The organism is Rhodobacter sp. JA431, from assembly GCF_900217725.1.
In the GTDB taxonomy this organism is placed as follows: domain Bacteria; phylum Pseudomonadota; class Alphaproteobacteria; order Rhodobacterales; family Rhodobacteraceae; genus Rhodobacter; species Rhodobacter aestuarii.
This window is the reverse complement of sequence record NZ_OBMP01000002.1, coordinates 57255-169152: the sequence shown is the minus strand read 5'-3', so window position 1 is coordinate 169152 and position 111898 is coordinate 57255. Positions and strand designations below refer to the sequence as shown.

At 60.2% G+C, this 111898-nt stretch carries 109 protein-coding genes and 1 tRNA gene (2 of these 110 only partly in view); 49 read left to right on the top strand and 61 right to left on the bottom strand.

What is annotated here, in order from left to right; genetic code table 11:
• From ccmA to CRO18_RS04465, 5 genes are all read left to right on the top strand, one after another.
• Positions 1 to 273 carry the 3' end of a heme ABC exporter ATP-binding protein CcmA gene (ccmA, locus tag CRO18_RS04485; protein ID WP_097081219.1) on the top strand. It extends 372 nt beyond the left edge of the window, so 273 of the gene's 645 nt are visible here — the last part of the coding sequence; its start codon lies off the left edge, out of view; its stop codon occupies positions 271 to 273.
• A complete protein-coding gene (gene ccmB / locus CRO18_RS04480; RefSeq protein WP_076483456.1) occupies positions 270 to 926 on the top strand; it encodes a heme exporter protein CcmB in 657 nt (218 codons plus the stop codon). The genes ccmA and ccmB overlap by 4 nt, the downstream gene beginning before the upstream one ends.
• Positions 927 to 1013: 87 nt before the next feature.
• The gene (locus CRO18_RS04475) at positions 1014 to 1742 is read left to right on the top strand and encodes a heme ABC transporter permease (RefSeq protein ID WP_076483457.1); all 729 of its coding nucleotides are present in this window, start codon (positions 1014 to 1016) and stop codon (positions 1740 to 1742) included.
• Positions 1739 to 1897: a heme exporter protein CcmD gene (gene ccmD, locus CRO18_RS04470; protein WP_170952555.1), complete on the top strand. Its 159-nt coding sequence runs from the start codon at positions 1739 to 1741 to the stop codon at positions 1895 to 1897. Before CRO18_RS04475 ends, ccmD begins: the two co-directional genes overlap by 4 nt.
• Positions 1890 to 2420, top strand: coding sequence for a DsbE family thiol:disulfide interchange protein (locus CRO18_RS04465; protein WP_097081218.1), 531 nt, complete (start codon positions 1890 to 1892; stop codon positions 2418 to 2420). The genes ccmD and CRO18_RS04465 overlap by 8 nt, the downstream gene beginning before the upstream one ends.
• Positions 2421 to 2487: 67 nt before the next feature.
• Here CRO18_RS04465 and CRO18_RS04460 read toward each other — a convergent pair whose 3' ends face one another.
• Both CRO18_RS04460 and hpt read right to left on the bottom strand, forming a co-directional pair.
• Entirely contained in the window at positions 2488 to 2667 is a 180-nt protein-coding gene (locus CRO18_RS04460; RefSeq protein ID WP_097081217.1) for a hypothetical protein, read from the bottom strand.
• Positions 2664 to 3212 carry a hypoxanthine phosphoribosyltransferase gene (hpt, locus tag CRO18_RS04455; protein ID WP_076483604.1) on the bottom strand — a complete coding sequence of 183 codons (549 nt, stop codon included), beginning with the start codon at positions 3210 to 3212 and terminating at the stop codon, positions 2664 to 2666. Before hpt ends, CRO18_RS04460 begins: the two co-directional genes overlap by 4 nt.
• Positions 3213 to 3302: 90 nt before the next feature.
• On the opposite strand from hpt, the gene CRO18_RS04450 reads away from it, so the two are divergent.
• Positions 3303 to 3767 carry a type II toxin-antitoxin system RatA family toxin gene (locus CRO18_RS04450; RefSeq protein WP_076483460.1) on the top strand — a complete coding sequence of 155 codons (465 nt, stop codon included), beginning with the start codon at positions 3303 to 3305 and terminating at the stop codon, positions 3765 to 3767.
• 73 nt (positions 3768 to 3840) lie between these two features.
• Here CRO18_RS04450 and CRO18_RS04445 read toward each other — a convergent pair whose 3' ends face one another.
• The 4 genes from CRO18_RS04445 to CRO18_RS04430 form a co-directional block, all read right to left on the bottom strand.
• Positions 3841 to 5019, bottom strand: coding sequence for an ammonium transporter (locus CRO18_RS04445; RefSeq protein WP_097081216.1), 1179 nt, complete (start codon positions 5017 to 5019; stop codon positions 3841 to 3843).
• A gap of 155 nt (positions 5020 to 5174) precedes the next feature.
• Positions 5175 to 5642 carry a CinA family protein gene (locus CRO18_RS04440; protein WP_076483462.1) on the bottom strand — a complete coding sequence of 156 codons (468 nt, stop codon included), beginning with the start codon at positions 5640 to 5642 and terminating at the stop codon, positions 5175 to 5177.
• Entirely contained in the window at positions 5639 to 6223 is a 585-nt protein-coding gene (locus CRO18_RS04435) for a phosphatidylglycerophosphatase A (protein WP_083951902.1), read from the bottom strand. The genes CRO18_RS04440 and CRO18_RS04435 overlap by 4 nt, the downstream gene beginning before the upstream one ends.
• A gap of 16 nt (positions 6224 to 6239) precedes the next feature.
• On the bottom strand, positions 6240 to 7379 hold the full coding sequence (locus CRO18_RS04430) for a bifunctional 2-C-methyl-D-erythritol 4-phosphate cytidylyltransferase/2-C-methyl-D-erythritol 2,4-cyclodiphosphate synthase (protein WP_097081215.1): 1140 nt from the start codon (positions 7377 to 7379) through the stop codon (positions 6240 to 6242).
• 204 nt (positions 7380 to 7583) lie between these two features.
• On the opposite strand from CRO18_RS04430, the gene dusB reads away from it, so the two are divergent.
• From dusB to hflX, 9 genes are all read left to right on the top strand, one after another.
• A complete protein-coding gene (dusB, locus tag CRO18_RS04425) occupies positions 7584 to 8558 on the top strand; it encodes a tRNA dihydrouridine synthase DusB (protein ID WP_097081214.1) in 975 nt (324 codons plus the stop codon).
• Positions 8555 to 9622, top strand: coding sequence for a nitrogen regulation protein NR(II) (locus CRO18_RS04420; protein ID WP_076483466.1), 1068 nt, complete (start codon positions 8555 to 8557; stop codon positions 9620 to 9622). Before dusB ends, CRO18_RS04420 begins: the two co-directional genes overlap by 4 nt.
• 3 nt (positions 9623 to 9625) lie before the next feature.
• Entirely contained in the window at positions 9626 to 10999 is a 1374-nt protein-coding gene (locus tag CRO18_RS04415; RefSeq protein WP_076483467.1) for a response regulator, read from the top strand.
• 79 nt (positions 11000 to 11078) lie between these two features.
• The gene (locus CRO18_RS04410; protein WP_394341441.1) at positions 11079 to 13331 is read left to right on the top strand and encodes an ATP-binding protein; all 2253 of its coding nucleotides are present in this window, start codon (positions 11079 to 11081) and stop codon (positions 13329 to 13331) included.
• Positions 13328 to 14752 carry a sigma-54 dependent transcriptional regulator gene (locus tag CRO18_RS04405; RefSeq protein ID WP_097081212.1) on the top strand — a complete coding sequence of 475 codons (1425 nt, stop codon included), beginning with the start codon at positions 13328 to 13330 and terminating at the stop codon, positions 14750 to 14752. Before CRO18_RS04410 ends, CRO18_RS04405 begins: the two co-directional genes overlap by 4 nt.
• Positions 14753 to 14827: 75 nt before the next feature.
• Positions 14828 to 16204 carry a Trk system potassium transporter TrkA gene (gene trkA, locus CRO18_RS04400; protein ID WP_076483469.1) on the top strand — a complete coding sequence of 459 codons (1377 nt, stop codon included), beginning with the start codon at positions 14828 to 14830 and terminating at the stop codon, positions 16202 to 16204.
• 6 nt (positions 16205 to 16210) lie between these two features.
• Positions 16211 to 17737, top strand: coding sequence for a potassium transporter TrkG (locus tag CRO18_RS04395; RefSeq protein ID WP_083951872.1), 1527 nt, complete (start codon positions 16211 to 16213; stop codon positions 17735 to 17737).
• Between the two features lie 155 nt (positions 17738 to 17892).
• Entirely contained in the window at positions 17893 to 18126 is a 234-nt protein-coding gene (gene hfq, locus CRO18_RS04390) for an RNA chaperone Hfq (RefSeq protein ID WP_097081211.1), read from the top strand.
• Positions 18123 to 19406 (top strand): GTPase HflX, encoded by a 1284-nt coding sequence (hflX, locus tag CRO18_RS04385; RefSeq protein ID WP_097081210.1) that lies wholly within the window; start codon positions 18123 to 18125, stop codon positions 19404 to 19406. The genes hfq and hflX overlap by 4 nt, the downstream gene beginning before the upstream one ends.
• Before the next feature lie 53 nt (positions 19407 to 19459).
• Here the strand turns inward: hflX and CRO18_RS04380 are convergent, their stop codons facing one another.
• Positions 19460 to 21934, bottom strand: a complete 2475-nt coding sequence (locus tag CRO18_RS04380; protein ID WP_097081209.1) for a penicillin acylase family protein — start codon at positions 21932 to 21934, stop codon at positions 19460 to 19462.
• A 101-nt stretch (positions 21935 to 22035) separates the two neighbouring features.
• On the opposite strand from CRO18_RS04380, the gene CRO18_RS04375 reads away from it, so the two are divergent.
• Complete coding sequence (locus tag CRO18_RS04375; protein WP_097081208.1) at positions 22036 to 22908, top strand: NAD(P)-dependent oxidoreductase; 873 nt, start codon at positions 22036 to 22038, stop codon at positions 22906 to 22908.
• Positions 22909 to 22969: 61 nt separating this feature from the next.
• Here the strand turns inward: CRO18_RS04375 and ssb are convergent, their stop codons facing one another.
• Entirely contained in the window at positions 22970 to 23497 is a 528-nt protein-coding gene (gene ssb, locus CRO18_RS04370; RefSeq protein ID WP_097081207.1) for a single-stranded DNA-binding protein, read from the bottom strand.
• A 172-nt stretch (positions 23498 to 23669) separates the two neighbouring features.
• On the opposite strand from ssb, the gene CRO18_RS04365 reads away from it, so the two are divergent.
• Positions 23670 to 24287, top strand: a complete 618-nt coding sequence (locus CRO18_RS04365) for a lytic transglycosylase domain-containing protein (RefSeq protein ID WP_097081206.1) — start codon at positions 23670 to 23672, stop codon at positions 24285 to 24287.
• Positions 24288 to 24368: 81 nt separating this feature from the next.
• Here CRO18_RS04365 and CRO18_RS04360 read toward each other — a convergent pair whose 3' ends face one another.
• Together CRO18_RS04360 and hemB are read right to left on the bottom strand one after the other, a co-directional pair.
• On the bottom strand, positions 24369 to 24926 hold the full coding sequence (locus CRO18_RS04360; RefSeq protein WP_076483475.1) for a YSC84-related protein: 558 nt from the start codon (positions 24924 to 24926) through the stop codon (positions 24369 to 24371).
• Positions 24927 to 25032: 106 nt separating this feature from the next.
• Entirely contained in the window at positions 25033 to 26031 is a 999-nt protein-coding gene (hemB, locus tag CRO18_RS04355) for a porphobilinogen synthase (protein WP_076483476.1), read from the bottom strand.
• On the opposite strand from hemB, the gene CRO18_RS04350 reads away from it, so the two are divergent.
• The 6 genes from CRO18_RS04350 (at position 26030) to CRO18_RS04320 (ending at position 33924) form a co-directional block, all read left to right on the top strand.
• Positions 26030 to 26695 (top strand): component of SufBCD complex, encoded by a 666-nt coding sequence (locus CRO18_RS04350; protein WP_349290216.1) that lies wholly within the window; start codon positions 26030 to 26032, stop codon positions 26693 to 26695. The two genes, hemB and CRO18_RS04350, sit on opposite strands and share 2 nt — an antisense overlap.
• Positions 26696 to 26748: 53 nt before the next feature.
• Positions 26749 to 30186 (top strand): transcription-repair coupling factor, encoded by a 3438-nt coding sequence (gene mfd, locus CRO18_RS04345; protein ID WP_097081205.1) that lies wholly within the window; start codon positions 26749 to 26751, stop codon positions 30184 to 30186.
• Between the two features lie 273 nt (positions 30187 to 30459).
• Complete coding sequence (locus CRO18_RS04335; RefSeq protein ID WP_097081203.1) at positions 30460 to 31461, top strand: ABC transporter substrate-binding protein; 1002 nt, start codon at positions 30460 to 30462, stop codon at positions 31459 to 31461.
• A gap of 77 nt (positions 31462 to 31538) precedes the next feature.
• A complete protein-coding gene (locus tag CRO18_RS04330; RefSeq protein WP_097081202.1) occupies positions 31539 to 32450 on the top strand; it encodes a proline/glycine betaine ABC transporter permease in 912 nt (303 codons plus the stop codon).
• Positions 32443 to 33543, top strand: coding sequence for a glycine betaine/L-proline ABC transporter ATP-binding protein (locus CRO18_RS04325; RefSeq protein ID WP_097081201.1), 1101 nt, complete (start codon positions 32443 to 32445; stop codon positions 33541 to 33543). The genes CRO18_RS04330 and CRO18_RS04325 overlap by 8 nt, the downstream gene beginning before the upstream one ends.
• A 3-nt stretch (positions 33544 to 33546) precedes the next feature.
• Positions 33547 to 33924: a helix-turn-helix domain-containing protein gene (locus CRO18_RS04320; RefSeq protein ID WP_076483482.1), complete on the top strand. Its 378-nt coding sequence runs from the start codon at positions 33547 to 33549 to the stop codon at positions 33922 to 33924.
• Between the two features lie 83 nt (positions 33925 to 34007).
• On the opposite strand, the gene CRO18_RS04315 is transcribed toward CRO18_RS04320, so the two are convergent.
• Genes CRO18_RS04315 through CRO18_RS04305 form a run of 3 tightly spaced genes read right to left on the bottom strand, consistent with a single transcriptional unit; the run spans position 34008 to position 37419 of the window.
• A complete protein-coding gene (locus CRO18_RS04315; RefSeq protein WP_076483483.1) occupies positions 34008 to 35231 on the bottom strand; it encodes a multidrug effflux MFS transporter in 1224 nt (407 codons plus the stop codon).
• Between the two features lie 29 nt (positions 35232 to 35260).
• Positions 35261 to 35887 (bottom strand): DsbA family protein, encoded by a 627-nt coding sequence (locus tag CRO18_RS04310; protein WP_097081200.1) that lies wholly within the window; start codon positions 35885 to 35887, stop codon positions 35261 to 35263.
• Positions 35884 to 37419, bottom strand: coding sequence for a class I adenylate-forming enzyme family protein (locus tag CRO18_RS04305; protein WP_097081199.1), 1536 nt, complete (start codon positions 37417 to 37419; stop codon positions 35884 to 35886). Before CRO18_RS04305 ends, CRO18_RS04310 begins: the two co-directional genes overlap by 4 nt.
• 46 nt (positions 37420 to 37465) lie before the next feature.
• Between CRO18_RS04305 and CRO18_RS04300 the strand changes: the two genes are divergently transcribed.
• Complete coding sequence (locus tag CRO18_RS04300; protein ID WP_097081546.1) at positions 37466 to 38089, top strand: helix-turn-helix domain-containing protein; 624 nt, start codon at positions 37466 to 37468, stop codon at positions 38087 to 38089.
• Positions 38090 to 38132: 43 nt separating this feature from the next.
• On the opposite strand, the gene CRO18_RS04295 is transcribed toward CRO18_RS04300, so the two are convergent.
• The 3 genes from CRO18_RS04295 to CRO18_RS04285 form a co-directional block, all read right to left on the bottom strand.
• Complete coding sequence (locus CRO18_RS04295) at positions 38133 to 38450, bottom strand: hypothetical protein (RefSeq protein WP_076483486.1); 318 nt, start codon at positions 38448 to 38450, stop codon at positions 38133 to 38135.
• 95 nt (positions 38451 to 38545) lie between these two features.
• On the bottom strand, positions 38546 to 38662 hold the full coding sequence (locus tag CRO18_RS04290) for a lipoprotein (protein ID WP_097081198.1): 117 nt from the start codon (positions 38660 to 38662) through the stop codon (positions 38546 to 38548).
• The gene (locus CRO18_RS04285; protein ID WP_170952554.1) at positions 38659 to 40509 is read right to left on the bottom strand and encodes an extracellular solute-binding protein; all 1851 of its coding nucleotides are present in this window, start codon (positions 40507 to 40509) and stop codon (positions 38659 to 38661) included. The genes CRO18_RS04290 and CRO18_RS04285 overlap by 4 nt, the downstream gene beginning before the upstream one ends.
• 269 nt (positions 40510 to 40778) lie before the next feature.
• On the opposite strand from CRO18_RS04285, the gene CRO18_RS04280 reads away from it, so the two are divergent.
• Complete coding sequence (locus CRO18_RS04280; protein WP_097081196.1) at positions 40779 to 41552, top strand: 3-hydroxybutyrate dehydrogenase; 774 nt, start codon at positions 40779 to 40781, stop codon at positions 41550 to 41552.
• Between the two features lie 54 nt (positions 41553 to 41606).
• Here the strand turns inward: CRO18_RS04280 and CRO18_RS04275 are convergent, their stop codons facing one another.
• The 3 genes from CRO18_RS04275 to CRO18_RS04265 form a co-directional block, all read right to left on the bottom strand.
• Positions 41607 to 42356: a DUF502 domain-containing protein gene (locus CRO18_RS04275; protein WP_083951874.1), complete on the bottom strand. Its 750-nt coding sequence runs from the start codon at positions 42354 to 42356 to the stop codon at positions 41607 to 41609.
• A 66-nt stretch (positions 42357 to 42422) separates the two neighbouring features.
• A complete protein-coding gene (locus CRO18_RS04270) occupies positions 42423 to 43343 on the bottom strand; it encodes a pseudouridine-5'-phosphate glycosidase (protein ID WP_097081195.1) in 921 nt (306 codons plus the stop codon).
• Positions 43340 to 44236 (bottom strand): PfkB family carbohydrate kinase, encoded by an 897-nt coding sequence (locus tag CRO18_RS04265; protein ID WP_097081194.1) that lies wholly within the window; start codon positions 44234 to 44236, stop codon positions 43340 to 43342. The genes CRO18_RS04270 and CRO18_RS04265 overlap by 4 nt, the downstream gene beginning before the upstream one ends.
• Before the next feature lie 285 nt (positions 44237 to 44521).
• On the opposite strand from CRO18_RS04265, the gene rpsB reads away from it, so the two are divergent.
• Complete coding sequence (rpsB, locus tag CRO18_RS04255; RefSeq protein WP_076483491.1) at positions 44522 to 45283, top strand: 30S ribosomal protein S2; 762 nt, start codon at positions 44522 to 44524, stop codon at positions 45281 to 45283.
• Positions 45284 to 45380: 97 nt separating this feature from the next.
• The gene (gene tsf / locus CRO18_RS04250; protein WP_076483492.1) at positions 45381 to 46289 is read left to right on the top strand and encodes a translation elongation factor Ts; all 909 of its coding nucleotides are present in this window, start codon (positions 45381 to 45383) and stop codon (positions 46287 to 46289) included.
• A 341-nt stretch (positions 46290 to 46630) separates the two neighbouring features.
• Here the strand turns inward: tsf and CRO18_RS04245 are convergent, their stop codons facing one another.
• The 12 genes from CRO18_RS04245 to CRO18_RS04190 all read right to left on the bottom strand — a co-directional run bounded on the left by CRO18_RS04245 (position 46631) and on the right by CRO18_RS04190 (position 58191).
• Positions 46631 to 47380, bottom strand: coding sequence for a LuxR family transcriptional regulator (locus CRO18_RS04245; protein WP_076483493.1), 750 nt, complete (start codon positions 47378 to 47380; stop codon positions 46631 to 46633).
• 180 nt (positions 47381 to 47560) lie between these two features.
• Positions 47561 to 48001 (bottom strand): TIGR01244 family sulfur transferase, encoded by a 441-nt coding sequence (locus CRO18_RS04240; RefSeq protein ID WP_097081192.1) that lies wholly within the window; start codon positions 47999 to 48001, stop codon positions 47561 to 47563.
• Positions 48002 to 48062: 61 nt separating this feature from the next.
• Complete coding sequence (locus CRO18_RS04235) at positions 48063 to 48746, bottom strand: HAD family hydrolase (protein WP_097081191.1); 684 nt, start codon at positions 48744 to 48746, stop codon at positions 48063 to 48065.
• Positions 48737 to 49396: a phosphoglycolate phosphatase gene (gph, locus tag CRO18_RS04230; RefSeq protein WP_097081190.1), complete on the bottom strand. Its 660-nt coding sequence runs from the start codon at positions 49394 to 49396 to the stop codon at positions 48737 to 48739. Before gph ends, CRO18_RS04235 begins: the two co-directional genes overlap by 10 nt.
• Positions 49396 to 49947 carry a thioredoxin family protein gene (locus CRO18_RS04225; RefSeq protein ID WP_076483497.1) on the bottom strand — a complete coding sequence of 184 codons (552 nt, stop codon included), beginning with the start codon at positions 49945 to 49947 and terminating at the stop codon, positions 49396 to 49398. Before CRO18_RS04225 ends, gph begins: the two co-directional genes overlap by 1 nt.
• Positions 49948 to 49962: 15 nt before the next feature.
• Positions 49963 to 50649, bottom strand: a complete 687-nt coding sequence (gene rpe, locus CRO18_RS04220) for a ribulose-phosphate 3-epimerase (RefSeq protein ID WP_076483498.1) — start codon at positions 50647 to 50649, stop codon at positions 49963 to 49965.
• 57 nt (positions 50650 to 50706) lie between these two features.
• A complete protein-coding gene (locus CRO18_RS04215) occupies positions 50707 to 52083 on the bottom strand; it encodes a ribulose-bisphosphate carboxylase (protein WP_076483499.1) in 1377 nt (458 codons plus the stop codon).
• Positions 52084 to 52100: 17 nt separating this feature from the next.
• Complete coding sequence (gene fba, locus CRO18_RS04210) at positions 52101 to 53165, bottom strand: class II fructose-bisphosphate aldolase (RefSeq protein WP_097081189.1); 1065 nt, start codon at positions 53163 to 53165, stop codon at positions 52101 to 52103.
• Positions 53166 to 53244: 79 nt separating this feature from the next.
• The gene (gene gap, locus CRO18_RS04205) at positions 53245 to 54246 is read right to left on the bottom strand and encodes a type I glyceraldehyde-3-phosphate dehydrogenase (RefSeq protein ID WP_097081188.1); all 1002 of its coding nucleotides are present in this window, start codon (positions 54244 to 54246) and stop codon (positions 53245 to 53247) included.
• A 9-nt stretch (positions 54247 to 54255) separates the two neighbouring features.
• Positions 54256 to 56229 carry a transketolase gene (tkt, locus tag CRO18_RS04200; RefSeq protein WP_097081187.1) on the bottom strand — a complete coding sequence of 658 codons (1974 nt, stop codon included), beginning with the start codon at positions 56227 to 56229 and terminating at the stop codon, positions 54256 to 54258.
• Positions 56230 to 56311: 82 nt separating this feature from the next.
• Positions 56312 to 57190 (bottom strand): phosphoribulokinase, encoded by an 879-nt coding sequence (locus CRO18_RS04195; protein ID WP_097081186.1) that lies wholly within the window; start codon positions 57188 to 57190, stop codon positions 56312 to 56314.
• Positions 57191 to 57195: 5 nt separating this feature from the next.
• Positions 57196 to 58191 carry a class 1 fructose-bisphosphatase gene (locus CRO18_RS04190; protein ID WP_097081185.1) on the bottom strand — a complete coding sequence of 332 codons (996 nt, stop codon included), beginning with the start codon at positions 58189 to 58191 and terminating at the stop codon, positions 57196 to 57198.
• 93 nt (positions 58192 to 58284) lie between these two features.
• Here CRO18_RS04190 and cbbR point away from each other — a divergent pair, with 93 nt between their 5' ends.
• The 3 genes from cbbR to CRO18_RS04175 are packed head-to-tail and all read left to right on the top strand — an operon-like array spanning position 58285 to position 60639.
• Complete coding sequence (gene cbbR / locus CRO18_RS04185; protein ID WP_097081184.1) at positions 58285 to 59217, top strand: LysR family regulator CbbR; 933 nt, start codon at positions 58285 to 58287, stop codon at positions 59215 to 59217.
• A gap of 45 nt (positions 59218 to 59262) precedes the next feature.
• Positions 59263 to 59667 (top strand): carboxymuconolactone decarboxylase family protein, encoded by a 405-nt coding sequence (locus tag CRO18_RS04180; RefSeq protein WP_097081183.1) that lies wholly within the window; start codon positions 59263 to 59265, stop codon positions 59665 to 59667.
• Positions 59668 to 60639: a quinone oxidoreductase gene (locus CRO18_RS04175; RefSeq protein ID WP_097081182.1), complete on the top strand. Its 972-nt coding sequence runs from the start codon at positions 59668 to 59670 to the stop codon at positions 60637 to 60639.
• A 299-nt stretch (positions 60640 to 60938) separates the two neighbouring features.
• On the opposite strand, the gene CRO18_RS04170 is transcribed toward CRO18_RS04175, so the two are convergent.
• The 6 genes from CRO18_RS04170 to CRO18_RS04145 are packed head-to-tail and all read right to left on the bottom strand — an operon-like array spanning position 60939 to position 71904.
• A complete protein-coding gene (locus CRO18_RS04170; RefSeq protein WP_097081181.1) occupies positions 60939 to 62564 on the bottom strand; it encodes an alpha-D-glucose phosphate-specific phosphoglucomutase in 1626 nt (541 codons plus the stop codon).
• 10 nt (positions 62565 to 62574) lie between these two features.
• Entirely contained in the window at positions 62575 to 64584 is a 2010-nt protein-coding gene (gene glgX / locus CRO18_RS04165; protein WP_097081180.1) for a glycogen debranching protein GlgX, read from the bottom strand.
• Positions 64581 to 66014, bottom strand: coding sequence for a glycogen synthase GlgA (gene glgA, locus CRO18_RS04160; protein ID WP_097081179.1), 1434 nt, complete (start codon positions 66012 to 66014; stop codon positions 64581 to 64583). Before glgA ends, glgX begins: the two co-directional genes overlap by 4 nt.
• A 22-nt stretch (positions 66015 to 66036) precedes the next feature.
• Positions 66037 to 67308 (bottom strand): glucose-1-phosphate adenylyltransferase, encoded by a 1272-nt coding sequence (gene glgC / locus CRO18_RS04155; protein ID WP_097081178.1) that lies wholly within the window; start codon positions 67306 to 67308, stop codon positions 66037 to 66039.
• 10 nt (positions 67309 to 67318) lie between these two features.
• Positions 67319 to 69493, bottom strand: coding sequence for a 1,4-alpha-glucan branching protein GlgB (glgB, locus tag CRO18_RS04150; RefSeq protein ID WP_394341440.1), 2175 nt, complete (start codon positions 69491 to 69493; stop codon positions 67319 to 67321).
• Positions 69494 to 69507: 14 nt separating this feature from the next.
• Positions 69508 to 71904, bottom strand: coding sequence for a glycogen/starch/alpha-glucan phosphorylase (locus CRO18_RS04145; protein ID WP_394341439.1), 2397 nt, complete (start codon positions 71902 to 71904; stop codon positions 69508 to 69510).
• Between the two features lie 147 nt (positions 71905 to 72051).
• Between CRO18_RS04145 and CRO18_RS04140 the strand changes: the two genes are divergently transcribed.
• Complete coding sequence (locus tag CRO18_RS04140) at positions 72052 to 73638, top strand: alpha-glucosidase (RefSeq protein ID WP_097081176.1); 1587 nt, start codon at positions 72052 to 72054, stop codon at positions 73636 to 73638.
• Positions 73639 to 73715: 77 nt separating this feature from the next.
• On the opposite strand, the gene CRO18_RS04135 is transcribed toward CRO18_RS04140, so the two are convergent.
• Positions 73716 to 74762 carry a cell wall metabolism sensor histidine kinase WalK gene (locus CRO18_RS04135; RefSeq protein WP_097081175.1) on the bottom strand — a complete coding sequence of 349 codons (1047 nt, stop codon included), beginning with the start codon at positions 74760 to 74762 and terminating at the stop codon, positions 73716 to 73718.
• 166 nt (positions 74763 to 74928) lie between these two features.
• Here CRO18_RS04135 and CRO18_RS04130 point away from each other — a divergent pair, with 166 nt between their 5' ends.
• Positions 74929 to 75324 (top strand): hypothetical protein, encoded by a 396-nt coding sequence (locus tag CRO18_RS04130; RefSeq protein ID WP_076483514.1) that lies wholly within the window; start codon positions 74929 to 74931, stop codon positions 75322 to 75324.
• Here the strand turns inward: CRO18_RS04130 and CRO18_RS04125 are convergent, their stop codons facing one another.
• From CRO18_RS04125 to CRO18_RS04115, 3 genes are read right to left on the bottom strand one after another with little or no spacing between them, the layout of a single operon-like run.
• Positions 75325 to 75846 (bottom strand): gamma carbonic anhydrase family protein, encoded by a 522-nt coding sequence (locus CRO18_RS04125; RefSeq protein ID WP_097081174.1) that lies wholly within the window; start codon positions 75844 to 75846, stop codon positions 75325 to 75327.
• Positions 75843 to 76478: a guanylate kinase gene (gene gmk / locus CRO18_RS04120; protein WP_170952583.1), complete on the bottom strand. Its 636-nt coding sequence runs from the start codon at positions 76476 to 76478 to the stop codon at positions 75843 to 75845. Before gmk ends, CRO18_RS04125 begins: the two co-directional genes overlap by 4 nt.
• A gap of 12 nt (positions 76479 to 76490) precedes the next feature.
• The gene (locus CRO18_RS04115) at positions 76491 to 77369 is read right to left on the bottom strand and encodes a YicC/YloC family endoribonuclease (protein WP_076483516.1); all 879 of its coding nucleotides are present in this window, start codon (positions 77367 to 77369) and stop codon (positions 76491 to 76493) included.
• A 153-nt stretch (positions 77370 to 77522) separates the two neighbouring features.
• On the opposite strand from CRO18_RS04115, the gene CRO18_RS04110 reads away from it, so the two are divergent.
• Positions 77523 to 78329, top strand: coding sequence for a PAS domain-containing protein (locus CRO18_RS04110; protein ID WP_249275988.1), 807 nt, complete (start codon positions 77523 to 77525; stop codon positions 78327 to 78329).
• An 84-nt stretch (positions 78330 to 78413) separates the two neighbouring features.
• On the opposite strand, the gene CRO18_RS04105 is transcribed toward CRO18_RS04110, so the two are convergent.
• A complete protein-coding gene (locus tag CRO18_RS04105) occupies positions 78414 to 79790 on the bottom strand; it encodes a class II 3-deoxy-7-phosphoheptulonate synthase (protein ID WP_097081172.1) in 1377 nt (458 codons plus the stop codon).
• A 203-nt stretch (positions 79791 to 79993) separates the two neighbouring features.
• On the opposite strand from CRO18_RS04105, the gene CRO18_RS04100 reads away from it, so the two are divergent.
• From CRO18_RS04100 to CRO18_RS04070, 7 genes are all read left to right on the top strand, one after another.
• On the top strand, positions 79994 to 81100 hold the full coding sequence (locus tag CRO18_RS04100; RefSeq protein WP_076483518.1) for a GlxA family transcriptional regulator: 1107 nt from the start codon (positions 79994 to 79996) through the stop codon (positions 81098 to 81100).
• Positions 81101 to 81256: 156 nt separating this feature from the next.
• A complete protein-coding gene (locus CRO18_RS04095; RefSeq protein WP_076483614.1) occupies positions 81257 to 82441 on the top strand; it encodes an ABC transporter substrate-binding protein in 1185 nt (394 codons plus the stop codon).
• A 105-nt stretch (positions 82442 to 82546) separates the two neighbouring features.
• Positions 82547 to 83335 carry an ABC transporter ATP-binding protein gene (locus tag CRO18_RS04090; protein ID WP_097081171.1) on the top strand — a complete coding sequence of 263 codons (789 nt, stop codon included), beginning with the start codon at positions 82547 to 82549 and terminating at the stop codon, positions 83333 to 83335.
• A 52-nt stretch (positions 83336 to 83387) separates the two neighbouring features.
• On the top strand, positions 83388 to 84092 hold the full coding sequence (locus tag CRO18_RS04085) for an ABC transporter ATP-binding protein (RefSeq protein ID WP_076483520.1): 705 nt from the start codon (positions 83388 to 83390) through the stop codon (positions 84090 to 84092).
• A 3-nt stretch (positions 84093 to 84095) separates the two neighbouring features.
• Positions 84096 to 84524, top strand: a complete 429-nt coding sequence (locus CRO18_RS04080) for a hypothetical protein (protein ID WP_076483521.1) — start codon at positions 84096 to 84098, stop codon at positions 84522 to 84524.
• Entirely contained in the window at positions 84524 to 85531 is a 1008-nt protein-coding gene (locus CRO18_RS04075; RefSeq protein ID WP_076483522.1) for a branched-chain amino acid ABC transporter permease, read from the top strand. Before CRO18_RS04080 ends, CRO18_RS04075 begins: the two co-directional genes overlap by 1 nt.
• Positions 85528 to 86877, top strand: a complete 1350-nt coding sequence (locus CRO18_RS04070; RefSeq protein WP_097081170.1) for a branched-chain amino acid ABC transporter permease — start codon at positions 85528 to 85530, stop codon at positions 86875 to 86877. The genes CRO18_RS04075 and CRO18_RS04070 overlap by 4 nt, the downstream gene beginning before the upstream one ends.
• Before the next feature lie 101 nt (positions 86878 to 86978).
• On the opposite strand, the gene CRO18_RS04065 is transcribed toward CRO18_RS04070, so the two are convergent.
• Positions 86979 to 87233: a hypothetical protein gene (locus tag CRO18_RS04065; RefSeq protein ID WP_097081169.1), complete on the bottom strand. Its 255-nt coding sequence runs from the start codon at positions 87231 to 87233 to the stop codon at positions 86979 to 86981.
• Between the two features lie 183 nt (positions 87234 to 87416).
• On the opposite strand from CRO18_RS04065, the gene guaA reads away from it, so the two are divergent.
• The 3 genes from guaA (at position 87417) to CRO18_RS04050 (ending at position 90944) form a co-directional block, all read left to right on the top strand.
• The gene (guaA, locus tag CRO18_RS04060; RefSeq protein ID WP_097081543.1) at positions 87417 to 88973 is read left to right on the top strand and encodes a glutamine-hydrolyzing GMP synthase; all 1557 of its coding nucleotides are present in this window, start codon (positions 87417 to 87419) and stop codon (positions 88971 to 88973) included.
• A 299-nt stretch (positions 88974 to 89272) separates the two neighbouring features.
• Positions 89273 to 90055 (top strand): sulfotransferase family 2 domain-containing protein, encoded by a 783-nt coding sequence (locus CRO18_RS04055; RefSeq protein WP_097081168.1) that lies wholly within the window; start codon positions 89273 to 89275, stop codon positions 90053 to 90055.
• Between the two features lie 124 nt (positions 90056 to 90179).
• A complete protein-coding gene (locus tag CRO18_RS04050; RefSeq protein ID WP_097081167.1) occupies positions 90180 to 90944 on the top strand; it encodes a GNAT family N-acetyltransferase in 765 nt (254 codons plus the stop codon).
• Between the two features lie 13 nt (positions 90945 to 90957).
• Here CRO18_RS04050 and CRO18_RS04045 read toward each other — a convergent pair whose 3' ends face one another.
• From CRO18_RS04045 to CRO18_RS04030, 4 genes are all read right to left on the bottom strand, one after another.
• Positions 90958 to 91977 carry an NAD-dependent epimerase/dehydratase family protein gene (locus tag CRO18_RS04045; RefSeq protein WP_097081166.1) on the bottom strand — a complete coding sequence of 340 codons (1020 nt, stop codon included), beginning with the start codon at positions 91975 to 91977 and terminating at the stop codon, positions 90958 to 90960.
• Positions 91974 to 92927, bottom strand: coding sequence for a lipoyl synthase (gene lipA, locus CRO18_RS04040; protein WP_076483527.1), 954 nt, complete (start codon positions 92925 to 92927; stop codon positions 91974 to 91976). Before lipA ends, CRO18_RS04045 begins: the two co-directional genes overlap by 4 nt.
• 81 nt (positions 92928 to 93008) lie before the next feature.
• Positions 93009 to 93635, bottom strand: a complete 627-nt coding sequence (locus CRO18_RS04035; RefSeq protein ID WP_097081165.1) for a hypothetical protein — start codon at positions 93633 to 93635, stop codon at positions 93009 to 93011.
• A gap of 86 nt (positions 93636 to 93721) precedes the next feature.
• Positions 93722 to 94837 (bottom strand): DUF6456 domain-containing protein, encoded by a 1116-nt coding sequence (locus CRO18_RS04030; RefSeq protein WP_097081164.1) that lies wholly within the window; start codon positions 94835 to 94837, stop codon positions 93722 to 93724.
• 211 nt (positions 94838 to 95048) lie between these two features.
• On the opposite strand from CRO18_RS04030, the gene CRO18_RS04025 reads away from it, so the two are divergent.
• Positions 95049 to 95357 (top strand): DUF6477 family protein, encoded by a 309-nt coding sequence (locus tag CRO18_RS04025; protein WP_097081163.1) that lies wholly within the window; start codon positions 95049 to 95051, stop codon positions 95355 to 95357.
• Here the strand turns inward: CRO18_RS04025 and CRO18_RS04020 are convergent.
• A complete protein-coding gene (locus CRO18_RS04020) occupies positions 95344 to 96921 on the bottom strand; it encodes a helicase HerA-like domain-containing protein (RefSeq protein ID WP_097081162.1) in 1578 nt (525 codons plus the stop codon). The two genes, CRO18_RS04025 and CRO18_RS04020, sit on opposite strands and share 14 nt — an antisense overlap.
• Positions 96922 to 97358: 437 nt before the next feature.
• Here CRO18_RS04020 and CRO18_RS04015 point away from each other — a divergent pair, with 437 nt between their 5' ends.
• Positions 97359 to 97955 (top strand): invasion associated locus B family protein, encoded by a 597-nt coding sequence (locus CRO18_RS04015; RefSeq protein ID WP_097081161.1) that lies wholly within the window; start codon positions 97359 to 97361, stop codon positions 97953 to 97955.
• 49 nt (positions 97956 to 98004) lie between these two features.
• Here the strand turns inward: CRO18_RS04015 and CRO18_RS04010 are convergent, their stop codons facing one another.
• Genes CRO18_RS04010 through CRO18_RS03995 form a run of 4 tightly spaced genes read right to left on the bottom strand, consistent with a single transcriptional unit; the run spans position 98005 to position 102279 of the window.
• Entirely contained in the window at positions 98005 to 99213 is a 1209-nt protein-coding gene (locus CRO18_RS04010) for a beta-ketoacyl synthase (RefSeq protein ID WP_097081160.1), read from the bottom strand.
• 3 nt (positions 99214 to 99216) lie between these two features.
• Positions 99217 to 99492, bottom strand: coding sequence for an acyl carrier protein (locus CRO18_RS04005; protein ID WP_076483534.1), 276 nt, complete (start codon positions 99490 to 99492; stop codon positions 99217 to 99219).
• A gap of 6 nt (positions 99493 to 99498) precedes the next feature.
• Positions 99499 to 100599, bottom strand: a complete 1101-nt coding sequence (gene lpxD, locus CRO18_RS04000) for a UDP-3-O-(3-hydroxymyristoyl)glucosamine N-acyltransferase (RefSeq protein ID WP_097081159.1) — start codon at positions 100597 to 100599, stop codon at positions 99499 to 99501.
• 48 nt (positions 100600 to 100647) lie between these two features.
• Positions 100648 to 102279 (bottom strand): murein L,D-transpeptidase, encoded by a 1632-nt coding sequence (locus CRO18_RS03995; RefSeq protein ID WP_249275987.1) that lies wholly within the window; start codon positions 102277 to 102279, stop codon positions 100648 to 100650.
• 297 nt (positions 102280 to 102576) lie between these two features.
• On the opposite strand from CRO18_RS03995, the gene CRO18_RS03990 reads away from it, so the two are divergent.
• Together CRO18_RS03990 and CRO18_RS03985 are read left to right on the top strand one after the other, a co-directional pair.
• Positions 102577 to 103137 (top strand): DUF882 domain-containing protein, encoded by a 561-nt coding sequence (locus tag CRO18_RS03990; protein ID WP_076483537.1) that lies wholly within the window; start codon positions 102577 to 102579, stop codon positions 103135 to 103137.
• Positions 103138 to 103259: 122 nt separating this feature from the next.
• On the top strand, positions 103260 to 103718 hold the full coding sequence (locus CRO18_RS03985; protein WP_097081157.1) for a GNAT family N-acetyltransferase: 459 nt from the start codon (positions 103260 to 103262) through the stop codon (positions 103716 to 103718).
• 28 nt (positions 103719 to 103746) lie between these two features.
• On the opposite strand, the gene CRO18_RS03980 is transcribed toward CRO18_RS03985, so the two are convergent.
• The 3 genes from CRO18_RS03980 to CRO18_RS03970 all read right to left on the bottom strand — a co-directional run bounded on the left by CRO18_RS03980 (position 103747) and on the right by CRO18_RS03970 (position 106685).
• Positions 103747 to 104085 carry a pentapeptide repeat-containing protein gene (locus tag CRO18_RS03980; protein WP_097081156.1) on the bottom strand — a complete coding sequence of 113 codons (339 nt, stop codon included), beginning with the start codon at positions 104083 to 104085 and terminating at the stop codon, positions 103747 to 103749.
• Between the two features lie 193 nt (positions 104086 to 104278).
• Positions 104279 to 104947, bottom strand: a complete 669-nt coding sequence (locus CRO18_RS03975; RefSeq protein ID WP_097081155.1) for a cytochrome b/b6 domain-containing protein — start codon at positions 104945 to 104947, stop codon at positions 104279 to 104281.
• Entirely contained in the window at positions 104940 to 106685 is a 1746-nt protein-coding gene (locus CRO18_RS03970; protein ID WP_212710049.1) for a tetrathionate reductase family octaheme c-type cytochrome, read from the bottom strand. Before CRO18_RS03970 ends, CRO18_RS03975 begins: the two co-directional genes overlap by 8 nt.
• Before the next feature lie 298 nt (positions 106686 to 106983).
• Between CRO18_RS03970 and CRO18_RS03965 the strand changes: the two genes are divergently transcribed.
• Entirely contained in the window at positions 106984 to 107493 is a 510-nt protein-coding gene (locus CRO18_RS03965) for a hypothetical protein (RefSeq protein ID WP_097081154.1), read from the top strand.
• Positions 107494 to 107797: 304 nt separating this feature from the next.
• Complete coding sequence (locus tag CRO18_RS03960; RefSeq protein ID WP_097081153.1) at positions 107798 to 107992, top strand: hypothetical protein; 195 nt, start codon at positions 107798 to 107800, stop codon at positions 107990 to 107992.
• Between the two features lie 73 nt (positions 107993 to 108065).
• Here the strand turns inward: CRO18_RS03960 and CRO18_RS03955 are convergent.
• From CRO18_RS03955 to sufC, 6 genes are all read right to left on the bottom strand, one after another.
• A tRNA-Arg gene (locus CRO18_RS03955) sits at positions 108066 to 108142 on the bottom strand.
• Positions 108143 to 108230: 88 nt separating this feature from the next.
• Entirely contained in the window at positions 108231 to 109451 is a 1221-nt protein-coding gene (locus tag CRO18_RS03950; protein WP_097081152.1) for a cysteine desulfurase, read from the bottom strand.
• Between the two features lie 12 nt (positions 109452 to 109463).
• On the bottom strand, positions 109464 to 110054 hold the full coding sequence (locus CRO18_RS03945; RefSeq protein ID WP_076484755.1) for a YIP1 family protein: 591 nt from the start codon (positions 110052 to 110054) through the stop codon (positions 109464 to 109466).
• Entirely contained in the window at positions 110051 to 110554 is a 504-nt protein-coding gene (locus CRO18_RS03940) for a YIP1 family protein (protein ID WP_097081151.1), read from the bottom strand. The genes CRO18_RS03945 and CRO18_RS03940 overlap by 4 nt, the downstream gene beginning before the upstream one ends.
• Positions 110555 to 110564: 10 nt before the next feature.
• Positions 110565 to 111827, bottom strand: coding sequence for a Fe-S cluster assembly protein SufD (gene sufD / locus CRO18_RS03935; protein ID WP_097081150.1), 1263 nt, complete (start codon positions 111825 to 111827; stop codon positions 110565 to 110567).
• Positions 111827 to 111898, bottom strand: the 3' portion of a protein-coding gene (gene sufC, locus CRO18_RS03930) for a Fe-S cluster assembly ATPase SufC (protein ID WP_076484752.1). The gene runs 699 nt beyond the window's last position; 72 of the gene's 771 nt are visible here — the last part of the coding sequence; its start codon lies beyond the right edge, outside the window; it ends in the stop codon at positions 111827 to 111829. Before sufC ends, sufD begins: the two co-directional genes overlap by 1 nt.

Below are 111898 nucleotides of genomic sequence, written 5' to 3'. Positions count from 1 at the left end.
CGCTTGGGGCTGGCGCGGCTTTTGGTGACGGGCCGCCCGATTTGGGTGCTGGATGAACCAACCGTGTCGCTCGATGCCGCTTCGGTTGCGCTTTTTGCCTCTGCCGTGCGGGCGCATTTGGCCACCGGTGGCGCGGCGCTGATGGCAACGCATATCGACTTGGGGCTGGAAGAGGCCGAGGTTCTGGACCTTGCCCCCTTCAAAGCGCGCCCGCCGGAAGAGGGCGGTCATAAAGGCGCGTTTGACCACGATTTTGACGGAGCCTTCCTGTGATTGCGCTCCTGATGCGAGACTTACGGCTGGCGATCCGCGCGGGCGGTGGCTTTGGGCTTGGGCTCGCGTTTTTCCTGATTGTCGTCACGCTGGTGCCCTTTGGCGTGGGGCCAGAAGGCGCGATCCTGTCGCGCATCGCGGCGGGGATTTTGTGGCTCGGCGCATTGCTCGCCTGTCTGCTCTCGCTCGACCGGATCTTTGCGCTCGATTTTGAAGATGGCTCGCTCGATCTGTTGGCCACCGCGCCGATCCCGCTCGAAGCCGTTGTCACGATGAAGGCGCTTGCGCATTGGATCACCACCGGCTTGCCGCTGGTTCTGGCCGCGCCGCTCTTCGCCGTGCTGCTGCATCTGCCGACGCCTGCTTACTTTTGGCTTGAGGTGTCGCTGCTGCTGGGGACGCCTGCGCTTTCGGTGCTGGGCACCTTTGGCGCGGCGCTGACTGTGGGGCTTAAGCGCGGGGGGCTGCTGCTGTCGCTCTTGGTTCTGCCGCTTTATGTACCGACCTTGATCTTTGGGGCAGAGCTGGTGCGCCGCGGCGGCGAGGGGATGGCGGTGCAAGTGCCGCTCGCCATGCTTGCAGGCATCACCGCGGCCACCATTGCGCTTGTGCCTTTTGCCTCGGCGGCTGCGATCCGGGTCAATTTAAGGTGAGACTTATTCTAACTTGATGCGCGTCAAACCGGCGGCTGGCATTTCATGGCAAGCCCGGTGAAGATGCGAGAGGGAGGACGCCAGAAAATGTCGATCTGGGAATATGCAAACCCGGTCAAGTTCATGAAGACCTCGGGCTTTTTGCTGCCGTGGCTGGTGGGCTTGACGGTGCTGACGCTGGTGCCGGGGCTCGTTTGGGGCTTTTTCTTCACGCCTTTGGCTGCCGAATTTGGCGCCACGGTGAAGGTGATCTATGTTCATGTGCCCGCCGCGACCTTTGCGATCAATATCTGGGTGATGATGTTGGTCACCTCGCTCATCTGGCTCATTCGTCGCCACCATGTCAGCGCGCTTGCCGCCAAAGCCGCCGCGCCGATAGGCATGGTGATGACGCTGATCGCGCTCATCACCGGGGCGTTTTGGGGCCAGCCGATGTGGGGGACGTGGTGGGAATGGGATCCGCGTCTGACCTCTTTCTTGATCTTGTTCCTGTTTTACCTCGGCTACATGGCGCTGTGGGAAGCGATCGAGAACCCCGACACCGCCGCCGATCTAACGGGCGTTTTGTGCCTTGTGGGCTCGGTCTTTGCGCTGCTGTCCCGTTACGCGGCGATGTTCTGGAACCAAGGCTTGCACCAAGGCTCGACACTGAGCCTCGACAAAGAAGAACATATCGCCGATGTCTTCTGGCAGCCCTTGGTGCTGACGATTGTGGGCTTTGGGCTCTTGTTCGTGACGCTGCTGTTGCTGCGCACACGCACGGAAATTCGCGCCCGGCGGTTGAGCGCGCTGGAGCAACGGGAGCGCATGGCATGATGTTCGATTTCGGCAAATATACCGTCACGATCCTTGGCTCTTGGGGCGTGACTTTGGCGCTGCTGGCGGGGCTGATTGTGCTCACGCTGGTCAAGGGTGCCCGGGTGAAACGCGCGCTTGCCGCGCAAGAAGAACGGATGAAGAAAAATGGCTAAGCCGCTGATGTTCTTGCCGCTTGTGGTGATTGCGGGATTTGTGGGCGCGGCCTTTATCTCAATGGAGACGCAAGACCCGAACGCCATGCCCACGGCCCTTGCGGGCAAAGAGGCGCCCGCCGTAACAGCGGCGGCGCTTGGCGCAAACCCCACCTTTGAGGATGCCGATCTGCGCGATGGCACGATCAAGCTGGTGAACTATTGGGCCTCGTGGTGCGCGCCGTGCCGGGTGGAACACCCCAACCTGATCAAGCTGCGCGACGAGGGCGTGACGATCTTGGGCGTCAACTGGAAGGACAAGCCCGATCAGGCGCTTGGCTTCCTTGATGAGCTTGGCAACCCGTTTGCGAAACTCGGCCAAGACCCGGCCAATAAAATGGGGCTCGATTGGGGCGTGGCGGGCGTGCCAGAGACCTTTGTGGTCGATGGCGAGGGCCGCATTGTCACTCGCATTGCTGGGCCGCTCACCGATAAAGTGCTGGAAGAGCAGGTCGCACCGCTCTTGGCGGGTGAGGGTGAATAAGGTTTAGGGTTAAACCATTATCCCGCCCAGATATGGGTGTGGCCCTTCACGCAATGTTTTGAGGGGCTTAGAGGCGCGGTACCCGTGGTTGGCGTTCCACTGTCGCCCAATCGGGCCAGAGCCCTGCCGCCTCAAGCCCCCAAATCGCCAGCACAGCGGCTAAAACCGCTGCGCCGATTTTCACTTGGCGCAAGGATGGCGGGCGATGCGCCCATTTTGCCATCCGCATCAGCCACAGTGGGTTCATTTGGCCTCGTCCAAGAACCGCACCGTGCCGATAAAGGGCAGATTGCGGTGGTTTTGCGCGTAATCGAGCCCGTAGCCCACCACGAACTCGTCGGGGATTTCGAAGCCGGTCCAATCGGCCTTCACATCCACTTCGCGGCGCGAGGGTTTGTCGAGCATAGCACAGCATTTGATGCGCCGGGGCGAACGCGCGCGCAGCATCTCCATCACTTTGGAAATCGTGTGGCCGGTATCGACGATGTCTTCCACCACCAGCACATCGCGCCCACCGATATTGCCGCGCAGGTCTTTCATCACGCGCACTTCGCGGGTGGAGGTGGTGTCATTGCCATAAGAGGAGGCTTCGAGGAAATCGACCTCGCAGGGCACGCCAATTTCGCGAATGAGGTCGGCAATGAATACGAATGAGCCGCGCAACAGCCCAACCACCACCAAACGGTCGGTGTCTTGGAACGCCTCGGTGATTTCGGCCCCCAAAGCTTCGACCCGAGCGGCGATGGCCTTGGCGGAAATCATCTGGTCAATCTCGTAGCCCGGTTGCGTCATCGCCTTTCGCTCCATTGGTGCGGCCATCAGGCCCTTGCATTTGCCTCGCTTTATCGCAAGAACGTGGCCGGGAAAAGGGAGACGGACGGCATGCCGCAGCATTCGGAAAAACGCACCATGCCTTATTCGGCGGCGCAGATGTACGCGCTGGTGGCCGATGTGGCGCGCTACCCGGAGTTTTTGCCTTGGAATTCCGCCGCCCGCATCCGCTCGCGCAAGCCCGGCCCGGAAGCGGGGACCGAGGTGATGGAAGCGGATCTGATCATCTCGTTCAAAGTGTTTCGCGAACGCTTTGGCTCACGCGTGGTGCTGACGCCGGAAAAACATCGCGTCGACACCCGCTACCTGGATGGCCCGTTCAAATATATGCACAGCTGGTGGCAGTTCGAAGACCGTCCCGAAGGGGGCTGCAAGGTCGATTTCTTTGTCGATTTTGAGTTCAAGAACGCGCTTTTGCAAAGTGTGATCGGGATCGTGTTTGACCAAGCGATGCGGCTGATTGTGCAAGCCTTTGAAGACCGCGCCAAGGCGCTTTACGGGGTGAACCGAGGCTAAGCTTCGTGTGTTCTTGCGATGAAAAAGGCCGCCCATTGAGGCGGCCTTTTCGTTTGAAAACGATGGCTTACAGTCAGGAGTTGAGATCGTAGGCGCGCTCGCCATGGGTGGCGAGGTCTAGCCCGTTGGTCTCGCTTTCTTTGTCGACCCGCATCGGGAAGACGAGCGCGACCCCCTTGGCCAAAACGTAGGTCAGCAGCAGCGTATAGAGGCCCACAATCGCCAACGCGCCCAGTTGCGCGGTAAAGGTGGCCGCGCCAAAAACGGCGACCATGATCGTGCCGAAAATGCCGCCCACGCCGTGCACGGCGAACACGTCCAAGGAGTCATCCAACTTCAACCGTTCGCGGATCAAGATCACCGCCTCTTGGCACAGCGCACCGGCGATGAGGCCAATCACAACCGCTTGCCAAGGGCTCACATAGCCCGACGCGGGGGTGACAGAGGCGAGACCGGCGATCGAGCCTGTGACGATGCCCACAAGCGAGGCGCGGCCAAATTTGATCCGCTCCCACATCATCCAGCTGAACGAGGCCGCGGCGGCGGAAAGATGGGTTGCGGTGATCGCCATTGCAGCGGTGCCATCGGCGGCCAGTTCAGAGCCACCGTTGAAGCCAAACCAACCGACCCACAAAAGCCCGGCCCCAATCGCCACCATGCCGGGGTTATGCGGCGGGGTGTGGCGGTTTTTGCGCGGCCCGATCATCACCGCCAAAAGCAGCGCGGCCAAAGCGGCGGTTTCATGGACAACGATGCCGCCCGCAAAGTCGCGCGTGCCGGTTTCGCCCCAGATGCCGCCATCGGCCATGAAGCCGCCGCCCCAAATCCAATGCGTGACAGGCGCGTAGACCAAGAGCATCCAGAGCGCCGAGAACACCATGACCCAAGCGAAATTCACCCGCTCGACAAAGGCGCCAATGATCAGCGCGGGGGTGATGATCGCAAAGGTCATTTGGAAGGCGAAGAACAGCACCTCGGGCAGGGTGCCTTTCAGCGTGCTGGCATCGACGCCCAGCAGCATGAATTTTGACAGCCCGCCCCAAAGCCCGTTCGCTTCGCCAAAGGCGATGGAATAGCCCGCCAAAAGCCACAAAAGGCTCATCACGGCGGCCAAGGCGAAGCACTGCATGAAGATGGAGAGCACGTTGCGCGCCCGCACCAGCCCGCCATAAAACAGCGCCAACCCCGGCAATGTCATCAACAGCACAAGCGCGGTGGCCATGCTGACCCAGGCGGTATCTGCGCCATTCATCGCGAATCCTCCTTTTTCACGTCTTGGCGGCGAGACCATGCCAAGAGTGCCAAGGAAAGGCGCAAAAACGCGCAAGGTGCGCTTAAGGATCGGGCAACTTATGAATGCCTGCTAAATGGGCGCAATCTTGGCATGAAGCTTGCGTTCTGGGCGGTTTATGAAAGTGCGCGCAGCAGCAAGCCCAGCGCATGATCGCGCGATTTTGCGCGCACGGTGCCCCGGCCAAGGGCGCCAAACTCCTGCGTTTCAACGTGAGTCGGCGCGCCTTTTTGCGCGAGCCCAAAGCACACGCGCCCCTCTGGCTTGAACTCTGAACCGCCGGGGCCAGCGATGCCGGTGATGGAAACGGCAAGATCGGCATGGCTGTGTGCCAGTGCGCCTTCGGCCATTTCGCGGGCAATTTCTTCAGAGACCGCGCCAAAAGCATCGAGCGTGGCTTGCGCCACGCCCAACATCTCGACCTTGGCTGCGTTCGAATAGGTGACGAACCCACGGTCCACCACCGCCGAAGAGCCGGGCACATCGGTGAGCGCCACCGCCACCATTCCACCGGTGCAGCTTTCGGCGGTGGCAATGCGCCACCCTTTGCCCCGCGCCAGCGCGAGGATCTGATCTACGCTCATTCCTGACCGGTGAAGGGCAGGGCGGGCATATCGGGCAGCATCGCCACGAGTTGCGCCCAAAGCGTCGGCCAGTAGTCTTGGCCAAGGTGGTAGACGAGCGCGGTGATCAGCGTGAAGCCGCCTGCATAAACGCCGGCCCAGATGTCATCCATCATCACGCCCATGGCGCCGCCTTTTTTGTCGGCACGGCCAATCACGCCGGGTTTGAAGATGTCAAAGAAGCGGAACCAGAAGAAGGCGGCGAGCGGGCCGGGCCAAACCATTTCGGTGTGGAAGTAGTAAAAGGCCGAGGCCGGGAAGGCGAGGGCGACCCACATGCCGGCGACCTCGTCGATCACCACTTCTTTGGGGTCATCATGCGGGCGGCCGCGCAATTCTTGTTCGAGCGCCCAAAGGCCAATGATGAAGGCCAAAACAGCGGCCAGATAAAGCGCGGGCAGGCCCGCAAATTTCACCAAGCCCCAACCGGCGACGGCGGCAACCGCCGAGCCCCAAGTGCCCGGTGCGGGCACAAGTTTGCCCACAAAGGCAAAGGTGGTAATGGCTTGAAGCACATGGATTGGAACTTCACGTTTAGTCATTTCATGGGGAGGCATTTCAGACTCCTATCAAGGTGACGGTGGCAATAGAGGCGATACCCTCTTCGCGGCCGGTGAACCCAAGCCGTTCGGAGGTGGTGGCCTTGACCGAAACACGGTCGGCCGGGACGTTCATGATGCGGGCCAGTTCTTGCGCCATCGCAATGGCATGGGGCCCAACTTTCGGGCGTTCGCAGATCAGCGTGACATCGGCATTGCCGATGCGAAAGCCCTTCTCGCGCGCGAGGTTTGCGGCATGTTCAAGGAAAATCCAGCTCGCCGCGCCCTTCCATTGCGGGTCGGACGGCGGGAAATGGCGGCCAATGTCGCCCTCGGCCATCGCGCCATAAATCGCATCGGTCAGCGCATGCATGCCGACATCGGCGTCTGAATGGCCCAAAAGCGCCTTGTCATGCGGGATCGAGACCCCGCACAGGATCACGTGATCCCCTTCGGTAAAGGCATGCACATCATAGCCATTGCCGAGCCGCACATCCATTTGAGAGCCTTTCTTTTCGCGCAAGATCGCCTCGGCGCGGGCAAAATCTTCCGCATAGGTGATCTTGAGATTGTCTTCGTGGCCGGGAACGATCGCAACGGCCATGCCCGCCGCGCGCGCCACTTCCACATCATCAGCCGCATTGCCCGGATGGGCGCGATGCGCGGCCAAAATCTCGGGGAAGCGGAAGCCTTGGGGCGTTTGCGCGCGGTAAAGACCTTCGCGGTCTTGCGTGCCCGCAACAAGCCCGTTTTCACCGCGCCAAAGCGCATCCGTCACCGGCAGTGCGGGCGCAGCACCGGGATGGGTGTCGAGCGCATCAAGCACCGCCTGTTGCACTTTTTGTGGAATGAGCGGGCGTGCGCCATCATGAATCAACACGCGCGTGACATCTGAGCCTTCAAGCGTTTCAAGCGCGTTTTGCACGCTTTCCGCCCGGCTTGCACCGCCCGCCACCAAAGTGGCCGAGCCGCCCAAAAGCTCGAGGCCGCGGATCATGTCATCGGGGTGCAGGACAACAATCACCCGGCCCAAATCGGCAAACGCCTCGACCGTATGCGCCAGCACCGGGCGGCCCGCGAGATCGCGCCACTGCTTTGGCAGACCCTCGCCCGCGCGGGTACCACGCCCCGCCGCCACGATGATCACTGCAACGCTCATTTGGTCTCGCCCATCACATCCTTGTCAGACAAAGGCTTAGGCCAGTCTGCGCGCGGGCGCAATGTACACTAAGCCGCATGCTGGCTGGTCAAATTTTAAGCGCATGCTGTTTTTTGACGCCTTTGTGAGGCCAGGCGCTCGTCTTCTAATTGTGATTCCCAGATCAAGCCGCTAATTCCTTGAGCAAATGCTACAGGAACACTCGTGACAATCTCTCTCGACTGCATTCGTCTGGACCCTCCGGTGCTTTTGGCGCCGATGGCAGGGATCACGGATCTGCCGTTTCGGCGGATGGTGGCGCGTTTTGGCGCGGGTCTTGTGGTGTCTGAAATGGTCGCCTCGGGCGAAATGTTGACCGCGAAACCTTCGGTGCGGGCGAAAGCGCGGATCGAATTGGGGCTGGATCTGCCCTCGTCGGTGCAATTGGCCGGGCGTGAGGCGCAGCCGATGGCGGAAGCCGCGAAGATCGTTGCCGATATGGGCGCGAAGATCATCGACATCAACATGGGCTGCCCGGCGAAAAAGGTCACCGGCGGGGCCTCTGGCGCGGCGTTGATGCGCGACCCGGATCATGCGCTTCGGTTGATTGAGGCGGTGGTGGGCGCGGTCGATCTGCCGGTCACGCTGAAAATGCGCCTTGGCTGGGATGTCGATCAGATCAATGCGCCGCAGATCGCCCAGCGGGCCGAGGCGGCGGGCGTGCGGATGATTGTCATTCATGGCCGCACCCGGATGCAGTTTTACAATGGCCGCGCTGATTGGGGGGCGATTGCTTTGGTCTCCACTGCTGTCAGCGTGCCGGTTGTGGCCAATGGCGATATCACTTGCCCGGAAACGGCGCGTGCGGCGCTCAAACGCTCCGGCGCGGCGGGGGTGATGGTGGGGCGTGGCGCACAGGGCGCGCCGTGGCGGCTCGCACAAATTGGCGCGGCGCTTTATGGCGCCCCGGCCCCGGTGCTGCCGCATGGGGAAGAACTTGTTGACATGATATCAGAGCATTACGAGGCGATGTTGAGCTTTTACGGGCAAGATGTCGGGCTGCGGCTCGCGCGCAAACATCTGCGCTGGTATGCCGAGGCCGCGGGCGCGTCCCTGGTGCCCGAGATGATGCGTGCCGACACGCCCGAAGCCGCTTTGGCCTTGGTGCGGGCGGCTTTTAGCGAAAGGCAGGCGGCATGACGCTTCCCCCTCCCGGCATTATCTGGACCTCTCTGCCGCTGCCTGCGCTGATGATTGATGGCGCCGATAAGGTGATCGAGATCAACCCGGCGGCAGAGCTGTTTTTGAACCTGTCTGCCCGCGCGCTCAAAGGTCATGTCCTGGGCGAACGGCTCGCTATTGCTGCGCCTTTGGAAGAGATTTTCGCCCGTGTGCGCAAAAACCGCTCGGCGCTTTTCGTCAATGACGTGGATCTGACCACGGGCGAACGCGCGCCGGTGCAATGTAACTTGCAAGTCGCCCCGGTGGGTGATGACCCGGAAACCGTGCTGTTGCTGATTTCGCCGCGCGAAATTGCCGACCGTTTGGGCCGGGCGAGCATGGTGAAATCGGCGGCGCGTTCGGCGATTGGCATGGCCGAGATGCTCGCGCATGAGATCAAAAACCCGCTCGCAGGCATTGCCGGCGCGGCGCAGCTTTTGTCGATGAACCTTTCGGGCGATGATCTGGAACTGACCGATCTCATCGTGGATGAAACGCGCCGCGTGGTGAAACTGCTCGAACAAGTTGAGCAATTTGGCAATGTGCGCCCGCCGGAGATGAAGGCGGTCAACATCCATGATGTGCTTGACCGCGCGCGCAAATCGGCGGCCGTCGGCTTTGGCGTGCATATGCTGATCATCGAGGATTATGACCCCTCGCTGCCGCCGACGATGGGTGATGCCGATCAGCTGACCCAAGTGTTTTTGAACCTTGTGAAAAACGCGGCGGAGGCTGCGAAAGAGCAAGGCACGATCCGGTTGCGCACCTTCTATGACTACTCGCTGCGCCTGCGCGGGCCCGATGGCAATGGCCAGCGGCTCCCGTTGCAGATCGAAGTGATTGACGATGGCCCGGGCATTCCGCCCGATATTGCGAATGCGCTTTTTGAGCCTTTCGTTTCCGGGCGCGAAAATGGCACCGGCCTTGGCCTTGCCCTCGTGTCCAAAATTATTTCCGAGCACAATGGCTGGATCAACGTCGACAGCGTTCCCGGCCGTACCGTTTTCCGCGTTTCCCTACCCGTCGCCCCCAAGGAGCTTTAAGACATGGATGGCACCGTTCTCGTCGCCGACGACGACCGCACGATCCGCACCGTTCTGACGCAAGCGCTGACCCGCGCCGGCTGCAAGGTCCATGCCACGGCCTCTTTGATGACGCTGATGCGTTGGGTGGAGGAAGGCAAAGGCGATCTGGTGATTTCAGATGTGATGATGCCCGATGGCAATGGTCTGGAGGCTTTGCCGCGGATCGCCCAAGAACGCCCCGGCCTGCCGGTGATTGTGATCTCGGCGCAAAACACCATCATGACGGCGATTCAAGCCGCTGAGGCCGATGCTTATGACTATCTGCCGAAACCGTTTGACCTGCCCGATCTGATGAAACGCGCCGCGCGGGCGCTGGAACTCAAGCGCCGCGCGCAGGTGGTGCCGAAAGTGGTGGAGCCGACCCGGCCCGAAAATTCGGACCTGCCTTTGGTCGGTCGCACCGCCTCGATGCAGGCGCTTTATCGGCTTGTCGCGCGGGTGATGAATGCCGATCTGCCAGTGATGATCATGGGGGAGTCGGGCACCGGCAAATCGCTGATTGCGCGGGCGATCCATGACTTTTCAGACCGCCGCACGCTTCCTTTTGTGGTGGCGCAGGCGGCGGATTTGGCGGGCGCCGATGGCCCCTCAAGCCTGATTTCGCGCGTCAAAGGCGGCTCGCTCGTTTTTGACGAGGTGGGGGATTACGACGATGAAACCCAAGGCCGGATCGTGCGGATGCTCGATGCGTTGCCCGATCCCGCGCCGCGGATCATGGCCACCACGCAAGTGGACCTTGCCGCGCAGATGGAGGCGGGCAAGTTCCGCCAAGACCTGTTCTACCGTTTGGGCGGTGTGACGCTCGCGGTGCCCGCGCTGCGCGAACGGGTGGAAGATATTCCGCTTTTGACCGATCACTTCTTGAGCCGGTGCGAGCGGGACGGGCTTGGTCTGCGCCGTTTCTCCAATGATGCGATGGCTCTGGTGCGCGCCTATGCGTGGCCCGGCAACGTGCGCCAGCTTGAAAACACCGTGCGCCGCTTGGTGGTGACCGCAACGGAAGAAGAAATCACCCGGGCCGAGGTGGAGTTTGTGCTCGGCAATCAGCCCGCGATTGAGCCTTTGCGCTCGGGCGGCGAGGGCGAGAAGCTTTCCGCCTCGATCGCGCGGCATCTGCGGCGCTACTTCGATTTGCATGGCGGCAACCTGCCGCCGCCGGGCCTCTATGATCGGATTTTGGCCGAAATGGAGGCCCCGCTCATTGAAATCTCGCTTGATGCGACGGGCGGAAACCAAGCCAGATGTGCGGATTTGCTGGGGATCAACCGCAATACCTTGCGTAAAAAGATCACCGATCTGGATATACAGGTGACACGGCGTCGCAAGCTGATGTAAATAGGTCACAGGTAATTGTGGCAAATCCGTCTCATAGGATTCGCCACGGCTTGGGACCGGGGGCTTCGTGCACAGCGCGTTGAAAAGCACCGCTTTGGAGCGGTTAGCGCGGCTACGGCGGCAGCGTCGCTTGCAGAACGGCTTTGTTCTGGGGGTCGCTGTGCTCGGGCCGGTGCTGGCGCTGGTGACCTTTGTGGTTTTGGGGCCGCTGGGGCAGGGCGCCGATAGCACCGCGCTGCGGCTGACGCTGCTGGCCGACTTCATCTATTTCTTGCTTCTGGGTGGGCTGATCGTGGTTCGGCTCGCGCAGATTGTGGCGGCGCGGCGCGCGCGTGCCACCGGGTCGCGGCTCACGCTGCGACTGACCGGGATGTTTGCGGGCATTGCGCTTGTGCCCACCATTTTGGTGGCGTTGTTCGCGGGCTTGACGGTGAATGTGGGCCTTGAGGGCTGGTTCTCCGACCGGGTGCGCACCGTGGTGGGGACATCGCTTTCCGCCGCCGAAGCCTATCAAGATGAACACCGCCGCGATTTGGTGCAGGACGCGCAAGCGCTTGCGGGCTTTTTGAACCTGCGCCGTCAGGCGGCGACCTTTGCCACCGATGGTGATTTGCGCGAATGGCTGGTCGCCGGGCAGCAAGGCATCCAGCGCGGGTTGAAAGAGGCCTATGTGATTGATGGTTCTGCGCAAATTGTGGCGCGGGGGGATCGGTCTTACCTCTTTGATTTTGAAACGCCGCCCGCAGAAAAGATCGTTGCGGCGGGTAAAGGCGGCACCGAGCTGATCGAAGATTGGCCGAACTCCGAATTTCGCGCGCTGGTGCGGCTTGATGCGTTTGTTGACCGCTATCTTTACGTCTCGCGCACGGTGGATGGCAAAATCCTGTCGCTCTTGGATGATACGCGCGAAACCGTGGCGCTTTATCAACAGCTTGAGGCGTCCCGCGGGCGGCTCTTGTTTGAGTTTGGCCTTGTTTACATCGGCTTTGCGCTGATCTTGATCTTGGCCGCCGTTTGGGCGGGTCTGTGGTTTGCCGAGCGGCTTTCGCGCCCGATTGGGCGTTTGGCGGCCGCCGCCGAACGGGTGGGCACGGGCGATCTGGATGCGCAGGTGTTGGAAGAAGAAGGCGATGATGAAATCGCCACTTTGGGCCAATCCTTCAACCGGATGACGCGGCAATTGAAGCATCAGCGTGAAGAATTGGTCGAGTCGCATCGTGAAACCGACGAGCAGCGGCGGATGTTTGATTCCGTGTTGTCATCGGTCACCTCGGGGGTGATTGGGCTTGATGCAGAGGGGCGGATCGACTTCCTCAACCCTTCCGCGACGCGGCTTTTGATGTTGCAGCCCAGCAGCGACACCGATCGCCCGCTAGAAGAGGCGGTGCCAGAGTTCGCATATCTTTTCAATCGCTTACGGGACGGTTTTCATACTGTCGTGCAAGAGGAAGTGCGGGTATCGCGGGCCGGGCGGTTGGAAAGCCTGCTTGTGCGAATGGCCGAGCGGCGGCGGGAAACGGGCGCACGCGAAGGCTTTGTGGTGGCCTTTGACGATGTGACCGACCTTGTCTCTGCCCAGCGGATGGCGGCTTGGGGGGATGTGGCGCGGCGCATCGCGCATGAAATCAAAAACCCGCTCACGCCGATCCAGCTTTCTGCAGAACGGATCAAACGCAAATTCTCCAAACAGATCGAAGCCGATCAGGTGGAGGCGCTCGACAATCTGACCGGGGTGATCATTCGCCAGACCGATGATCTGCGCCGCATTGTTGATGAATTCTCGCGTTTTGCGCGGATGCCCGAACCCGACCGCCGCGACCATGATATTGTGCAGCTCGCCCGTGATGCGGTGTTGCTGCAAGACGGTGCGCTGCATGGGGCCAAACTGACCGCCGATCTGCCCAAAGGGCCAGAAGTGGTGGAGTTGGACGCGACGATGATCAGCCAAGCGCTTGTGAACCTTATCAAAAATGCAGGTGAGGCGATTGAGAGTTTGCAAGAGAAAGGCGCGCCAGAAGGCTGGGCGCCAGAAGTGCGCGTCGCGCTCACCGCCCATGAAGAGATGATCGAGATCACCATTGCCGACAATGGCATCGGTCTGCCACCCGACCGCGCGCGGCTCTTTGAGCCCTATGTGACCACCCGCGCCAAGGGCACCGGGCTTGGGCTGTCAATCGTCAAGAAAATCATCGAAGAGCACGGCGGCACGCTGGCGCTGACCGATGCCCCCGCATTCACCCCCGAGGCCCATCGGGGAGCCATGGCCGAGATTCGGCTGCCACGCGCGCGCGCAGGTCTGCGTGCCATCAAGGACAGTGAGCCTTCCCCATGAGTGACATCCTGATTGTTGATGACGAAAAAGACATTCGCGACCTGATCGCGGATATTTTGGGGGATGAAGGGTTTTCCACCCGCACCGCCGCCAATTCTGAAGACTGCATGGCGCAGATCAATGCCGAGGCGCCTGCGCTGATGATCCTCGATATCTGGCTCAAAGACAGCCAGATGGATGGGATCGACATCCTGAAAACGGTGAAGCGCGACAACCCCGATATTCCGATCATCATCATCTCGGGGCATGGGAATATTGAAATCGCGGTCGCCGCGATCAAGCAAGGCGCTTACGACTATATCGCCAAGCCCTTCAACATCGACCAGCTGATGGTGGTGATTTCGCGCGCGATGGAAACCAGCCGGTTGCGGCGCGAAAACTCCTCTCTGCGGCGGCGCGATCTGCATTCTGGCGATATGATGGGCAATTCCGTCGCCTTCAAACGGCTGAAAGATCAGTTGGATAAGGTCACCAAATCGAACGGGCGGGTGATGCTGACGGGCGAGCCGGGCTCGGGCAAGGAATCGGCGGCGCGTTATATCCACCAGCATTCCACCCGCGCGGCGGCGCCCTTTGTGACGGTGAATTCCGCCACCATCGCCCCCGAACGGATGGAAGAGGTGCTGTTTGGCCGTGAAACGGCTGAGCGTGGCGTTGAAAAGGGGCTTTTGGAACAAGCCCATGGTGGGGTGATCTATTTCGACGAGGTGGCCGAGATGCCCACCGGCACGCAGGCCAAAATTCTGCGCGTGTTGACCGAGCAGCAATTCACCCGGCTTGGTGGCTCGGACAAGGTGCGGGTTGATCTGCGGGTGATTTCTTCGACCACGCGCAACCTGTCCAGTGAGATTGCGGCGGGCCGCTTCCGCCAAGAGCTTTATGACCGGCTGAATGTGGTGCCGATTGCGGTGCCAAGTTTGGCCGAGCGGCGCGAAGATGTGCCGGTTTTGGCAGAGCATTTCATCGAAGTGTTCAACCGCACGCAGGGTCTGACCGCGCGCGAAATCTCGGAAGAGGCGGCGGCCACGCTGCAAACCATGGATTGGCCCGGCAACATCCGCCAATTGCGCAACGTGATCGAACGCGTGTTGATTTTGGGCGAAGGCACCGGGCCGATTGAGGCGAAGGAATTCACCGCAGGCGCCAGCACGCCCGAGGAAGGGCGGATTGTGCTGGGCGGGCAATTGGCCTCTTTGCCGTTGCGTGAGGCGCGGGAGTTGTTTGAGCGCGAATATCTGCTGACGCAAATCAACCGTTTTGGCGGCAATATCTCGCGCACGGCGGCTTTTGTCGGCATGGAACGCTCGGCGCTGCATCGTAAGCTCAAATCGCTTGGCGTGGTCACCGGCGCGAAGGGCGCCGCGCGCGGTGGGCAGGACGAGGGTGAAGACGATCTGGACACCGTCGAGGATGCGGGCTGAGTGCCCAATCGGGGGCCGATTGACCGTTTCGTTTCTGCGGCTTAGAACGAAGGCCAGAAAGACGGAGGTCGGGCGATGAAGGTGATCATCTGCGGTGCGGGGCAGGTGGGCTGGCAGATTGCCCGCCATCTGGCCGGGGAACGCAACGATGTGACCGTGATCGACACGAACCCCGAGTTGGTGCGCCGTGCCTCTGACCTGCTCGACGTGCAAGGGGTGGTGGGGTTTGCTTCGCACCCCGATGTGCTGGACCGCGCGGGCGCGCGCGATTGCGATTTGATCATTGCCGCCACCTATTCGGACGAGGTGAACATGGTCACCTGTCAGGTCGCGCAATCGGTTTTTGGCATCACCCGCAAGATCGCCCGTCTGCGCGCGCAAACCTATATGGCGCCGCAATATGCAGACCTTTACCGCCGCGATCACCTGCCGATTGACGTGATCATCAGCCCCGAGCGCGAGGTGGCGGATGCCGCGATCCAGCGGCTTTTGGCGCCCGCGACCTTTGACACGGAAAGCTTCCTCAATGGCGCGGTGCAGCTTTTGGGCATCGCGCTTGAGGAAGAATGCCCGGTGCTCGACACGCCTTTGCGGCAGTTGAACGACCTCTTCCCAACGCTTGGGGCGATGGTGGTGGGCGTGCGCCGTGAAGGGCGTTTGTTCGCGCCAGAGGCGGGCGATCAGCTTTTCGCTGGCGATCAGATCTACGTCTTTACTCTTTCCAAAGACATCAACCGCACCTTGGAAATCTTTGGAAAGGCAACAAAAAAACAAGAACGCATCACCATCATCGGTGGCGGGATCGTGGGGCTTGGCGTGGCCAAAGCGCTTGAGGCCCGCTCCGACCGGGTGCGGGTCAAGATCATCGAGCGCGACCGGAAAACCGCCGAAGAGGCGGCGGACGCGCTTGAGCGCACCATTGTGTTGCACGGCGACGGCATGGGCACCGAGATGATGGACGAGGCCAATGTGGCGCGGGCGGATGCGGTTTTGGCGGTCACCGATGACGACAAAACCAATATCTTGGCCGCCGTGCGTGCCAAGCAATTTGGCTGTAAAATGGCGATCTCGCTCGTCAACGACCCGACTCTGGTGCCCTTGATGGCGCCTTTGGATATTGACGCCTATATCAACCCGCGCGCGATCACCGTTTCTTCGATTTTGCGCCACATCCGGCACGGTAAAGTGCGCGGCGTCTATTCGATTGGGGATGCCGAGGCGGAGGTGATTGAAGCGGTGGTGCTGTCCACCTCGCCCATCGCCGGGCGCGCTGTGCGCGAGATTGAATTCCCCGAAGGCGTGCTGTTGGGCGCGCTGCGCAAAGGCGATATGGTGATGAAACCCACGGGGGACACCAAGGTGGAGGAAAACGACGTGATCGTTCTCTTCGCGCTTTCGCATGACATCCCAGAGGTGGAGCGGCTGTTGCAGGTCTCCATCGATTTCTTCTAAGCGCCGATGCTGCGGCTCTTCACCCAGCTTCCGCTTTTTGTGCAGCTGATGCTGCTGGCTTCGGTTTCGATGCTGGTGCCTGCGGGCTATGGGGTGATTGAACACCAATCGCGCGTGGCGCGGGTGTTCTTTCAGTCGTCTTTGCTGTTCACGATGATCTCGCTGGTGGTCGGGCTGGCGGCGGCGGCGAACCCAAAGCAAAACCGCGAACGCTCGCTTTTGCTGACGCTGTTTTTTGCGTTCTTGGGGCTGCCGTTGATGCTGGCAGTGCCCTTTGCCGAAGCCATTCAAAACACCGGGCTTTTGAATGCTTGGTGGGAGATGGTGTCGAGCTTTTCGACCACGGGCGCTACGCTTTACGCGCCCGAGCGCCTGCCCGTTAGCCTGCACCTTTGGCGCGCACTGGTGGGCTGGATGGGCGGCTTTTTCATTTTGGTGATGGCGATCGCGGTGCTGGCTCCTTTGCGCATCGGCGGGTTTGAGATTTTCTTTGCGGGTGGCTTTGGCCAGCAAAGTGGAGTTGCGCCCTCGTTCATTCGCGATGGTGTGGCCGAACCAAGCGAGCGGATCGCGCATTACATCCGCGTTTTGGGCCCGGCCTATGCGGCGCTGACCGTGGTGCTTTGGGGGGCATTGATTTTGGCGGGTGATCCCGCGGAACTGGCGCTGATCCACGCGTTTTCAACGCTTTCCACCTCGGGCATTACCAGTTTGAACCATACGGGCGATGCGCCCTCGGGGCTGTTGGGAGAGGCGTTGATCTTCCTCTTTCTCATTCCCGCGCTGTCGCGGCGGCTTTGGCCCGGCGGCGGCGAATTGCGCGCCACCGAGAAACTGCGCGATGACCCCGAACTGCTCTTAGCGGTGGCGCTGATCGTTTTGGTGACGCTGTTCTTGTTTGCGCGCCACTGGATCGCGGCTTTGGATATTGAAAGCTCAAAACAAGCGCTGCCCGCGATTTTGCGCTCGCTTTGGGGGAGCTTGTTCACGGCGCTGTCGTTCCTCACCACCACGGGCTTTGAAAGCTCAAGCTGGAATGATGCGCGCTCTTGGTCCGGCCTTGGCACGCCGGGTGTGATTTTGGCGGGGCTTACCATCACGGGCGGCGGCATTGCCACCACGGCGGGCGGCGTGCGTTTGCTCCGCGTCTATGCGCTGTTTCGCCTTGGCCAGCGGGAGTTGGAAAAGCTGGTCCATCCGCAATCGGTCGCGGGCGGCGGGCAGGTGGCGCGGCGGTTGCGCCGCGAGGGTGCCTATATCGCATGGATCTTTTTCATGCTGTTCGCGCTTTCCATTGCCGGGGTGATGCTGGCCGTCACCGCCTATGACAATGAGTTTGAACCCGCGCTGGTTTTGTCGATTGCGGCGCTGTCCAACACCGGGCAATTGGCCTCGGTCGCGGTGGATCAACCGATTGACTGGGCGCTTTTGGGGGCTGAACCAAAAGTGATGTTGGCCTTGGCAATGGTGCTAGGGCGGCTTGAAACGCTCGCAATTATTGCTCTCTTCAATCCTGATTTTTGGCGTAACTAACCTAAAGTTGCGGCAAAGATGAGCAATTTTCTGGCATTTGCCCCTTTCGCCTCCAATTCGTGCTGGAAACTGCCGCGCGCTTGGGCATACTGGCGGCAGGGGACTAAGCGCCCCGCTCGACAGGACATGCAAGACAAGAAAAAGGCATAATAAAAATGGCTGCCGACAAACAGAACCTTCAGGACGCATCTCTCAATCACGTTCGCAAGACCAAGGTTCCGGTCACGATTTTCCTTATCAATGGTGTGAAACTGCAAGGCGTCATCACCTGGTTCGACAATTTCTGCGTGCTGCTGCGCCGCGATGGCCAATCGCAGCTGGTTTATAAACACGCGATTTCGACCATCATGCCCGGCTCGCCCATCTCTCTTTACGAGGGCGAAGACTGAGCGATTTCATCCTTTCGAAGGAACGGCCCACGCGGGTCTGGGTGCTGCACCCGGACCTGAAAGCCGTGGATGCGCGCCGTATGCCCGATTTGCGGTTGGCCGAGGCGGTGTCGCTTGCGGCCGCTTTGCCGGATCTAGAGATCATCGGCCATGAAGTGGTGCGCCTACCCAAACCCCATGCCGGGCATTTGTTTGGCACGGGCAAATTGGCGGAGTTGAAAGAGCGGCTGCACGATGCCGAGATCGACCTTGTTTTGGTCGATGGTCCCGTGACGCCAATTCAACAACGCAACCTCGAAAAAGCTTGGAATGTGAAGCTGCTCGACCGCACCGGGCTGATCTTGGAGATTTTTGCCGACCGGGCCCGTACGCGCGAAGGTGTGTTGCAGGTGGAACTGGCGGCGCTGAGCTATCAGCGCACGCGGCTGGTGCGCGCTTGGACCCACCTTGAGCGGCAACGCGGCGGGTTTGGCTTTGTGGGCGGCCCCGGGGAAACCCAGATTGAGGCCGACCGTCGGGCAATTGACGATCAGGTCATCCGGCTGAAGCGCCAGCTTTCCAAGGTCGTGAAAACCCGCGAATTGCACCGCGCCGCGCGGCGCAAAGTGCCGTTCCCGATTGTTGCGCTGGTGGGCTATACGAACGCCGGAAAATCGACGCTTTTCAACCGGATGACCGGGGCCGACGTGATGGCGAAAGACATGCTTTTTGCCACGCTGGACCCGACCATGCGGGGCGTTGAGCTGCCCTCTGGGCGGCGCGTGATCATGTCTGACACGGTGGGCTTTATCTCGGATCTGCCGCATGAGCTGGTGGCGGCTTTCCGCGCAACGCTGGAAGAGGTTCTGGAAGCCGATCTGATCTTGCATGTGCGCGACATTTCCCACCCCGAGACCGAGGAACAGGCCGAGGATGTGGGCGAGATCTTGGAAAGCCTTGGTGTGGCCGAAGATGTGGCGCTGATCGAGGTTTGGAACAAGATCGACGCCTTGTCAGAGGAAACGCGGGCAAGCCTTTTGGCCACCGATGCGCGACGCGAAGATGTGCAATCGGTCTCGGCTTTATCGGGCGACGGGATCGAGGCGCTTTGTGCCGCGATTGAAGAGCGGTTGGGCGAAGAACGCCTGTCGGAAACGCTGGATCTGCCTTTTAGCCAAGGCCGCGCCCATGCGTGGCTCCATGCCCAAGGCGTGGTGCGCGAGGAGCGCCAAGGCAAAGCAGGCTGGCATCTGGACGTGAGCTGGACAGCCACGCAAAAGGCGCGTTACGAGCGGCTCTAGGGCGCGATACCTTCAAGAAAACAAATCTCTAGGCGCTGCTTTTGAAGCAGCGCCTAGTCGTTTTCAGCCTTTGGTTCAAGCCGAGTAATGCCTGAGGCCGCTGCGCGCGCAAGCTCCGGGTCAAGCGACATCGGCACATATTCCCCGCGCCGCCAGCGGTCTGCCAGATCGTCGTAATGGCTTGAAAGCGGATGACCCGATTGCCCGGTCGAGATCACGAAAACCGAACTGTCCGGGTCGGCAAAGTCATAAACACCGCGATAGCCCGCGCCATGCACATTGGCGTAAAGGTCGGGCCCGGTGCCGCGCGTCACGCCCCGGTTGAGGGTGAAATCCCCCCCCGAGGTGGATTGGCGGATGTTCATGATCCAGCCCAAAAGCGTGGAATTGCCAAGCGCGGCGTGTTTATGCACCGCCTCATGCGCGTCGCCCCAGCGCCAGCTTTCAATCTGGGGGCCGTATTTCTCGCTCAACCCCAAAAGCGCCGCGTCCAAAGAGATGCGCGCAATATCGGAGCAGGTTTCGCGCGGGGCAGATTGCAGCACGTCACACCAGCGCGCCGCGCCATCGGTGTTGCGCAAAACGCGCTCTAAAAAGAGCGGTTGCAGATGGGTGTATTTGGCGGCGAGTTCCGGGCCAAGCTCATCGCGCAGCACGCGGCTTTGGAACTCGCGCATCCAAGCGGCATAGATCAGTGGCTCGGGCAGATGCTCGTTCATATCGCCATCCCACGCCGCCAGGAGTTCCAGCGCGCGTTGGCGGAACCGTTCGGGCGTGCCTTCGGGTGCGGGCTGGCCGGTGAACCACAGATCGGCGCCGACGAGCGGCAACAATCCCCGCGCGGCTGGCGAGACGGTATCAAGCTGCGCGGCAATGAAGCTTTCGCGCGAATGCACCTCCCGCTCGCCCATCAGCCGGGTGAGCCGGGTTACACGCTCGGTATCGCCCCAATCAAAGCTGACATGTTCAGGAAAGGCGCGGTCGGTCACCTTGTTATTGGTGTTTATGACAATGCCACCCGCTGGGTTTTCAACGCGCGGGTTGAGCGCATAGGGCAGCCGCCCTTGCCAGCGCGAGGCCGCAAGCCAGCCGGGGGTCGGCATCCGTCCTTGGGTCGGGTGGTTCGTCGCGCGCCGGGGCAGGGCACCCAGCGTCACCATGCCGACAGTTTCTTGATCGGCGAGTGTGAGGTTCATGGAAGGCGCCAAGAAGCCCTCGCCCGCCGCGATGGCCTGCGTCACGTTTTGCGATTGCATGATCTCAAGCGCGGCGCTGATGGAGGTATCGGCAGGCGACAGCGCCGACCAGCCAAGGCTCATCACATGGCCCGGCGGTGTGACGGTGCCCAGATCAAAATGGCCCGCAGGCAGCACGGGGCCATTCTCGCTCCAGCGCAGGGTGAGGGTGATGGGCGTTTGATCTTTGACCTCGACAATCACCTTGCGGGTGCGGAATTCGGCCCAACCCGAAGGGGTCCGGTAGCGTTCAGGGTTTGCCGGATCAAGTTCTTCGACAAAGACATCTTGGTCATCGGCATAAGAAGCGCTGACGCCCCAGCCGAGATGCGGGCTGCGGCCCGAAAGGACCAAAGGCACGCCCGGAATCGTGGCGCCAATCACCCCGCCGGAAGAGAGTTCGAGCCGGGCCAGATACCAAAGCGAGGGGGCCGAAAGCGCCACATGCGGATCGTTGGCCATCAAGGCGCCACCCGCCGCCGAACGGGATGGCGCGGCGGCATAGGCGTTGGACGCCGTGGCAAAAATTGCGGGGCCAAAGGGAGATAGCGGGCCTTCTTCATCTGCTTTGGCGCTGCGGGTTTCGGGCACGGCGCTGGGGAAAAGGCTTGCGTAATCGGGCAGCGCCATCACGCCGGTGCCCGGCACATCGGGCATCAGATCTTCCGCCCAGCCTTGGCCGAGGAGTGAGAGCCTTGCTCGTAGAACTTCGGTTTCCACCTGCGTTGCGCCCTGCGCCGCCATCAGCTTCAAGATCGCGATGGAATCGGCGGGCGTCCAATAGGGGATCGGCGCATCGAACAAAAAGAATTCCGGCGCGCCACGGCCAAGGGCCTGATCATTGACCGTTTCAACCCAAGCATTGACGCCACGCGCATAAGCCTCAAGCGCCGATCTGGCAGCCGGGCTTTGTGCCGAAACCGAGGCCATCGCCGCGCCGTAAAGATCAAGCCGCCGCATCAGTTCGTCGGTTTTGAGCGTTTCTGGGCCGAAGACTTCGCTCAGCCGCCCCTGCACGGTGCGGCGCAGCATCGTCATTTGCCACAGCCGATCTTGGGCATGGGCCAGCCCCAAAGCAAAGAACACATCGGCATCGGTTTGCCCAAAGATATGCGGCACGTTTTCGGTGGTGCGCACAATCTCAACCGGGGCGGAAAGCCCCTCAACTGCGTAGGTCGCGTTGTAATCGGGCAGCGAGCGGGCGGCAAAATACCAAACCCCTGTCACCCCCACCACAAAGGCGGCCAGCGCAAAGGTTACAAGGCGAACCATCCAGCGAAAGAAGCGATACATCGAAACCCTTTCGAAGGCGCGGCGTTGACGGGGCAGGCGCAGGCGTTACTAAGTCAGGGCAGGCGAAGTTTCAACGCGCAAACGCGCGCAAGGAGGCACGGATGGCGAAGCTGGCATTTTTGGGCTTGGGGGTGATGGGGTATCCGATGGCGGGCCATCTGGTCGCCAAGGGCCATGCGGTCACGGTCTATAACCGCACCGCCGCCAAGGCCGATGCTTGGGTCGCGCAATATGGTGGCGCGATGGCGGCCACGCCTGCTGCCGCAGCGACGGGGGCCGATTTCGTGATGGCCTGCGTTGGCAATGATGATGATCTGCGCGCCGTGTGTTTGGGCGAGACGGGCGCTTTTGAAGGCATGGAAGAGGGCGCGATCTTTGTTGATCACACCACCGTTTCGGCCAAGGTCACGCGGGAGCTTGCGCAAGCGGCGGATGCTCTGGGCTTGGGCTTTGTCGATGCGCCGGTTTCTGGAGGACAAGCGGGCGCGGAAAATGGCGTGCTGTCGGTGATGTGCGGCGGGGCCGAGGCGCATTATGCAGCCGCCGAGCCGGTGATTGCGGCTTATGCCAAAATTTGCCGCCGGTTGGGGGAAAGCGGCGCCGGGCAAATGGCGAAGATGTGCAACCAGATTGCAATTGCCGGGCTGGTGCAGGGGCTCGCAGAATCGCTGCATTTTGCCGAGAAAGCGGGGCTCTCGATCCCGGAACTGGTCGAGGTGATCTCGCAAGGGGCGGCGGGCAGCTGGCAGATGGTGAACCGCGCCGAGACGATGGCGGCGAACAAATTCGACTTTGGCTTTGCGGTGGATTGGATGCGCAAGGATTTGGGCATCTGCTTGGAAACCGCGAATGAAACCGGGGCGAGCCTGCCGGTCACGGCACTGGTCGATCAATTCTACAAAGATGTGCAGAAGATGGGCGGCAATCGCTGGGATACTTCGAGCCTGATCGCCCGGCTGCGCAAGCTTGATTGAGGGATGGGGCGCTGCCCCCTGATCCGCTAAAAACAAAGGGGGCCGTGTGGCCCCCTTTTTCTTAGAACGGGATGTCGTCGTCGAAATCCGACCGGCCACCGCCCGAGGGCGCACCGCCGCCGCCTTGGTTGCCGCCGCCATAGCCGCCGGGGCCATCGTCATAACCGCCGCCGTAGCCGCCACCGCCTTGGTTGCCGCCGCCGTAGCCACCGCCACCGCCGCCCGCGCCGCCGCCGTTCGGACCATCTAGCATGGTGAGGGTGCCGTCATAGCCTTGCAAAACGACTTCGGTCGAATACCGATCTTGGCCGCTTTGATCTTGCCATTTCCGGGTTTGAAGCTTGCCCTCAATATAGACCTTGGAGCCTTTGCGCAGATATTGCTCCGCGATGCGCACCAAACCCTCTTGGAAGACGGCTACGCTGTGCCATTCGGTGCGCTCTTTACGCTCGCCCGATTGCTTGTCGCGCCATGTTTCCGAGGTGGCAATGCGTAGGTTGCAAACCTTGTTTCCATTGGAAAAAGTTCGCACTTCCGGGTCGCGCCCGAGGTTGCCCACCAAAATAACCTTGTTTACGGACCCTGCCATAACACTCCCTCGTGCGATTCCGATTTGGCGGACAACTTACCCAAGGGCGCGCGCGAGAGAAAGGGGCGCTCGGCAAAAGCTTGCACGCCTTCGCGGGCCTTAAGCAAAGCTCTGGGCAAAACGGCCAATCTTTTCTATAGTACGGGCGTTTTGGGTACCTGTGGACGGTCGGATGAAGACAAAAGCCGTGACGATTGGGCTGGGGCTTATGCTGGCGCTTGCGCCGGTGGCTACCGATGTGGCGCAGGCCGATGGGCTGGTGCTTGGGCGGAAATCCACGAAATCTCAATCTCTTGTGCGTGCGAGCCAGTTCGCGCTTTTGGATGGGCGGCTCTCTGGGCAATATTCCAATTCTACGCGGCTGCGCCCCGATGCGCCCAAGGGCGGCGATGAGGCGGCTTCAACCCCGCGTTATTCGGGCCGCTATAAGGGCGAATATCTGGGCCATGCGAAAGCGGCAGCGGCGCGGCATGGGATTCCGGAAGATTTGTTCTTGCGTCTTGTGCAGCAAGAAAGCGGCTGGAACCCCGGTGCGGTCTCGCCCAAAGGAGCGCGGGGCTTGGCGCAGTTGATGCCCGGCACGGCGGCGAAACTTGGGGTGGATGCGGCAGATCCGGTGCAAAACCTTGAGGGCGGCGCACGCTATTTGCGGATGATGTATGACCGCTTTGGCAATTGGCGGCTGGCGCTTGCGGCCTATAACGCCGGGCCCGAGGCGGTGGAAAAACATGGTGGGGTACCGCCTTACACCGAGACGAAGAATTACGTTCGCATCATCTACGGTAGCTAAGGCGAAACTTAGCTTTGTGCCTTAAAGAATTGAAAAGGCGCGGGAAATGCCCGCGCCTTATGCGTTTTGAGGGCGTTGTGATCAGGGCAGGATGCGGGTGTATTTCGTGCCCGCAAGCGAGGCACCGACGATCAGCCCCGATTGCCCAAAGACCTGAACCACCACCGGCGCGAGCGTCGTCGTGGTATCGGTGCCGATCGCGGCGCCATGATCGGGCAGCGCATAGCGCGCATCGGCGCCCAGTTCCCAACCATCGGCGCGGCGGAAATCGGCCAAGGCTTTTTCGGTCATGAAGAACAGCGCATGGGCATATTGCTGCGCGCCGATCTGGAAGCCAAAGCTGGCCGAAGCGGCGGAGTAATAATCCACCGTCACATTGTTGATGCGCAGCGCGCCACGGCCAAAGGCGCCGCCGACGCCAAAGCCTGCTTCGGTCATCAGCGGCATGTAGAGCACGCCCACAGATTTATCGAGCAATTGCTGCGACGAGGTGAAGTTGCGCAGCATGTAAGAACGCGTCGCATCCACGCGGGCGTCGATCTTTGCCGCGCCATTCGAGCCCACGCCATTGCCGCAAGCCGCCAGCCCAAGGCTTGCGCCGCCTGCCAAAAGAAGGGTTCGTCTGGAAAGATCTGTCATCTGCTCGCTCCGTTAGGGGCCGGGTTTTCTCCGGTTCGCGCAAGACTTTAGCGCAGCCCCGCCCGCTTGTCATGCCCAAGGGGCGTGGGGGCTGCGCTTTGCGCGTTCAACCGCCGATAAGCTTGGCGGCTTTCGGCGCGAAATAGGTCAGCACCCCGTCACAGCCTGCGCGACGGAAGCCGATCAGGCTTTCCAGCATCACTTTGTCATGATCGAGCCAGCCGTTTTGCACCGCCGCCATCAGCATCGCATATTCACCCGAGACCTGATAGGCGAAGGTCGGCACTTGGAACTCGTCCTTCACGCGGCGGACGATGTCGAGGTAAGGCATACCGGGTTTGACCATCACCATATCGGCCCCCTCGGCAATATCGCGCGCCACGTTGCGCAGCGCCTCATCCGAATTGCCCGGGTTCATCTGATAGGTTTTCTTATCGCCCTTGAGCGCGCCCGAAGCGCCCACCGCATCGCGGAACGGGCCATAAAAGGCAGAGGCATATTTCGCGGCATAAGACAGGATCGTGATATCCTTGTGGCCAGCCGCTTCCATCGCCTCACGGATCTGGCCCACGCGGCCATCCATCATATCGGACGGGCCCAGAATATCGGCCCCTGCCTCAGCTTGCGCGAGCGCCATTTTCACAAGCGCTTCAACGGTTTCGTCGTTGATGATGATGCCATCGCGCACCAGACCGTCGTGGCCATTGGCGTTATAGGGGTCCAGCGCGATATCGGTCATGATCGCGACTTCGGGCACCGCGGCTTTCATCGCCGCAATCACCCGGTTGACGAAGTTGTCGCCTTGCCAAGCCATCTCGCAGGTTTCGGTTTTCACCGCCGGATCGGTGTAGGGAAACAGGCAAATCGCCGGAATACCAAGCTCGGCCGCTTCCTCAGCGGCCTTAATCGCGCCCTCCATCGTGCGGCGCACAACCCCCGGCATCGAGGCAATTTCCACATCTGCGCCGGGCACATCGGTGATGAAAATCGGCCAGATCAGGTCTTTGACGGAAAGCCGGGTTTCCTGTGCCAAATCGCGCAAAGCGGCGGTGCTGCGCATCCGGCGCATGCGATTGGTGGGGAAGGGCGGGGTGATAAGCGTCATGGCATTCTCCTTCTTACACTTTCGGTGCCACGGATTACCCGCCTTCTCAAGCCCCTCGAATGTCGCGGCCCGCTTGCATGCTGCGCGCGAATGCGCGAAACCGGGGGCAGAACAAGAAGCGAGCCTGCCGTTGAATATCCTGGAAACGATCTTCGAACTGATCGACATGCGGTCATTTTCGAACCTTTGGTACTGGATTGCCTTGGCCGTGGTCTGGTCGACCACGTCGCATTGGGTGCTGGGGGTGCCGTTTGATCTGGTGGTGCAGGCGCGCCGCAAGGGCGGACAAGCCGGGCAGGATATGCTGGTGCTGACGGGGATCAACACGCGCCGGTTGCTGCGCATTGGGCGTGAGGCGGGGGTTGTGTTGAGCCTTGGCGCCTCGTTCCTGCTCAGCCTGATCGTGATGCTGGGTTTTGGCTATGGGTTCGAATTTGCCCAAGCCGTGGCGCTGATCGCGCTGCCGCTCACCGTGGTGGGGGCGATGAGCCTGCGCACCGCCGCGCAGATTGAGCCGGTTTTGGCCCGTGCGCCCGAGCCCGAGGAAGTGGCGGCGCTTTTGGCGCGCCATCGGGTGGCGGTGCAGGCGGTGGGGCTTGTTGCGATCACCGTCACCGCGCTTTGGGGCATGTTTCAGAACATGCAGCTATCTGTTCTACGTTAAACTATCTGCGCGCCGGTCCGAGGGGCCGGAGCGGAGCCCGACTGGGAATGGTTATGGAACATTTTCTTCTTTCCGGTGCGCCCGAGGGCTATGACGCCAAGCTGCTCGCCAAGGAATTGGCGCGCGGGCAAAGCGTGGTGCATGTGGCCCGCGATGATCGGCGGATGGAGGCGATGCGCGCGGCGCTCGCCTTTTTTGAGCCTTCTGCGGTGGTGCTGACCTTCCCAGCATGGGATTGTTTGCCCTATGACCGGGTCTCGCCCAACCCCGATATTTCTGCCGCGCGGATGGCGACGCTCGCCGCTTTGGCTTCGGGCGCGGTGCCGGGGCCGTTTGTTTTGCTCACCACTTTGTCGGCGGCAACGCAGCGGATTCCAGCGCGCGGATTGGTGGCCGGTGCGAGCTTTTCGGCCCGTGTTGGGCAGAGAATTGATGAGAAGGCCCTCAAGCAATTCCTTGTTCGGATGGGATTTTCACCGGTTGGCACGGTTTCGGAACCCGGTGATTATGCGATCCGTGGCGGGATCATTGATATTTACCCGCCCGGTGAGTCTGGCCCGGTTCGGCTTGACCTTTTTGGCGATGTGCTGGATGGCGCGCGCCGGTTTGACCCGGTCTCCCAACGCACCACCGAGAAGCTGACCGCGATCGACCTTGCCCCGGTGAGCGAGGTGATTTTGGACGATGCCTCGATCACCCGGTTTCGGCAAAACTACCGTGTCGAATTTGGCGCTGGTGGGGCAGAAGACCCGCTCTATGAGGCGGTGAGCGCCGGGCGCAAACATGCCGGGATGGAGCATTGGCTTGGCTTCTTCCACGAGCGGCTTGAGACGCTCTTCAGTTACCTGCCCGAGGCGACGGTGATGCTGGATGACCAGACCGAGCCGCAACGCCTTGTCCGCTGGGAGGGCATCGCCGATCAGTATGACACGCGGCGCGAGGCAATGACCCGGCGCGACCGGCTCGACACGGTTTATAAGCCCGCACCGCCGGATTTGCTCTACCTCGATAGCAAGGGCTGGGAGGCCGAACTGACCGGGCATCGGGTGTTGAAATTGCAGGTGTTGCCCGCGCCGCCGGGGCCCGGCATCCTGAATGCCGAGGCGCGGATCGGGCGGAACTTCGCGCCGGAACGTCAACTTGAAAATATAAACCTTTTCAGTGCGCTGAAGGATCATATTCAGGCGCGTTTGAAGCTTGGTCCGGTGGTTTTGGCAAGCTGGTCCGAGGGGGCGCGCGAGCGTTTGAAGGGCCTTTTGGAAGACGAGGGCCTAAGTGGTAGCGTTCTTATAAACGATGCGCGCGGTATCAAAGGGCTGAGCCTTGCGGTCTGGGCATTGGATGCTGGGTTCGAGGCGGACGGGCTCACCGTGATCTCGGAACAAGATGTTCTGGGCGACCGATTGGTGGCGAAGCCGCGCAAGAAACGGAAGGCCGAGAACTTCCTGACAGAGGCGCAAAGCCTCAGCCCGGGCGATTTGGTGGTCCATGTGGACCACGGTGTGGGTCGCTATAAGGGGCTTGAGACCGTATCCGCCCTTGGCGCGCCGCATGAATGTGTGCTCTTGGAATATGCGGGCGGGGATCGGCTTTATCTTCCCGTTGAAAACATTGAACTTCTGAGCCGCTATGGCCATGAAGAAGGGCTTTTGGACAAGCTCGGCGGTGGCGCCTGGCAAGCGAAAAAGGCGAAACTCAAGGAACGTATCCGCCAAATTGCCGACCGGCTGATGCGGATCGCGGCCGAGCGGCTCTTGCGCGCGGCCCCTATGTTGGAAGCGCCGCATCATGAATGGGAGGCCTTCGCGGCCCGTTTCCCCTATACCGAAACCGAGGATCAGCTCTCCGCCATCGAAGATGTGGTCACCGACCTTGGCTCGGGGCGCCCGATGGACCGGTTGGTGGTCGGCGATGTGGGCTTTGGCAAGACCGAGGTGGCGATGCGCGCGGCCTTTATTGCCGCGATTTCGGGCTTACAAGTAGCCGTGATTGCCCCCACCACGTTGCTTGCCCGCCAGCATTATAAGACCTTTGCCGAGAGGTTCCGGGGCACGCCGCTCACGGTGCGGCCGCTGTCTCGTTTTGTCTCCGCCAAGGAGGCGACCAAGACCCGCGAGGGGTTGGCCGAGGGCACGGTTGATATTGTTATTGGAACGCATGCGGTACTGGCCAAAAGCGTAAAGTTTCGCAACCTTGGCTTGCTAGTCATTGATGAAGAACAACATTTTGGCGTTCAGCATAAAGAGCGTCTGAAAGAGATGCGCTCTGAAATCCATGTGCTGACTCTCACCGCCACACCGATCCCGCGGACACTGCAACTCAGCCTCACCGGGGTGCGAGACCTCTCGATTATTGGCACACCGCCGGTCGATCGGTTGGCTATTCGCACTTATGTCAGCGAATTTGACGCCGTTACGATACGCGAAGCCTTGCTACGGGAACATTATCGGGGCGGTCAGAGCTTTTACGTTGTGCCAAGAATTTCCGATCTGGCAGAGGTGGAAGAGTTCCTGCGCAGCCATGTGCCCGAGGTCAGTTTCATCACCGCGCATGGTCAAATGGCGGCGGGTGAGCTGGATGACCGGATGAACGCCTTCTACGACGGCAAATATGACGTGCTTTTGGCCACGACCATCGTTGAATCCGGGCTCGATATCCCCACGGCGAACACAATGGTGGTGCACCGGGCGGATATGTTTGGCCTGTCACAGCTCTACCAAATCCGTGGCCGCGTGGGGCGGGCCAAATTGCGCGCCTATTGCTATCTGACCACCAAACCGCGCCTGCCCTTGACGCCGCAGGCCACCAAGCGCTTGCGGCTTTTGGGCAGCCTCGACAGCCTTGGCGCAGGTTTCAATCTGGCAAGTCAGGATCTTGATTTGCGCGGCGCGGGCAACCTGCTGGGCGAGGAGCAATCGGGCCATATCAAGGAAGTCGGCTACGAGCTTTACCAAGCGATGTTGGAGGAAACGATCTCCAAGCTGAAATCGGGCGAGTTGACGGAAGCGGGGGATGATGGGGATTGGTCGCCACAAATCAACCTTGGCGTTCCTGTCATGATTCCAGAGGCTTATATACCCGATCTTGATGTGCGCTTGGGGCTTTACCGGCGCTTGTCGAGCCTGACCACCAAGGTGGAATTGGAAGGGTTTGCGGCAGAACTGATTGACCGTTTTGGCCCGCTGCCCAAAGAAGTGAACACGCTTTTGCTGGTGGTGCGGATCAAGGCGATGTGCAAGCGCGCGATGATTATGCGCATGGATGCCGGGCCCAAAGGCGCCACGGTGCAGTTCCATAATGACAAGTTTCCGAACCCGGCGGGGTTGGTGGAATTTCTCACCGATCAGCGGGGGCTTGCCAAAATCAACGGCAACAAGGTCGTGCTTCAGCGCGATTGGAAAAGCGACGCCGAGCGGATTAAGGGCGCGTTTGCGATTGCCCGCGATTTGGCCGAAAAGGTGCGCGACGGCAAGAAGGCCGCGAAGGGCTAAGCAGGCGGTTCCTTCGCGCGCCGAAGCCCGACGTAAGGTCAACCCTCATAGGGTTGCACCTCGGGAATGTATCATTTACGACTTTTATGTCGGTTTCGGCCGGCCTTGTGAGCGTGCCTCTGCGCGCCTTGTGACCGGCCGCCCTTGTGGCCGGTTGTTTTGCGGCCCCGCGCCCCTTGGTGCTTGGGTGGGCCCAAAGAAATCAAACGGATTTCCGGCGCAAGCGGCGCGTCGGTCATCGTCGAGAACAGCCGCAAAGACAGGAGAAAGCCCATGACGAAGCGTTTCGCTTCTGCTTGGCTTGCCATGCCGCTCGCTGCTCTGGCCACTTCGGCCTGGGCCTCGGAGGAATGTGGCAACGTCAGTATCGCCGAAATGAACTGGGCCTCGGCGGGGGTCGCGGCACAGGTCGATAAAATCATTCTTGAACAGGGCTATGGCTGCTCGGTTGAGCTGGTGGCGGGTGACACCATGCCGACCTTTACCTCGATGAACGAGAAGGGCGAGCCGGATATGGCGCCCGAATTGTGGGTGAATGCTGTGCGCACGCCGCTGGATGCGGCTGTGGGTGAGGGCCGCTTGGTGATTGCGGCGGAAATTCTGGAAGACGGCGGCGTCGAAGGCTGGTGGATTCCGAAATATATTGCGGAAGCGCATCCGGAAATTGATAGCGTTCAGGCTGCGCTTGAACATCCTGAGTTGTTCCCTGCGCCGGAAGACCCTTCGGTCGGTGGCGTCTATAACTGCCCGTCGGGGTGGAACTGCCAGATTTCCACCGCGAACCTTTTTGCCGCGCTTGGGGCCGAGGACAAAGGCTTTGAGCTGATTGATACCGGCTCGGCTGCGGGGCTCGATGGCTCGATCGCCAATGCTTATGAGCGTGAGGCGGGGTGGCTTGGCTACTACTGGGCGCCGACCGCGATCTTGGGCAAATACGAGATGGTGCGTCTGTCCTTCGGCGTTGAAAACGACAAGGCCGAATGGGATGCCTGCACCGCAATTCCGGATTGCCCGGAGCCGAAAGTGAACTCCTATCCAGTGTCAGATGTGTTTACCGTCGTGACCAAGGAGTTTGCGGATAAAGCTGGCGTTGCAATGGATTACGTGGCGAAGCGCAAGTGGTCGAACGACACTGTCGGCAAGATCCTTGCGTGGATGGACGAAAACCAAGGCACCAACGAGGATGCGGCCTACCACTTCCTCGAAACCATGCCTGAGCTTTGGAAAACCTGGGTGCCGGAAGACGTCGCCCAACGTGTTTCTGACGCGCTGTAAAAGCAGCTTGAGACTGTCGGCCGGGCCCTTGTTGGGGCCCGGTTGATCCTCCCAAAAGAAAAATAGAAAGGAACGGGATGGCCTCTGGTTGTTGGAGCTTACCCGATGCCCTGTGCCACTTTCCGTCGCTGGAAAGCAGCACATTGCGCACGATGCGCAAAACCGTTGACGGGGGGTTTCGTGACCTCGTCCGAACCTATTCCGACTGGATTGATGCCGCGACTGCGCCGCTGCAGGTGGCGCTGAACACGCTCGAAGATGCGTTCACCAACACGCCGTGGATCGTGGTGCTGGTGGTGCTTTTGGCGCTCGTTTGGGGGGCCTCACGCGATTGGCGCATTGTGGTCGGCACCACGCTTGCGATGCTGATGATCGGCTGGATGGACCTGTGGGATGACACGATGGTCACGCTGGCCATGGTCTCGGTCTGCACCGCAATCGCGGTGGTGATCGGTCTGCCGATCGGCATTATCGCGGCCCGCTCGGACCGGATGCAGAAGATCGTCAACCCCGTGCTTGATGTGATGCAAACGCTGCCAAGCTTCGTTTACCTGATTCCGGTTGTGGTGATCTTTGGTATCGGCAAAGTGCCGGGCATGATCGCCGTGGTGATTTATGCCGTGCCGCCGATGATCCGCCTTACCAATTTGGGCATTCGCATGGTCGATTCCGAGGTGCTCGAAGCCGCCGAGGCCTTTGGCTCGTCGGCGTGGCAAAAGCTGTGGAATGTGCAACTGCCGCTCGCGCTGCCCGCGCTGATGACCGGGGTGAACCAAACCATCATGATGTCGCTCTCGATGGTGGTTGTCGCCTCGATGGTGGGCGTTGGGGGCTTGGGTAAGAACGTGTTGCAAGCGATCAACAACCAGTTCTTCACGATGGGCTTCCTGAACGGCTTTGCGCTGGTGGCGATTGCGATCGTGTTTGACCGTGCCTCTCAGGCCTTTGGCCACCGTCTACAAAAACACCGCGAGGTGCGCCATGACTGATCAAACCGTCACTATCGCGGACGAGGACGACAGCGTCCCCGCCGGACCCGGTATCGAAATCAAGAACCTTTACAAGATCTTCGGGCCTGATCCTAAACGCTGGATCGGCGAAGTGAAAAAGGGGATGAGCAAAGAAGAGCTCAACCGAAAGCACGGCCATGTGCTGGGGTTGACCGATATTTCGCTCTCGATGCCGCCGGGCAAAATCACCGTGATCATGGGGCTTTCAGGCTCGGGCAAATCGACGCTCATTCGCCATGTGAACGGGCTGATCGCGCCCACGGCGGGCGAAATCATCTGCGATGATGCCGATGTCTGTCAAATGACCGAGCAAGAGCTGCGGCATTTCCGCCGGGCGCGCACGGCAATGGTGTTCCAAAAGTTCGCGCTTTTGCCGCACCGCGCCGTGCTAGAAAACACCTGCTACGGGCTCGATATTCAAGGCGTGCCGCGTGCCAAATCCGAACCTGAGGCGCGCCGCTGGATCGACCGTGTCGGGCTCAAGGGGTTTGAAGACAATTACCCCTCGCAGCTTTCGGGCGGGATGCAGCAACGCGTGGGGCTTGCGCGTGCGCTCACGACCGATGCCGATATCCTCTTGATGGACGAGGCGTTTTCTGCTCTGGATCCGCTGATCCGTCTGGATATGCAGGCGGTGCTGCTGGAGCTGCAGGAAGAGTTGCAGAAGACCATCGTCTTCATCACCCACGACCTTGACGAGGCGCTTCGCCTTGGCGATCGGATTGCGATCTTGCGAGATGGGCGGCTCGAACAGGTCGGTACAGGCCAGCAGATCGTGCAAAACCCTGCGAATGACTATGTCACGGCCTTCGTGCGCGAAGTGAACCGGGGCAGGGTGCTGCAAGCTGCCACAGTTGCACGGCCTCTTCCCGAGAGTAACCTTCCAGATATGAAGCTGTCTGGGAAACTTGTTCTCGAAGAGGCTGCCCGTCGGATGATTTCCGCCGGTGCATCTGAGGCTTTGGTGGTGGGGGCACGGAATAACCCGCGTGGCGTGCTGAATGTGTCGGACGTTCTGGCCGCTATGGTGCAACCCACCGAAACGACTTCTTCTCAACCGAAGGGAGGTTAGAGAATGGACGCGGAAGATCCCGATCATTGGTTTGACGAGGCGGTGGCCACGTTTGGGGACCGGCTGTCTGCGGCGCGTGATGCCGCAATGCACAGCCGCGCCTCGCTGGCCGAAAAACTGGGCGTGGCGCCCGATATCTATGACAGCTGGGAGGATGACTCGGCGATGCCGCGCGCCAACCAGATCCAGATGTTGTCGGGCATGCTGGGGGTGTCGCTCGCTTGGCTGCTGACAGGCGAAGGCCCGGGCATTCCGGCGCCGCATGATGCGGCCCAAGCCGAGGCAGAATTGGAACGTCTGACCGAAGACTTGCATGCGACGCAAGCCCGGATGGAACAACTTGAAGAGCGCGTCCGTCAGATGATGCTGCGCCTTGAGTGAGTTCTAAAAAGTTTCGTGTTTAATACGTATTACGGCGCGGTCCTTAACTGGATCGCGCCGTTTTTCTTTCGTGCCGTGTGGGCTTAGCTCGGGTCGTCGGTGTAACCCATAATCAGGAACGCCAGCCCCGAACAGGTGAGCGTCGCAATCACCAAAGGCAGCGGTGTGCCGTTGAACATCAGCCCAATCGGCACCGCAATCACCACCGCGCCAACGGTCGAAATCGCGGAGACGACCGAGGCCGTCATTCCTGCCAAATGCCCCATATGTTGCATCGCCAGCGCGTTCAGGTTGCCAAAGGTGATCCCCGCCATCATGAAGACGGTGATCGACCAGAAAAACAGGAACACAAAGCCCGTGGGCGGGTTCACGGCCCCGGTCAGGATCAAGATCAGCATCGTGGCAGAAGAGCCCACTTGCAGCAAATAGGCCCCGCGCACGATCCGCTTCATGCCAAGCCGCATCACGAAAAACGCGTTGAACGCATTGCCGGTGCCGGCAATCACCGCCATCAGCGCAAACCAACGCGGGAAGCTTTCGACCACGTCAAAAGCGGCAAAGATCTGCTGCGCACTCGAAAGCATGGCGAACATCTGCCCAAAGCCGAGCGTCAGCACCAAGATGTAAAGCCGCACCTCGCGGTTGCCCAAAACCTCTTTCGCCCCTGCAAGCAAATAGGTCGGGTGCAGCGGGCGGCGTTTGTCTTTCGCAAGCGTTTCGGGTTGGCGCAGGCTCAGCCATGTGAGGCCAATGATCGCGAATAGGATGAAGGCGTAAAAGACGCCGCGCCATCCGGCAAAACCGATGATCATCTGCCCGGCCGAGGGGGCGAGCGCGGGCACCAAAATGAAAACCATCATGATAAAGGCCGTGACCTTTGCCATTTCGCGCCCGGCAAACAAATCGCGCACTAAAGCCATCGGCACAATGCGCGGGGCGGCGGCGCCAAAACCTTGTAAAAACCGTGCCGCTAGAAGCACTTCGAGGCTTTGTGCCTGTGCGCCGATAAAGGCACCAATGATGAAAAACACCGCCCCAATCAGCAGCGTGGGCTTGCGGCCGATGGCGTCCGAAAGCGGCCCCGTCAGGAAGGTGCCGACCCCCATGCCCGCCACGAAAGCGGTCAGCACAAGTTGCGCACGGTTCACCGCCTCGGGGCTAAGTGACTGCGCAATTTCGGGCAGTGCGGGCAGCATCGCATCAATGGAAAAGGCGACGGTGGCGGCCAAAAGCGCCATCATCGCGGTAAATTCCCAAACGGGCAGGCGGCGGATTTCTGTTTCCGCCGCGGGTGTTTTGTCAGTCATTTTGAGCCTTTCGGGCGGGCTGAGCCGGATCAGGCGGCGGAGATTTCGTCAATGACGTTTTGCCAGAATTCCGTGCTCTGTGCACCCGTCACAACATGCTGATTGGCGATGATAAAGCTCGGCACGGCAGTAATACCACGTTCGCGGGCATGCGCTTCGCGGCTCGCCACGGTATCGGCATCGGCCTCTGAGTCCAGCAGCCGCGCGATCAACGAACCATCAAGCCCGGCTTGGGTGGCGATGTCTGCCAACACCTCGGGGGCGCCAATATCGCGCCCCTCGCGCCAATAGGCGCGCATCAGCGCCGCCATCACCGGGCTTTGCCGCCCCTCGATCCCCGCCCAATGCAAAAGCCGCTGCGCATCGCGAGTGTTGGGCATGCGGGTGATCGCGGGCAGGTTCATCGCCACCCCCGTCGCCTGTGCTGCCTCGATTATCGGAACGTCCACGCGCTTCGCTTCGGCCGGGCCGAACCGCGCAATCAACCATGCGCCCCGGTCCATCCCTTCGGGCGGCAGGCTTGGGTTGATTTGGAACGGATGCCATTCAATCGCAAAAGGATGATTGGGGCGTGTCTCTAGCGCGCGGTCCAGATAGGTTTTGCCAAGGTAACAAAACGGGCAGGTCGGATCGGCAAAAATATCAAGCGTGATCATTTGGTTGCGCCCCGTGGTTCAAGTTCTGGCCAGCTGTTGCGCAGGCTTTTGCGGTCGATCTTTCCATTGCGATTGTGCGGCAATTGGTCGAAGTGTTGTAAGATCCGAGGTTGCTTGTAACGCGCCAGATGCGCGCTTGCATGGGCGGCCAAATCCTCGGCGCTGGCCGTGCCAGTATAGGCCAAGGCGATGAGCGATGTCTCTTCCGAGATCCGCAATTCCACCGCCGCAACCTCGCCCGCATCCGCGCAGGTGGTCATTGTGGCCTCCACTTCAAGCGGGCTGACGCGGAAGCCCCCGGCATTCATCATATCATCATCGCGGCCCTGATAGGCGATCGCGCCTTCGGGCGTCATCCGTACCATATCGCCGGTGCGGAACCATTGGCCATCTTCGGTGAATTTGGCGCGGGCTTCGGCCTCGGCGCTCACATAGGTCAGGAACAGGCCCGGGTCGCTGTGATGCACCGCCAATTCGCCGGGCGCGCCGCGCGGGACGGGCGCGCCATCCTCGGCCAAAACGGCGATATGGCGGCCCGGTTGCGGCCAGCCCATTGCGCCTGCGGGGGCGGGATGGTCAGGGCAAGACGAGATGAAGGTCGAGCATTCCGACATGCCAAGCGCTTCATAAATCGCCGTGCCTGTTGCCTCTGCCCAATGGGCGCGGGTCAGCGCAGGCAGCGCTTCCCCCGCACTCAATCCGTGCCGCAATTTGGGCAGGTCGAGCTTTGGGTGTTGCTTCAACATCTGCCGGTAAACACCTGGCACGCCTGCAAAGATCGTCGCATCAAACCGCTTGAGCAACAATGGCAATGTAGCAGGTGCAACGCCATCGGCCGGGATCAGCGCTGTGGCCCCAACCGACCACGGATCCATCAATCCGGTGCCCAAAGTATAGGTCCAGTTGAAGGCGCCCGCGTGCAAAAGCCGATCAGTTTCGTCCAAACCATACCAGCCCGCATGCATCATCTGCCGCGCCCAAATTGCGCGATGCGCATGGGCCACCGCGCGGGCGGTGCCAGAGGTGCCGGAGGTGAAAACGATATAGGCGAGCTCATCGGGCGCGCCCATCCGATAATCGCACCGCGGCAGCGCCTCATAGCCACGCAGCTCCGCCTCGGGGATGATCTTGGTGGCGCGCGTGGGCAGCGCAATCCCTTCGCCTGCAATCACCGCCGCCGGGGTAATTTGCGCGGCCATCTTGGTGATCTCTTCTTCCGTCAACTGCGCCGAGGTCGGTACCGGCACGAGCCCCGCCGCGATTGCCCCCAAAAAGGCCACCGGAAATTCGGGCGTGTTGCCGAGCCGCAAAAGTACCCGGTCCCCGGGCAGAAGCCCCGCTCGCAACAGGCCCGTGCCCGCGCCGCGCACGGCTGCGGCAAGGCGGCCGTAAGACCAGCGCTCGGCCCCTGTGGGGCGCAAGATTTGCAGCGCAGATTTCTCGGCTAGCCGGTCGGCATGGGCGAGCACATGGGCTGCCATGTTGAAGGCAGCCGGCGGAGCGGGGAAAGAGGATACATGGACAGACAGCATGCCCCCTGCTACGCCGCGAGAGGATGTGTTGCAAGCGGAGGGCGCGATGGGAGAACGAGGCGAGACACGGCTCATTCGTATCGCGCGCGAAAACGGGGCGGAGGAACGCGCCGAGCCGGTCGATTTGGGCCATCGGCTTCGGGAATTGCGCCGCGCGCGCGGCTGGACGTTGGAGCGTGCTGCAAGCGCCACGGGGCTGGCCCGCTCGACCCTTTCCAAGATCGAAAACGGCCAGATGTCGCCCACCTATGATGTGCTGCGCAAGCTTGCCGAAGGGCTAGAAATCACGGTGCCGCAATTGTTTACCCCGCCCGCGCAGGCTGATGCGACGGGGCGGATTTTGGTGACCAAGGCGGGCGAAGGGCTGACGCATCCGACCACGACCTATGAGCATGAATTGCTCGCCGCAGGGATCAAACCGAAGAAAATGCTGCCGTATCGCGCGCGCATCCGTGCCCGCAGCTTTGAGGAATTCGCGGGGTGGGTGCGCCATGACGGCGAAGAATTTTTGCTGGTTTTGACCGGGATCGTGCGGCTTTTCACCGAATTTCATGAACCTGTCGACCTGCGCCGCGGTGACAGTGCTTATTACGATGCGACGATGGGCCACAATCTGATTTCGGTCAGCACAGAGGATGCGACGGTGCTTTGGGTCACTTCGCTCGAATGAGGCATAAGCGCGCAAAACCAAAGCCTTGCGCGCCGATATTCATTTAACTGTCATCGCCAAAACGGGAATCATCGTCATATTCATCCTCGCCGTCGGGGACGTATTTCTGGCTCAGCGCGATCGAGTGATTGTCGTGACGCGGGTCCATCACAACATCCGAGGGAAGCTCGCCCGTAAGCCATTCGCGAATTTCCGCGCGCGCCTCTTCGGGCTCTTGCTCGGTGATTTGCGTGATATAGGCGATAAAGGCGCGCTGATCGCCGTCAATCTCGTCAAGCTCGGCTTCTTCGGCCTCAGGCCAGCGGTCGATGATAGCCTCGTAAAACGCGGGCCAATTTTCCTGAACATGATGCCATTTCATGGCTCTCTCCTTGATCGCACGGCCTTCGGACAGGCCGATCTTGCGCCGTAAAACGCGGCGTGAAAAGGGAAATCAGTGGGGGCGCTGCGCGGTTTCTAGAACCAGCTTTGCACCGTGCGCGCCCCGCCCGAGACATCGTCACCGATGCCTGCAACGGTGTTGCATCCGGTGAGTGTGAGCGCCATTGCGGCCAAAAGGATCAATCTTTTCATTGCTCTGCCTCAATCCACCAAGCATCGGGCGTTACGCCCGGCCAATCTCCGTATAGCGGAACAACCGTGGGGCTGTGAAGGTTCCGCGTATGGGCCACGCGCGAAACCGGCGAAAACCAAACCGGAATGACATAGCGCCCGGCGGTCAAGACACGGTCGAGCGCGCGCACCGCTGCGGTGAAATCATCCGTGTCGCGCGCATCGAGCATCGCGGCAATCATCGCCTCAGCGGCCGGGGAGTTCATGCCCATAAGATTGCGTGAACCGGGTTCTGTGACGCCTTGCGATCCCCAATAAAGATATTGCTCATTGCCTGGCGACAGCGAGGTTGCGACCCAAAACCATGTCATATCAAAGTCATAGCCATTTTTGCGGGCCTGAAATTGGGCATCATCCACCACTGTGATGGTTGGGAAGATGCCCAAGGGGCGCAACGCTTCCACATAGATATCAACGATGGTTTGCGCCTCTGAGCCTTGTGGCAGCACAATTTCAAAGGTGAAGGGGGCGCCTTCGCCGTTTTTCAGCACGCCTGCAGCATCCGCCTCCCAACCCGCCTCGGCCAACAGCTTTAACGCGGCGCGGGCATTGCGACGGTTTGATAGTGAACCATCAGATGCAGGGAAGGTATAACCTTCAACCGTTCCGGGGAAAAGTTCAGCCTTAAAGGGTTCAAGCAAAGCCGCGACTTTTCCGCTGGCGGGGCCGGGTTGCAGGGCGAGCGGTGAATTGCCAAAGTAAGAGGAAATGCGCGGTTCCACACCCCCTGTCAGCGTCGTGTTGATGAATTCAAAGTTGAAAGCGCGGATCAGTGCCTCGCGCACGCGCCAATCGGCAAAAATCGGTTTGCGCGTGTTCATCACCAGCCCTTTGATGCCAGAAGGCGTCGCGCGGGGAATTTCCTCTTTAACGACAAGGCCTTCGAGCATGGCCGGGAAGGTGTAATCGCGCGCCCATTTGACCGGGTTCCCTTCGCGATAAAGGTCCAGATCGCCGGCCTTAAACGCCTCAAACATCGCGTTCGAGTCGCCAAAATAGTCCCACCGCAGCGTGTCGATGTTCTGTAGCCCTTGCGTCAGGGGCAGATCTTTGGCCCACCAATCGGCGTTGCGTTTAAGTGTGATCACACGGCCCATATCGACGCGCTCAATCACGTAAGGCCCAGACCCGACCGGGATCATCTGCGTTTCTGTTGCAAAATCATGGCCTTGCCACTGCGCTTTTTCCAGAACCGGGCGCAGCCCCATGATCAGCGCCAATTCCCGGTTTTGTTCTGAAAAGGTGATGCGCAGGCTACGTTCGCCGGTTTGTTCGATCTTGGCGACTTTGCCCCACGCATTTTGGTAGCGCGGCGCGCCCGCGGTGCCGAGTGTTTCATATGACCAGATCACATCTTCGACCGTGACCGGGGCACCATCGGAAAAGCGCGCCTCGGGGCGGAGCGTAAACTCGACCCAAGTCCGCTCGGGGTCTGTTGTGACGCTTTCGGCCAAAAGCCCGTAAAGCGTGAACGGCTCGTCATAGCTGCGCAGCATCAGCGACTCGGTCACATAGCTGGAAATGCCCTGCGCGGGCCGCCCGGCCAAAACCCAGGGGTTGAGCGAATCGAAGCTGCCGGTTTCGCCCATCCGCAAAGTGCCGCCCTTCGGCGCTTGCGGGTTGGCGTAGGGCAGATGGGGGAAACCTTCGGGCAAGGCAGGGGTGCCATACATGGCGATACCATGGGTGATTCCCGCGCCGGGACCGATTCCCTGCGCGGGCTCAGCCTGCGCGCCAAGGCTTGCGAGAATCGGTGATACGGCCAGAGTTAGCGCACTCAGCCGGTGGAAAAAGACCGATCCCCTCATCGCAACAATCCTTGTTTTCCTGTGTTTTCAGCGCTCAAGCTAACCTGACCCGGGGGCAGAGGCAAACTTTTCCCTTGGAACTGAGGCCCGGCAGGATTATAAAGGTCTCACTGCTCGATAGGTTTCTTGCCTGTATGAAACCTGCCTCATGACTTGACGCCCGCCTTGCGCGGGCGTCTTTTTTTATGCCTGAAGGCTGGCAAACCATTGCGCGACGCCGCGCCCGGGTTACTTCTTCCTCAACGGATTTTAGAAATGGGGAGAGAAGAATGAGCCTGAAGGGCAAGACGGCGATCATCACCGGGTCGAATTCTGGCATTGGTTTGGGGGTCGCACGCGAATTGGCGCGAGCGGGCGCGGATGTGGTGCTCAATTCCTTCACCGATCGCGAAGAGGATCATGCGCTCGCGGCCGAGATCGGCAAAGAGTTTGGCGTGACCGCGCGCTACATCAAGGCGGATATGTCGAGGGGCGCAGAATGCCGCGCGCTGATCGAACAAGCCGGGCGCTGCGACATTTTGGTCAACAATGCGGGGATCCAACATGTTGCCGCTGTTGATGAATTTCCTGTCGAGAAATGGGATGCGATTATTGCGATCAACCTGTCTTCCGCCTTTCACACCACCGCTGCCGCGCTGCCGATGATGCGCAAAGCGGGCTGGGGCCGGGTGGTCAATATCGCCTCGGCGCATGGGCTGACGGCCTCGCCCTTTAAATCCGCCTATGTCGCGGCGAAACACGGGGTGGTGGGCTTTACCAAAACCGTTGCGCTGGAAACGGCGGAAGAGCCGATCACCTGCAATGCGATCTGCCCGGGCTATGTGCTGACGCCCTTGGTGGAGGCGCAAATCCCCGATCAGATGAAGGTGCATGACATGGATCGGGAGACGGTAATCCGTGAGGTGATGCTGACGCGCCAACCCTCCAAAGAATTCGCCACAGTCGAGCAATTGGGCGGCACGACGGTGTTTCTGTGCTCCGATGCGGCGGCGCAAATTACCGGCACGACGATCTCAGTCGATGGTGGCTGGACCGCGCTTTAAGATCCAAAAAGGGGGCCGAAAGGCCCCCTGGTTACGACGGTGATCGCGCGGGCTTTAGGCCGCTTCCGTGTCTTTTGACGGCTTGATCACGATCTTCTTTTCTGTTTTCCAACCAAGGCGTTGCTCGACGATCTTCTTATCACTCGGATAGACAAGACCCGCCGAAATCACCAGTTTCGCGGCATCTTCCACGCTCATGTCGAGATAGGTGATTTCGCTTTCCGGCACGAAGAGCAAAAAGCCCGAGGTCGGGTTGGGCGTGGTCGGCAAAAACACGGAAACGAGTGGGTCGCCCTCATCTCCGGTCGCGGCCACCTCACCCTTGGCTTTCGACGATACAAAGGCAATCGCGCGCAGCCCTTTTCGCGGATATTCAATGATGCAGGCGCGGTCGAATTTGGTCTCCCCGGTGCTCAGCACGGTTTCCGCGATTTGCTTCACGCCATTGTAGATCGAGCGCACAATCGGCGTGCGGTCCACCAGCCCTTCGCCAAAGCGAATGATGGCGCGGCCAATGAAGTTGCGGGCCAAGGCCCCGACAATCAGCGTGAAGAGCAAGAAGATCAGCACACCCACGCCACGCAGGTTGGTGCCAACATAGGTTTCAGGTTGCAGATGCGCCGGAATGAAGGGCAGCACCCAGCCATCCACCATGCCCGCAATGGTCCACATCAGCCACAGCGTCAGCGCGATGGGGGCCAGCACCACAAGCCCGGTCAGAAAAGAGGCACGCAAGCCCGCCAAGAAGCCCTTTTTATGCGGGGGCAGGTCAGGCTGCGGAAGGGGTTCGTTCGGTTGGGTCATCTTTGATCCAAAAAAGGAGGGGCGCTGCCTATGAGTTAGGCAGCCGTTTGCGCAAACGCAATGCGCTCATCTGCGGGCATCGGCGATTTCACGCGCAATTGCGCTCGCCAGACGGGCATTGTTCAGAACAAGGGCAATATTCGCCGCCAAAGACCGTCCTTCGGTCAGCGCGTAAATCCGCGCGAGCAGGAAGGGCGTGACCTCTTTGGCAGCGATGCCTTGCGCGGTGGCGTCCGCCAGCGCGCCTTCAATCGCGGGAACAATCTCTTCGCGCGGAATTTCAGCCTCGGTTGGGATCGGGTTTGCCACCAATTGCCCGCCGTGCAGGCCAAGCTTGGCCCGCATGAGATGGGCGGCTGCAATCTCGGCGGCGCTGTCGGCGCGTAGCGGCGCTTTCAGCCCCGATTGGCGTGACCAAAAGGCGGGCAGTTCGTCTTGCCCGTAGGCGATCACCGGCACGCCATTGGTTTCCAGCACTTCAAGCGTTTTGGGCAGGTCCAAAATCGCCTTCGCGCCCGCGGCCACCACGGTGACCGGGGTCAGGCCCAGCTCGGCCAGATCGGCAGAGATATCAAAGCTGTCTTCCGCGCCACGATGCACGCCGCCAATCCCGCCCGTGGCAAAGACCGAAATCCCCGCCAGATGCGCGCAGATCATCGTTGCGGCAACCGTGGTGGCCCCGGTTTTTCCCGCCGCCAAACAAAACGCCAAATCGGCGCGCGAGAGCTTCATTGCATCAGGCGTTTGCGCCAGTTTTTCAAGCTCTTGCGGGGTGAGGCCAATGTGAATTTGTCCGCCCATAATGGCAATAGTCGCAGGCGTGGCGCCCGCCGCGCGCACCTCTGCCTCGACCTGTTTGGCGGTTTCGTAGTTTTGCGGCCAAGGCATGCCGTGGGTGATGATCGTGCTTTCAAGCGCCACAACGGGCGCGCCATTATCAAGTGCGCTGCGGACCTCGGGCGCGAAGGTGAGGGGGAGGGGCGTCATCTGTGTTTATCTCCGGAAACGTAGCGGGCGGCGGCATCCAAGGCGCGGTCCAAGGCGTCGGGGCGGGGCGCGCCCTGACGTTCGGCCACTATATGGGCTGCCATGAAAGTATCGCCAGCGCCTGTCACGCGGGTGACAAGCACAGGCGGCGGGGTGGCGCTCAGCACGCCGTGATCTTTTTGGCCATCGGCGGCGGCTTGGCCGCCATTGGTCACCAAAACACGCTGCGCCCCGCGCGCCAAAAGCGCCTCGGCCGCGGCCTCTGCACCCTCAAAATCTTGCTGGCACAGAATCCCGGCCTCTTCGCAATTGACATAGAGCGTTGTCCCCGGGTGGGCGAGCAAGGGGGCCAAGCGATCGGCCTTGCCGGGGCTTGCGGGGGCAACGCGCAGATCGGCCTGCGCAAAAAGCGGCGAACGCGCGATTTCGGCAAGCAAATGCTGCGTGAGGTTGCCATCCAGCGCCACCAGCCCCGCCCAAGGCGTGCCCGCATCGCCCAAGCGGCCATCGTCGAGCGGGCGCAGGATCTTGTCGCCTGCCGCCTCAAGGCTATGGGCATCGGCCACCGCCGCAATCAGCCCATTCGCCCCCTCAATCGCCATGTATCGGTCTGTCGGGAGGTCATCGGAGCGGTAGAGGTAGCCGCAATCAATCCCCATCAGTTCTGCGGCATGGATCAAGTCATCGCCCGGCGCATCACGGCCGATTGCCGTCAATATGGCGGGGCGCAGGCCAAAGCGGGTGAGCGTCATGGCAATATTCATCGCCACACCGCCGGGAAGCCGGGTGATCCGTCCCGGCACATCAGAGCCTGCGCGCATGTGATAGGGCGCACGGCCAATGATGTCCCACAAAACGGAGCCGATACAAAGAATGTCTGGATGCGTGGTCATACCCTTTGGTGCGATGGATGCGCGCGCGGCGCAAGAGCGCATCTGGAGCTTGCCTTCCAAAACCCTTAAAGCGTGCCGCACGCGCCCGCTTCAAACCCTGCGAAACGCCTATTTCAAAGGAAAGTCGCGCAAATTGGGGCAGGGGGCTTGCCATAGCTTTGGCAATGCCCTAAAGGGCGCTCACTTCACAGGCGGAGGCGGGCCAGCGGCGGGAGACATCCCCGTTTGGTCCACCGGTTGGGGGCAACCCTGAATTCCTCCGCTCAGGCGCAAACCGGAAAGGAAATGGACATGGCGCTTCCTGATTTCTCGATGCGTCAGCTCTTGGAAGCTGGCGTTCACTATGGTCACCAAACCCAACGTTGGAACCCGCGTATGGCGGAGTTCATCTATGGCGACCGTAACGGCATCCACATCATCGACCTGACGCAAACCGTCCCGATGCTGGACGCCGCGCTCAACGTGGTGCGTGAAACCGTTGCCAAAGGCGGCCGTGTTCTGTTCGTTGGCACCAAGCGTCAGGCGTCGAAAGCCGTCGCCGAAGCCGCTGAAAAATGCGCGCAATACTACATGAACCACCGCTGGCTCGGTGGCACGCTGACGAACTGGAAAACCGTTTCCCAGTCGATCGCGCGTCTTAAGCACATTGACGAAGTGATGGCGTCGGGCGCTGAAGGCCTGACCAAGAAAGAGCGTCTGGGCATGGAACGCGAGCAGGCCAAACTGCAAGCGTCGCTCGGCGGCATCCGCGAAATGGGCGGCCTGCCGGACCTGCTCTTCGTCATCGACGTGAACAAAGAAGACCTCGCCATTGCCGAAGCGCAAAAGCTGGGCATCCCGGTTGTGGCCGTGGTTGACACCAACTGCTCGCCCAAAGGCGTGGATTACGTGATCCCGGGCAACGACGACGCGGCCCGCGCTATCGCGCTCTACTGCGACCTCGTTTCGCGCGCTGCCCTTGACGGCATGACCGCGCAAATGGGCGCTGCCGGTGTGGACCTTGGCGCGCTTGAAGAAGCGCCCGCCGAAGAAGCCGCCGAGGCCTGATTTTGCGCAGCGTGGGCCCGAAGCTCGGGCCCCGCGTCACGCAATTGACATCGGGCGGGGGTAACCCCGCCCTCACCCAATTCAGAGGAGAAATCCCATGGCGATCACCGCTGCGATGGTGAAAGAGCTGCGCGACACCACTGGCGCCGGCATGATGGATGCGAAAAAAGCGCTCACCGAGACCGACGGCAACATGGAAGCCGCGATCGACTGGCTGCGCACCAAAGGTCTGGCGAAAGCCGCAAAGAAAGCCGACCGTGTGGCCGCTGAAGGTCTGGTCGGTGTGGCCGTTTCGACCGGCCGTGGCGTTGCCATCGAGATCAACTCGGAAACTGACTTCGTTGCGAAAAACGACGACTTCCAAGCGCTCGTGCGCGATGTCGCCAAAGTGGCGCTGGAAACCGGTGAATCGGTCGAAGTGGTGAAAGCCGCTGCGCTCAACGGCAAAACCGTTGACGAAGTGATCGGTGAAGCGATCGCCCGTATCGGCGAAAACATGACCTTCCGCCGTCTGCACGTGCTCGAAGGCGACACCATCGTTTCCTACGTCCACAACGCTGCCGCGCCCGAAATGGGCAAAATCGGCGTGCTCGTGGCGCTGAAAGGCGATGCGGCGAAAGCGGCTGAAGTTGGCAAGCAAATCGCCATGCACATCGCCGCCACCGCGCCGATGGCGCTGGACGAGTCGAGCCTCGATCAAGACGTGGTTGCGCGCGAGCTGAAAGTGCAGACCGAAAAAGCGCTGGAAGAAAACGCCACCGCCGCGAAGCCGAAGCCCGAGCAAGTGATCCACAACAACATCATCCCGGGCCGGATGAAGAAATTCCTGGAAGAAGTGACCCTTCTGAACCAGAAATTCGTCATCAACCCGGACATTACCGTGGCGCAAGCCGCGACCGAAGCGGGTGTGGAAATCACCGGCTTTGCGCGTCTGGCCGTGGGTGAAGGCGTTGAGAAAAAAGAAGAAGACTTCGCCGCCGAAGTGGCGAAAATGGCTGGCGTGTAAGCCTCAGATTCTTCAAGGCAAAGGCGCCGCCCTTCGGGGCGGCGTTTTTCTTTGGCACAACGCCCAAATGTTTGCTGCGGGCTTTGTGAACCAAATTCCTGTCAGGAAATAAAAAACGACCCGGAACAGCGAATATAAGCTGCCCGGGCCGTTCCGGAAAACCGGTTTGAGTTTCGCCGGATCAATCTTCGACTACGCTCATGTTCCTGGCCGAAGCCACCACTCACGGAACTCCTACACTAAACCCAATTTTTGCTGCGCTGGCGAGTATGGAATACCATACCTTTACCATTTTGTCGCAGGTCGCGGATGGGCGTAAACCTGCCGTGAATGGCTAAGTCTCAGTATTTTGTGAGAAAAAGCTGCTTTTGTAACGCGGCTTTCAGCACCGCTTGCGCGGTGGTTTCGACCTCCAGCGTCTCGCGCGCGAGCCGCAAGTGCTTTTCGACGGTGGCCTGAGTCACCCCCATGATCTGCGCAATATCGGCTGTTGTTTTGCCGTCGCTCACCCATTCGAGCACTTCGCGCTGGCGCGCGGTGAGGGGGCGCCGCTGCGCCGGGAACGGTAGGGAACTGATCTTGAGATGCAGCACCGAATTGAGCACCCAAAGTTCGCGCCCATGTTCATTCCAGATCGCATCGACCTCGTCTTGGCTCAACCCCGGGCGTGCGCATAGCCCAATCGCGCCTTTCGCACGTGTCGAAGTGTCTGGAAAACCAATGGAATAGCCCGCCAGCACCTCAAAGCGCTGGTTTAGTGCAATCACCTTTTTCTCTTCGTCGCTGAGCAGGCCAGCGCTTGCGCGTTCGGCCACCAGCCGCCACGATTGGGCGCCGTTTGATTCCGCTGCCCATTTGACCATCGGCGCCTGCGAGAACAGCTTATCGCCCAAAAAGGCCTTGAGATATTCTGGGTCGTGATTGGAGAGAACGAGGGTGTCATCAAGGTTGCCCTCGATGTGCGGCGTCCGAAACCGGGTGAAGCCGTAGATGAGGCGGTCGAAGCCAAAGCTGGCCATCCGATCGCAGTGGAGCGACCAGAGCCCGGCGATATCTTCCACCGCAAGCAGGTTTTCTAGGTGCCCAAGCATTGCGTGATTTAGTCTGTAGAGTGGTTGGTAACAGGACTGTGACACGCACCTGACATGTCGGCAAGAAAAAGCGGTGCTAAACCGCCTCGTCCGGTCACTTAGTCGCACAAACCTATAAGTTTAGTGTATCTTATGTGTCGGTTGAAGTGCTTTCCAAAACAACACCTTGCACGATGATCTTTACGTAAACTTCGCGCGGGACGCCGCTTTGCCGCGTAGGAGGGGCAGCAGCGCAGAATGGTCATAACCGGCCTGTGCGGCAGCCTGCAGAATCTCTTCGGTAGGGCGCAGACCCGCTTGCGACAGCGCCCAAAGATGTGATGACCGCGTGCCAGAGCGGCACCACGCCAGAACCGGCATCTCGGCCCCCTCTAGCGCGCTTTCAAACCCGTCCACCAAATCTTGAGTCAAAAGACCCGGCTCATAGGGCAAAAAGACATAGCGCAGACCGGCCGCTTCTGCCGCAGCTTGAAATGCCTCATGCTGTAGGGCGACGGGCACTTCATCATCGGGTCGATTGTTGATCAGCGTGCGAAAGCCCAGTTCTGCGGCTTTTGCCACATCTTCAAGCTCGATTTGGGGGGCCACCGCGAAATCGGGCGCCAGATACCGTAGATCCATCACCATCCTGCCTCGTTATCGCGTCAAAATGGCGCAGACGGGCCGCAGATGCAAGGGCGGCTCAGGGCAGATCGGGGATGTCTTGGAGTGACGCTTGCGTGAGGTCCGCGCGCAACCAATCGGCGGCGGTAAAATCATCGCCCGTGGTATAGGCCGAGGGGGTGAGCACCACGCGCAACCCCGCCGCTTTCGCCGAAGCCAGACCGGCGCGGCTGTCTTCAAAGGCAATGCACGCTTCGGGCGGCAGGCTCAGCAGATCAAGCGCGCGCAGGTAAACATCGGGCGCGGGTTTCTTTTGCGCCACCTCATCGCCCGCAGCCACCACTTCAAAGACCGCTGTCGTCGGTTTGCCAAATGTCGCATGGATCAGCGCATCGACATTGGCGCGGGTGGTGGTGGTGGCAATCGCCACGCGCAGCCCCGCCGCATGGGCGCGGGCGATCAAGTCTTGCACACCGGGCAAAAGCGGCACCGCGCCAGAGGCGATGATCTCGACATAACGCGCGGTTTTGGCTTTGTGCAGATCGGCAATTTCGGCGTCAGACGGGCCGCTGCCAACGCTGGCGCGATGCTTGGCCATCCGTTCCTTGCCGCCCGTGGTGCGCAGAAGTTCGCGGTAATCTTCCCGGCTCCAATGCCAGTCGAGCCCATGCGCGGCGAAGGTCTCGTTAAAGGCTTGGCGGTGCACCTCTTCGGTTTCCGCCAAAGTGCCATCGACATCAAAGATCAGCGCTTTCAGGGGCATGAGAGCTTCTCAATAATGCCGTGAAGCATTTTGAAATCATTGAAGCTTACGGTGTGCGGCATGTCGTGCACCGGGGTTTTGCGATAGCCTTCAGTGTAAAGCACAAAGGGCAGGCCCGCGTTTTGCGCGGTCTCGGCATCGACTTCGCTATCGCCCAGATAGACGGCTTGTTGAGCTCCCAAACGGCGCTGCGCTTCGTGCACCATTTCCGGGTCGGGCTTGCGGGTGGGCAGGCTATCGCCGCCCAGCACAAGATCGAACATGTCCTCCAAGCCCACATGCGCAATGGCGGCAAGCGCGGGGGCGAGCGGCTTGTTGGTGGTGACGGCCATTTTATAGCCCTCTGCCTTGAGCGTTTCGAGCGCCTCGCGCACCCCGGGGTAAAGTGTGTTGCCCTCCACCTCGGTCTCATAGCGTTTTACCAGCTCGGCATAAATCTCATCAAAAAGCGGCCCGTCCGGGTCTTGCCCCGCGCTTTGCAACAGGCAGCGCACCAGATGCGGCGCGCCTTTGCCGACATAGCCGCGCACTTCATCCACGCCGAGCGCGGGGTAGCCGCGTTCCACCAGAACCGCATTTGAAACGCTATGGATCGCGGGAACAGAGTCGATCAGCGTGCCATCAAGGTCAAAAATCAGGGCTGGGCGCATCAGCTTTTCCATTTGATCGAGCAGCCCATCGCGGGCACTTGTTCGCGCGGGCCTTGGCCTGTCGCGGCGACCATTTGCATCGCCTCATAAAGCTCGCGTTTCGCATCTGCCGGGGCCGGGTTTCGGCCAGAGGCATCCAGTCGCCCACGGTATTGAAGCTCATAATCAGCGTTAAAGCCAAAGAAATCCGGTGTGCAGATCGCATCGTAAGCCTTTGCGACGGCTTGGCTTTCATCATGTAGATAGGGGAATTTGAAGCCGCGGGCTTGCGCCATTTCCACCATTTTATCGAACCCATCCTCGGGATAGGTTTCCGCGTCGTTTGAACAGATGGCCGCCACGCCGATCCCTTGCTCCATCAGCGCCTCAGCCTCGGGTTGAAGCCGGTCCAGCACCGCCAGAACATAGGGGCAGTGGTTACAGATAAACATGATCAGCGTGCCTTTCGGCCCGCCGATCTCGTCAAGTGTCCAAAGCTTGCCATTGGTATCGGGCAGGGTGAAGCGCGGGGCTTTCCAACCGAAATCGCAGATGGGGGCGTGGACGGCCATGCTGTTCTCCTTGGCTTAGAGCGCGGCAGTCGCGGCCGCGCGGATCGCGGCGATGTTGGCACCATAAACCTCGGGCGTCGAGACCGAGCCGCCTTTGAAGACGGCAGAGCCCGCCACAAAGACATCGGCCCCGGCAGCGGCCATCAACGGCGCGGTTTTCGGGTCCATGCCGCCATCAATCTCAATATGCACCGGACGATCGCCAATCATCGCGCGCAGCTTGCGCACCTTGGCGGTCATGTCGATGTATTTTTGGCCACCAAAACCGGGGTTCACGGTCATGATGCAGACAAGGTCGGTGATGTCGAGAATATGCTCGATCGCCTCAATCGGGGTGCCGGGGTTCACTGCGACGCCCGATTTCATGCCAGCGGCGCGAATGGCCTGCATGGTGCGGTGAATATGCGGGCCCGCTTCGACATGGGCCGTCAGCACATCGGCGCCGGCCTGAGCATAGGCGTCGATGTAGCTGTCGACGGGCGAAATCATCAGGTGCACATCCATCACGGTTTTGACGTGCTTGCGGAAGGCGGCCACGGCGGGCGGGCCAAAGGTGAGGTTCGGCACGAAATGGCCGTCCATCACATCCACATGCACCCAATCGGCGCCTTGCGCCTCAATCGCCTGAATTTCACGGCCAAAATCGGCGAAATCAGCCGAGAGGATCGACGGCGCGATCTTGATGGAACGGTCGAAGGTCATGTCGGTTCTCCAAAAGGGATGGGGCGGGGGCTTCCCCCCGCCCGGATGGTGCGCTGCTTATGCCACGCCCAGCGCGTCGCGCCAGCCCGGATAAAGCTTGTCAGAGTCATGCGCAAAGCTTTCAAAGGCGCGCGCCAGTTCCTTATGCTCTTTGGCATAGGTGACCAGATCGACCCCAGCTTTCCACGCATCATGCGCTTGGCGCAGCGAGATCGCGCCCGCGGTGCCGCCATCAAGGTGACCAAAGGCGCCGCCGCCCGAGGTTTGGATCACGTTCGAGTGGCCAAGGTTGTCAAAGAAGCCCGGCAGACGCAGCGCGTTCATGCCGCCCGAGATGATCGGGGTGGTCGCTTTCATCCCCAGCCAGTCTTGGTGGTAATAGGGGCCCATCGCGGCCTCATCGGTCAGCATGAAGGCCATGATCTTGTCGGCCGCTTCGCCTTCCATTTTGCCGTAGCCCATTGTCCCGGTATGGATGCCCGAGGCGCCTTGCAGACGCGACATTTTCGAAAGCACGAAGGCGGTGTAACCGCGCATCGACTGCGGCGAGGTCACCGCGCCGTGGCCCGCACGGTGATAGTGCAGGAACTGACGCGGGAAGGAGCGGCGCGCGGTGGTGATCGCGGCCGGGCCAGTCACGTAACCATCCACCAAGAAGGCAACGTGGTCGGCGTTTTCTCCAAAGGTTTCAAGGATATATTCGCCGCGTGCCACCATTTCATAATGGTCATCAGCGGTGATATTGGCCGAGAAAAGCTTGGCTTCGCCGGTTTCATCTTGCGCGCGTTTCATCGCATCCGCCACCAGACGGATGGTTTCTTTCAACGGCGCAAAGGTTTGGTTGCCTTGCGGTTCGTCGTTTTTGATGAAATCGCCGCCCAGCCAGAACTCATAGCAAGCGTCGGCAAAGGGCTGCGGGCGCAGGCCGAGTTTCGGCTTGATGATCGTGCCGACGACCATGCCGCCGTCATTCACATCGCGGCCCAGAACGCGCCACATATCGGCAATGTTCATCGAGGGGCCATCGAACAGGCGCAGATAGGCGGGCGGCACGTAGAAGTCGTGCATCTTGGCGTATTCCACATCGCCCATGCCTTGGTTGTTGCCGATCGTCAGCGTCAGGAACGAGCACAGCATCGCGCGCCCGTCGATGATGTTGCGGTCAAAAAGCTCGACCGGATAAGCGATTTTCATCAGCTCTTTATCGGGGTCGATCTCATAGACGAGCGCATCAACGCCACGGGTGAAATCGTCGGTGGTGGACACTTCGACGTTGGTGCCGGTGGAGCTTTCGGCGGCGAAGTGGGCGGCCGTTTCCAGGTAGCCGTAGCCCGCCTTGGGCTTCATGATATAGGCGCACAGAACGTGGCGCCCGCCAGCAATCAGATCGGCTTCGTTCAGGTCAAGCCGGGCATAACGGTTGGACTGATCCATGATGAGGGTCCTTTCGATCAGTTGGTTTTGGGCGCAAGCGAACCGTCAGCATAACGCTTCGCCATGTCATCCATCGGGATGACTTTGATTTTCGAGGCATGGCCCGCCGTACCAAAGGCTTCAAAGCGGTCACGGCAGAGATCGCGCATCGCATCCATCGCGGGTTTGAGGAATTTGCGCGGGTCAAACTCGGCTTTGTTTTGTTCGGCAATGCGGCGGAACTGGCCGGTCATCGCCATCCGGCAATCGGTGTCGATGTTGACTTTGCGCACGCCCATTTTGATGCCGCGCACAATCTCTTCGACCGGCACACCAAAAGTTTGCGGCATCGCACCACCGAATTCATTGATGATGTCTTGCAACTCTTGCGGCACCGAGGAGGAGCCGTGCATCACAAGGTGGGTGTCGGGCAGTTTTTTGTGGATCGCTTCAATCACCGACATGGCCAGAATTTCGCCATCGGGTTTACGGCTGAACTTGTAAGCACCATGCGAGGTGCCGCAGGCAATGGCCAGCGCATCCACTTGAGTTTTCTTCACAAAATCAACCGCCTGGTCGGGGTCGGTCAGAAGTTGGCTGTGGTCGAGCTTGCCCACGGCGCCGTGGCCATCTTCGGCTTCGCCTTCACCGGTTTCCAAACTGCCCAAAACGCCCAATTCACCTTCGACCGAAGCACCGACCCAATGCGCCATGCTGGCCACACGTTCGGTGATGTCGACGTTATATTCGTAGCTGGCCGGGGTTTTGGCGTCGCCTTCAAGCGAGCCGTCCATCATCACCGAGGTGAAGCCGTGGCGGATCGCGGTCATGCAGGTGGCTTCGTTATTGCCGTGGTCTTGGTGCATACACAGCGGAATATCGGGGTAGATCGCGGCGAGCGCCTCGATCATTTTCGCCAGCATGATATCGTTGGCGTAGTTGCGCGCCCCGCGCGAGGCTTGGATGATCACGGGCGCATCGACGGCTTTGGCCGCCTCCATGATCGCAAGGCCTTGTTCCATGTTGTTGATGTTGAACGCCGGCACGCCGTAGGAATTTTCTGCAGCGTGGTCAAGCAGTTGGCGAAGAGTGATCAGTGCCATGTGGTGTTCCTTTTATGCGTGGCCCGTCCGGGCCGACATGTCTTGGTGTCCGGGGGCCGGCCAGGGCCCCCGGCGTTCATCAGATCAGCTTACCCATCGCGACGGCGGTGTCCGCCATACGGTTGGAGAAGCCCCATTCGTTGTCATACCAGCTCAGAATGCGGACCATTTTGCCGTCCATGACCTTGGTCTGGTCCATGTGGAAGACCGAGGAATGCGGGTCGTGGTTGAAGTCCGACGACACATTCGGCAGGTCGGTGTAGCCCAGCACGCCTTTGAGCGGGCCATCGGCCGCAGCGCGCACGGCGGCGTTGACTTCCTCAACCGTGGTGGCGCGTTTCGCTTCAAACACCAGATCCACAACCGAGACGTTGGGCGTGGGCACGCGGATCGCAACGCCATCGAGTTTGCCTTTGAGTTCGGGCAACACCAGACCCACGGCTTTGGCAGCCCCGGTCGAGGTCGGGATCATGCTCAGCGCGGCGGCGCGGGCGCGGTAGAGGTCTTTGTGCATCGTGTCGAGCGTCGGTTGGTCGCCCGTGTAGCTGTGGATCGTCGTCATGAAGCCCTTTTCGATGCCGATGGCGTCGTTGAGCGCTTTGGCGACCGGGGAAAGGCAGTTCGTGGTGCACGACGCGTTCGAGACAACCATGTCTTCGGCGGTGAGCGTGCTGTCGTTCACGCCAAAGACAATGGTTTTATCCGCGCCGTCGCAAGGTGCCGAGACCAGCACCCGTTTCGAGCCGTTTTGCAGATGCGCGGAGGCTTTTTCTTTGGTGGTGAAAATGCCGGTGCATTCCATCGCAATATCGACATCGCCCCAGGGCAGTTCGGCGGGGTTGCGAATGGCGGTGACTTTGATTTTGCCACGGCCCACATCAATCCAGTCTTCGCCCGTCGTCACGGTCGCGGGGAAGCGGCCATGCACGCTATCGAAGCGCAGAAGATGCGCGTTGGTTTCTACCGGGCCGAGGTCGTTGATCGCGACCACTTCAATATCGGTGCGGCCCGATTCAATGATCCCGCGCAGCACGTTGCGGCCAATGCGGCCAAACCCGTTGATAGCAACTTTAACAGTCATTCTCTTCCCTCAGATCATATTCTTGGCTTCAGCAACAATGGCTTCGGCGGTGATGTTGAAGTGTTCATAAAGCGCGGGCGCGGGCGCAGAGGCGCCAAAACCCGTCATGCCGACAAAGGCATCTTGGGGGCCAAGGAACAGATCCCAGCCCATGCGCAGCGCGGCTTCACAGCCCACACGCGGCGCGGTGCCCAGCACTTTGGTCACATACTCGCGCGACTGTTGGGCAAAGAGCTCAAAGCAGGGGGCAGAGACCACAGCCGCGCGAATGCCCTCGGCCTCCAATTGATCCGCTGCGGCAAGCGCTATTTCGACCTCAGAGCCCGTAGCGATCAGCGTGACCTGACGATTTTCCGGGTCGCGCAGCAGGTAGGCGCCGCGCGCGGTCAGGTTTTCGGCGGTGTGCTCGGTGCGCACCGTGGGCAGGTTTTGCCGTGAAAGCACCAACAGGTTGGGCGTGCCTTTCGCGGTCATGGCGATCTCCCAAGCCTCGGCGGTTTCCACGGCATCTGCCGGGCGGAGCACATTGAGGTTCGGGATCGCGCGGAGCGAGGCGAGATGTTCCACCGGCTGGTGGGTCGGCCCGTCTTCGCCCAGACCAATCGAGTCATGGGTCATGACGTAAGTCACCGGCACGCCCATCAACGCCGAAAGCCGGATCGAGGGGCGGCAGTAATCGGCGAAGGCCATGAAGGTGCCGCCATAGGGGCGCAGCCCCCCGTGCAGCGCGATGCCGTTCATCGCCGCCGCCATGCCATGTTCACGGATGCCGTAGTGGATATAGTCGCCGCCAAACGCGCCCGGCTTGACCGAGGTCATGCCCTTGGAGCGGGTCAAGTTCGAGCCGGTCAAGTCCGCGGAGCCGCCAACCGAGAAGGGCAGGGTGGTGTTGACCACCTCAAGCGCCATTTCGGAGGCTTTGCGGGTCGCGACCTTGGGTTTGTCGGCGCTCAGCTTCGCCTTATAGGCGGCAATCGCGGCGGGCAGGGCACTGGTGTCGCCTGCTTCCGCTTTAGAAAAGTCGGCGCGGGCCGCGTGGCCGGCAAGCCGCGCCTCCCAATCTGCCCGCGCCGAAGCCCCCCGTTTCGCAACCCGGCCCCAGGCTGCATAGACGTCGGAAGGGATCTCGAAAGGTTCGTAGGACCAGTTCAGCACTTTGCGCGCAGCGGCGATTTCCTCGGCGCCGAGCGGCGCGCCGTGCACATCATGCCCGCCTTGTTTGTTGGGCGCGCCAAAGCCGATGATCGTGCGGCAGGCGATCAAAGAGGGGCGCGGGTCGTTGCGCGCTTCTTCGATGGCGGCGGCAATGTCATTGGGCGCATGGCCATCACAGGCCACCACATGCCAGCCAGAGGCGGCAAACCGCGCCATCTGATCGGTCGAGGTGGAAATGTCGGTATCGCCATCAATGGTGATCTTGTTGTCGTCCCACATGACGATCAAACGGCCAAGGCCAAGGTGCCCCGCCATATCAATCGCCTCGTGGCTGATGCCTTCCATCAGGCACCCATCACCCGCAATCACATAGGTAAAATGATCAACCAGATCATCGCCATAGCGCGCATTCTTCATGCGCTCAGCAAGCGCCATACCAACCGAGGTGGCAATCCCTTGGCCGAGCGGCCCGGTCGTCACCTCGATGCCATCGGCATGGCCATATTCGGGGTGGCCTGCGGTGCGCGCGCCAAGCTGGCGGAAATTCTTGAGCTGCTCGATATCCATATCGTCATAGCCGAGCAGATGGTGGATCCCGTAAAGCAGCATCGAGCCGTGACCGGCAGACAGCACGAACCGATCCCGGTCGGGCCATTTCGGCGCTTTGGGGTCAATGGTCATGAAGCGGTTGAACAAAACGGCGGCCACATCGGCCATGCCCATCGGCATGCCCGGATGCCCCGATTTGGCTTTTTCGACCGCATCCATCGCCAGCGCACGCAGCGCATTTGCCATTTTGACTTCCTGCGAAAGCTCAAAATCTTTCATGGCACTCCTCCCTGATATGCCATTCGTCACGGGCGGGCCCAAAGGCCCTGCCCAAAAAACTTTGTTGGTTCCGTGTCTTGCCTTAGGCGCGGGCGCGCCGCCCCTCGGCCACCAAGCGCTCGATGAGCGGGGTCAAGATCAGCTGCATCGCCAGATCTTGCTTGTTGCCCGGAATGACGATCGAGTTCGCCCGGCTCATCCACGAGCCATTGATCATCGAGGTCAGATAGGGGAAGTCGATCCCGCGCGGGTTGCGGAAGCGGATCACGATCAGGCTTTCATCCGGCGTGGGGATCCAGCGGGTGATGAACGGGTTCGAGGTATCGACCACCGGCACACGTTGGAAGTTGATGTCGGTTTGCGAGAATTGCGGCACGATGCAATGCACATAGTCATGCATCCGGCGCAAAATCACGTCGGTCACCGCCTCGGTGGTGTAGCCACGGCTGGCGCGGTCGCGGTGGATTTTTTGGATCCATTCGAGGTTGATCACCGGCACCACGCCAATTTTCAAATCGGCATGTTTGGCGATATCGACCGTGTCATTGGTCACGCAGCCGTGCAGACCTTCGTAGAAAAGCAGATCGGAATGCTCTTCAAAAGGCGCCCATTCGGTAAAAAGGCCGGGTTCGACGCCGTATTTCGCGGCTTCATTGGTGTCGTGCACATAGTGACGCGAACGGCCCGCACCGGTTTCGCCATATTCGCGGAACACACGCTCCAGATCTTCGAGCGCGTTCGCCTCATAGGAAAAGTGCGAGAAGGTGGCATCGCCTTCGGCATAGCGGCGCTCAAGTTCCGCTTTCATATCGGCGCGGTTGAAGCGGTGGAACGAGTCGCCTTCGATGGAAACCGCTTTCACACCTTCGCGGCGGAAGATTTGATCAAAGGTGGCTTTCACGGTCGAGGTGCCTGCGCCCGACGAGCCGACAACGGAAATGATAGGATATTTTTTCGACATGGAACTTAGCTCCGGAAAAGACCACGGGTGTTGAAGAGCGCAGAGGTCTCTTCCCCGGGCAGGTCGTGATAGGCGGCAACGCGGGCGACTTTGGCGCCACAGCCGAAGACGAAAGGCGTGCGCGCATGCAGCCGGTCGGGCAGGGCGGTCAGCACCTCTTCACAGCCATCGGTGGCCCCGCCACCTGCTTGGGCGATCAAAAACGCAATCGGCGCGCATTCATACACATGGCGCAGACGACCACGTTCATAGCCCTTGCGGTCATCGCCCGGATAAAGGAACACGCCGCCGCGCATCAAAATGCGATGGGTTTCCGCGACAAGCGACGCGATCCAGCGCATGTTGAAGTTTTTGCCGCGCGGGCCTTCGGCCCCGGCCACGAGGTCGTCAATGAAAGCGCGGATCGGCGCGGGCCAGTGGCGGTAGTTCGAAGCGTTGATCGCATATTCGGTGGTGTCTTGCGGTAGCGGCTTGATATCGGCCACGCGACGGAAGCTGTTGGTGTCGAGGTCCAGCACCCAGTGCTTCACGCCATCGCCAAAGGTGCACACCAGCGCGCATTGCGGCCCATAGATGATGTAACCGCCCGCCAGCTGTTCATGGCCTTGGCGCAAGAACGTCGCGTCGCCATCTTCTTTCGCCGGGAAGATCGAGAAGATCGTGCCAATCGACACGTTCACGTCAATGTTGGACGAGCCATCGAGCGGGTCAATGGCCAGACCCAAGCTGCCTTCGCCAAGGCTCACGACCTCATCTTGTTCTTCAGAGGCATACCACGCAACGGCGGTATCGCTCAGCGCTTCTCGGAACAAATCATCGGCAATCACGTCGAGCGCTTTTTGCCCGTCGCCGCCAGCGTTGGTGCCCACACCTGCGGCGAGATCGGTTTCGACGCCATTGCGGGAAATGATGCGGGCGACCTGAGCCCCCACCGTGGCGAGGCGTGTCATCACCTCTGCCATTTCCGGGGTTAACCCGAGGTCTTCTAATTCGATCGCCATGGCCCCTCCTGCCAGTTGGATGCCGGGACGTTGCGCCGGAAGCGGCTTTATGCAAATTTGAAATTCAGCAAGCGGCTTTCAGGAAATTTTAAAATGATCCGTCTCGACAGCATAACGCTTAAGCAATTGCGCGCCCTACAAGCCGTAGAAAAAGGCGGTTCGTTAACCGCTGCGGGCCATGCTTTGGGGCTTACAACGCCTGCAATTCACACGCAAATCAAAGGCTTGGAGGATGCCGTTCAAGTCAAGCTTTTGCAGCGCGCGGCCGATGGCGGCGGATCAGAGTTAACAGAGGCCGGATTGACGCTTTTGGAGACCGCGCGCCGGATTGAAGACGCTTTGTCACAGGGGGGCGCCAATCTGGCAGCGCTATCACGGGGCAAAGCGGGGCGTGTGACGCTTGGTGTTGTCTCTACCGCCAAATATTTTGCGCCGCGACTCGTGAAGGCGCTCAGCCTGTCGAACCCAGATATTGAGGTCGCTTTGCGGGTCGGCAACCGTGCCACGACGATTGAAGGGTTGGAGCGCGGTGCCTTTGACATCGCCATTATGGGGCGCCCGCCGCGCCGCCCGCCGGTGACGGCGGAGCCGCTGGGGGTGCACCCGCATGGGTTGGTGGCGCCGCCGGATCATCCGCTGGCGGGGCAGGGGCTTTGGCTCGATGCGCTTTTTGAAGAGGTGTTCTTGGCGCGCGAAAAGGGCTCTGGCACGCGGATTTTGATGAACCGTTGGCTGGATCGCGTGGGCGAGGGGCGGGCCTATGAAACGCTGGAGATGGACAGCAATGAAACCATCAAACAGGCGGTGATGGCGGGGCTTGGGATTGCATTTTTATCGCTTCATACGGTGACGGAAGAATTGGCCTCGGGGCGGCTGGTGGAATTGCCCGCGCCCGCGCTGCCGATTGTGCGCCACTGGTTCATGGTGCGGCGCGAAGATGAGGTGCCGCGCCCGGTGGCGGTTCAGCTTTGGAATGCGATTGGCGCGTTAAAAGGCAATTATCTGCCTATCGTTCCGGGGAATTGACGGGCTGGTAAGCAGGCGGCATGCTGGGCAGTGAAGGGGAAGATCATGGCCACAGTTACTGCTCCGCAAGATCCGGAAGCCAATCCGCGTGTCAAAGCCGTTTTTGACGACATTCGCGCCACCCGCGGCACAGATTTCATCAACAACATTTGGCGCTATCTGGCCTTTGATCCGGGGTTGCTAGAGGCGACTTGGGCCGATGTGAAAGCGGTGATGGCCACACCTTCGGCGCTCGATCCGAAGGTGAAAGAGCTAATCTATGCAGCAGTTTCGGTCGCCAATGCGTGTGACTACTGCACCCATTCGCATCTGGCCGCGGCGCGAGCCAAAGGCGCGAACGAGGCGGAAATTGCGGATTTCTTTCGCGTTGTCGCCTCGGCGGGCAAGACCAATCACCTGTTGAACGCGCTGCGCGTTCCCGTTGACGACGCCTTTCGCAAGGAGGTTTGAATGAGCTATGCGATGGTCGTTTCTGCACCCGGTGGTGTAGAGAATTTTCGCCGCGTGACGCGCGAGATCCCTCAACCTGGGCCGGGTGAGGTTACATTAAGACAGACAGCTATTGGCTTGAACTATATAGATGTTTATTTCCGATCTGGGCTTTACCCTTGGCCCGTGCCAGCCGATTTGATCACCGGTTCAGAAGGCGCTGGCGTGGTGGAATTGGTCGGTGATGGCGTTGATCTCAAGCCCGGCATGCGCGTTGCTTATACGCTGCCGAACGGCGCTTATGCCAGCCATCGGGTGATTGCCGCCGATCAATTGGTGCCCATTCCCGATGACATCAGCGATGAGGTCGCGGCGGCTGTGATGCTCAAGGGGCTGACGGTTCACTACCTGATCCAGCACTCGTTTCCGGCGCTTGAGGGCGACACAGTTCTTTTCCATGCCGCCGCGGGTGGCGTTGGGCTATTGGCGGGCCAATGGCTGAAAGCGCGCGGTGTGCGGGTGATTGGCACCGCCGGTGGACCAGAGAAATGCGCGCTCGCGAAGGCGCATGGCTATGCCCACGTAATCGACTACCGAAAACAAGATTTTGTGGCCGAGGTGATGCGCATCACCGAGGGAAAGGGTGTGCAGGCGGTTTATGACTCGGTTGGCGATGTCACGCTGATGAAATCGCTCGATGTGTTGGAGCGGTTTGGCACGCTGGTGAGCTTTGGTCAAAGTTCTGGGCCCGCGCTTGATTTCCGCGTGAATGATTTGGCGCGTGGTTCGCTGCGCCTGACGCGGCCGACCTTGTTCCATCACACCGCGCGGCCCGGTTGGCTGAAATCGGCGAGCGCTGATCTTTTTGCCATGCTGCGCTCGGGTGCGGTGAAGGTAGAGATTGGGCAACGCTTTGCCTTGGCTGATGTTGCAAAAGCGCATGTTGCGCTCGAGGCACGTCAAACCACGGGCAGCACGGTGCTAAACCCATAATCTGCTTACAATCCCGTAACGGCAAAGACCTCTGGCATAATAAATAATTTACATAATACTGATTATGGGGCTTTTGTGTTGGCGAAAACTGAGGGAAATAAAGCCTGTAGGTCTTGCGCCTCTTGGTTATTGGCCTGCGATAATGTCACCGATCGCCTGCGAGCGCGCTCTTTTTCCTGTCACGGGCAACGAAGTCTTGACCGTTCGCATTTGGAGGAATGTTGCAAATGGTCAAGCCGAGGCATTGTCAGCTATGGCGACGGTGTTCCCGCCGCCTTTATCGCTCCGGTCAAAGTCAATCAGGTGATGACATCGGGACCTTTGCGGCCTGTGCGGGCCCGAATACCGACAATCTCTTCGGTCGCGGCGATGATTGGCGCCAAGGCCTCTTGCGGATCGGCGGTCAAACCCTCGGGGCCCGGTTCATAGCGCTCAAGATAGACGCGCAGCGTTGCCCCCTCGGTCCCCGTGCCTGAAAGGCGCAGCACAACGCGCGATCCGCCCTCGAACAAAATCCGGAATCCTTGGCCCTCGGATACCGATCCATCGACCGGGTCAGTGTAGCTGAATTCGTCTGCACTTTCGACTGTAAGACCTTGGGACTGTGTTCCTTTCAGGCTTTCAAGCCGGTCACGCAAATCCCCCAGCATGGCATTGGCCACATCGGTTGGGAGAACCTCATAATCATGACGCGAATAGTAATTGCGCCCGTATTCTTCCCAATGGTCGGCCATGATTTCGGCGACTCCCATGCCCCGCGCCGCGATGATATTGAGCCACATCAGCACCGCCCAAAGGCCATCTTTCTCGCGCACATGGTCTGAGCCCGTGCCAAAGCTCTCTTCACCGCAAAGGCTCACACGGCCCGCATCCATCAGGTTGCCGAAGAACTTCCAGCCCGTCGGGGTTTCATAGCAATCGACGCCTAGCGCGACCGCCACCCGGTCCACCGCCGCAGAGGTCGGCATAGACCGCGCCACCCCCTTCAGCCCCGTGGCATAGCCAGGCACCAGATGTGCATTCGCCGCGATCACGGCGAGGCTATCGGAGGGTGAGACATAGACCCCCCGACCGACGATCATATTACGGTCCCCGTCCCCATCCGAGGCCGCGCCGAAATCAGGTGCCTCGGGCCCCATCATCTCGGCCATCAACTCATGCGCCCAAGTCGGGTTCGGGTCGGGGTGCATACCGCCAAAATCGGGCAGCGGTTGTTCGTGCACCACCGTGTCCTTGGGCGCGCCAAGCCGGTTTTCAAAAATCTCGACCGCATAGGGCCCGGTGATGGCACACATACTGTCCATCCGCATCGTGAAGCCTTCATGAAAAAGACCGCGCAATGCTTTGAAATCGAATATTTCTTCCATCATGTCAGCATAAGCCGCGACCGGGTCTACAACCTCTACGACCATTTGGGCGAGATGGCTTTCTCCGACCATGTCGAGGTTCACATCCGGGGCCGTGATTTTCTTATAAGATGTGATTTCTTGCGTGCGCGCAAAGATCGCGGCGGTCACCGCCTCCGGTGCCGGGCCACCATTCGCCATGTTATACTTGACCCCGAAGTCCTCGTTCGGGCCGCCGGGGTTGTGGCTGGCCGACAAAATCAGCCCACCGTCGGCGCCGCGCTGGCGGATCAAGTTAGAGGCCGCAGGCGTCGAGAGCCAAGCGCCCTGCCCCACAATTACCCGCGCGGCGCCATTGGCCGCTGCCATCTTTAGGATGCATTGCGCCGCTTCCGCCCCGAAATAGCGCCCGTCGCCGCCCAAAACGAGGGTTTTCCCTACGACGCCGTCGATCGCGTCAAAGGTGCTTTGCACAAAGTTCTCCAAATAGCCCGGCTGCATAAAGATCGGGGTCTTTTTGCGCAGGCCAGAGGTGCCGGGTTTTTGGCCCTCGAAGGGCTGCGTTGCATGGGCGGTCATAGGCGGACTCCTATCGGGCTGTCGATCGGATAAACAGTTGAACAGATTGTGCGAAAACACAAGTGACGGGGTCTGAATGCGGGCTTTCTGGGGCCTTGGGTTGGGCCGTGTCGAGCATTTTGCGCCAGCGCCCCTCGGGCAAGGTCACGTCGATCTGCGGCCCCGCATTGAAGATGATGAAAAAGGCCTCATGCGCGACCTGCCCCGCCGGCCCCTCTGCCGCGCCGCGGACCTCGGCACAGAGGCAATGCGCCTTGGCATCATGCCAATCTTGCGGCGTCGGCTCGCCGCCAGAGGGCATGCGCCAGATCAGATCGCGGATGCCATCTTGCTCGCGCACTTTCGCATGTAAAAAACGGGATTGGCGCAGCACCGGATGGTCGTGCCGTAGCTTCGCAAGCCGCGCGACAAAGTCGACAAGATCGGTATCTGTGCTGCTCCAGTCGATCCAGCCAATCGGGTTGTCTTGCGCATAAGCGTTGTTATTGCCTAGTTGCGAATTGCCAATTTCATCGCCTCCCAAGAGCATCGGCACCCCTTGCGAGAGCATTAAAGTGGCGAGCAGTGCGCGCTTGCGGTTGCCGCGTTCTTCTGCGCTGGCTAAGGCTTGGGAATAGTTCGCATTATGCCCGTCACGGTTGTTTTCGCCATTTGCCTCGTTTCTCTTTTCATTAAAGGAAACAAGGTCTTGTAGCGTGAAGCCGTCATGGGCGGTAAGGAAATTAAGCGAGCTGGTGGCAGCCCTTCCACGGTGATCGAAGATCTCTGCCGAGCCTGCAACGCGGCGCGCAAGTTCGGGGATTTGGCCCGCATCGACGCGCCAGAATTGGCGCAGGCCATCGCGATAACGGTCGTTCCATTCGATGAACGGATAGGGGAAATCACCAAGCCTATAACCACCGGGGCCAATGTCCCAAGGTTCGGCAATCAGCTTCACCGCGCCGAGCACCGGATCTTGGCGAATGGCGCTTAGAAGCGGGGCCCAAGACTTGAACCGGCCAGAGGCGCCCCGCCCCAAAGTGGCGGCCAAATCAAAGCGGAACCCGTCCACCCCCATCTCCTCCACCCAGTGGCGCAGGGAGTCCGTGACCATGCGCAACACCATCGGATGGGCAAGGTTCAGCGTGTTGCCGGTGCCAGTGTCGTTGACATAGGTGCGCCCACCCTCGGCCAAACGGTAATAGGCGCCGTTATCAAGGCCTCGCAGGCTCAGCGTTGGCCCCGCACCATCCCCCTCACCCGAATGGTTGAAAACGACATCCAAGATCACCTCGATCCCGGCGGCATGGAGTGCGCGGACCATGCTGCGGAACCCCTCGCGCGTGCCGTAACGCGGCTCGGGCGCGAAGAAGGAAATCGGCTGGTAGCCCCAGTAATTGCGCAGCCCCTTCTCGACCAAAAAACGGTCATCAATGAAAGGCATCACCGGCAAAAACTCGACCGCCGTCACGCCGAGTTTTTTCAGATGCGCAATGATCGGCGGGCAGGCAAAGCCTTCATAGGTGCCCCGCAGATGCTCGGGCACTTCGGGGTGTTGCATCGTCATGCCGCGCAGGTGGCACTCGTAGATAAATGTATGAGACCATGACCTTGCGGGGCGTTCCCAATGTGGCTTGAAGATCTCGCAGACCACGCTTTTGGGCGTAACGGTTCCAGAATCGCGCCGATCGGGGCGGGTCGTCCCCACCCCGCCTTGCATCAAAGGATGCCAAATTATCGGAGCGTTGAGCGCCCTGGCATAGGGGTCGATCAAGAGCTTTGATGGGTTGAACCGATGGCCAATTTCGGGGGCCCATGGGCCATGGACGCGGTAGCCGTATTCCGTGCCCGGCCCCACGCCGCGCACGAAGCCATGCCAAATATCTCCGGCGCGCTCGGGCAAGGTCAGACGGCGTTCCTTGCCGTCTTCAAACAGGCACAGTTCCACCTTTTCGGCATGGGTGGAAAACACGGCAAAATTCGTGCCGCCCCCCGAAGGAACGGCCCCCAGAACCTCGGCCCTGCCCGGATGGATCGTCATTGCGCCAAGAGCCGCTCGTAAAGCGCGGCATAGCGCGCGGCCGAGGCGCCCCAGCCAAGATCGGTTTTCATGCCGCGTTTGACCATTGCGGCCCAGCCTTTGCGGTCTGCGTAAAGCGCGCAAAGTTGGCGCGTGGCTTGGCGCAGCGCCAAATCATCGACCGGATGGAACACCACGCCCGTCGCGGCCTTTGCGGCAAGGCTGGCCGGGGTCGCGCCCACAACCGTATCGGCCAAACCGCCCACCGCCGCCACCAGCGGCACGCAGCCATAGCGCAGCCCGTAAAGCTGCGTCAGCCCGCAAGGTTCAAACCGCGAGGGCACCAGCACCGCATCGCCCCCGGCAAACATCCGATGGCTGAGGTTTTCATTATAGCCGATATGCACGCCCACCCGGCCCGGATAGCGCAGCGCCAAATCGCGCACCATATTTTCGGCCCAATGATCGCCCGAGCCCAAAAGCGCCAAGCCCCCGCCCGCAGCCACCAACTCCTCCACCGCGGCGGGCAAAAGGTCGATGCCTTTTTGCGCGGTCAGCCGCGAAACAAGAATGGCGAGCGGCCCGGAAAGTTTCTTTTCCAGTTGAAACTCGGCCAGCAAGGCTTTGCGCGCATGGGATTTTCCGGCAAGCTTGTTGGCGGAAAACGGTTTGCAATCGGGGTCGTTTTCCGGGTCCCATACGGTTTCGTCGATACCGTTGAGTATTCCCATAACCACGCCAGACCGGGCCGCGATCACGCCTTCCAAGCCCTGCCCATATTCGCCGCGCATCAGTTCTTCGGCGTAGCGCGGGCTCACTGTGGTGATCGCATCGGCCGTGGTGAGGCCCGCTTTGAGGGTAGAAATATCGCCCCAAAACTCAAAGCCATCGCGGTGATACGCTTCGGGAGGAAGCCGCAACGCACCCATTTTCGTGGCGCCAACGCGACCTTGAAACGCCATATTGTGGATTGTAATCACAGTGGGCACGCTTGCCCCGGCGTAGCGCAAATACGCGGGCGCCAAGGCCCCTTGCCAATCATGCGCATGCAGAACATCGGGGCGCCAATCGCCCGCGCCTTCACGGGCCACCATGGCCGCCGCCCAGCACAGCGCGGCAAACCGCTCGGCATTATCCCAATAATCGCCATGTGGGCCCGAATAGGGGCCGCCGTCGCGGTCATAAAGGTGAGGCGCCTCCAGCGCCATCACCTCCATCTCGCCAAACTTGCCCAAATGCAACCTTCCGGGCCCGCCAAACAGATAGTCATCGGCCCAGACGATCTTGGTTTTCCCAAGCTTTTCAAGCAATCCGCGATAGGCGGGCAGCATGACGCGCATCTGCCAGCCCTGCCCCGCCAATGCCTCGGGCAATGCGCCGACCACATCGGCAAGCCCACCGGTTTTGATCAAGGGCACCGCCTCGGATGCCACCGACAGAACGCGTTTCATGACGCCCCCTTTTCGAGCCGTTTTAGCCCAGTATCGCCGCGCGCCGATCCAGCATCGGCTGGGTAATCAACACGATACCACCCTCAGTGCGGCGGAACCACTTCGCATCTTCTTCCGGGTCTTCGCCAACAACGAGCCCCTCGGGAATGATCACGCCGCGGTCGATCACACAGCGCGTAAGCTGCGCTTTGCGGCCGATTTCGACGTAAGGCAGCGAGACCACATGATCGAGCATCGAATAGGAATGCGAGCGCCCGCCGGTGAACATCAGCGAATTGCGCACTTCCGAGCCCGAAACGATGCAATCGCCCGAAATCAGCGAACTGACCGCCGAACCGCGGCGATTGTCTTCATCATGGATGAATTTCGCGGGCGGCACGATCTCGGCATAGGTCCAGATCGGCCAAGCATTGTCATAAAGGTCAAGCTTGGGGGTGAAATCGGTCAGGTCGATATTGGCCTGCCAAAACGCATCAATCGTCCCGACGTCGCGCCAATAGGGTTCCGTTTCCAGCCCCGAGGTGACGCAGCTTTCCGAAAACCGATGCGCCATCGCCTTGCCGTTCTTCACAATCGACGGGATCAGGTCATGGCCGAAATCATGGCTCGAATGCGGGTCTTCGGCATCCTTGATGAGCAACTCGCGCAAGAGCTTCCAATCAAAGACATAAATCCCCATCGACACGAGCGTATGCTCGGGATCTTCGGGCAGGCCCGGCGGGTCGGCGGGTTTTTCAATGAAGCCATTGATGCGCCCTGTCTTGTCCACCGCCATACAGCCAAAGGCCGTGGCTTCCTCACGCGGGACAGTCAGGCAGCCAATCGTGACATCGGCTTTGCTTTCCACATGCTGGCGCAGCATCACCTCGTAATCCATCTTGTAGATGTGATCGCCAGCCAAAATGATGACGTATTTCACGTCATAATCTTCAATAATATCAATATTTTGCGCGACAGCGTCTGCGGTGCCCAAATACCATTTGCTCTCATCAATCCGTTGCGAGGCGGGCAAAATATCCAAATATTCGTTGCGCTCTGCGCGGAAGAAGTTCCAGCCGCGCTGCATGTGCCGAATAAGGCTATGCGCTTTATATTGCGTGGCAATTGCCATTTTCCGAATGCCGGAATTCAGCGCGTTCGACAAAGCAAAGTCGATAATCCGCGTCTTACCGCCGAAATAGACCGCGGGCTTCGCGCGCCGATCGGTCAGTTCTTTCAGGCGGCTCCCACGGCCCCCCGCCAGAACGAACGCCATCGCTTGCGACGAGAGCCTTTGGTTCGGTTGCGGTTTCATAGTCACTCCCCTATTGCTTTGCCTCCAGCGGCATGAACATCACCACCGCAAGGGGTGGCAGGTATACCTCGGCGCTGACCCGACGTCGTGCCGTGGCAATTTCTTCGGCTTCAATGGCGCCCAGGTTGCCCCAGTTCGCCCCACCATAATAGCCGCTGTCAGAATTGAAGATTTCGCACCACGTCCCGTCTTGCGGCAGGCCAATCCGATAGGTGCGATCAATGGGTGTCAGGTTGGCCGCCACGACGACGGGCGCGGCCCCCGGTGCGCGGCGTTCAAACACAAAGACCGAGGCTTCGGCATCATCGGCTTCGATCCAGTCAAACCCTTGCGGGTCGCAATCGCCCCAATGCAGCGCGGGCGTTTCGCGGTAAAGCTTGTTCAGATCGCGGATCATCGCCTGCATCCCCGCATGCAGCGGGTCCTCAAGCAATTGCCATTCCAGCGCGCCCGCATGCGCCCATTCTTTGCCTTGGGCAAATTCTTGGCCCATGAACAAAAGCTTCTTGCCCGGATGCGCCCATTGGAACGCATAGAAGGCGCGCAGGTTGGCGAACTTCTGCAACCCGTCACCGGGCATCTTGCCCAGCATCGAGCCCTTGCCATGCACCACCTCATCATGGCTGATCGGCAAAATAAAGTTTTCGCTGTAAGTATATGAAGAGGCGAAAGTAAGTTCGTTATGATGCCAGCGGCGATGGATCGGGTCGCGTTGGAAATAGCGCAGGCTGTCGTTCATCCAGCCCATGTTCCATTTGAACCCAAAGCCCAAGCCATCCATATGCACGGGCCGCGTCACACCGGGGAAAGCGGTGCTTTCTTCGGCCACCGTCATAATGCCCGGCGCGCCGCCATAAGCCTCGGCATTGACCGATTTCAGGAAGTCGATCGCCTCAAGGTTTTCGCGCCCGCCATATTGGTTGGGCACCCATTCCCCCTCTTTGCGCGAGTAGTCGCGGTAGAGCATCGAGGCCACCGCATCCACCCGCAGCCCATCAAGGTGGTATTCCTCCAGCCAGAACAGCGCATTGGCGAGCAGGTAGTTTTTCACCTCGCGCCGCCCGTAGTTGTAAATCAGCGTGTTCCAGTCTTGGTGGAAGCCCTCTTTCGGGTCCGCATGTTCGTAAAGTGCTGTTCCGTCGAAATGGCGCAGCCCGTGGTCATCGGTCGGGAAATGCCCCGGCACCCAGTCCAAAATCACGCCAATACCGCGTTGATGCGCGGCATCGACAAAGGCAGCGAACTCTTCGGGCCGTCCGTGGCGGATCGTGGGCGCGTAAAGCCCCACCGGTTGATAGCCCCAAGAGCCGTCAAACGGGTGTTCGGTGATCGGCAGAAGTTCGATATGTGTAAATCCCATATCGACGACATAGTCGATCAGCTGGCCCGCAAGCTCATAGTAGCTGAGCGGTCGCCCGCCCTCGTCCCAGACGCGCCGCCACGAGCCCAAATGCACCTCATAGATGCTGACCGGCGCGTGGATGTTGTTCGCTTCATGCCGGGTTTCGCACCAACGGCCATCGCCCCAAAGATGCAGCCCCAATTCGCGCACCTGCGAGGCGGTTTGCGGCGGGTGCTCCGCGCCAAAACCCACCGGGTCGGCCTTGAGCGGCTGGATCACGCCATCGGCACCCAAAATCTCGTATTTGTAGACCTCGCCCGCCATCAGCCCGGGAATGAAAATCTCCCACACCCCGGTCGCACCGCGCTTGCGCATTTGATGGCGCCGCCCGTCCCAAGTGTTGAAATTCCCCACCACGGAAACGCGCTTTGCTGCGGGTGCCCAAACGGCAAAATGCACGCCACGCAGCCCCTCATGGGTGATCACATGCGCGCCGAGCACTTTCCACAAATGCCGATGCGTGCCCTCGCCAATCAGGTATTCGTCGATCTCGCCCAGCACCGGGCCAAAGCTGTAGGCATCATCAAAATCCCACGTCGCTTGGGCATTGCGCGCGCGCAGACGATACTTTCCCTTGTTCCATTTTCCCACAAAAAGTCCGTGGGTTACGTGGTCAAGCTGAACCTCTGTTTTGCCATCCGGCGTAATTGCAGACAGCGTATCCGCGCCGGGGACAAGCGCTGCGATCCGCCCGCCCTCGCCCGTATCATGCCACCCCAGCACGGCAAACGGATCCTCATGCCGGCCCTCAGCCAGCGCCATCGCCACGTCCAACTCGATCATCGGCATGCGTCCCCTCACAGCGCGGAATCGGTTCCCCAGATATCCGCCATGTAACCACGGATCGCGCGGTCCGACGAGAAGAAGCCCATCCGTGCAGTGTTCAGCACGGCCATGCGCCACCAGCGTTCCGGGTCGGCAAAGGCTTGATCCACCTCGGTCTGCGCATCACGGTAGGCTTCAAAATCGGACGCCACAAGGAAGTAATCGCTGTGCCACATATTGTGGACCAGCCCGTGGTAGCGGGTCGGCTCCTCAGGGCTAAAGCGCCCTTCGGCGATCATTTGCAGCACGTCTTGCAAAGGCTGGCTTTGCAAGATCGCATGACGGGCATGTTCGGGGTCTTTGCGCCGTTCCATCACCTGCTCGGCGGTCAGACCAAACAGGAAGAAGTTATCCGCGCCGACCTCTTCGCGAATTTCGACATTCGCGCCATCCAGCGTGCCAATCGTCAGCGCGCCGTTGAGTGCAAATTTCATATTCCCGGTGCCAGAGGCTTCCTTGCCCGCGGTCGAGATTTGCTCGCTCAGATCCGCCGCCGGAATAAGCCGCTCAGCCATCGAGACATTGTAGTTCGCAGGATAGATGATCTTCAGCCGGTCGCCGACATAGGGGTCATTGTTCACCACCTTGGCGACATCATTGATCAGGCGAATGATCTCTTTCGCGGTCTGGTAGCCGGGCGCCGCCTTGCCGCCAAAAATCTTCACCCGCGGCACGACATCGGCGGTCGGGTTCGAACGGATCGCATGCCATTCGGCGATGGTTTGCAAGATATTCAACAGTTGGCGCTTGTATTCATGGATGCGCTTCACCTGCACATCAAACAGCGCATCGGGGTTCACCTGCACGCCTTGCGTTTCAAAAATCCACTCCGCCAGCGCGACTTTATTCACCCGTTTGGCGCGCGCGAATTCATTGCGGAAGGCTTTGTCTTCGCAGAATTTTTCAAGCTTTTTGAGCCGGTCCAGATCGGCTTCCCAACCATCGCCAATGGTTTGCGTGATCAGCTTGGAAAGCGCCGGGTTTGCCATCCGCATCCAACGCCGCGGGGTCACCCCATTGGTCTGGTTGATGATCCGGTCGGGGTGCAATTTGTGCAATTCCGGGAACAGGTTCTTTTTGATCAGTTCCGTGTGCAGCGCAGACACACCATTGACCTTATGTGCGGTAATGAAAGCCAATTCGCCCATCCGCACCTCATGATGTTTCACAATTCCAACATAGTGCGGGCGCGAGGGATTGTTGCGCAGATGCCAAGCGTCAATGGCTTCGATGATCTGCATATGCCGCGGCAGCACAGAGCCCATGAGGTAAGTGGCCCAGCGTTCCAGCGCCTCTGGCAAAAGTGTGTGGTTGGTATAGCCAAGGCATTGAATCGCAATATCAATCGCCTCTTCAAATTCGATCCCATGCACATCGCTCAACAGCCGGATCAGCTCCGGCCCGGCAATCGCGGGGTGGGTGTCGTTCATCTGAATCGCCACATGGTCGGGCAGATCGGTGAGCGCAAAGCCCGCCCCCAGATGGCGGCGCAGAATGTCTTGCAGCGCCGCAGAGGTCAGGAAGTATTCCTGCTTGAGCCGCAATTCCTTGCCTTGGAAGGTGGTATCATCGGGGTAAAGCACGCGGCTGAGCGTGCGCGCCAAAGCCTCGGGCTCGGCGGCTGCCGCGTAATCCCCGTGGTTGAAGCGGGCAAGGTCAAACATCGTCGTCGGTTTGGCCGACCATAGCCGCAACGTATTGCCCCAACGGCCATGCCAGCCGATCACCGGCATATCAAACGCCTCGGCAAGCACTGTTTCTGCGGGGGCCCAGACGGCCTTGCCATCGGTGATTTCAACCGTGCCTTTGAAGCCGATTTCATAGCTCACCTCGGGGCGTTCAAACTCCCACGGATGGCGCTGTTTGAGCCAATCCTCCGGCGCCTCAACCTGACGCCCCCCCTCAAACCGTTGTTTAAAAAGGCCATGTTCGTAGCGAATGCCATAGCCATAGCCCGCACAACCAAGCGTCGCCATGCTTTCCATGTAGCAGGCGGCCAACCGCCCAAGCCCGCCATTGCCAAGCGCCGCGTCGGGTTCATCTTCGACGACATCGTGCCAGTCTTGGCCAAGCCCTTCGATCGCCTCGCGCGCCACGGCCCGCATGCCAAGGTTGATCGCGGCATCTTCCAAGATCCGCCCAATCAGGAATTCCATCGACAGATAGTAGACCCGCTTGCGCCCCTGTTCATAGGTTTGCCGCGTCGCGTCGAACCACGGCTCCACAATATGGTCTCGCAGCGCGAGGCTGAGCGCCATGCGCCAATCGTAAAGTGAGGCATGACCGGGATCCTTGCCCATCGAATAGGTCAGATGTCGCAGAATTTCTGCCCGGAAGGCCTCTACACTGGGGGCGTTCACATCTTTCACGTTTCTTATTCCTCGGCCAATCCCTTTCCCCTTTGATGGGGCGCGCACCCGCTGCCGTCAAGCTGAACCCGCGTCTAACCCCCTCGGGTCATTGCCGCGGCGCGGAATAACCCTATGCTTGCCTCATATCTTTGCAGGGAGATGACGATGGGCAGCAATTGGTGGCGTGGTGCGGTGATCTACCAGATTTATCCGCGTTCTTTTCAAGATAGCGCCGGAAATGGCATCGGCGATCTGAAAGGCATCACCGCGCGGCTTGATCATGTGGCGCGTTTGGGCGCCGATTCGATCTGGCTCAGCCCCATTTTCACCTCGCCCATGGCCGATATGGGCTATGACGTGGCCGATTATCGCGACATTGACCCGGTTTTTGGCACTTTGGCCGATTTCGATGCTTTGGTGGCGCGCGCCCATGAACTGGGCCTCAAAGTGATCATTGATCAGGTGCTCAGCCATTCCTCCGACCGGCATCCGTGGTTTGCCGACAGCAAAAAAGGCGGCGCGAAGAAGGATTGGTATGTTTGGGCCGACCCAAAGCCAGATGGTTCACCCCCAAACAATTGGCAATCTGTGTTTGGCGGCTCGTCTTGGGAATGGGCGCCGGAACGCGGACAATATTACTTACACAACTTCCTGATCTCTCAGCCCGATCTCAATTTGCGCAATCCCGAGGTGCAAGATGAGATGCTGGATGTGCTGCGGTTCTGGCTCGAACGCGGCGTCGACGGCTTCCGGCTCGATACCGTCAATTATTATATGCATGACGATCAGCTGCGCGATAACCCCGCGATGGAACCGGATGTGGACCGTTGGCCCCCCGTTTCCACCTATGATATGCAAGACCATGAGTTCGATAAGAACCGCCCCGAAAACCTTGATTTCCTTGCACGAATGCGGTCCCTGCTAGATGAGTTCGACGACCGCTGCCTGGTTGGAGAAGTGGGCGAGGTGCCGCATCGCGCGCTTGAGATTATGAGCGCCTATACGGCGGGCGATGCGCATTTGCACATGGCCTATAGTTTCGACATGCTCGGGCCGAAATTCAGCCCCGATCACTTCAAAAACATGATTATGGGCTTCTTTAACGCTGCGCCCGATGGTTGGCCATCTTGGTCCTTTTCGAACCATGACGTGCAGCGCCATGTGACGCGATGGGCAAAATTCGGCGCGCCTGAGGCGGTTGCGAAACTCGCGATTTCGATGCTCGCCTCGTTCGAGGGAACGATCGGCATCTATCAAGGCGAAGAGCTGGGCCAAAGTGAAACCGATCTTCTTTACGAAGAGCTGACCGACCCGCCCGGCCTGCGGTTCTGGCCCGAGAACAAGGGCCGCGATGGCTGCCGCACGCCGATGGTCTGGGATGGCAGTGAAAATGCGGGCTTCAGCAGCGGCAAACCTTGGCTTCCGGTGAAGCCGCCGCAAGCCGCGCGCAATGTGGCCGCGCAGGAAAATGATCCCACCTCGGTGCTGTCCCATTACCACGACATGCTCGCCTTCCGTCGTGCGTCTGAGGCGCTGCGGGCCGGGCGTTCGACCTTCCTTGATCTGCCTGAGCCCGTGCTTGGCTTCACGCGCGACGCGGCTGGGGAAACGCTTACCTGCCTCTTCAACCTTGGCTCCGAGCCCGTGGATCTGCCCGGGATCACCGGCACGCCCACCGGCCCGGTGCTGGCGGCTGAAGTGACGAAAACAGGTGTGAAACTTGGGCCCAACGGCGCGATCTGGCTGCGCTGAAACCCCACAAAAGCGTTACGCGGCGTATTCAACTGCGCCGCGTAACACCTTAAGAGTTCATGGTTTTGATCGACACCTTACTCCAATGGCAAGATCACGATAAAGCGGCTGCCCTGCCCTTTTTCGCTTTCCACGCGCATCCGCCCGCGGTGGCGCGAAATGATGTGTTTCACAATCGCCAGCCCTAGCCCGGTGCCGCCTTGTTCGCGCGAGCGGTGCGTGTCGATGCGGTAAAACCGTTCGGTGAGCCTTGGCAGGTGGATCGCCTCGATCCCCTCGCCCTTATCGGCCACGGTGACTTGCAGTGCCGGGCCGCGCAGCACCGGCTCATAGTCCAGCCGTGCCACATTCAACCGAACCTCGCCGCCCGCGCCGCCATATTTGATCGCATTCTCGATCAGATTGGTGAAGACCTGTGTCAACTGATCTGGGTCGCCGGGGATTTTAAGATCCGTGGTCAGCCCCTCGCGCAGCAGTGCCACCTGCCGCGCCTCGGCCACCGGGGCCAAGGCTTGCATCGCGCCGCGCAGCACCGTGCCCAGATCCACCTGCGCGGTCGGGCGGCGCCGTTCTTCGGATTCAACGCGGGAGAGCGACAGCAGATCGCCCACCAAACGGTTCATCCGCCCCGCCTCGCGCTCCATAATCGCCAAGAAACGGTCCCGTGCGACCGGGTCATCTTTCGCCGCGCCGCGCAATGTTTCCACAAAGCCCATCAGCGCGGTCAGCGGTGTGCGCAATTCATGGCTGACATTGGCCACGAAATCGCGCCGCATCGCCTCGGCATTCTCAACCGCGGTGATATCTTCAAAAGCGAGCAGCAAGGCCCCCTCGTCTTCGCCGCTGGGCTTGAGCGGGGCCACCGTGACCTGCACCAGACCCTCGCGCCCTGCCGGACCCAGCCGCAAGCGCACCTGTTGGCGCGCGCCGCCGCCCAACACGGTTTCCACCGCATCGACGAGCGCGGGTTGTCGCAAAACGGTCACCAATGCCCGATCTCTAAGCCCTTCGCCCAAAAGCGCCTCGGCCCCCGCATTGGCGTGCACCACACGCTGGGCGCGAGAAATGATCAATATTGGAAACGGAAGCACTTCCGCGAATGTGATTGTTGACGAATCCGGCAAATTCCGTTCCTTTTCGACCCACCCGACGCTTGACCCGCGTCAACTTCGGGGAAACCATAGACGCATTCAAGACTGTCTGCATCGGTAAGGGGGCTAAACCGATGCATCAAAGGCAGCAGAGGCTTAAAATAGGTGGAAGAATCCACCCCCGAAAACGGATGGAGCAATGCCCCCGCCTGTCGATGATTCGAACCGTAAGCCGCAACCTTTGGTTGCCGCGATGTCGCTGACAGGCCGCCGCATTTTGGTGGTGGACCCGTCACAGGCATTGCCGCGCGCTTTGCGCGGGGTCCAAGGGGCCTCAATTACCATTGCGCGGATGACGATGCTCTCGGAAGAGCTGATCTTGCGGGTCAGCCCCGACGTGGTCTTGGCGCCGCTCTTTAGCCCCGATCATGATATTCTGGATCTGGCCCGCACGCTGGACCGGGTGGGCTACAAAGGGCCACTGCGCGCCTATTCGCAACCGCTGCCCAACACCGCGATTGTGCGCGCGGAGGTGCAGCAGATTTGGGGGGATCGGGATTTTGAAATCCTGGAAATCCCCGCCAAGCCGCATTGATTAGGTAACGGGCACCAGCCCTTTGGCAAAGCGCACCGCATTTTCCCGGTAATGCGCGGCTGACTCGCGCAGCCGCGCTTGGGCTGCCTCATCAAGCTGCCGCACAATCTTGCCCGGCGCGCCCATCACCAAGCTGCCATCGGGGATTTCCTTCCCCTCGGTGATCAGCGCACCCGCGCCAATCAAACAGCCGCGCCCAATTTTGGCACCATTGAGCACTATCGCGCCCATGCCAATCAGCGAGCCTTCGCCAATAATGCAGCCATGCAGCATCGCTTTATGGCCAATCGTGCAATTCGCCCCAATCACCATCGGAAAACCCATATCCGTATGGCAGATCACGTTTTCTTGCACGTTGGCGCCCGCACCCACGCGAATTTCTTCATTGTCGCCGCGAAGCGTGCAGCCAAACCAGACCGAGGCGTTATCTTCCAAGACCACTTTGCCGATCAGATTCGCATCGGGAGCCACCCAAGCCCCCTGCCCCAAAATCGGCGTCACGCCATCAAGCGCATAGATCATCGTGCCTCAAACTCCCCGTTCAAGCCGCGCACAAAATCGGTCAGCCCCGGTTGGCGTACGGCGCGCGCGCGTTCGGCGCGCAAGATGGTGGTAATCTCTTCTTCGGCGACATCGACATCGCGGTTGATCACCACATAATCATATTCGCCCCAATGGCTGATCTCGTCACGGCTTTTTGCCATCCGGCCCGCGATCACCTCATCACTATCTTGGGCGCGGCCGCGCAGCCGGCTTTCAAGGTCCGCAATCGAGGGCGGGAGAATAAACACACTCACCACATCTTGCGCCAAAACCGAGCGGCGCACCTGTTGGCCGCCTTGCCAGTCGATATCCAAGATCACGTCTCGGCCCTCGGCCAAGCGCGCCTCCACCGGGCCGCGCGGCGTGCCGTAAAGATTGCCGAACACCTCGGCATGTTCGAGCATTTCGCCTGCGGCTGCCATCGCCTCAAACTCTGGGCGCGTTTTGAAAAAGTAGTCGCGCCCATCCACCTCGCCGGGGCGCGGCGCGCGGGTGGTGGCCGAAACGGAAAAGCTCATCGAGCCATCCCAAGCCATCAGCCTTTTGGCCAAGGTAGATTTGCCTGCGCCCGAGGGCGAGGAAAGAATGATCAAAAGGCCCCGGCGGCGCATCTCGGCCATGACTTACTCCACGTTTTGGATCTGCTCGCGCATCTGGTCGATGACATGTTTGAGGTCAAGGCCAATGGCCGTGAGTGCAGTCGAGCCCGACTTGGAACACAAAGTATTCGCTTCCCGCACGAATTCCTGTGTCAAGAAATCGAACTTGCGCCCCACGGGGCCATTTTCCTCCAACAGTCCCCGTGCAGCAGCCACATGCGCCCGCAAACGGTCAATCTCTTCGGTCACATCGGCCTTAACAGCGAGTAAAGCGAGCTCTTGTGCCACGCGCTGTGGGTCGGCGCCGGGGGCATCTTCCATCACACGGGCGAGCGCGGCGTGCAGATTTGTGGCCATTTCTGGGCGTCTGGCCTCCGCAACCTCTGCCGCCGAGTCGGTCAATTGGGCGATTCTGTCGAGTTGTGCCACAATTACGCCACAAAGCTGGCCGCCTTCCGCCGCGCGCATCGCGACAAAACTATCCAAAAGAGAGTCCAAATCAGCCAAGAGCAGTGTGCGCAAAGCCGCCGGATCGACCACTTCCGCCCCCCCTTGTTCGACCACGCCGCGCAGGCTCAGAAGGTCGCTTGCGCGGGTCGGGGCAAGGGTCACGCCATGGTTTGAAGCCGCCTCTTCCACCTGCCGCAATGCGGTCAGCGCGGCGCTTAAGGCGGGGTCTGACAGGCGCAGTTTTTCACTTCCACTTGTCGGCGTAAGCTTCAGATTTAGCTGAACATTCCCTCGCGTGGCCGCGCGCGACACGGCCGCGCGCACCTGCGCTTCCAATCCTTCCACCTCGGGCATGCGCAGCCGCAGATCGAGCCCTTTGCCATTCACCGAGCGGATTTCCCAACTCCAATCATAGCCCAGTCCAGAGCCGCTCAAGGAGGCGAATCCGGTCATCGAAAGGGGGCCGTTTTGCATGCGGGGGGAAGCGCTTGATTTAACCATTTAACGGTTTAGTTCTCCATAAGGCGGAAAAAAGGCGTATTAAGAGTTCAGTAAGGATTTCGCTCCCGGGGTCAACAGAAAGACCCGATTTGGCCGAAGGCAGGAGTGTTCAAGACGCGAAGGACCCCGGATGGTGACGGGGCACAGACCGGGGTGGATACGATGGACCGCGACTTCGACATTCAAGATAAAGTGGCCCGGCTCGGCGATACGGGTGTGAGCCGTCGTGTGGTGGCGCAGATGCGCGCCTACTGGGAAGGCCTGCGCAAGGGCCGTGATGTGCCTGCCCGCGCCGAAATCGACCCCCGTGGTTTGGAAAGCGCGCTGGAATATGCGTTCATCCTTGAGCGTGTGGCGCCCGGCATGGGCCGCTTCCGCCTCGCGGGGATGCATCTCAATGATCTGATGGGCATGGAAGTGCGCGGCATGCCGCTCACCGCCCTCTTCACGCCCGAAGGCCGCAAGCGCGTTGCCGATGCGACCGAGGCGGTTTTCTCGGGCCCGTCGGTGGCCGAACTGGTTCTGACCGCCGAAGCCGGGATCGGCAAACCCGCGATGACCGCGCGTTTGATCTTGCTGCCGATGAAATCGGACATGGGCGATGTGACCCGCATCCTTGGCTGCCTCGTGGCCGAAGGGGCTGGCATTGGCCGCACGCCGCGCCGCTTTGTGGTGGATGCGGTGCATGTTGAGCCGGTCAAACAAGGCCAGCCGACGCCCGCGAAAATGCCCTCGCCGGTGCGCCCGGAGGCGTTTGGCCTTGGTGCCCGCTTGCCGAAATTTGGCGCAGATGCGCCCAAGCCAGCCACCGCGCCGCAACCCTTCACCGCCGTGAAACCGGCGCGCCCGGCCTTTGCCGCCCGCACGCCCGAAGAGCGCCGCGCGATGTTCCGGGTTGTCACGAACGACTAAGATTTCCGCCTGGGTGGGGGAAATGAAAGAGCCCGGGCAATTGCCCGGGCTTTTTGTTGTTCTGCAATAAGTTGCAGGGCGGTGTTAAACCGCCGCCGCAGCCGATTTCTTCATCGCGCGACGGTCTTGCAACTCTTCGGCCACCAAGAAGGCCAGTTCCAGCGATTGGCTGGCGTTCAGGCGCGGGTCGCAAGCGGTGTGATAGCGGCTCGACAGATCTTCATCCGAGACAGCGCGCACGCCGCCGGTGCATTCGGTCACGTCTTTGCCGGTCATCTCGAAATGCACACCGCCCGGGATCGTACCCTCGGCTTTATGCACCGCGAAGAACTCGCGCACTTCGCGCAGCACGCTTTCAAACGGGCGGGTTTTGAAACCGCTGGCCGATTTGATCGTGTTGCCATGCATCGGGTCGCAAGACCAAACCACTTCCGCGCCCTCGGCCTCCACCGTGCGGATCAGGCGCGGCAGATGGTCTTCCACCTTGCCCGCGCCAAAGCGCGCGATCAGCGTCAGCCGCCCGGCTTCGTTTTCCGGGTTCAGCTTCGCCATCAAGACCTTAAGGTCTTCCTCGGTGGTCGAGGGGCCGCATTTCAGGCCGATCGGGTTTTGCACGCCGCGGCAGAATTCGACATGCGCGCCATCCACTTGACGGGTGCGGTCACCGATCCAAAGCATGTGGCCCGAGCCCGCCACCGGCAGCCCGGTGGTGCTGTCGATCCGGCACATCGCTTCTTCATATTCCAACAGCAGCGCTTCGTGACTGGTGTAAAAATCGACCGCCGCCAGTTCATGTGCGGTTTCCGAGGTCACGCCCGCAGCGGCCATGAATTCCATCGCATCGGAAATGCGCTCAGCCACTTCGCGGTAGCGCGCGGCTTCATCTTCATCGGTGAAGCCGGCGATCCAGCTTTGCACGCGGTGAATGTCGGCAAAGCCCCCGGTCGAGAAGGCGCGCAACAGGTTCAGCGAGGCTGCCGCTTGGGTGTAAGCGGTCAGCATCCGCGTCGGGTCGGGCGTGCGCGCGGCGGTGGTCGCTTCAAAACCGTTGATGATGTCACCGCGGTAGCTCGGGTATTCCACGCCGCCAATCATTTCAGTCGGCGCCGAACGCGGCTTGGCAAATTGCCCGGCCATCCGGCCCACCTTGATCACCGGCACTTTCGCGCCCCAAGTGAGCACGATGGCCATTTGCAGCATCACTTTGAACGTGTCGCGCAGGTTATCAGCCGAAAATTCGGTGAAGCTTTCGGCACAATCGCCGCCTTGCAGCAAGAAGGCCTCGCCCTTGGCGGCTTTGGCAAGGTCAGCCTTCAGCCGACGCGCTTCGCCCGCAAAGACCAAAGGCGGCAGATGTCCGAGTTGTGCCTCGACCGCAGAGACCGCCGCTTGATCCGGATAATCGGGCATCTGCACCCGCGGTTTCGCGCGCCAGTCCGATTTCATCCATGCCTTGGCCATGTCCCTCTCCCCTTCGAGGCTATCAGTCGGACGGCTTATAAAGCCCATAACCGCTAAGGCAAACTGCTTTTTGGGCCTTCTGCTGCCTTATTTTTAAGCAAAAAGCTGGCGCGGGGATAGAATTTCATCTAAGCTCCACACAGCGCTTGCGCGGCCCTCAATAGGTTGTATGGGTGCGCCAAACGACAAAAAGAGGTCGTAAAATGCGTCTTCCCTCAGCCGCGCCCCGTACCCACACCCGTCCTGCACCCTCGCAAGGCACCGTGCGCGTTGAAGCGCCCGAACGAAAACGGCGCTTTATATTCCTTTTGCTCGATCGGTTCACGCTGATGGCTTTTGCCAGCGCGATCGAACCTTTGCGGCTGGCCAATCAGGTTTCGGGCCACAAGCTTTACGATTGGAAGCTGGCCTCCGAAGATGGGAAAGAGGTCAACTGCTCGAACGGCACGTCGGTGCGCGTCGATATGGGCCTTGATGAGGTGACGCGCGACGACACCGTTTTGGTTTGTGGTGGCATTGATGTGGCCGAGGCCACCTCGAAGCCGATCCTGAACTGGCTGCGGCGCGAGGCGCGGCGCGGGGCCACGATGGGCGGGCTGTGCACCGGCACTTGGGCGGTGGCAAAAGCGGGCCTACTCGAAGGCAAACGCGCCACCATCCACTGGGAAAACCAAGACAGCTTCTTTGAAGATTTCGAAGGCGTTGACCTTTCAAAAGCGGTGTTCGTGATTGATGGCAACCGGCTCACTTCGGCGGGCGGGATCGCCTCAATTGACCTGATGCTCAAACTGATTGCGCGCGACCATGGCGAAGCGCTCGCCAATACGGTTGCCGATCAGCTCATTTATAACGCGATCCGCACCGACCAAGACAGCCAACGGCTGTCGATCCCAACGCGGATCGGGGTGCGCCATCCCAAACTTTCGCAAGTGATTGGCCGGATGGAGGCCAATATCGAAGAGCCGATCAGCCCGTCGAAGCTTGCCGAAGAGGTTGGCATGTCGACCCGGCAGCTGGAACGGCTGTTCCGGCGCTACCTCAACCGTTCGCCAAAGCGCTATTATATGGAAATCCGCCTGCAAAAGGCGCGTAACCTTTTGATGCAAACGGAAATGAGCGTGATCAACGTGGCGTTGGCCTGTGGCTTTGCCTCGCCCTCGCACTTCTCCAAATGCTATCGCGCGCATTACCGCACCACGCCCTATCGCGAGCGTGGCACCTCTGGGGCTGGTGCGCCCGAGGGCGAAGCCTTCGTGGATGGGCTGGAGATGGATCTGGGCGAGGACTTCTCGGACGATCTGCTGGACTAAGGCGAATGTTGGCTGACGTGGCGAAAACGCGCGTCTTTGCGGCGGTTTCAGGCGGAAACTTGACCAACTGGCCTATTTTCTTTTCCAGTTTCTGGTCCTAACCTGCGCCCCCAGAACATTCACCCAATAACGATGTTCCAATATGGGAGTGAACATATGAAGAAGCTTCTGATGGCCAGCGCCGCCCTCGCCCTGACGGCTGGCGGTGCTTTTGCCGAAGACATCAAACTTGGTATCTCGCTTGGCTTCACCGGCCCGCTGGAATCGATGTCGCCGGCAATGGCCGATGGCGCGGAACTGGCGATGGCGGAAGTGACCGCCTCGGGCAAATTCATGGGCGGCGCTTCTGTCACCCCGGTGCGCGGCGACAGCACCTGCATCGACTCGGCCGCCGCTTCGGCCACCGTTGAAAAACTGATCACGGCCGATGGCGTCAAAGGCATCGTTGGCGGCATGTGCTCGGGCGAAACCACGGCTTCTTTGCAAAACGTGGCCATGCCCAAAGGCATGGTGATGATCTCGCCCTCGGCCACCTCGCCCGCGCTGTCGACGTTGGATGACAACGGCCTCTTCTTCCGCACCTCGCCGTCTGATGCGCGTCAGTCGGAAGTGATGACCGATATCATCATGGAACACGGCATCAATTCGGTCGCCGTGACCTACACCAACAACGACTATGGCAAAGGCCTGGCCGACAGCTTCCAAGCGGCGTTTGAAGCCAAAGGCGGCACTGTCACCATCAACACCGCGCATGACGACGGCAAACCGGATTATTCGGCGGAAGTTGCGGCGCTTGCTTCGGCGGGTGGCGATGCGCTGGTGATCGCGGGCTATGTCGACCAAGGCGGCTCGGGGATCCTGCGCGGCGCGCTTGACACCGGTGCCTTCGAAACCTTCGTCTTCCCCGATGGGATGGTCGGCGGCGCGCTCGAAGAAAACTTCGGCCCGGAAGTGAACGGCTCGTTTGGCCAAATGCCCTCTTCGGAAGGCGAAGGCAAAGAGAAGTTCTTGGCTGCGGCTGAAGCCGCTGGCTTTGATGGCACCGGCGTCTATTCGGCGGAAGCCTATGACGCGGCGGCGCTGATCATGCTGGCGATGGCCGCTTCCAACAGCACCGACCCCAATGTTTACAAAGAGAAGGTGATGGATGTGGCGAACGCGCCGGGCACCCCGATCCTTCCGGGTGAACTGGGCAAAGCGCTGGATCTGATCGCGGCTGGCGAAGAGATCGACTACCAAGGCGCGACCTCGGTTGAGCTGATCGGCGCGGGCGAATCCGCTGGCACCTTCCGCGAAATCGAAGTCAAAGACGACAAAATCGAAACCGTCCGCTACCGCTAAGCGCGACAGCAAGACCGAAGCAGCCCGGAGCATTCCGGGCTGTTTCCTTTGAAAACAAGCCGAAAATGGCGCAAAGGGGCGGGCCACCGCCCACCAAGGGGAAACATGATCCGGGTCGAGAACCTGCACAAGCACTTCGGCGGCTTTCATGCTGTCGATGGTGCCTCGCTAGATATCGCCACCGGCTCGATCACCGGGTTGATCGGGCCGAATGGCGCGGGAAAATCCACGCTGTTCAACGTTATCGCCGGGGTGCACACACCCACCTCTGGCCGTGTGACGATGGATGGCGAGGACATCACAGGGCTAAAGCCGCACGAGTTGTTTCATAAGGGGCTGTTGCGCACGTTCCAGATTGCGCATGAATTCCCCACAATGACGGTGCGTGAAAACCTGATGATGGTGCCGGGGGGCCAATCGGGCGAGCATTTGTGGAAGGCGTGGTTTGGCCGGGGCCGGATCGCCGAAGAAGAAGCGGCGCTTCTAAAGAAAGCCGATGAAGTTCTTGATTTCTTGACGATTTCTCACCTCAAGAATGAGCGTGCAGGCAACCTTTCGGGCGGGCAGAAAAAGCTGTTGGAGCTGGGCCGCACGATGATGGTGGAAGCCAAGATCGTGTTTCTGGATGAAGTCGGCGCGGGGGTGAACCGCACCCTTCTCAACACGATTGGCGATGCGATTGTGCGGCTCAACAAAGAGCGCGGCTATACCTTCTGCGTGATCGAACATGACATGGATTTCATCGGTCGGCTGTGCGACCCGGTCATTGTGATGGCCGAGGGCAAGGTGCTCGCCCAAGGCAGCCCCGATACGATCATGCAAAATGAAGCGGTGATCGAGGCCTATTTGGGCCGCGGCCTGAAGAACAAGATCAAGGCGGGGGCATCGGCATGAGCGGCTTTTTCATGATCAAGCAAGGTGTCATGGGCTGTCGGGGGGCGGTGCAATGAGCTTTCTGGACGCTTCTGAAATGACGGGCGGTTATGGTGCCGCCGATATTTTGCACGGTTGCACGCTCAAGGTCGAAAAAGGCCAGATCGCGGTGATCGTCGGCCCCAATGGCGCGGGCAAATCGACCGCGATGAAAGCGGTCTTTGGCATGCTGAAGCTGCGCGGCGGCCATGTGAAGCTGGATGGCGAAGAGATTACCGGCCTGTCCCCGCAAGAGCGGGTGAAAAAGGGCATGGGCTTCGTGCCGCAGGTGAACAACGTCTTCCCGACCATGTCGGTCGAAGAAAACCTCGAAATGGGTGCCTTCATCCGCACCGACGATTTTCGGGACACGATGGAACAGGTCTATGAGCTGTTCCCGATCTTGCGCGAAAAACGCCACCAAAACGCGGGCGAGCTGTCCGGCGGGCAGCGCCAGCAAGTCGCCGTGGGCCGCGCGCTGATGACCAAGCCCAAACTCCTGATGCTGGATGAGCCGACTGCGGGTGTGTCTCCCATCGTGATGGACGAGCTTTTCGACCGCATCATCGAAGTGGCGCGGACCGGGATTTCGATTCTGATGGTGGAACAAAACGCCCGCCAAGCGCTGGAGATCGCCGATCAAGGCTATGTGCTGGTGCAAGGCGCGAACAAATACACCGATACCGGCGCGGCGCTGATGGCCGACCCGGAGGTGCGCCGCACCTTCTTGGGGGGCTGAGGCATGAAACAGCTTCTCGCCGCCTTGCCCTTGCTCTTGCCGCTGCAAGCGCAAGCCGCGCCGCAGGTGCAAGAACTCAGCTGCGCCTTCACGCAAGAATGCATTGATCTGCAAGCCTGCCACGACACCGGCGCTGTGATCCAACTGATCTATAACCCCGGCACCGATACTGCGATGATCCCGGCGGACCCAACCATGGTGCCGCCCGACCCGTTCACCGTGGCGGTGCAAGAGGAAACCGATAGCTTCAACGCGGTGCCGCTCACGGGTGGCAAGCTGCGCGGGCCGATGCAGGGCTTTATCGCCTTCAACAACGACGCGGTGCAGCGCTTGCTGACCATCGCGCCCGATGGCACGGCGCGCTACTCGGTGCATAAGCCGCTTGAGGCGATTGCATTTTATTACCAAGGCACCTGCGAAGAGGTGAAATGATGGACCTTCTCAACGCTTTCATCGCGGTGCTGAATTACGTCATCGTTCCGGCCACCGCTTATGGCGCGCAGCTCGCGCTGGGCGCGCTGGGCGTGACGCTGATCTATGGCATCTTGCGGTTTTCGAACTTCGCCCATGGCGACACAATGGCCTTTGGCACCGGGCTGACGATCTTGGTCACTTGGGGCTTGCAGGCGATGGGCATCAGCTTTGGCCCGCTGCCCACCGCGCTTTTGGCCCTGCCCTTTGGCATCGCGCTCACCGCGCTGTTTGTTCTGGGCACCGACCGGGTGGTTTACCGCTACTATCGCAAGGTGCGCGCCGCGCCGGTTTACATCACCATGGTCTCGGTCGGCGTGATGTTCGTGATGAACGGCCTCACCCGCGTGCTGATTGGCGTGGATGAAATCCGCTTTGCCGATGGCGAGCGCTTCTTGATTTCCGCGCGCGAGTTCAAAACCATCACCGGGCTGGCCGAGCCGCTCGCCATCCGCTCGACCCAAGCGATCACGCTGGTCACGGCGGGGCTGGTGGTTTGGGCGCTGTTTTGGTTCTTGGCCAAGACCCGCACCGGCAAATCCATGCGCGCCTATTCGGATAACGAAGATCTGGCGCTTTTGTCGGGCATCGACCCGAACAAAGTGGTGATGGTCACATGGATCATTGCAGCGGCGCTCGCCACAATCGCGGGCACGCTCTACGGCCTTGATAAATCCTTCAAGGCTTTCAACTACTTCCAGCTCCTTCTTCCGATCTTTGCAGCCGCCATCGTGGGCGGTTTGGGCAACCCTTTGGGCGCCATCGCAGGCGGCTTCGTGATTGCCTATTCGGAAGTGGCCGTCACCTATGCATGGAAGAAAGTGGCGATGTATCTGGTGCCCGGCTGGGAGCCCGAGGGGCTGCTGCAGCTTTTGTCCACCGAATACAAATTTGCCGTCAGCTTTGCGATCTTGATCATCGTGTTGCTGTTTAAGCCCACCGGGCTCTTCAAGGGGAAATCGGTATGAGCACGCATCAACCGGGGGCCGCGAAAGGCGGCAAATGGCGCGCGCCCGCCCTTTTTGGCGCATTGGCCGTTTTGTTCATTCTTGAGGGCACGGTATCAAATGCCATGTTCTCGGGCCATTGGGACAACGCTTTGGGTATCCTGCGCGTTGGGCTGATTTCGGCCATCCTCGCGCTGGGGATCAACATCCAATGGGGCTATGCGGGGCTTTTCAACGCCGGCGTCGTGGGCTTTTTGGCGCTTGGCGGGCTCGCCCCGGTGCTGGTGGCGATGCCGCCAACCGAAGGCGCGTTTGAAGCGGGCGGCTGGGGCATTTTGTTTGCCTTTGCCGTGGCGATTGTTACGCTGGTGATCGCGGTCGCGCTGCATCAAAAAATGACCGGCAAGGCCCGTGGCTGGGTTGTGGCGGCGGTTCTGGTCTTGGGCTTCTTCAGCTATCGCGCGCTCTTTGACCCGGCGGTTGAGGCCATTCAGGCGATCAACCCGGCCGCCACGGGCTATCTTGGCGGGCTGTCGCTGCCGACGCTGATTTCTTGGCCCGTGGGCATGGTGCTCGCAGCGGGGGCTGCGTGGATCGTTGGCAAAACCGCTTTGGGGCTGCGCTCTGATTACCTTTCCATTGCCACGCTCGGCATTGGCGAGATCATCGTCGCAATCTTGAAGAACGAAGAATGGCTCGCGCGCGGCGTGCTGAACGTCAACGGCATTCCCCGCCCGTGGCCGGTGCCCTATGAAACCGATCTGCAGCAAGATCCCGCCTTCATGGAACGCATGGCGAACCTTGGCACCGACCCGATGGTCGGTTCGACAGTGCTGGTGAAGCTGCTTTACGTGGCGCTTTTCGTCGGCGTGCTGGCAATGTTGATGTGGGCGGCACAGCTTGCGCTCAACTCGCCGTGGGGCCGAATGATGCGCGCGATCCGCGACAACGAAGTCGCCGCCAGCGCGATGGGCAAAAACGTCACCGGGCGGCATTTGCAGATTTTCATTTTGGGCTGTTCGGTGCTCGGCCTTGCGGGCGCGATGATGATCTCGCTCGATGGACAGATGACGCCCTCCAGCTACAACCCACTGCGCTACACCTTCCTGATTTGGGTGATGGTGATCGTGGGCGGCTCTGGCAACAACTGGGGCGCGGTTCTGGGCGGATTGCTGATCTGGTTCGTCTGGATCAAAGCGGGCGAATGGGGCCCGCTGATGATGGACCTTCTCGCCACGGGCCTTGGCGATGGCGCGGTGAAAGAGCACCTTCTGGACGCCGCCCCGCATATGCGGCTGGTGATCATGGGGGTGATCTTGCTTCTGGTGCTGCGCTTCAGCCCAAGGGGCCTGCTGCCGGAACGGTAAGCACGGGGGCGCTGCCCCCGGAACCCCCGGGGTATTTCCACAAAATCGAAGATCAAAAGGGGCGCCGCGCGGGCGCCCTTTTTATGTCTTGCTCAAGCGGGTTACCCATCACAGGCGCAGCCCGGTCCTTTGTGGCAAGTGTAGGAACGGCTGATGCAGCTATTTCCGCAAGCTTTGCCCTTGTGGCAATGTTTGCAGCAATAGGCCGAGACGGTGGGGGTGCCTTCGCGCTGCAAGACCGAAAGCGCGTGTTCTGCTTCGCTTTGCGGGGCATCGACCACGGGGCTTTCTTGTGCCGTGAGCGGGCTGGCCCAAACGAGGCTTGCGGCAAGTATGAAAACGGAAAAGCGCTTCAAATCAAGCTCCTAAATCGAGACTCAAAACAGAATGATCCGGTTCAGCTACACCTCGCTTTCGCGCGCAGCAACCCACCCCTCAGGTGTAGCCCTGCGGCGCTTCGCCCCGAGAACCCGCGCGCAAGCTGCCTACCCTGCCGCCCGCCTCTTGCTTTCATGCCCAACCCCGGCTATCGGGCTTGCATGACCCAGAATCAGCGCCTTCTCATCATCGACTTCGGCTCTCAGGTGACGCAGCTCATCGCGCGGCGTCTGCGCGAGTTGAATGTCTATTGCGAAATCCACCCCTATCAGAACGTCACCGATGCGTTCTTGGCCGATTTCGCGCCTCAAGCCATCATCTTCTCGGGCGGCCCGGATTCGGTCACTCGGGAAGGCTCGCCCCGTCCGCCCGCATCCGCCTTCACCCTTGGCGTGCCGATCCTTGGCATCTGCTACGGCCAGCAGGTGATGATGCAAGAGCTGGGCGGCTTGGTTGAAAGCGGCCACGGCACCGCCGAATTTGGCCGCGCTTTCGTGACCCCTTCGGACAAGAAGCTGCCGCTTCTGGAGGGCTGGTTCTCTGAGGGCACCGAGCAAGTCTGGATGAGCCATGGCGACCATGTGAGCCGCATTGCCCCGGGCTTTGAGGTTTATGGCACATCGCCCGGCGCGCCCTTTGCGATCACCGCCGATGTGAGCCGCAATTTCTATGCTGTACAGTTCCACCCCGAGGTGCATCACACCCCGCGTGGCGCGAAGCTTTATGAAAACTTCGTCCGGCTTGCGGGCTTTACGGGTGACTGGACGATGGCGGGCTACCGCCAGCAAGCGATCGAGCAAATCCGCGCGCAAGTGGGCGACGCCCATGTGATCTGCGGGCTTTCAGGCGGGGTGGATAGCTCTGTCACCGCGATCTTGCTGCATGAAGCGATTGGTGAGCAACTTACCTGCGTCTTCGTCGACCACGGGCTTTTGCGCTTGGGCGAAGCCGAGCAGGTCGTGTCGATGTTCCGCGACAATTACAACATCAAGCTGATTGCCGCGGATGAGAGCGATCTTTTCCTTGGCGCGCTTGAGGGCGTTTCGGACCCCGAGGTGAAGCGCAAAACGATTGGCAAGCTCTTCATCGACGTGTTCCAGAAATACGCCAATGAGATTGAGAATGCCGAGTTCTTGGCGCAAGGCACGCTCTACCCCGATGTGATTGAATCGGTTTCGTTCTCGGGCGGTCCTTCGGTGACGATCAAATCGCACCACAATGTGGGCGGTCTGCCGGAAAAAATGGGCCTCAAGCTGGTTGAGCCGCTGCGCGAACTCTTCAAAGACGAAGTCCGCGCGCTTGGCCGCGAACTCGGCCTGCCCGACAGCTTCATTGGCCGTCACCCCTTCCCGGGGCCGGGCCTTGCGATCCGCTGCCCGGGCGAAATCACCCGCGAAAAGCTCGAAATCCTGCGCAAGGCCGATGCGGTTTACATCGACCAAATCCGCAAGCACGGGCTTTATGACGAAATCTGGCAAGCCTTCGTGGCGATCTTGCCGGTGCGCACTGTGGGCGTGATGGGCGATGGCCGCACCTATGATTACGCCTGCGCTTTGCGCGCGGTGACCTCGGTCGATGGCATGACGGCGGATTACTACCCGTTTAGCCATGAATTCCTGGGTGAGACCGCGACGCGGATCATCAACGAGGTGAAGGGCATCAACCGGGTGACCTATGACATCACCTCGAAACCGCCCGGCACGATCGAGTGGGAATAAGCGCGAGCTATGCACCAAAGAGCAATAATCCTCTTTGGTGTACACTTTGACCTGAAGGGTCTGTTTCGAATTGCCCTGCATTGAGGCCCGAGTGATTGGGCCTCTTGCCGCTTTTCGCTAAACCTATGGATTAAATCGCGGCAATCCGGCGGTCCGAGCGCAGGCTCAGCCTATGAGCGGCGCTTTTCGCACCCTAACTTTTTCATCGTAAACGGTTCTCTCACGGTTCTCGTTTTATGACGAAAGCGATCTCCTTGACGCGAGTTGCAAGGCGCGCTTCGTAAAGTAAGGAATGCACAATGCCCGTTTCTCGCCGTCATCAAGCGATCTTCGTTCACATTCCCAAGAATGCAGGGGAATCCGTTGAGCGCACGCTTGGGATCTATGGCGGAAACCCTGCAGAAACGGCGTGGGGGATCATCGGCAACAATGTGGTGCTACAGCACTATACCGCTTTGGAATTGCGCGATAATTTCTGCACGGCCGAGGTCTGGGATCGCTATTTCAAATTTGCGATCGTCCGCAACCCGTGGTCGAAAGCCGTTTCGGAATACAATTGGTATCTCAAATACGGGCCTTCGGTGTCATTTTCCGAATGGGCGCAGTCTTTGCCGCATCGTTTGAAGATCAATCGCACGATCCATATTTTTGAGGTCGGCCACAATGTCGAGCAATACAAATATATCTGCGACGAGGAGGGGGCGCTCCTTGTCGATCATCTGCTGCGGTTTGAAGATTTGCGTAACGCGTTCGCGGAATTATCTGCCAGGCGCCATTGGCACGTGACGCTGGAACATGCCCCGACAACCAGTTCGCCCAGCCAGATCAGTTTCAAAGACTATTACGACGTCGAAACCGCCAAGCTGATCGGCGCGATTTATGCGCGCGATGTTCAGCTTTTTGGCTACAGCTACGAAGAAACTTTCGCCGGGACCACGCTGAGCGAGACGCCTGTGGCCATAGATGCGTTATTCGATCCCGATCTTTATCTGAAATACAATAAGGATGTGAAAGCCGCCGGGGTCGATCCGCGTCAGCATTATCTGGATCATGGCATCAAGGAAGGTCGCCGGATCAGATAACCTCAGCGCCTTAGGGGGGCGGATTGGCATGAGACTTGCATCCAAAGTGCGGGGCGCGCAAAACGGGGAAATCTGTGACTTCGGCTGCGAAAGCCGATGTGACCCCGCGTGAAAAGAGGGCGACGTGGCGCTGATCCATCTTCAAGGGCAGGTAACCTGTCGCACGCCGCAAGAGCGGCGCGATGTCTTGGCGCTTTTGCCGATGCATTTGCGTCAAAGCCTGCGCGACCCGGGCTGTTTGTTCTTTGACCTCAAGCAGGCAGATGACCCGATGCGCTGGCAAATCGACGCCGGGTTTGCCTCGCGCGCGGCCCATGCCGATTATGAGGCGCGCACGGCAAAATCGACTTGGGGGCAGGTCACCTTGCGGCTACACCAAAGCGCAGAGATCCGAGAGGTCCAGCCACAGATCACGCCAGAAACCCCTGCCGATCTGCGCGCGCTTTACCTTTTGAACCGCGCGGCTTTCGGCGGCACCGGAGAGGCGGAATTGGTCGATGCTTTGCGCGCGTCGGGCGATTTGGCGCTCTCGCTCGTGGCGCGGTTTGGCCGGGCCTATCTTGGCCATATCGCCTTTTCACCGATTGCCGCCCCCTTCCCCGCTTGGGCATTGGCACCTGTCGCGGTGCGCGATGCGGTGCGCCAGCAAGGCCTTGCTGCGGCGCTTGTCCGAGCGGGGCTAGCGCAGGCGCGCGCGCGTGGGATCAAGGCGGTCTTTGTGCTTGGCGACCCGGCCTATTATGATCGGTTTGGTTTTTCGGTTGGTGCCGCGCAGGGCTATGAGTGCCCCTATGCGGGCCCCTATTTCCAGATGCTCGCGTTAAATGACGCCACGCTGCCCAAGGGGGCCTTGCGTTACGCGGCCCCCTTTGACGCGTTAGAGGATTGATTTCTGGCGCTTATTAGACAGCGTAATAGCCGCGATACCACTCCACAAAAGCTTTCACGCCTTCGGGCACGCGGGTTTGCGGCGCATAACCGGTGAGCCGTTGGAGCAGTTCCGCATCGGCCCAAGTGGCGGGCACGTCACCGGGCTGCATATCCATCAGATTGCGCGTTGCCACCTGCCCCGTTGCCTCCTCAATCGCGGCAATGAAATCAGTGAGCTGCACCGGTTCGGAATTGCCAATGTTCACGACGCGGAAGGGCGCGACGGGCGACAGGCTGTCGCCCTCTTCCACCACCCCATCTGCGGAGCGCACGGGCACCGCATCAATCAAGAGCCGGATCGCGGCGACCAAATCGGTGACATAAGTGAAGTCTCGCTTCATATCGCCGTGGTTATAAACGTCGATAGGTTCACCCGCCAAAATCGCCTTGGTGAACTTGAAAAGCGCCATATCGGGCCGCCCCCACGGGCCATAGACGGTGAAAAAGCGGAACATCGTCACCGGCAGGCCAAACAGATGCGCATAGCTATGCGCCATCGATTCCGTGGCCTTTTTAGTGGCAGCGTAGAAGCTCATCTGATGGTCGGCCTTCGCCACCTCAGCATAGGGCATCACGGTGTTCGCGCCATAGGCCGACGAAGTCGAGGCCAAGAGCATATGCGCGGGCGGAAAGGCGCGCGCAGCTTCCAAAATTTCAAATGTGCCGGTGATGTTGCTTTCCAGATAAGAGCGTGGGTTTTCAATCGAGTAGCGCACGCCTGCTTGCGCCGCGAGATGGATCACCACATCCGGGCGATGGTCTTCAAACAGCCCCATCATCACGCCGGGCGTCTGGATGCTGTCGTTCACAATCGCAAAGCCGGGGTTTTGGCAAAGCATCGCCTGACGGCGCTCTTTGAGCTTCACGTCATAATAGTCCGACAGGTTGTCGATCCCGATCACCCGCCAGCCTTCATCCAAAAGCTTTTGACACAGGTGGTAGCCAATGAAGCCCGAAGCCCCAGTGACAAGGGCGGTGCGTTGTGCGCTCATTGAGTTTGCCCCAGTTTTTTCAGCCGCGCTGCGCGCAATTGCGCGAAATCATCTCCTGCATGGTAGCTGGAACGCGTGAGCGGTGTCGCCGAAACCATGCCAAAGCCTTTGCCATAGGCCGATTTTTCATAATCTGCGAATTCTTCGGGCGTCACAAACCGGTCCACCGCATGGTGTTTGGGCGTGGGCTGCAAATATTGGCCGATGGTCAGAAAGTCGATATCGGCGGAGCGCATATCATCCATCACCTGCAGCACTTCTTGGCGGTTTTCGCCAAGGCCGACCATGATGCCCGATTTGGTGAACATGCTCGGGTCGAGTTCTTTCACCCGTTGCAACAGCCGCAGCGAATGGAAATAGCGCGCGCCGGGGCGCACGGTCGGGTAAAGGCCCGGCACGGTTTCAAGGTTGTGGTTGAACACATCGGGCTTGGCTTCCACAACAATTTCAAGGGCTTTCGCGTCACACTTGAGAAAGTCTGGGGTCAAAACCTCAATCGTCGTTTCGGGCGCGCGGTGGCGCACGGCGCGGATCGTTTGCGCGAAATGCTCGGCCCCGCCATCGTCCAGATCGTCGCGGTCGACCGAGGTGATGACGACGTGCTTGAGCCCCAGCGTTTCCACCGCATGGGCGACGCGCCCCGGCTCAAACGCATCCAAAGCGCTCGGCTTGCCCGTCGCAACGTTGCAAAAGCTGCAACCACGGGTGCAAATCTCGCCCATGATCATCATCGTGGCGTGGCCGTGGCTCCAGCATTCGCCAACATTCGGGCAGCCGGCTTCTTCACAGACCGTCACAAGCTTGTTCGTTTTCAATATCTCGCGCGTGTCTTTATACCCTTGCGAGGTGGGCGCCTTGACCCGGATCCAGTTCGGTTTTTTAGGCTGCGCATTGTCGGGGCGATGCGCTTTTTCGGGGTGACGCTGGCCGGGAAGTTTCAGATCGCGCAAGGAGATGTCCTTTCATCTGGCATAGCGCATAATTAGAGTGAAAGGCCGGACGATGCAAATATGTCGCGGCGCACCTCGCGCCTATTTGTCGAGCCAGATCATGAGCCCAAGCAGCACTGGTGCGCCGATCAGCATGAGCAGCAACAAATAGAGAGTCGGTTTGCAGGTAAAGTTCAGGCGGCGGTTTTCCTGCTCTTGCGTGATTGGCGCGTGGTCACCCGCCGCGCGTCGGACTTGCGCCAGCACAGCCTCCGCCGCGCGTCTATTGGGGGCGAAGGGTTTGATCCACAAGATACGCGGCTTTTGCACCGGATCGTGGGGCGCAAAGTGAAGTTCCGGCGCATAGCCGCCGCGCAAACGCCGATGCACCAGCTCCGCTGGCGCGTAGCCGCTCAACACCACCTCGGTGCCACGGTTCCAAAACCCCGAAAACACCACCCGCCTCGGCGCAATCGTCAATTCGGGGCGCCCAAAGGCGCGCCCAACCAGACCCGCGCCCACCATGGCAACAAGAAGGAGGCCGCACAGCCCTGCGAAAACGGCATCGGCACGGTTGCCACGCGCCCATTCCTCTGGCGCAGTCTCAAAAGCCAGAAAACCGCCAAGGAGAAGCATGAGCCCCATGGCCGCCCAAGTGCCAAAACTCCAGCGCGGCTTGAGGGTGACGGGCAGCGGGTTCTGGGGCGAAAAATCGGTTCGGTCTTGCATATCATATCTGACAAAGCTCTGCGCAATTGTGCGGGCAACGCGCTGCAGAGGCAAGATTTTCTCGCTCTGCCCGCACGGAGCGCGCCTTACCCAATCAGCGGCGCGGCCCCGCCATAGGTCTCGTCATAATGGCGCTTGAGCCGCATCAGCGCGATGCGCAGGACAATCTTGCCCGAGCGCGCGGACCAACCCATGCGTTTTTCCGCTGCTTCCAGACCTTCCAGAAAACAGCAGCACCGCAGCACCATATCGCCCAAACCGGGGCCAAGGTCGGACAGCGCCGCGGCCACGCGTTCGCGTGCGCGGTCTGACCCGCCAGGGCCGCCGGTGCCCAAATCGGGTCGGTAGTCGCCACGCGCGCCGCCGGTCATGAACCGTTCCCAGTTTTGCGCAACGCACGGGCCCATCTGCGCCAGTTCAAAATCTTCGCGCAGCCGTTCGCCCGCCGCCACCAAGTCCGGTGCCAAGAAGGGTTTGCCATCGGCATCGCGGCGCCGCGCCAAAACACCGAGCGGGCTTTCGGCCAAATTCATCCGCAGGCGCGGTCCTCGCCCGGTGGCGCGGTCCACCTCGTCTCGATGCTGCGCGCCATGTGGATTTTGTGTCGCATCCGGTGCAAGCCCAGCTGCAGCTTGTTCTTCCGCCAGCAGTCGCTTAAGCGCGGCGCGCCCGGTGCTGGTGATCTGGTAGCTTGTCACCCGGCCGCTATGGGCGACGCTGATCCAGTCTTTCAGCGCGAACCCCTGCGCAACCTCACGGCTTATCACCGCTGTGCGCACGGTGCCGCGCAGCACAACGGCCTTCTCCATATCTTTCGAGACGACCAAAACCGCGCCGGGTTCGGCAAGCCGTCGCAACACGCGTTGCGCCTCGCGGGCCAGCAGATCATCTTCCAGCGTGGCTTTCACAGAGCGGATCGGGGCTGTCATCGGGTCTGGTTCCCTCATCGGCACGCTGGCACATGCGGTTTGGGCCAGCGATGCCCCTGAGCGGCCAAGGCGGGTGAGCGCCTCATCCACCAAAGGGTCATCGCGGCGCGCCTCGATCCGGCGCACGCGGCGCAAGATCGTTGAGGCGGCACAGCCCTCGGCGCGGGCCAATTGGCGGATCGGGACACCCTCCTCGACATGGCGCAAATAGGTGCGCGCACAATCGGGCAACCAGTCGGGCAGCCCCTCCCAGGCTGTCGTGGTCTTGATCATGTGTTCTTTCCCGTTCGCGCCGCGTGGGACGGCGCCGAATGCACTTCCAAGCGTGGGTTGGTTTGGTTACCCGTTCATTAAGAAACGGGCTGATACCGAAAATTCTTCAAAAATTCTAAAGACCTGTAAATACATCGCACGGTGGAATCGTGCGCCACGCAACACCCGCTTAGGTTGTGTTTGATTTGGGACGTTCTTGCGGGAGGGTCCCATGTCCGAACTATTAGAGCAGATGGCGCGGTTGCGCCGCCCCAAGCTTTTGATCCGTGCGGCGTGGTTTGGCCAAAGCGATTACAACCGCCGACGGGATATGAAACGGCTTTTGGCGCAGGCAGAACTGCCACCGCCCGCATCTGCCCTGCGCGCCCTTTTGGAGCTGGAAGCGACGCTGGAAGAGGCGCGCCTGAACGGAACCGCCGCCTATAGCTTCTTGCGCCATATCGAGGTGCTGATTGCGGTGATGGCGGAGGCGCGGTTGCTCGCGCCCTGCCCCAATCCGCCCGCCGCTAGCGCGACTTGAAAAGCGAACCAAGCACCCCGCGCACCAGTTCTTTGCCCGCTTTGGAGCCCAATTGCCGGGCGAGCGATTTGCCAAAGACCTCGGCAATGCTGTCAGAGCGGGAACTGCGCCGTGTGCTGGCGGATCGGGGGGCTTTTTCCACCTTCGCGCTCTTGATCGGCGTGAAGCGCCGCGCGCGGTTGAACTCCAGCTTCGCAGCAGCGGGTTCTGCGGCTTCTTCCGGCTCCGCCGCTTCCGCTTCTGCCGCCGCTTTTTGCGCGCGGGCCGCCAGAATTTCCGCTGCAGAATGCCGGTCGATCATCTGGTCGTATTTTACCCCATAGGGCGACGCCTTCACAATGATCTGCCGTTCTTCGGGCGTGATCGGCCCAAGCCGCGACTGCGGCGGACGCACCAACGTGCGCTCAACAACGCCCGGTACACCTTTGTTTTGCAAGAAAGAAGTCACCGCCTCGCCGGTGCTCACTTCTTTGATGGCGGTTTCGGTTTCAAACCTTGGGTTCGGGCGATAGTTTTCCGACGCGCGGCGCAGGTCTTTTTGATCTTTGGCGGTGAAGGCGCGCAGGGCATGCTGCACCCGGTTGCCCAATTGGCCCAAAATATCCTCGGGCACATCGGCGGGGTTTTGCGTGATGAAATAGATGCCGACGCCTTTGGAGCGAATGAGCCGCGCGACCTGTTCGACCTTATCGACCAGCGCTTTGGGCGCATCGTCAAACAGCAAATGCGCTTCATCGAAGAAGAAGACAAACCGGGGTTTGTCGGGGTCGCCCACCTCGGGCAGTTCTTCGAAAAGCTCAGACAGCAGCCACAAAAGGAAGGTCGCGTAAAGCCGCGGCGAGGACATCAGCTTATCCGCCGCCAAAATGTTGATCTGGCCGCGCCCATCCGGCGCAAGGCGCATCATATCGGCCAGATCGAGCGCGGGTTCGCCAAAGAACTGCGCCGCGCCTTGGTTTTCCAGCACCAACAAGCGACGCTGGATCGCGCCGACCGATTGCGCCGCTACATTGCCATAGCGCAGCGAAAGCTCATCGGCCTTTTCGCCAACGTAAACCAGCATTGCCCGCAGATCATCCAGATCCAGCAGCGCCATCCCCTCGCTATCGGCCAGATGGAAGGCGATATTGAGGACACCCTCTTGTGCCTCGCTCAGATCCAAAAGCCGGGCGAGCAACAACGGCCCCATTTCGGAAATCGTCGTGCGCACAGGGTGCCCCTGTTCGCCAAACATATCCCAAAAGGTCACCGGATAGTCACGGTAGGTCAGATCAAAGCCGATGGTTTGTGCCCGCGCCATGAACGGTTCGTGCAGTTTGCCATTGGCCGAACCAGGGAGCGCGATGCCCCCCAAATCGCCCTTCACATCGGCCATAAACACCGGCACGCCCGCCGCCGAGAACCCCTCGGCCAGAATTTGCAAGGTGACGGTTTTGCCGGTGCCGGTGGCCCCCGCCACAAGCCCATGCCGGTTGCCGTATTTGAGAAGCAATTCCTGCGGCAGCCCATAGCCCTCGCCACCACCGCCCACGAAAATGCCAGTCTCGGTCAAAACCCCGGTCATGCTGCCCCTCCCTTGGTTAAGGGCCACAATACTTCCTTAACCCTTTTGCGCCATAGTGGAATTGTCCCGCCTGTGCCTTTGGCCGTGGGACACTTCCTCCCTGTCGACTGGCCGCGCCCTTGGGCGCGGCTTTTTTCTTTGCGAAAGATTTTTCTTTTAACGAACAAAGCCTTGGCAATTTTATATTTGCCTGTTGACCTGAGCCCTTATCCACTCTAGCGTTCATCTCAATGACATAGTCGGCTGGTCCGACAGGGGGGAAGGAAGGGCTTCGGAAACGGGGCCCTTCACCCATTTCTGGGCCCCGCGTTTCGGGCGTGGTTTTTCACGGAACTGTCAGCTTTTACGGTAAGATCGTGTCTGCAAATCGCCGATTTCCGCGGGACAGCCCCGGTTCGGCATGCTAAGCCCTCTGCACCCCCTTTGGAGGAAACCGGATGATGAAAAAAACCAAATCCCTTGCTCTTCTGATTGCCATGGGTCTCGCTGCGCCGATGGCGTGGGCGCAAGACACCGCCGCGCCCGAAGCCCCCGCTGCCGCGACCGAGGCGACCCCGCCCGCCGCCGCCGTGGAAGGCCCCGGCTCGACCTATGTGAAAGAGACTTTTGACGACTGGCAGGTGCAATGCCTGCGCACCGAAACCGGCAATGATCCGTGCGAGATGTTCCAACTTCTCAAAGACGGTGATGGCAACGGCACGGCGGCGATCTCGATCATGGCGCTGCCGGAAGGCGAAGAGGCCGTTGCTGGCGCGACGATCACCACCCCGCTTGAGACCCTGCTCACCCAAGGCGTGAAGCTGAAGATCGATGCGCAAAACCCGATCCAGCTGCCGTTCAATGTGTGCTCGCAAGGCGGCTGCTTCTCGAACGTGTTCTTGAAAGCGCAAGACATTGATCTGTTCAAGAAGGGCAACAAGATCGCGATGACGATCATCCCTGCCGCCGCGCCCGATAAGCCGGTGGAACTGACGATCTCGCTCAAAGGCTTTACCGCTGCCTTTGACGGGCTGCCGAAACCGGCCAAGCCGTAAGCGAAGATCGCATTGTAAAGCCTTGATAACGCCGTCCTTTGGGGCGGCGTCATACTTTAGAAAGCAGCAAGACCGCGTTCAAGCCGCCAAAGGCAAAGGCGTTGGACATCACGGTCTGCACCTTTGCCTCGCGCGCGGTGTTGGGCACCACATCCAGCGGGCAGTCCGGGTCGGGGGTGTCGTGGTTCACGGTGGGGGCAATGACGCCTTCATTCAGCGCCATCAAACAGGCGAGCAGTTCCACCGCGCCGGTCGCGCCAATGCAATGGCCGTGCATCGCCTTGGTGGAGGACACAGGCACCACCATGCCGCGGTCACCAAACACTTCCAAAATCGCCGCCGCTTCGGTGCGGTCATTGGCGTTGGTGCCGGTGCCGTGGGCGTTGATGTAATCCACCTGATCGGCAGAGATACCCGCATCCGTCAGCGCGCCGCGCATCGCCCGTGCCGCGCCATCGCGCGAGGGCATAACGATATCGCCCGCATCCGAGCACATGGCAAAGCCGGTGATTTCGGCCAAGATCGTCGCGCCACGCGCCTGCGCGCTGTCGTAGCTTTCCAGCACAAAGACGCCCGCGCCCTCGCCTTGCACCATCCCGTTGCGGTTGGCGGCAAAGGGGCGGCAGCCATCGGGCGACATCACCCGCAGCCCTTCCCAAGCCTTCAGCCCGCCGAAATTCAGCATCGATTCCGCGCCGCCCGCCAACATGCCATCGGCCATGCCCGAGCGGATCATTTGATAGGCCAAGCCAATCGCATGGTTGGAACTGGCGCAGGCCGTCGCCACGGCGAAGCTCGGCCCCATCAGCCCCCAGTCCATGGAAATATGGGAGGCGGCCGCATTGCTCATCAGCTTCGGTACGGTGAACGGATGCACGCGGTTTTTGTTTTCGGCATAAACGGCGCGATAGGCCTCGTTCACCGTGGCATTGCCACCGCCTGCGGTGCCGATGATCGCGCCCCAGCGCGTTGGGTCGCCGGGTACTTCGGTCAGACCCGCCTGCCCCATCGCCTCGCGCGCGGCCAGAAGGCCAAACTGCGTGAAACGGTCGTAAAACGAGAGCTTGCTCTTTTCAAACAGCGCTTCGGGCGCGAAGTCTTTGACCTGCGCGCCAATGCGGATGGTGAGCCGTTCCACATCGGCAAACGCGAGGGCGCCGATGCCACAGCGCCCTTCCTTCATCGCGGCAAGCGTGCCGACAACATCCGGGGCCAAAGCATTGACCGTCCCGGCCCCGGTAACGACGACACGCCTCATGCGTTAGGCCATTTCCGGTTGCGGCGAGGAAATCAGGCGTTCCACCGCGCGCACAATCGCACCGACCGAGGAAATGTCGAAATCGCTCTGGCTCGGCTCGTTGGCGTTGAACGGCACCGAAACGCCGAAGGTCTCTTCGATCGAGAAGATCATCTCGACCAGACCAAGGCTGTCGAGGCCAAGGTCCTCAAGCGTCATATCCGGGCGCACTTCGTTCGGTTCCATCGCCGCTTCACGCGCGATGATCGAAAGAATCTGGTCTTGCATATCGGGCCTCATCTGGCGTTACTCCGTGCCCTTCTTTTGCGAGAGATTTGTAACAGTTTCTCGAAGTTCCGCCATTTGCGCAAAGAGTCGCGGTAGACGGCGGATGTTTTTCCAGGCTTCAACATGGGTTTCCATTTTGACGGCGGGGTAACCGAGCAAAACCCGACCTGCGGGCGCATTGGTGAAGATCTTGGTGGCGCCGCCCGCGATCACGTCATCGCCGACAAAGATATTGTCGTTCACGCCGCATTGGCCGCCCATCACCACCCGGTCGCCAATGCGCGAAGAGCCCGCAATGCCAACCTGCCCGCATAGCAAACAATCGCGCCCGACTTGGACGTTGTGACCAATATGGACGAGGTTATCGAGCTTGGTGCCCGAACCAATCGAGGTGGCACGCACGGTGCCACGGTCTATAGCGACATTGGCGCCCAGTTCGACATCATCGCCAATTTCCACGGTGCCAAGGCTGTGAATCCGGGTCCAGCTTTGTTCCTTAATACCTTCGCGCTGGCCCAAGGTTTCGCGAATTTCCTCAACGCCCGATTTTTCCGGCGTAACGAAAGAAAACCCATCCGAGCCTACAACCCCACCGGGTTGCGCGATAAAGTTGTCACCAATGCTGACCCGCGCGCCGATCTTGACGCCGTGCAGGATCAGCGCGTTTTCGCCAATTTGCGAAGCTTCGGAAATGCAGACATGAGCGGCAATCCGGGCATGCGCGCCAATCGTCACGTCCCGCCCAATCACCACAAAGGGGCCAATGGCTGCGCCGTCACCAATCACCGCGCTGGGGTCGATCACCGCGGTGGGGTGGATGCCCGGCGCAATCTCTGGCCCCGGGTCAAAGGCTTTGGAAAGCCCCGCCATCGCCAGCCGTGGCCGCGCAACGAAGATGGCCGCTTTCAGCCCCAAAGCCTGCCAATCGGTGCCTTCGGGCACAATCGCCGCCAAAGCCTGCCCGGCCGCCAAGCCGGGGATATATTTCTCGCTCATCGCAAGGGCGATTTGGCGCGGCCCGGCCGATTGTGGCTCCGAGGCGCTGTCGATCGGCAGGCTCAGGTCTCCCTCCGCCCGCGCCGCGAGTGCTGTTGCGATGGTTTCGACCGTCTGCGCCATGTCTTGCCTCTTCGTGACCCGCGCGCCAAGCGCGCTTCACGAGAAGATTTAGTTCGTCAGCGACGCCAATGCCACCCCTGCCTTTTCAAGCGCGCTGTAAAGTGCGCCGTCGCGGCCATAGACATCGTGGCGGTATTCGATCCGGCCTTGGGCATTGGGCCAAGCGGTGAAATAGACCAAATGCACCGGCACCGGCTTATCGAGCGGCACACGGGTTTCCGCCCCGGTGCGCAGGATTGATTGGAAGTAATCTTCCGGATTGTCGACCTGTTTGGCGAGCAGCGCATAGGCAAGGTCAAACGGACGCCCGACCCGGATGCAGCCGTGGCTGAACGCGCGCACATCGCGCTGGAACAGCGATTTCGACGGCGTGTCGTGCAGGTAGATGTTGTATTTGTTCGGGAACAGGAACTTCACCAGCCCCAAAGCATTGCCGCTGGAGGGCGGTTGACGCATCGCAAAGGGGAAGTTGCGCGCATTATACGCCGAAAAATCCACAGAGCCGCGCGAAACGGTGCGACCCCGGCTATCGACCAGTTGGATATGCCCCGCCGCGCCCGGATTGCGCTGCATCATCGGCAGATATTCTTTCACGGTGATCGAGCGCGGCACAGACCAGCTCGGGTTGATCACCATCAACTCCATCTCGTCGGAAAATTCCGGCGTGCGGCGGTCTGAACGGTTTTGGCCAACCACAGTGACCGATTCAAAGGTCATCTTGCCGTCGTCAAAAATCCGGGCCGTGAAATCGGTGATATTCACCCAGATATGGCGTTGCCCAAGGTCGCGGCCATTGAGCCAGCGCGCCCGTTCAAGCGCCACCAACACCGATTTCAGACGCTCTTCGGGGGCGGTGTTGATCTCGGCCATTGTCGCTTCGCCCGCGACGCCATCGGCTTTCATGCCCAGATCGAATTGATAGCTTTGCACCGCCTTTTGCAGCGCCGCATCGTAGCTGCCCGAGATCGAGCGGCCCATATAGCCCATCGCCATCATCCGGTCGCGCAGTGCCACCACCGCAGCGCCGGTATCGCCCGGGCCAAGGTGTTTGGCGGGCACCGGCGCGCCCCAACCGCCATTGGCGATTTGTTCGGACAAATGCAGGCGCGCGCGCAGAAGGTTGGCATATTGGGGAGTGTGGGGCGCAAGGCCACGCAGGTAATGCGCGGGAACCGGGGCGTTCAGCAGCCCATTCAGCAGGGCGACGGGGTCGGGGCGGATGATCTCGCGCACGATGCCCGCATCAATCTTTTGCGGCTCCAGAGCACCGGAGGAAATATCGCGCGCCCAAGCAAGGTAAGCGAGAGAGACTGCCGCTTCCAACTGGCCGCGCTCGCGCTCGGTCTCAATCGTCGCAAAGCGGTTGCGCAGATCCTCGGCACCGTAACGCGCCACCGGCAGCCCATGCGCGCCCGCTTGGTCGAGCGCCGCAAAGAAAGCGGCGCGACGCGGGGCGGCCTCTGCCGTGGTCCAGATCGGTTTATAACTCCGCTCAGCGTAGAACGCGCCAAGCGCGGGGTTGGCCGCGGCAGTTTCCGCCACCGCTTGGGCGAAACCCGAGATTTCTTGTGCCTGCACGACACTCGGGGTTGCCCCCACCAGCGGCAAAGCCGCCGTTCCTGCCAGAAGGCATGCCACAACAAATTTGCGGCCAAAATCCCGCATGTCCCGTCCAATCATATGCTTTCACCCCTGAAAGTCCCCGCCCGCACCCTGTTGGAAAAACCGCCAACTGTCCAGACGATGCAGAAAAACAAGGGCTTTTTGCCGTCACGATGCCCCGTGAAGCGATGCAAGCGGGCCACAGCGCGCCCCCTTTGAGCAGAAAATTGCCGAAAGGTATGGAAATCCCCACCCTTAGATAAATGAAAATTTGAATCACTCACGGGCCTGTGCCATAACTTTGCCACGGAATACGGTTAGAAAGTGGTTAAAGCCGCTCTATAGGCGGCAAAAAACCGAGGGACAGGCAAACCGATGAGCATGATCACGACATCCCGTCGCGGGCTTCTTGCGGCCTTTGCTTCCACGATGGTGGTTGCGGCGCCCACGATGAGCAACGCTTTTGGCATTCTGCGCGGGGCCGGTGACATTCGACGTATCCGTATGTACTCCGGTCGTACCGGCGAAAGCATCGACACGATCTACTGGATCGAAGGCAACTACATCCCCGAGGCGCTTAAAGAGATCAATCTGTTCATGCGCGACTGGCGCACCGATCAGGTGAAAAAGATCGACGCCCGCACGATTGACATCGCGGCTGCCTCGCACCGCTTGATGGATACGAACGAGCCTTACATGATGCTCTCGGGCTATCGTTCGCCCGCCACCAATGCGATGCTGCGCTCGCGCTCGCGCGGTGTGGCGAAGAACTCACTCCACATGCAAGGGATGGCGGCGGACCTGCGCCTCAAATCCCGCTCGGTCCCGCAAATCTATGCCGCCGCAACGGCCTGCCATGCGGGCGGCGTGGGCCGCTACATGCGTTCCAACTTCGTGCATATGGATTGCGGCCAAGTCCGCACCTGGAACGGCTGAGTCTTCCAACGAGCATTTGCAAAAGGGCGCTGCATCTGCGGCGCCTTTTGTTTTTGGGTCTGAGTATCTTTTAAGGCCAGCTCGCAATATGCTGGTTTTCTTGGGTAAAAGGGAGACCAACCATGGACGAATTGCACTTCCGTCGCGCAACCGCCGCAGATGTTGAGGCGGTTGTCGCACTGCTCGCCGATGACACCCTTGGCGCTGCGCGTGAAAGCGCATCGCCAGAGTTGGCCGAATGCTACAGCCGAGCCTTTGCCGAGATCGAGGCTGATCCGAACCAGTTTCTGTGTGTGGTCGAGGATAACGGGTGCATTGTCGGCACCCTGCAACTGACCTTTATCCCCGGCCTATCGCGGCAGGGGGCCAAACGCGGTCAGATCGAAGCGGTGCGAATTGCACGCGACCGTCGCGGAGAAAAGCTTGGCGAGGCGATGTTTGCTTGGGCGATTGAGACCTGCCGCGCGCATGGCTGCAGCTTGGTGCAACTGACCACAGACAAAGCCCGCCCAGATGCGCATCGCTTTTACGATCGTCTAGGCTTTGAGCCGAGCCATATCGGTTACAAGCTGTCGCTCTGATCGCCGAAGATCACGCGGAAACGGAGGTTTAGTCCCGTTGCTTTTCATAGGCGTCAAAAAGATCGCTCACCAGAACTCCGTTGATCCGCATCCCAGTGAGATCTGCGTCTGAAATTTCGGTATCGGCCAGAGTTACGCCGCTGATTTTCAGCTTGGAGAGGTTCGCATTTGAAATCTGCGTTTCGGCGAGGGTCACATTGTGAAACCGCGACCGCGCGAGGTTGACGTCATCAAAATCCGCTTCGCTCAGATTGGTATTATGAAACGTCGCTTTCGAAAGAACGGCAAAGAACTTTGAGCCCGCAAGATTCACACCGTCGAAGTGCGCGCCTTCCATATCGGCACGTTCAAAGTGCGCAGCTTGCATCTGAGGGCCGTTGAACGGATTTGGCTCAGTGTCTTTTCCCAAAGGAATATCCTTCCGCGAAAATGTTTCTTTTGGGATGATGGCGCACAGAATGGCCTGCGGTCAACAACCGTGATCAAAACCGGCTCATTGCATCCTACCCAAACAAAAAAGCCCCCGTCACCGGGGGCTTTCTCATCTCTCTCATCCCGCCTCAGTCTTTGTAAAGCGGGGTTGCGCGGACGAGGCCTTTTTGTTCGAGATAGGCTTCTTCCTCGGCATTCAGATCAATGCGGTCATAGCCGGTGATCATCGGTTGCACGTGGCGTTTGAACCCATGCCCGATGGTCAGCAAATAAAGGTGCGCGACCACGAAGGAGCCAATCGCAAAGGCGGCCAGCACATGCAGATTGGCGATGATCGTGAGCCAGAACCCCTGCCCGTCTGCCCCATCCCAAAAGCCATAAGACAGATAGGCGAGCCCCGTCACCCAGATCGCCGGGAAGAGCGCCATTTTCAGCGCGAAATAGGATCCGGCTTGCAGCGGGTTGTGGCGACGCTCCAAAGTTTTGGAATAGGGATGTGCCTCGCCCTTAAACACGCCATAGGCATAGAACCGCGCCACCTGCAAAAAGCCCGTCAGCCGCGGAATGAACTGTTTCCAGCCATGCGTGGTGAAAAGCCAAAAGGTGGCGAAAACCCACAGCACCAACAGCGCAATCGCCACCAGCGAATGGACCGTCACGGCGAGGCCAAAGGGCATCACCTCATGCAGCCCCATGATCCGCGCGCCGGTGAAGAACAGCAGCATGATCGAGCCCGCTTGGGACCAGTGCCAAAGCCGATTGAACCGGCTGTAAACTTTTACGCAGCGCTCAACCATGATGACCTCCGTTCGGTTTGCGGCCCACAAGGCGCAGCACGCCATGACCCGCGACCCCAAGCGCGGCAAGCGCCAACAGCACCATGCCGATCTTGCCGCCGATGTTCAGACCGCCGGGCACATAGATGCCGGTGATCCCGGCCATGCGGCCGTTTTCTGCGTGGCAGGCCGCGCAATCGAGCGCGTCTTCCTTCGGCGCAACTTGGTGGGCAATCGGCCAGTACATATAGGTATCGACGAAGTCGTAATTGCCCGAATACTCAAGCCCGACATAGTCCATGCCCGCTTTGAGCGATTTTTCCCAATCGAAATAGGACCAAAGCGCCGTGCCATCGCCCGGGCCATAGACGTGGTTGAACAAAAGCACATTGCGCACCGTGTCATAGGCTTGCCGCCCTTCCATCCGTTTGAACGGAAAGATGCGGGCATCGGGCGCACCGGCTTCGCCTTGGATCTGGTTGATTTCCACCACTTGACTCGGGTCGATCTCCGTTTCCGGCAGCGTGTAGCGCATCACCCCATTCGACCAAGCGTAATGCGGCACAACGTTTTCGCCCCAAGCAAAATCGCCCTTGGTGGAAAGGTAGGTGTGCAGTTCCGCGCCATTGCCTTGGGTATAGCCATGTTCCTTGATCGGTTTGCCGTTTTCATCCATCCGGCCGGCGGTGGACCAATCCCAGAAGGTTTTGGTCGCCACGCCACCGCGCGCAAAAGACGGGATATGGCAGCTTTGGCAGGCCAAGCTGTCGGTGTGGTCATTGAGCTTCATCGCCAAAAGCGGGTTCGGCCCTTTGTGCGGCGCATCCGTGTGGCACGAGGTGCAGCTTGCGGTGTCGCGCTCGGCCCCCGGCATCCGGTCCGCGCCATGCGGGTCGATCACATCGCCCTCATACCGCGAGCCCGCCAGAACGTGCTTGTCCGACACGTGGCAGCTTTCGCAGGTCATATTCGCGCCATCTTGCGACATGTGCACATCGACCGCGCGCGGCGGGTCAAACAACACCGAGGACAGATCGCCGTGTTTCACGTTATCGCCGCCGCCACCGTAAAAGTGGCAATTGCCGCAGTTTTCACGCGTGGGTTGGCCCACCGACAGCGCGGCTTTGACTAGATCCACCGGCGTGGCTTTGGCCCCGGTGATGGTCTTGGCACCCTCTGCCACCGGGCCCAGCGGCGGGTGACCGGCAAGGTTGTCTTGCTTGGCATATTGGCCAGAGCTGTCATGGCAGACAAGGCAATCGACCGCGGTCGGGTCGGTCGGCGCCGGTTCGCGCACATCGTCCCAACCATAGCCGACGTGGCACGAGGTGCAGCGCACCTCGTTCGAGGCCACATTGCCGCAAAAGGCGTTCAACTCGTGCGCCTTCCCAAGCGTTTGCCCAGTGGTGGCGTTTTCATAGGTCCAGGTCCAGTGGACCGAATGCATCACTTGGTTGGAGGCTTCGGTGTGGCAGCTCAAACAAGCCGCCGTGACCTCTGGCCCCGATGCGAAGGGCCCTTTGAGAATATCGAATTTGGAGTGATCGGCGGTCAGCCCCGCCACCGGATCGGTGATCAGGGCCGCATTCGCGGCAAGGGTGGCCGGATCGGGGCGCGATTGTACGCCCATCATTGGGGCCTCTGAGGACGCCTCCGGGGTTTCTTGCGGAGCCGTAGGCGCATCTTGCGCCCATGCAGGCCCCAAAGCGAGCCATGCCGCCGTTAGGCTGGCCGTGCCCCGCAAAGCGGACAGTTTCATGATCCCTCCCCCAATCGTCAGTCGTTAAATGCGATAAGTCTCCGTTCATATTCCGATACACGCATCCGTGAATGCGAATAAGTGACTGTGTCACACAGCCGCAGAGAAAGAGTGCCGCAGGAGGGCGCCGCGCCGCATGTGGTGGATCGCCGCACAGGGACGCAAAGCCTTTTGGCAGGCGCCGCCTGTTGCCGACCTGCGCCAAGCTAAAGATCTTCTAAGAATAAACAAAAGCTTGTTGATCCGACGGTCTTCGCGGGTGATCGTAGCGAGAGGAACGGGCAAGGGGGCCGAGTGAATGCGGATGAAAATTGCGGGGCTTTTGATCTGTTTGGCGCTGCCAGCGGCGGCGGAAAACGTGCCGATGGCGCGGATCTATTCCACCGGAAACATGATGTATGAGGGCGATTCCTGGGAATGCATCCAGATCTCCTCAACCATGGGCTGGCAACGCTATGTGCCACCGCATGAACCGGGCCTCTATGGACATGATTTCTACAATATGACCATTTCCGCCGATCAAGAGGGCTGGACGGTCGACAAGGCGCGCTATGCGCGGGTGCTAAATGGCGGGCATACCGGAGCGGACGCCCGCGCGCTCTCCCCTTATGATGGCTATAAATACGACCAGTCCTACCCGTTCGGCGCGCTATTGCTGCGCTACAAAGATGGCACCACCCGCGCTTTGATGCGCGAAGACCCCGGTGGGACCAGTTGGGACTTTGGCAATGATCCGCTGTTTGATTTTCGGATCAATGACACAGGCTTAGGCGATAATGCCGGCGTGCTGAAAATCTGTTTTTGGTGATTTTGGTGTAAGCTGCAGATCACGGCTAAAGCGCCATAACAACGGTTTGCCCGACTAGATATTGACGTCCGGGTTTCGGGAAGCCACCATATCTCCACGACGCTAACACCCGTGGAGATGAAAAAAGCTTTGCATCGAACGGATGAAAGTCGGAGCCCGAGAAACGCTGGGTTCAAATCATGTTTCTCGGGCGTCTCATGAAACTCGCCTTTCGGCTCACATCATGTGGCAATCGTGCCATTTGTGACGTTGCTTTTCAAGCCGGAAGGCCCTCGAATGCCCAAGGGGCAGGAAGGTGGTCAAAATGGCCAAACGCAGAACTACTCGCATCCTCACTTTTGCTGATGCCGTTAACATCCAAACCCTGATCATTCAGGGGGAGATGCAGCACAGCATTGCAGCGCTTTACGGCGTGAACCAAGGGCGGATCAGTGAGATCAATACAGAGAAACGGCACCGCGGCAGCCACACTGAGGCATTGCGGCGACTTTTCCCGTAAGAACAAAGACTGGGCGGCTTACTCGCCCAGTCTACCCCAAACGTATGAAAGAATAAAAAAACCTGGGGAGAAATGGCGCACCCGACAGGATTCGAACCTGTGACCCCTGCCTTCGGAGGGCAGTACTCTATCCAGCTGAGCTACGGGTGCAGCTTGCGTGGGTGATAGCCGGAAAATTTGGGGGCTGCAACCGCTCTGTGCAGCCCACCAATGATTTCGCGCGCGATTTGTTTGCGCCTTAGCCCAGAAGATCGTGGCACAGGTCAAGCGCAGAAACGAGCGCATCCACCTCGGCGCGGGTGTTGTACATCGCAAAAGACGCGCGCGCGGTGGCCGAAAGCCCCAAGTGCTGCATCAGCGGCATAGCGCAATGGCTGCCAGCCCGCACCGCTACGCCTCGTTGGTCCAAAATCGTTGAAATATCATGGGCATGGGCCGCGCCATCAAGCGTGAAGGAAAAGATCGCGCCTTTGTCCTTCGCCTGCCCCTGCACCTGCAGCCAGTTGAGCCCAAAGAGCTTTTCTTCCGCATAGGTGCGCAAGTCGGCCTCGTGCCGGGCCACGTTTTCCATGCCGATCTGCATCAGGTATTCAAGCGCCACACCCAGCCCGATTTGCTGCACAATGCCCGGCGTGCCCGCCTCAAACCGCATCGGCGGTTTGGCATAGGTGACGGTGTCGCGGGTGACCGTGTCGATCATATCGCCGCCGCCAAAGAACGGGCGCATCTCATCCATCCGGTCACGCTTGATATAGATCGCGCCAGAGCCGCTTGGCCCGTAAAGCTTGTGCCCGGTGATCGCGTAGAAATCACAGCCAATATCGGCGACATCGACCGGCCCATGCACCGAGCCTTGCGAGCCATCGACCAGAACCGGAACGCCTTTTTCATGCGCGCCAGTGCAAATGGTTTTCACATCCACCGCCGTGCCGAGCACGTTCGACATTTGCGTGATCGCCACCAGCTTCGTGCGCGGGCCAATCGCCTCCAGCACCTTTTCAGCGGGCAGGCTGCCATCGGGCTCAATCTCGACCCATTTCAGCACCACACCTTGGCGTTCGCGCAGAAAATGCCACGGCACGATATTGGCATGGTGCTCCATGATCGAAAGCACGATCTCATCGCCCGGTTGCAGTCGCGGCGCGGCCCAAGCGTAGGAGACAAGGTTGATCCCCTCGGTCGAGCCGGTGGTGAAGACGATCTCTTCTTCATCGGGGGCGTTGAGGAACTTTGCCACCGTGCCCCGCACCGCCTCATACCGCTCGGTCGAGATATTCGAAAGCGTGTGCAAACCCCTGTGCACATTGGCATAATCTTCGCGATACATCTGATCCATCGCGTCGATCACACACAAAGGCTTTTGCGCCGAGGCCCCATTGTCGAGATAGACCAGCGGCTTTCCATGCACCTGCCGCGACAGGATCGGAAAATCGGCGCGGATCTTTTCGACATCGAACATCGGCAAGCCCTTTCAGCTTTCGGTCATGAATGGCGGCGTAAGGCCAAGCGATAGAAACACAGAGCCCAGCATCACCGCCGAGCCAAATAAGACGGCCAGAACCCCTGCCCCGGTCAGCCACATATTGGTGAACCCATGCAGCGCGGCAGTAAATTGGATCAAGAGCCAGATCATCAGCACGAAGATGGTCAGCGTCATCAAAACGCCAATCACCGGGAACAGCGTCAGCACCACCACCTGCACCGCTTGCGCGCCCACCAAGATCGCTTGGATCCAGATGATCACCGCAAAGGCGCCCGCAAAATTGCCCTGCCCACCGAATTGGCGGCCAAAGATCGTCAGCGCGGCCGCCGCGTAAAGCATCAGCCCCGCTTGCACGAGCCCAAGCCGGACCGGCGAAGCGGTCGGGCCAAGGTCGATGCCCGTCACGAGCGAAAACAAAATCTCGCCCAAGGCGCCCAAAGCGGCCCCCGAGGTGATCACCGCCGCCAATGCCAGCCACCGTGCGGAGGCGGTATTCAGCAGGCTCTGCACCATTTGCGTGGCCGCTGTCGGATTGGACAGGCTCAGTCGCACCAGCGCAAGATAGGCCGAAAAGGTCATTCTGGGGTCCCGGTTTGCACCGGCTCAAATTGGGTCACTTTGATCCCCATGCCCCAAAAGAGCACAAAGACCGCAAAGACGATCCCGCCGATCACATTGGCTTGCAGTCCCGGACCAATCATCCCGGTGACCAGCCCTTGCAGCAACATCAAAGGCGAGACCGAAAGCAGCGCCCAGAACAGCGCAAGCCGCCCGCCATAACCATCGCCGCGCCCACCGACGAGCCGCAAGGCTTGGGCGACAAGCCACGCCAGTAGGTAGATGAAAGGCGTCACCGCCGCCAAGGCCATTGCCGTGCCCAGCATCAACCCGGCCATTGGCACATCGGGGTTTTCAAACTGTTCGCGGGCAAGGCGCGGCCATTGTGCCGTGAAGATCACGATCATGGCCGCGACGAGCAGGGTGAAAAGCCGTGGTTCAGATCGTGCGCGGGAAAAGTGTTGCCGCACCACCTTGCGGGGGCTGCGGTAGCTGCGCCAGATATCGTCCACGGCGGCCATAAGGCGCTCCTTAGCTGCGGTGCCGCGCCAGCCAATCTTCGAGCCGGGCGACGATTTCCTCTTTCAGCGCCTCATCCTCGATCTCGTCGATCGCATCGGCAAGGAAGCTCAGCACCAACAGGCCCTTGGCTTCCTCTTCCGGCACGCCGCGCGAGCGCAGATAAAACAGCGCCGTGTCGTCAATGGCCCCGGTTGTGGAACCATGCGAGCACTTTACGTCATCGGCATAAATCTCGAGTTCGGGCTTGGCAAGGAACTGGCTGTCCTCATCCAGCAAGAGCGACTGGCTGATTTGATAGCCATCGGTCTTTTGCGCGCCGGGTTTGACCCAGATTTTGCCTTGAAACGTACCCAAGGCCCCGTTTTTGAGCACTTTTTTGAAGACTTGGCGGCTTTCACCGCGCAGCGCCCCATGCGTCACAAAGACCGTGTCATCATGGTGGAATTTGCCGTCTTTGCCATCGCCCAGTGCCGCACCGGCGATATGGGCCACCGCATCGTCGCCGACCATGTCGATATAGGCTTCGTTGCGGGTGAGCTGGCCATTCACCGTCAGCGTGAAGCTTTTGAACAGAGCCTCGCTGGCGACGCGCGCAAAGATATGCGTCACGGCACGACGGTCTTGTTCGGCCCCTTGCACGCGGATGTGGTGGAAGCGCGCGCCCTTGGCGACATCCACTTCCATCGCTTTGTTGAAGCGCGCCCCGGCCGGGCCTGTTTCCAAAATGGTGAGTTCTGCGCCCTCTTCCATCTTGATCAGATGGTGCAACACCGGGTCGGAAGCCTCTGATTTGTGGACATAAACCAGATTGATGGCTTTTTCGGCCTGGGCCGTAACACGGATCAAAAGCCCATCCGAGGCCTGCGCGGTATTGAGCGCGGCAAAGGGGCGTTTCACCGGGTTTTGGCCCACCGCTTCAAGCGTGCCATAGAGACCCGTCGCCCAAGCCGGCTCCGAGGCCGCAAGGCGCGAGATTTCCACCCCGCCCATCGCCAGATCGTCTGAGGCTTCGGCATCAAAGACACCATCGACAAACACGACCTTGAGGCTGTTCACCTCGGCAAACAGCGGCGCTTCTGCCTCGCCCGGCGCGGCCGGGGTTGCGGTTTCGGCGTTAAACGGGGTCGGGTCGGTCCAGCGCCAATATTCATCGCGCCGACCGGGCAGGCCCATCGCGGCCAGCCGATCCGCCGCCGCTTGGCGGCCCGCATCAAAGCCCGGCCCGGCGGGCTGCGCCGCAAGCCGCGCGCTCAAAGCTTCGCTCGCCGCCATCACTTCGCCTCCGTCAGCCCATGCGCCGCGAGGATCTCGGCATAGCCGTTCTTCTCGACTTCCAGCGCCAG

Bases quoted from the DNA above. Each gene is read 5' to 3' on its own strand.
- CRO18_RS04475 (WP_076483457.1), top strand. From the start codon at position 1,014: ATGTCGATCTGGGAATATGCAAACCCGGTCAAGTTCATGAAGACCTCG.
- ccmD (WP_170952555.1), top strand. From the start codon at position 1,739: ATGATGTTCGATTTCGGCAAATATACCGTCACGATCCTTGGCTCTTGG.
- CRO18_RS04465 (WP_097081218.1), top strand. From the start codon at position 1,890: ATGGCTAAGCCGCTGATGTTCTTGCCGCTTGTGGTGATTGCGGGATTT.
- CRO18_RS04460 (WP_097081217.1), bottom strand. From the start codon at position 2,667: ATGAACCCACTGTGGCTGATGCGGATGGCAAAATGGGCGCATCGCCCG.
- hpt (WP_076483604.1), bottom strand. From the start codon at position 3,212: ATGACGCAACCGGGCTACGAGATTGACCAGATGATTTCCGCCAAGGCC.
- CRO18_RS04450 (WP_076483460.1), top strand. From the start codon at position 3,303: ATGCCGCAGCATTCGGAAAAACGCACCATGCCTTATTCGGCGGCGCAG.
- CRO18_RS04445 (WP_097081216.1), bottom strand. From the start codon at position 5,019: ATGAATGGCGCAGATACCGCCTGGGTCAGCATGGCCACCGCGCTTGTG.
- CRO18_RS04440 (WP_076483462.1), bottom strand. From the start codon at position 5,642: ATGAGCGTAGATCAGATCCTCGCGCTGGCGCGGGGCAAAGGGTGGCGC.
- CRO18_RS04435 (WP_083951902.1), bottom strand. From the start codon at position 6,223: ATGACTAAACGTGAAGTTCCAATCCATGTGCTTCAAGCCATTACCACC.
- CRO18_RS04430 (WP_097081215.1), bottom strand. From the start codon at position 7,379: ATGAGCGTTGCAGTGATCATCGTGGCGGCGGGGCGTGGTACCCGCGCG.
- CRO18_RS04420 (WP_076483466.1), top strand. From the start codon at position 8,555: ATGACGCTTCCCCCTCCCGGCATTATCTGGACCTCTCTGCCGCTGCCT.
- CRO18_RS04415 (WP_076483467.1), top strand. From the start codon at position 9,626: ATGGATGGCACCGTTCTCGTCGCCGACGACGACCGCACGATCCGCACC.
- CRO18_RS04405 (WP_097081212.1), top strand. From the start codon at position 13,328: ATGAGTGACATCCTGATTGTTGATGACGAAAAAGACATTCGCGACCTG.
- trkA (WP_076483469.1), top strand. From the start codon at position 14,828: ATGAAGGTGATCATCTGCGGTGCGGGGCAGGTGGGCTGGCAGATTGCC.
- CRO18_RS04395 (WP_083951872.1), top strand. From the start codon at position 16,211: ATGCTGCGGCTCTTCACCCAGCTTCCGCTTTTTGTGCAGCTGATGCTG.
- hfq (WP_097081211.1), top strand. From the start codon at position 17,893: ATGGCTGCCGACAAACAGAACCTTCAGGACGCATCTCTCAATCACGTT.
- CRO18_RS04380 (WP_097081209.1), bottom strand. From the start codon at position 21,934: ATGTATCGCTTCTTTCGCTGGATGGTTCGCCTTGTAACCTTTGCGCTG.
- CRO18_RS04375 (WP_097081208.1), top strand. From the start codon at position 22,036: ATGGCGAAGCTGGCATTTTTGGGCTTGGGGGTGATGGGGTATCCGATG.
- ssb (WP_097081207.1), bottom strand. From the start codon at position 23,497: ATGGCAGGGTCCGTAAACAAGGTTATTTTGGTGGGCAACCTCGGGCGC.
- CRO18_RS04365 (WP_097081206.1), top strand. From the start codon at position 23,670: ATGAAGACAAAAGCCGTGACGATTGGGCTGGGGCTTATGCTGGCGCTT.
- CRO18_RS04360 (WP_076483475.1), bottom strand. From the start codon at position 24,926: ATGACAGATCTTTCCAGACGAACCCTTCTTTTGGCAGGCGGCGCAAGC.
- CRO18_RS04350 (WP_349290216.1), top strand. From the start codon at position 26,030: ATGGCATTCTCCTTCTTACACTTTCGGTGCCACGGATTACCCGCCTTC.
- hemB (WP_076483476.1), bottom strand. From the start codon at position 26,031: ATGACGCTTATCACCCCGCCCTTCCCCACCAATCGCATGCGCCGGATG.
- mfd (WP_097081205.1), top strand. From the start codon at position 26,749: ATGGAACATTTTCTTCTTTCCGGTGCGCCCGAGGGCTATGACGCCAAG.
- CRO18_RS04335 (WP_097081203.1), top strand. From the start codon at position 30,460: ATGACGAAGCGTTTCGCTTCTGCTTGGCTTGCCATGCCGCTCGCTGCT.
- CRO18_RS04330 (WP_097081202.1), top strand. From the start codon at position 31,539: ATGGCCTCTGGTTGTTGGAGCTTACCCGATGCCCTGTGCCACTTTCCG.
- CRO18_RS04325 (WP_097081201.1), top strand. From the start codon at position 32,443: ATGACTGATCAAACCGTCACTATCGCGGACGAGGACGACAGCGTCCCC.
- CRO18_RS04320 (WP_076483482.1), top strand. From the start codon at position 33,547: ATGGACGCGGAAGATCCCGATCATTGGTTTGACGAGGCGGTGGCCACG.
- CRO18_RS04315 (WP_076483483.1), bottom strand. From the start codon at position 35,231: ATGACTGACAAAACACCCGCGGCGGAAACAGAAATCCGCCGCCTGCCC.
- CRO18_RS04310 (WP_097081200.1), bottom strand. From the start codon at position 35,887: ATGATCACGCTTGATATTTTTGCCGATCCGACCTGCCCGTTTTGTTAC.
- CRO18_RS04305 (WP_097081199.1), bottom strand. From the start codon at position 37,419: ATGCTGTCTGTCCATGTATCCTCTTTCCCCGCTCCGCCGGCTGCCTTC.
- CRO18_RS04300 (WP_097081546.1), top strand. From the start codon at position 37,466: ATGGGAGAACGAGGCGAGACACGGCTCATTCGTATCGCGCGCGAAAAC.
- CRO18_RS04295 (WP_076483486.1), bottom strand. From the start codon at position 38,450: ATGAAATGGCATCATGTTCAGGAAAATTGGCCCGCGTTTTACGAGGCT.
- CRO18_RS04290 (WP_097081198.1), bottom strand. From the start codon at position 38,662: ATGAAAAGATTGATCCTTTTGGCCGCAATGGCGCTCACACTCACCGGA.
- CRO18_RS04285 (WP_170952554.1), bottom strand. From the start codon at position 40,509: ATGAGGGGATCGGTCTTTTTCCACCGGCTGAGTGCGCTAACTCTGGCC.
- CRO18_RS04280 (WP_097081196.1), top strand. From the start codon at position 40,779: ATGAGCCTGAAGGGCAAGACGGCGATCATCACCGGGTCGAATTCTGGC.
- CRO18_RS04275 (WP_083951874.1), bottom strand. From the start codon at position 42,356: ATGACCCAACCGAACGAACCCCTTCCGCAGCCTGACCTGCCCCCGCAT.
- CRO18_RS04270 (WP_097081195.1), bottom strand. From the start codon at position 43,343: ATGACGCCCCTCCCCCTCACCTTCGCGCCCGAGGTCCGCAGCGCACTT.
- CRO18_RS04265 (WP_097081194.1), bottom strand. From the start codon at position 44,236: ATGACCACGCATCCAGACATTCTTTGTATCGGCTCCGTTTTGTGGGAC.
- rpsB (WP_076483491.1), top strand. From the start codon at position 44,522: ATGGACATGGCGCTTCCTGATTTCTCGATGCGTCAGCTCTTGGAAGCT.
- tsf (WP_076483492.1), top strand. From the start codon at position 45,381: ATGGCGATCACCGCTGCGATGGTGAAAGAGCTGCGCGACACCACTGGC.
- CRO18_RS04245 (WP_076483493.1), bottom strand. From the start codon at position 47,380: ATGCTTGGGCACCTAGAAAACCTGCTTGCGGTGGAAGATATCGCCGGG.
- CRO18_RS04240 (WP_097081192.1), bottom strand. From the start codon at position 48,001: ATGGATCTACGGTATCTGGCGCCCGATTTCGCGGTGGCCCCCCAAATC.
- CRO18_RS04235 (WP_097081191.1), bottom strand. From the start codon at position 48,746: ATGCCCCTGAAAGCGCTGATCTTTGATGTCGATGGCACTTTGGCGGAA.
- gph (WP_097081190.1), bottom strand. From the start codon at position 49,396: ATGCGCCCAGCCCTGATTTTTGACCTTGATGGCACGCTGATCGACTCT.
- CRO18_RS04225 (WP_076483497.1), bottom strand. From the start codon at position 49,947: ATGGCCGTCCACGCCCCCATCTGCGATTTCGGTTGGAAAGCCCCGCGC.
- rpe (WP_076483498.1), bottom strand. From the start codon at position 50,649: ATGACCTTCGACCGTTCCATCAAGATCGCGCCGTCGATCCTCTCGGCT.
- CRO18_RS04215 (WP_076483499.1), bottom strand. From the start codon at position 52,083: ATGGATCAGTCCAACCGTTATGCCCGGCTTGACCTGAACGAAGCCGAT.
- fba (WP_097081189.1), bottom strand. From the start codon at position 53,165: ATGGCACTGATCACTCTTCGCCAACTGCTTGACCACGCTGCAGAAAAT.
- gap (WP_097081188.1), bottom strand. From the start codon at position 54,246: ATGACTGTTAAAGTTGCTATCAACGGGTTTGGCCGCATTGGCCGCAAC.
- tkt (WP_097081187.1), bottom strand. From the start codon at position 56,229: ATGAAAGATTTTGAGCTTTCGCAGGAAGTCAAAATGGCAAATGCGCTG.
- CRO18_RS04195 (WP_097081186.1), bottom strand. From the start codon at position 57,190: ATGTCGAAAAAATATCCTATCATTTCCGTTGTCGGCTCGTCGGGCGCA.
- CRO18_RS04190 (WP_097081185.1), bottom strand. From the start codon at position 58,191: ATGGCGATCGAATTAGAAGACCTCGGGTTAACCCCGGAAATGGCAGAG.
- cbbR (WP_097081184.1), top strand. From the start codon at position 58,285: ATGATCCGTCTCGACAGCATAACGCTTAAGCAATTGCGCGCCCTACAA.
- CRO18_RS04180 (WP_097081183.1), top strand. From the start codon at position 59,263: ATGGCCACAGTTACTGCTCCGCAAGATCCGGAAGCCAATCCGCGTGTC.
- CRO18_RS04175 (WP_097081182.1), top strand. From the start codon at position 59,668: ATGAGCTATGCGATGGTCGTTTCTGCACCCGGTGGTGTAGAGAATTTT.
- CRO18_RS04170 (WP_097081181.1), bottom strand. From the start codon at position 62,564: ATGACCGCCCATGCAACGCAGCCCTTCGAGGGCCAAAAACCCGGCACC.
- glgX (WP_097081180.1), bottom strand. From the start codon at position 64,584: ATGACGATCCATCCGGGCAGGGCCGAGGTTCTGGGGGCCGTTCCTTCG.
- glgA (WP_097081179.1), bottom strand. From the start codon at position 66,014: ATGAAACGCGTTCTGTCGGTGGCATCCGAGGCGGTGCCCTTGATCAAA.
- glgC (WP_097081178.1), bottom strand. From the start codon at position 67,308: ATGAAACCGCAACCGAACCAAAGGCTCTCGTCGCAAGCGATGGCGTTC.
- glgB (WP_394341440.1), bottom strand. From the start codon at position 69,493: ATGATCGAGTTGGACGTGGCGATGGCGCTGGCTGAGGGCCGGCATGAG.
- CRO18_RS04140 (WP_097081176.1), top strand. From the start codon at position 72,052: ATGGGCAGCAATTGGTGGCGTGGTGCGGTGATCTACCAGATTTATCCG.
- CRO18_RS04130 (WP_076483514.1), top strand. From the start codon at position 74,929: ATGCCCCCGCCTGTCGATGATTCGAACCGTAAGCCGCAACCTTTGGTT.
- CRO18_RS04125 (WP_097081174.1), bottom strand. From the start codon at position 75,846: ATGATCTATGCGCTTGATGGCGTGACGCCGATTTTGGGGCAGGGGGCT.
- gmk (WP_170952583.1), bottom strand. From the start codon at position 76,478: ATGCGCCGCCGGGGCCTTTTGATCATTCTTTCCTCGCCCTCGGGCGCA.
- CRO18_RS04115 (WP_076483516.1), bottom strand. From the start codon at position 77,369: ATGACCGGATTCGCCTCCTTGAGCGGCTCTGGACTGGGCTATGATTGG.
- CRO18_RS04105 (WP_097081172.1), bottom strand. From the start codon at position 79,790: ATGGCCAAGGCATGGATGAAATCGGACTGGCGCGCGAAACCGCGGGTG.
- CRO18_RS04100 (WP_076483518.1), top strand. From the start codon at position 79,994: ATGCGTCTTCCCTCAGCCGCGCCCCGTACCCACACCCGTCCTGCACCC.
- CRO18_RS04095 (WP_076483614.1), top strand. From the start codon at position 81,257: ATGAAGAAGCTTCTGATGGCCAGCGCCGCCCTCGCCCTGACGGCTGGC.
- CRO18_RS04090 (WP_097081171.1), top strand. From the start codon at position 82,547: ATGATCCGGGTCGAGAACCTGCACAAGCACTTCGGCGGCTTTCATGCT.
- CRO18_RS04085 (WP_076483520.1), top strand. From the start codon at position 83,388: ATGAGCTTTCTGGACGCTTCTGAAATGACGGGCGGTTATGGTGCCGCC.
- CRO18_RS04080 (WP_076483521.1), top strand. From the start codon at position 84,096: ATGAAACAGCTTCTCGCCGCCTTGCCCTTGCTCTTGCCGCTGCAAGCG.
- CRO18_RS04075 (WP_076483522.1), top strand. From the start codon at position 84,524: ATGGACCTTCTCAACGCTTTCATCGCGGTGCTGAATTACGTCATCGTT.
- CRO18_RS04070 (WP_097081170.1), top strand. From the start codon at position 85,528: ATGAGCACGCATCAACCGGGGGCCGCGAAAGGCGGCAAATGGCGCGCG.
- guaA (WP_097081543.1), top strand. From the start codon at position 87,417: ATGACCCAGAATCAGCGCCTTCTCATCATCGACTTCGGCTCTCAGGTG.
- CRO18_RS04055 (WP_097081168.1), top strand. From the start codon at position 89,273: ATGCCCGTTTCTCGCCGTCATCAAGCGATCTTCGTTCACATTCCCAAG.
- CRO18_RS04045 (WP_097081166.1), bottom strand. From the start codon at position 91,977: ATGAGCGCACAACGCACCGCCCTTGTCACTGGGGCTTCGGGCTTCATT.
- CRO18_RS04035 (WP_097081165.1), bottom strand. From the start codon at position 93,635: ATGCAAGACCGAACCGATTTTTCGCCCCAGAACCCGCTGCCCGTCACC.
- CRO18_RS04030 (WP_097081164.1), bottom strand. From the start codon at position 94,837: ATGATCAAGACCACGACAGCCTGGGAGGGGCTGCCCGACTGGTTGCCC.
- CRO18_RS04025 (WP_097081163.1), top strand. From the start codon at position 95,049: ATGTCCGAACTATTAGAGCAGATGGCGCGGTTGCGCCGCCCCAAGCTT.
- CRO18_RS04020 (WP_097081162.1), bottom strand. From the start codon at position 96,921: ATGACCGGGGTTTTGACCGAGACTGGCATTTTCGTGGGCGGTGGTGGC.
- CRO18_RS04015 (WP_097081161.1), top strand. From the start codon at position 97,359: ATGATGAAAAAAACCAAATCCCTTGCTCTTCTGATTGCCATGGGTCTC.
- CRO18_RS04010 (WP_097081160.1), bottom strand. From the start codon at position 99,213: ATGAGGCGTGTCGTCGTTACCGGGGCCGGGACGGTCAATGCTTTGGCC.
- CRO18_RS04005 (WP_076483534.1), bottom strand. From the start codon at position 99,492: ATGAGGCCCGATATGCAAGACCAGATTCTTTCGATCATCGCGCGTGAA.
- lpxD (WP_097081159.1), bottom strand. From the start codon at position 100,599: ATGGCGCAGACGGTCGAAACCATCGCAACAGCACTCGCGGCGCGGGCG.
- CRO18_RS03995 (WP_249275987.1), bottom strand. From the start codon at position 102,279: ATGATTGGACGGGACATGCGGGATTTTGGCCGCAAATTTGTTGTGGCA.
- CRO18_RS03990 (WP_076483537.1), top strand. From the start codon at position 102,577: ATGAGCATGATCACGACATCCCGTCGCGGGCTTCTTGCGGCCTTTGCT.
- CRO18_RS03985 (WP_097081157.1), top strand. From the start codon at position 103,260: ATGGACGAATTGCACTTCCGTCGCGCAACCGCCGCAGATGTTGAGGCG.
- CRO18_RS03980 (WP_097081156.1), bottom strand. From the start codon at position 104,085: ATGCAAGCTGCGCACTTTGAACGTGCCGATATGGAAGGCGCGCACTTC.
- CRO18_RS03975 (WP_097081155.1), bottom strand. From the start codon at position 104,947: ATGGTTGAGCGCTGCGTAAAAGTTTACAGCCGGTTCAATCGGCTTTGG.
- CRO18_RS03970 (WP_212710049.1), bottom strand. From the start codon at position 106,685: ATGAAACTGTCCGCTTTGCGGGGCACGGCCAGCCTAACGGCGGCATGG.
- CRO18_RS03965 (WP_097081154.1), top strand. From the start codon at position 106,984: ATGCGGATGAAAATTGCGGGGCTTTTGATCTGTTTGGCGCTGCCAGCG.
- CRO18_RS03960 (WP_097081153.1), top strand. From the start codon at position 107,798: ATGGCCAAACGCAGAACTACTCGCATCCTCACTTTTGCTGATGCCGTT.
- CRO18_RS03950 (WP_097081152.1), bottom strand. From the start codon at position 109,451: ATGTTCGATGTCGAAAAGATCCGCGCCGATTTTCCGATCCTGTCGCGG.
- CRO18_RS03945 (WP_076484755.1), bottom strand. From the start codon at position 110,054: ATGACCTTTTCGGCCTATCTTGCGCTGGTGCGACTGAGCCTGTCCAAT.
- CRO18_RS03940 (WP_097081151.1), bottom strand. From the start codon at position 110,554: ATGGCCGCCGTGGACGATATCTGGCGCAGCTACCGCAGCCCCCGCAAG.
- sufD (WP_097081150.1), bottom strand. From the start codon at position 111,827: ATGGCGGCGAGCGAAGCTTTGAGCGCGCGGCTTGCGGCGCAGCCCGCC.